Origin of the sequence: Streptomyces sp. NPDC044984, assembly GCF_040646935.1 — a bacterium.
Lineage (GTDB): Bacteria > Actinomycetota > Actinomycetes > Streptomycetales > Streptomycetaceae > Streptomyces.
Window position 1 is genome coordinate 1 of sequence record NZ_JBEZBE010000015.1, and the last position, 113,067, is coordinate 113,067.

The 113,067-nt window shown below is 71.7% G+C and carries 99 protein-coding genes, 3 tRNA genes and 3 pseudogenes (1 of these 105 only partly in view); 57 read left to right on the plus strand and 48 right to left on the minus strand.

Annotated elements, in window-relative coordinates:
• The 7 genes from AB0A94_RS17845 to AB0A94_RS17875 all read left to right on the plus strand — a co-directional run.
• On the plus strand, positions 1-660 hold a 660-nt coding region (locus AB0A94_RS17845; RefSeq protein ID WP_361745296.1), incomplete at its 5' end, for an NADP-dependent phosphogluconate dehydrogenase.
• A gap of 88 nt (positions 661-748) precedes the next feature.
• A complete protein-coding gene (gene recF / locus AB0A94_RS17850; RefSeq protein WP_361745298.1) occupies positions 749-1,870 on the plus strand; it encodes a DNA replication/repair protein RecF in 1,122 nt (373 codons plus the stop codon).
• Positions 1,867-2,409 carry a DciA family protein gene (locus AB0A94_RS17855; protein ID WP_361745300.1) on the plus strand — a complete coding sequence of 181 codons (543 nt, stop codon included), beginning with the start codon at positions 1,867-1,869 and terminating at the stop codon, positions 2,407-2,409. Before recF ends, AB0A94_RS17855 begins: the two co-directional genes overlap by 4 nt.
• A 432-nt stretch (positions 2,410-2,841) precedes the next feature.
• A complete protein-coding gene (gene gyrB, locus AB0A94_RS17860; protein ID WP_361745302.1) occupies positions 2,842-4,902 on the plus strand; it encodes a DNA topoisomerase (ATP-hydrolyzing) subunit B in 2,061 nt (686 codons plus the stop codon).
• A 42-nt stretch (positions 4,903-4,944) separates the two neighbouring features.
• Entirely contained in the window at positions 4,945-7,539 is a 2,595-nt protein-coding gene (gene gyrA / locus AB0A94_RS17865; protein WP_361745304.1) for a DNA gyrase subunit A, read from the plus strand.
• Positions 7,540-7,557: 18 nt separating this feature from the next.
• Positions 7,558-8,304 carry a DUF3566 domain-containing protein gene (locus tag AB0A94_RS17870; RefSeq protein WP_361745306.1) on the plus strand — a complete coding sequence of 249 codons (747 nt, stop codon included), beginning with the start codon at positions 7,558-7,560 and terminating at the stop codon, positions 8,302-8,304.
• Between the two features lie 121 nt (positions 8,305-8,425).
• Positions 8,426-8,502: transfer RNA gene (locus AB0A94_RS17875), tRNA-Ile, on the plus strand.
• Positions 8,503-8,587: 85 nt separating this feature from the next.
• Here the strand turns inward: AB0A94_RS17875 and AB0A94_RS17880 are convergent.
• Positions 8,588-8,773: a hypothetical protein gene (locus tag AB0A94_RS17880; RefSeq protein WP_361745308.1), complete on the minus strand. Its 186-nt coding sequence runs from the start codon at positions 8,771-8,773 to the stop codon at positions 8,588-8,590.
• A gap of 216 nt (positions 8,774-8,989) precedes the next feature.
• Positions 8,990-9,373 (minus strand): DUF6344 domain-containing protein, encoded by a 384-nt coding sequence (locus AB0A94_RS17885; protein WP_361745310.1) that lies wholly within the window; start codon positions 9,371-9,373, stop codon positions 8,990-8,992.
• A 339-nt stretch (positions 9,374-9,712) separates the two neighbouring features.
• Between AB0A94_RS17885 and AB0A94_RS17890 the strand changes: the two genes are divergently transcribed.
• The gene (locus tag AB0A94_RS17890; protein ID WP_003999697.1) at positions 9,713-9,841 is read left to right on the plus strand and encodes a DLW-39 family protein; all 129 of its coding nucleotides are present in this window, start codon (positions 9,713-9,715) and stop codon (positions 9,839-9,841) included.
• Positions 9,842-9,979: 138 nt separating this feature from the next.
• The gene (locus tag AB0A94_RS17895) at positions 9,980-11,305 is read left to right on the plus strand and encodes a hypothetical protein (RefSeq protein ID WP_361745312.1); all 1,326 of its coding nucleotides are present in this window, start codon (positions 9,980-9,982) and stop codon (positions 11,303-11,305) included.
• Between the two features lie 38 nt (positions 11,306-11,343).
• Here the strand turns inward: AB0A94_RS17895 and AB0A94_RS17900 are convergent, their stop codons facing one another.
• Positions 11,344-12,897, minus strand: a complete 1,554-nt coding sequence (locus AB0A94_RS17900) for a protein kinase (protein ID WP_361745314.1) — start codon at positions 12,895-12,897, stop codon at positions 11,344-11,346.
• A gap of 86 nt (positions 12,898-12,983) precedes the next feature.
• Complete coding sequence (locus AB0A94_RS17905) at positions 12,984-13,532, minus strand: DNA-binding protein (RefSeq protein ID WP_217128010.1); 549 nt, start codon at positions 13,530-13,532, stop codon at positions 12,984-12,986.
• A gap of 182 nt (positions 13,533-13,714) precedes the next feature.
• On the opposite strand from AB0A94_RS17905, the gene AB0A94_RS17910 reads away from it, so the two are divergent.
• Positions 13,715-13,787: transfer RNA gene (locus tag AB0A94_RS17910), tRNA-Ala, on the plus strand.
• A 124-nt stretch (positions 13,788-13,911) separates the two neighbouring features.
• On the opposite strand, the gene AB0A94_RS17915 is transcribed toward AB0A94_RS17910, so the two are convergent.
• Positions 13,912-14,616 (minus strand): DUF5324 family protein, encoded by a 705-nt coding sequence (locus AB0A94_RS17915; RefSeq protein ID WP_361745316.1) that lies wholly within the window; start codon positions 14,614-14,616, stop codon positions 13,912-13,914.
• A 339-nt stretch (positions 14,617-14,955) separates the two neighbouring features.
• On the opposite strand from AB0A94_RS17915, the gene AB0A94_RS17920 reads away from it, so the two are divergent.
• Both AB0A94_RS17920 and AB0A94_RS17925 read left to right on the plus strand, forming a co-directional pair.
• On the plus strand, positions 14,956-15,483 hold the full coding sequence (locus AB0A94_RS17920) for a peptidylprolyl isomerase (protein ID WP_217128012.1): 528 nt from the start codon (positions 14,956-14,958) through the stop codon (positions 15,481-15,483).
• Between the two features lie 105 nt (positions 15,484-15,588).
• Positions 15,589-16,476, plus strand: a complete 888-nt coding sequence (locus AB0A94_RS17925; RefSeq protein ID WP_361745318.1) for a rhomboid family intramembrane serine protease — start codon at positions 15,589-15,591, stop codon at positions 16,474-16,476.
• A 279-nt stretch (positions 16,477-16,755) separates the two neighbouring features.
• Here the strand turns inward: AB0A94_RS17925 and crgA are convergent, their stop codons facing one another.
• Positions 16,756-17,010 carry a cell division protein CrgA gene (crgA, locus tag AB0A94_RS17930; RefSeq protein ID WP_361745320.1) on the minus strand — a complete coding sequence of 85 codons (255 nt, stop codon included), beginning with the start codon at positions 17,008-17,010 and terminating at the stop codon, positions 16,756-16,758.
• A gap of 142 nt (positions 17,011-17,152) precedes the next feature.
• Between crgA and AB0A94_RS17935 the strand changes: the two genes are divergently transcribed.
• The 5 genes from AB0A94_RS17935 (at position 17,153) to AB0A94_RS17955 (ending at position 20,825) form a co-directional block, all read left to right on the plus strand.
• Entirely contained in the window at positions 17,153-17,932 is a 780-nt protein-coding gene (locus AB0A94_RS17935) for a DUF881 domain-containing protein (RefSeq protein ID WP_361745322.1), read from the plus strand.
• Between the two features lie 197 nt (positions 17,933-18,129).
• Positions 18,130-18,291 (plus strand): hypothetical protein, encoded by a 162-nt coding sequence (locus AB0A94_RS17940; protein ID WP_217133066.1) that lies wholly within the window; start codon positions 18,130-18,132, stop codon positions 18,289-18,291.
• Positions 18,288-18,926, plus strand: a complete 639-nt coding sequence (locus tag AB0A94_RS17945) for an aminodeoxychorismate/anthranilate synthase component II (protein WP_361745324.1) — start codon at positions 18,288-18,290, stop codon at positions 18,924-18,926. Before AB0A94_RS17940 ends, AB0A94_RS17945 begins: the two co-directional genes overlap by 4 nt.
• On the plus strand, positions 18,923-20,044 hold the full coding sequence (locus AB0A94_RS17950) for a class E sortase (protein ID WP_361745326.1): 1,122 nt from the start codon (positions 18,923-18,925) through the stop codon (positions 20,042-20,044). Before AB0A94_RS17945 ends, AB0A94_RS17950 begins: the two co-directional genes overlap by 4 nt.
• A gap of 13 nt (positions 20,045-20,057) precedes the next feature.
• Positions 20,058-20,825 (plus strand): class E sortase, encoded by a 768-nt coding sequence (locus AB0A94_RS17955; RefSeq protein ID WP_361745328.1) that lies wholly within the window; start codon positions 20,058-20,060, stop codon positions 20,823-20,825.
• A gap of 91 nt (positions 20,826-20,916) precedes the next feature.
• On the opposite strand, the gene AB0A94_RS17960 is transcribed toward AB0A94_RS17955, so the two are convergent.
• From AB0A94_RS17960 to AB0A94_RS17990, 7 genes are all read right to left on the minus strand, one after another.
• A complete protein-coding gene (locus AB0A94_RS17960; RefSeq protein WP_361745330.1) occupies positions 20,917-21,957 on the minus strand; it encodes a restriction endonuclease in 1,041 nt (346 codons plus the stop codon).
• 184 nt (positions 21,958-22,141) lie between these two features.
• Positions 22,142-24,151, minus strand: a complete 2,010-nt coding sequence (gene pknB / locus AB0A94_RS17965; RefSeq protein WP_361745332.1) for a Stk1 family PASTA domain-containing Ser/Thr kinase — start codon at positions 24,149-24,151, stop codon at positions 22,142-22,144.
• Between the two features lie 168 nt (positions 24,152-24,319).
• The gene (locus AB0A94_RS17970; protein ID WP_361745334.1) at positions 24,320-25,786 is read right to left on the minus strand and encodes a penicillin-binding transpeptidase domain-containing protein; all 1,467 of its coding nucleotides are present in this window, start codon (positions 25,784-25,786) and stop codon (positions 24,320-24,322) included.
• Positions 25,783-27,231, minus strand: coding sequence for an FtsW/RodA/SpoVE family cell cycle protein (locus AB0A94_RS17975; protein WP_361745335.1), 1,449 nt, complete (start codon positions 27,229-27,231; stop codon positions 25,783-25,785). Before AB0A94_RS17975 ends, AB0A94_RS17970 begins: the two co-directional genes overlap by 4 nt.
• Positions 27,232-27,258: 27 nt before the next feature.
• A complete protein-coding gene (locus AB0A94_RS17980) occupies positions 27,259-28,803 on the minus strand; it encodes a Stp1/IreP family PP2C-type Ser/Thr phosphatase (protein ID WP_361745337.1) in 1,545 nt (514 codons plus the stop codon).
• Between the two features lie 141 nt (positions 28,804-28,944).
• On the minus strand, positions 28,945-29,454 hold the full coding sequence (locus AB0A94_RS17985; protein WP_217127360.1) for an FHA domain-containing protein: 510 nt from the start codon (positions 29,452-29,454) through the stop codon (positions 28,945-28,947).
• Positions 29,455-29,464: 10 nt separating this feature from the next.
• On the minus strand, positions 29,465-30,307 hold the full coding sequence (locus tag AB0A94_RS17990) for a DUF3662 and FHA domain-containing protein (protein WP_361745339.1): 843 nt from the start codon (positions 30,305-30,307) through the stop codon (positions 29,465-29,467).
• Positions 30,308-30,813: 506 nt separating this feature from the next.
• On the opposite strand from AB0A94_RS17990, the gene AB0A94_RS17995 reads away from it, so the two are divergent.
• Positions 30,814-30,897: transfer RNA gene (locus AB0A94_RS17995), tRNA-Leu, on the plus strand.
• Positions 30,898-31,251: 354 nt separating this feature from the next.
• Here AB0A94_RS17995 and AB0A94_RS18000 read toward each other — a convergent pair.
• Positions 31,252-33,708, minus strand: coding sequence for an FtsX-like permease family protein (locus AB0A94_RS18000; protein ID WP_361745341.1), 2,457 nt, complete (start codon positions 33,706-33,708; stop codon positions 31,252-31,254).
• Positions 33,702-34,448 (minus strand): ABC transporter ATP-binding protein, encoded by a 747-nt coding sequence (locus tag AB0A94_RS18005; protein WP_361745343.1) that lies wholly within the window; start codon positions 34,446-34,448, stop codon positions 33,702-33,704. The genes AB0A94_RS18000 and AB0A94_RS18005 overlap by 7 nt, the downstream gene beginning before the upstream one ends.
• Positions 34,449-34,630: 182 nt before the next feature.
• On the opposite strand from AB0A94_RS18005, the gene AB0A94_RS18010 reads away from it, so the two are divergent.
• Complete coding sequence (locus AB0A94_RS18010; protein WP_361745345.1) at positions 34,631-35,914, plus strand: sensor domain-containing protein; 1,284 nt, start codon at positions 34,631-34,633, stop codon at positions 35,912-35,914.
• Positions 35,915-35,937: 23 nt separating this feature from the next.
• Positions 35,938-36,570, plus strand: a complete 633-nt coding sequence (locus AB0A94_RS18015) for a response regulator transcription factor (RefSeq protein ID WP_361745562.1) — start codon at positions 35,938-35,940, stop codon at positions 36,568-36,570.
• Here the strand turns inward: AB0A94_RS18015 and AB0A94_RS18020 are convergent.
• Together AB0A94_RS18020 and AB0A94_RS18025 are read right to left on the minus strand one after the other, a co-directional pair.
• Positions 36,555-37,523 (minus strand): NAD-dependent epimerase/dehydratase family protein, encoded by a 969-nt coding sequence (locus AB0A94_RS18020; protein WP_361745347.1) that lies wholly within the window; start codon positions 37,521-37,523, stop codon positions 36,555-36,557. The genes AB0A94_RS18015 and AB0A94_RS18020 overlap by 16 nt on opposite strands.
• Entirely contained in the window at positions 37,520-38,479 is a 960-nt protein-coding gene (locus tag AB0A94_RS18025) for a ScbA/BarX family gamma-butyrolactone biosynthesis protein (protein WP_361745349.1), read from the minus strand. The genes AB0A94_RS18020 and AB0A94_RS18025 overlap by 4 nt, the downstream gene beginning before the upstream one ends.
• Positions 38,480-38,723: 244 nt before the next feature.
• Here AB0A94_RS18025 and AB0A94_RS18030 point away from each other — a divergent pair, with 244 nt between their 5' ends.
• The 4 genes from AB0A94_RS18030 (at position 38,724) to AB0A94_RS18045 (ending at position 42,288) form a co-directional block, all read left to right on the plus strand.
• On the plus strand, positions 38,724-39,389 hold the full coding sequence (locus tag AB0A94_RS18030) for a ScbR family autoregulator-binding transcription factor (RefSeq protein WP_361745351.1): 666 nt from the start codon (positions 38,724-38,726) through the stop codon (positions 39,387-39,389).
• A 130-nt stretch (positions 39,390-39,519) separates the two neighbouring features.
• Positions 39,520-40,980, plus strand: a complete 1,461-nt coding sequence (locus AB0A94_RS18035) for a DUF2252 domain-containing protein (protein ID WP_361745352.1) — start codon at positions 39,520-39,522, stop codon at positions 40,978-40,980.
• 86 nt (positions 40,981-41,066) lie between these two features.
• Positions 41,067-41,906 carry a J domain-containing protein gene (locus AB0A94_RS18040; protein ID WP_361745354.1) on the plus strand — a complete coding sequence of 280 codons (840 nt, stop codon included), beginning with the start codon at positions 41,067-41,069 and terminating at the stop codon, positions 41,904-41,906.
• A 52-nt stretch (positions 41,907-41,958) separates the two neighbouring features.
• Positions 41,959-42,288, plus strand: coding sequence for a rhodanese-like domain-containing protein (locus AB0A94_RS18045; protein ID WP_217127376.1), 330 nt, complete (start codon positions 41,959-41,961; stop codon positions 42,286-42,288).
• 20 nt (positions 42,289-42,308) lie between these two features.
• Here the strand turns inward: AB0A94_RS18045 and paaE are convergent, their stop codons facing one another.
• Genes paaE through paaA form a run of 5 tightly spaced genes read right to left on the minus strand, consistent with a single transcriptional unit; the run spans position 42,309 to position 45,934 of the window.
• Positions 42,309-43,367, minus strand: a complete 1,059-nt coding sequence (gene paaE, locus AB0A94_RS18050) for a 1,2-phenylacetyl-CoA epoxidase subunit PaaE (protein ID WP_361745356.1) — start codon at positions 43,365-43,367, stop codon at positions 42,309-42,311.
• Positions 43,367-43,909: a 1,2-phenylacetyl-CoA epoxidase subunit PaaD gene (paaD, locus tag AB0A94_RS18055; RefSeq protein WP_361745357.1), complete on the minus strand. Its 543-nt coding sequence runs from the start codon at positions 43,907-43,909 to the stop codon at positions 43,367-43,369. Before paaD ends, paaE begins: the two co-directional genes overlap by 1 nt.
• Positions 43,903-44,640 (minus strand): 1,2-phenylacetyl-CoA epoxidase subunit PaaC, encoded by a 738-nt coding sequence (gene paaC, locus AB0A94_RS18060; RefSeq protein ID WP_361745359.1) that lies wholly within the window; start codon positions 44,638-44,640, stop codon positions 43,903-43,905. The genes paaD and paaC overlap by 7 nt, the downstream gene beginning before the upstream one ends.
• Complete coding sequence (gene paaB, locus AB0A94_RS18065) at positions 44,637-44,924, minus strand: 1,2-phenylacetyl-CoA epoxidase subunit PaaB (protein ID WP_030820009.1); 288 nt, start codon at positions 44,922-44,924, stop codon at positions 44,637-44,639. Before paaB ends, paaC begins: the two co-directional genes overlap by 4 nt.
• On the minus strand, positions 44,921-45,934 hold the full coding sequence (gene paaA / locus AB0A94_RS18070) for a 1,2-phenylacetyl-CoA epoxidase subunit PaaA (RefSeq protein WP_361745361.1): 1,014 nt from the start codon (positions 45,932-45,934) through the stop codon (positions 44,921-44,923). Before paaA ends, paaB begins: the two co-directional genes overlap by 4 nt.
• Positions 45,935-46,233: 299 nt before the next feature.
• On the opposite strand from paaA, the gene AB0A94_RS18075 reads away from it, so the two are divergent.
• From AB0A94_RS18075 to AB0A94_RS18085, 3 genes are read left to right on the plus strand one after another with little or no spacing between them, the layout of a single operon-like run.
• Positions 46,234-47,064, plus strand: a complete 831-nt coding sequence (locus AB0A94_RS18075; protein WP_361745363.1) for a DUF5819 family protein — start codon at positions 46,234-46,236, stop codon at positions 47,062-47,064.
• Positions 47,061-48,302 carry an HTTM domain-containing protein gene (locus tag AB0A94_RS18080; RefSeq protein ID WP_361745365.1) on the plus strand — a complete coding sequence of 414 codons (1,242 nt, stop codon included), beginning with the start codon at positions 47,061-47,063 and terminating at the stop codon, positions 48,300-48,302. The genes AB0A94_RS18075 and AB0A94_RS18080 overlap by 4 nt, the downstream gene beginning before the upstream one ends.
• A 10-nt stretch (positions 48,303-48,312) precedes the next feature.
• Entirely contained in the window at positions 48,313-49,086 is a 774-nt protein-coding gene (locus AB0A94_RS18085; protein WP_361745367.1) for a TrmH family RNA methyltransferase, read from the plus strand.
• 9 nt (positions 49,087-49,095) lie between these two features.
• Here the strand turns inward: AB0A94_RS18085 and paaN are convergent, their stop codons facing one another.
• Positions 49,096-50,787, minus strand: coding sequence for a phenylacetic acid degradation protein PaaN (paaN, locus tag AB0A94_RS18090; RefSeq protein ID WP_361745369.1), 1,692 nt, complete (start codon positions 50,785-50,787; stop codon positions 49,096-49,098).
• Positions 50,788-50,948: 161 nt separating this feature from the next.
• Between paaN and AB0A94_RS18095 the strand changes: the two genes are divergently transcribed.
• Both AB0A94_RS18095 and AB0A94_RS18100 read left to right on the plus strand, forming a co-directional pair.
• A complete protein-coding gene (locus AB0A94_RS18095; RefSeq protein ID WP_361745370.1) occupies positions 50,949-52,463 on the plus strand; it encodes a 3-hydroxyacyl-CoA dehydrogenase in 1,515 nt (504 codons plus the stop codon).
• Positions 52,460-53,050, plus strand: coding sequence for a TetR/AcrR family transcriptional regulator (locus tag AB0A94_RS18100; RefSeq protein WP_361745372.1), 591 nt, complete (start codon positions 52,460-52,462; stop codon positions 53,048-53,050). Before AB0A94_RS18095 ends, AB0A94_RS18100 begins: the two co-directional genes overlap by 4 nt.
• Before the next feature lie 22 nt (positions 53,051-53,072).
• Here AB0A94_RS18100 and AB0A94_RS18105 read toward each other — a convergent pair whose 3' ends face one another.
• Positions 53,073-53,558: an Lrp/AsnC family transcriptional regulator gene (locus AB0A94_RS18105; protein ID WP_361745564.1), complete on the minus strand. Its 486-nt coding sequence runs from the start codon at positions 53,556-53,558 to the stop codon at positions 53,073-53,075.
• Between the two features lie 185 nt (positions 53,559-53,743).
• On the opposite strand from AB0A94_RS18105, the gene pdhA (AB0A94_RS18110) reads away from it, so the two are divergent.
• The 6 genes from pdhA (AB0A94_RS18110) (at position 53,744) to AB0A94_RS18135 (ending at position 60,921) form a co-directional block, all read left to right on the plus strand.
• Positions 53,744-54,886 (plus strand): pyruvate dehydrogenase (acetyl-transferring) E1 component subunit alpha, encoded by a 1,143-nt coding sequence (pdhA, locus tag AB0A94_RS18110; RefSeq protein WP_361745374.1) that lies wholly within the window; start codon positions 53,744-53,746, stop codon positions 54,884-54,886.
• Entirely contained in the window at positions 54,883-55,887 is a 1,005-nt protein-coding gene (locus AB0A94_RS18115; protein WP_361745375.1) for an alpha-ketoacid dehydrogenase subunit beta, read from the plus strand. The genes pdhA (AB0A94_RS18110) and AB0A94_RS18115 overlap by 4 nt, the downstream gene beginning before the upstream one ends.
• Positions 55,887-57,350 carry a dihydrolipoamide acetyltransferase family protein gene (locus AB0A94_RS18120; protein WP_361745377.1) on the plus strand — a complete coding sequence of 488 codons (1,464 nt, stop codon included), beginning with the start codon at positions 55,887-55,889 and terminating at the stop codon, positions 57,348-57,350. The genes AB0A94_RS18115 and AB0A94_RS18120 overlap by 1 nt, the downstream gene beginning before the upstream one ends.
• Before the next feature lie 243 nt (positions 57,351-57,593).
• A complete protein-coding gene (locus tag AB0A94_RS18125; RefSeq protein WP_361745566.1) occupies positions 57,594-58,478 on the plus strand; it encodes an NTP transferase domain-containing protein in 885 nt (294 codons plus the stop codon).
• Positions 58,478-59,830: a molybdopterin molybdotransferase MoeA gene (locus tag AB0A94_RS18130; protein ID WP_361745379.1), complete on the plus strand. Its 1,353-nt coding sequence runs from the start codon at positions 58,478-58,480 to the stop codon at positions 59,828-59,830. Before AB0A94_RS18125 ends, AB0A94_RS18130 begins: the two co-directional genes overlap by 1 nt.
• Positions 59,827-60,921 (plus strand): potassium channel family protein, encoded by a 1,095-nt coding sequence (locus tag AB0A94_RS18135; RefSeq protein ID WP_361745381.1) that lies wholly within the window; start codon positions 59,827-59,829, stop codon positions 60,919-60,921. Before AB0A94_RS18130 ends, AB0A94_RS18135 begins: the two co-directional genes overlap by 4 nt.
• A gap of 23 nt (positions 60,922-60,944) precedes the next feature.
• Here AB0A94_RS18135 and AB0A94_RS18140 read toward each other — a convergent pair whose 3' ends face one another.
• Both AB0A94_RS18140 and AB0A94_RS18145 read right to left on the minus strand, forming a co-directional pair.
• Positions 60,945-61,793 (minus strand): ABC transporter permease, encoded by an 849-nt coding sequence (locus tag AB0A94_RS18140; protein ID WP_361745383.1) that lies wholly within the window; start codon positions 61,791-61,793, stop codon positions 60,945-60,947.
• Positions 61,790-62,818, minus strand: a complete 1,029-nt coding sequence (locus tag AB0A94_RS18145) for an ATP-binding cassette domain-containing protein (protein ID WP_361745385.1) — start codon at positions 62,816-62,818, stop codon at positions 61,790-61,792. Before AB0A94_RS18145 ends, AB0A94_RS18140 begins: the two co-directional genes overlap by 4 nt.
• A gap of 200 nt (positions 62,819-63,018) precedes the next feature.
• Between AB0A94_RS18145 and AB0A94_RS18150 the strand changes: the two genes are divergently transcribed.
• On the plus strand, positions 63,019-64,002 hold the full coding sequence (locus AB0A94_RS18150) for an NAD(P)H-quinone oxidoreductase (protein WP_361745387.1): 984 nt from the start codon (positions 63,019-63,021) through the stop codon (positions 64,000-64,002).
• A 15-nt stretch (positions 64,003-64,017) separates the two neighbouring features.
• Here the strand turns inward: AB0A94_RS18150 and AB0A94_RS18155 are convergent, their stop codons facing one another.
• Together AB0A94_RS18155 and AB0A94_RS18160 are read right to left on the minus strand one after the other, a co-directional pair.
• Complete coding sequence (locus AB0A94_RS18155; RefSeq protein WP_361745388.1) at positions 64,018-64,215, minus strand: hypothetical protein; 198 nt, start codon at positions 64,213-64,215, stop codon at positions 64,018-64,020.
• 222 nt (positions 64,216-64,437) lie between these two features.
• On the minus strand, positions 64,438-65,079 hold the full coding sequence (locus tag AB0A94_RS18160) for a hypothetical protein (RefSeq protein WP_361745390.1): 642 nt from the start codon (positions 65,077-65,079) through the stop codon (positions 64,438-64,440).
• 191 nt (positions 65,080-65,270) lie between these two features.
• Here AB0A94_RS18160 and AB0A94_RS18165 point away from each other — a divergent pair, with 191 nt between their 5' ends.
• Positions 65,271-65,810, plus strand: a complete 540-nt coding sequence (locus AB0A94_RS18165; protein WP_361745392.1) for a bacterial proteasome activator family protein — start codon at positions 65,271-65,273, stop codon at positions 65,808-65,810.
• Positions 65,811-65,941: 131 nt separating this feature from the next.
• Here the strand turns inward: AB0A94_RS18165 and AB0A94_RS18170 are convergent, their stop codons facing one another.
• A complete protein-coding gene (locus AB0A94_RS18170) occupies positions 65,942-67,579 on the minus strand; it encodes a protein kinase (protein ID WP_361745394.1) in 1,638 nt (545 codons plus the stop codon).
• A 346-nt stretch (positions 67,580-67,925) separates the two neighbouring features.
• Here AB0A94_RS18170 and AB0A94_RS18175 point away from each other — a divergent pair, with 346 nt between their 5' ends.
• The 4 genes from AB0A94_RS18175 (at position 67,926) to AB0A94_RS18190 (ending at position 73,585) form a co-directional block, all read left to right on the plus strand.
• Positions 67,926-69,563, plus strand: a complete 1,638-nt coding sequence (locus AB0A94_RS18175) for a protein kinase (protein ID WP_361745395.1) — start codon at positions 67,926-67,928, stop codon at positions 69,561-69,563.
• Between the two features lie 380 nt (positions 69,564-69,943).
• Positions 69,944-71,170, plus strand: coding sequence for a pyruvate dehydrogenase (acetyl-transferring) E1 component subunit alpha (gene pdhA / locus AB0A94_RS18180; protein ID WP_361745397.1), 1,227 nt, complete (start codon positions 69,944-69,946; stop codon positions 71,168-71,170).
• 1 nt (position 71,171) lies between these two features.
• On the plus strand, positions 71,172-72,164 hold the full coding sequence (locus tag AB0A94_RS18185) for an alpha-ketoacid dehydrogenase subunit beta (RefSeq protein WP_361745399.1): 993 nt from the start codon (positions 71,172-71,174) through the stop codon (positions 72,162-72,164).
• Positions 72,165-72,175: 11 nt separating this feature from the next.
• Positions 72,176-73,585, plus strand: a complete 1,410-nt coding sequence (locus tag AB0A94_RS18190; protein ID WP_361745401.1) for a dihydrolipoamide acetyltransferase family protein — start codon at positions 72,176-72,178, stop codon at positions 73,583-73,585.
• 80 nt (positions 73,586-73,665) lie between these two features.
• Here AB0A94_RS18190 and AB0A94_RS18195 read toward each other — a convergent pair whose 3' ends face one another.
• Positions 73,666-74,649: a BRO family protein gene (locus AB0A94_RS18195; RefSeq protein WP_361745403.1), complete on the minus strand. Its 984-nt coding sequence runs from the start codon at positions 74,647-74,649 to the stop codon at positions 73,666-73,668.
• A 199-nt stretch (positions 74,650-74,848) separates the two neighbouring features.
• The gene (locus tag AB0A94_RS18200) at positions 74,849-75,748 is read right to left on the minus strand and encodes a D-alanyl-D-alanine carboxypeptidase (protein WP_361745404.1); all 900 of its coding nucleotides are present in this window, start codon (positions 75,746-75,748) and stop codon (positions 74,849-74,851) included.
• A 193-nt stretch (positions 75,749-75,941) separates the two neighbouring features.
• Between AB0A94_RS18200 and AB0A94_RS18205 the strand changes: the two genes are divergently transcribed.
• Both AB0A94_RS18205 and AB0A94_RS18210 read left to right on the plus strand, forming a co-directional pair.
• Positions 75,942-76,595, plus strand: a complete 654-nt coding sequence (locus AB0A94_RS18205; protein ID WP_361745406.1) for a GntR family transcriptional regulator — start codon at positions 75,942-75,944, stop codon at positions 76,593-76,595.
• Positions 76,596-76,621: 26 nt separating this feature from the next.
• The gene (locus AB0A94_RS18210) at positions 76,622-77,920 is read left to right on the plus strand and encodes an MFS transporter (protein WP_361745568.1); all 1,299 of its coding nucleotides are present in this window, start codon (positions 76,622-76,624) and stop codon (positions 77,918-77,920) included.
• Positions 77,921-78,022: 102 nt separating this feature from the next.
• Here the strand turns inward: AB0A94_RS18210 and AB0A94_RS18215 are convergent, their stop codons facing one another.
• Positions 78,023-78,847, minus strand: a complete 825-nt coding sequence (locus AB0A94_RS18215; protein ID WP_361745408.1) for a maleylpyruvate isomerase family mycothiol-dependent enzyme — start codon at positions 78,845-78,847, stop codon at positions 78,023-78,025.
• 183 nt (positions 78,848-79,030) lie between these two features.
• On the opposite strand from AB0A94_RS18215, the gene AB0A94_RS18220 reads away from it, so the two are divergent.
• Positions 79,031-79,825, plus strand: a complete 795-nt coding sequence (locus AB0A94_RS18220; RefSeq protein ID WP_361745410.1) for a carbon-nitrogen family hydrolase — start codon at positions 79,031-79,033, stop codon at positions 79,823-79,825.
• 12 nt (positions 79,826-79,837) lie between these two features.
• Here AB0A94_RS18220 and AB0A94_RS18225 read toward each other — a convergent pair whose 3' ends face one another.
• Positions 79,838-80,332: an LURP-one-related family protein gene (locus AB0A94_RS18225; RefSeq protein ID WP_361745412.1), complete on the minus strand. Its 495-nt coding sequence runs from the start codon at positions 80,330-80,332 to the stop codon at positions 79,838-79,840.
• Positions 80,329-81,333, minus strand: a complete 1,005-nt coding sequence (locus tag AB0A94_RS18230) for a helix-turn-helix domain-containing protein (RefSeq protein ID WP_361745414.1) — start codon at positions 81,331-81,333, stop codon at positions 80,329-80,331. Before AB0A94_RS18230 ends, AB0A94_RS18225 begins: the two co-directional genes overlap by 4 nt.
• A 51-nt stretch (positions 81,334-81,384) precedes the next feature.
• On the opposite strand from AB0A94_RS18230, the gene AB0A94_RS18235 reads away from it, so the two are divergent.
• The gene (locus AB0A94_RS18235) at positions 81,385-81,777 is read left to right on the plus strand and encodes a cupin domain-containing protein (RefSeq protein ID WP_361745416.1); all 393 of its coding nucleotides are present in this window, start codon (positions 81,385-81,387) and stop codon (positions 81,775-81,777) included.
• Between the two features lie 107 nt (positions 81,778-81,884).
• Here AB0A94_RS18235 and AB0A94_RS18240 read toward each other — a convergent pair whose 3' ends face one another.
• The 3 genes from AB0A94_RS18240 to AB0A94_RS18250 all read right to left on the minus strand — a co-directional run bounded on the left by AB0A94_RS18240 (position 81,885) and on the right by AB0A94_RS18250 (position 85,471).
• A complete protein-coding gene (locus AB0A94_RS18240) occupies positions 81,885-82,136 on the minus strand; it encodes a DUF6458 family protein (protein WP_361745418.1) in 252 nt (83 codons plus the stop codon).
• Positions 82,137-82,217: 81 nt separating this feature from the next.
• Positions 82,218-83,516: a M18 family aminopeptidase gene (locus tag AB0A94_RS18245; RefSeq protein WP_361745420.1), complete on the minus strand. Its 1,299-nt coding sequence runs from the start codon at positions 83,514-83,516 to the stop codon at positions 82,218-82,220.
• A gap of 128 nt (positions 83,517-83,644) precedes the next feature.
• On the minus strand, positions 83,645-85,471 hold the full coding sequence (locus tag AB0A94_RS18250; protein WP_361745422.1) for an acyl-CoA dehydrogenase: 1,827 nt from the start codon (positions 85,469-85,471) through the stop codon (positions 83,645-83,647).
• A 172-nt stretch (positions 85,472-85,643) separates the two neighbouring features.
• Between AB0A94_RS18250 and AB0A94_RS18255 the strand changes: the two genes are divergently transcribed.
• The 3 genes from AB0A94_RS18255 (at position 85,644) to AB0A94_RS18265 (ending at position 87,963) form a co-directional block, all read left to right on the plus strand.
• Positions 85,644-86,108 carry an SseB family protein gene (locus AB0A94_RS18255; RefSeq protein ID WP_030856883.1) on the plus strand — a complete coding sequence of 155 codons (465 nt, stop codon included), beginning with the start codon at positions 85,644-85,646 and terminating at the stop codon, positions 86,106-86,108.
• A 138-nt stretch (positions 86,109-86,246) separates the two neighbouring features.
• Positions 86,247-87,239, plus strand: coding sequence for a pirin family protein (locus AB0A94_RS18260; RefSeq protein ID WP_361745424.1), 993 nt, complete (start codon positions 86,247-86,249; stop codon positions 87,237-87,239).
• 91 nt (positions 87,240-87,330) lie between these two features.
• Positions 87,331-87,963 carry a hypothetical protein gene (locus AB0A94_RS18265; RefSeq protein WP_361745426.1) on the plus strand — a complete coding sequence of 211 codons (633 nt, stop codon included), beginning with the start codon at positions 87,331-87,333 and terminating at the stop codon, positions 87,961-87,963.
• 18 nt (positions 87,964-87,981) lie between these two features.
• Here AB0A94_RS18265 and AB0A94_RS18270 read toward each other — a convergent pair whose 3' ends face one another.
• Positions 87,982-90,105 carry a SpoIIE family protein phosphatase gene (locus AB0A94_RS18270; protein ID WP_361745428.1) on the minus strand — a complete coding sequence of 708 codons (2,124 nt, stop codon included), beginning with the start codon at positions 90,103-90,105 and terminating at the stop codon, positions 87,982-87,984.
• 145 nt (positions 90,106-90,250) lie between these two features.
• Here AB0A94_RS18270 and aspS point away from each other — a divergent pair, with 145 nt between their 5' ends.
• Entirely contained in the window at positions 90,251-92,014 is a 1,764-nt protein-coding gene (gene aspS / locus AB0A94_RS18275; RefSeq protein WP_361745430.1) for an aspartate--tRNA ligase, read from the plus strand.
• Between the two features lie 67 nt (positions 92,015-92,081).
• On the opposite strand, the gene AB0A94_RS18280 is transcribed toward aspS, so the two are convergent.
• On the minus strand, positions 92,082-93,569 hold the full coding sequence (locus AB0A94_RS18280; protein WP_361745432.1) for a polysaccharide pyruvyl transferase family protein: 1,488 nt from the start codon (positions 93,567-93,569) through the stop codon (positions 92,082-92,084).
• Positions 93,570-93,744: 175 nt separating this feature from the next.
• Entirely contained in the window at positions 93,745-94,110 is a 366-nt protein-coding gene (locus AB0A94_RS18285; protein WP_217127308.1) for a PH domain-containing protein, read from the minus strand.
• A 306-nt stretch (positions 94,111-94,416) separates the two neighbouring features.
• Here AB0A94_RS18285 and AB0A94_RS18290 point away from each other — a divergent pair, with 306 nt between their 5' ends.
• Positions 94,417-95,760, plus strand: coding sequence for a polysaccharide lyase family 1 protein (locus tag AB0A94_RS18290; RefSeq protein ID WP_361745434.1), 1,344 nt, complete (start codon positions 94,417-94,419; stop codon positions 95,758-95,760).
• A 190-nt stretch (positions 95,761-95,950) separates the two neighbouring features.
• Here AB0A94_RS18290 and AB0A94_RS18295 read toward each other — a convergent pair.
• From AB0A94_RS18295 to AB0A94_RS18305, 3 genes and pseudogenes are all read right to left on the minus strand, one after another.
• Positions 95,951-96,388: pseudogene (locus AB0A94_RS18295) on the minus strand (hypothetical protein); the annotation flags it as partial.
• Between the two features lie 132 nt (positions 96,389-96,520).
• Positions 96,521-98,137: a methionine--tRNA ligase gene (gene metG, locus AB0A94_RS18300; protein ID WP_361745436.1), complete on the minus strand. Its 1,617-nt coding sequence runs from the start codon at positions 98,135-98,137 to the stop codon at positions 96,521-96,523.
• A 101-nt stretch (positions 98,138-98,238) separates the two neighbouring features.
• Entirely contained in the window at positions 98,239-100,191 is a 1,953-nt protein-coding gene (locus tag AB0A94_RS18305) for a VWA domain-containing protein (RefSeq protein WP_361745438.1), read from the minus strand.
• Between the two features lie 252 nt (positions 100,192-100,443).
• On the opposite strand from AB0A94_RS18305, the gene AB0A94_RS18310 reads away from it, so the two are divergent.
• On the plus strand, positions 100,444-102,525 hold the full coding sequence (locus AB0A94_RS18310) for a PhoX family protein (RefSeq protein ID WP_361745440.1): 2,082 nt from the start codon (positions 100,444-100,446) through the stop codon (positions 102,523-102,525).
• A 112-nt stretch (positions 102,526-102,637) separates the two neighbouring features.
• Here the strand turns inward: AB0A94_RS18310 and AB0A94_RS18315 are convergent, their stop codons facing one another.
• From AB0A94_RS18315 to AB0A94_RS18325, 3 genes are all read right to left on the minus strand, one after another.
• Positions 102,638-103,639 carry an endonuclease/exonuclease/phosphatase family protein gene (locus AB0A94_RS18315; protein ID WP_361745442.1) on the minus strand — a complete coding sequence of 334 codons (1,002 nt, stop codon included), beginning with the start codon at positions 103,637-103,639 and terminating at the stop codon, positions 102,638-102,640.
• A gap of 55 nt (positions 103,640-103,694) precedes the next feature.
• Complete coding sequence (locus tag AB0A94_RS18320) at positions 103,695-104,633, minus strand: hypothetical protein (RefSeq protein WP_361745444.1); 939 nt, start codon at positions 104,631-104,633, stop codon at positions 103,695-103,697.
• 175 nt (positions 104,634-104,808) lie between these two features.
• Positions 104,809-105,252 carry a hypothetical protein gene (locus AB0A94_RS18325; RefSeq protein ID WP_361745446.1) on the minus strand — a complete coding sequence of 148 codons (444 nt, stop codon included), beginning with the start codon at positions 105,250-105,252 and terminating at the stop codon, positions 104,809-104,811.
• Between the two features lie 109 nt (positions 105,253-105,361).
• Between AB0A94_RS18325 and AB0A94_RS18330 the strand changes: the two genes are divergently transcribed.
• Complete coding sequence (locus AB0A94_RS18330) at positions 105,362-106,636, plus strand: PP2C family protein-serine/threonine phosphatase (protein ID WP_361745448.1); 1,275 nt, start codon at positions 105,362-105,364, stop codon at positions 106,634-106,636.
• Between the two features lie 63 nt (positions 106,637-106,699).
• Positions 106,700-107,782, plus strand: a complete 1,083-nt coding sequence (locus AB0A94_RS18335; protein ID WP_361745450.1) for a hypothetical protein — start codon at positions 106,700-106,702, stop codon at positions 107,780-107,782.
• Positions 107,783-108,014: 232 nt separating this feature from the next.
• Here the strand turns inward: AB0A94_RS18335 and AB0A94_RS18340 are convergent, their stop codons facing one another.
• Positions 108,015-108,179 (minus strand): hypothetical protein, encoded by a 165-nt coding sequence (locus AB0A94_RS18340; RefSeq protein ID WP_361745452.1) that lies wholly within the window; start codon positions 108,177-108,179, stop codon positions 108,015-108,017.
• A gap of 97 nt (positions 108,180-108,276) precedes the next feature.
• Here AB0A94_RS18340 and AB0A94_RS18345 point away from each other — a divergent pair, with 97 nt between their 5' ends.
• The 3 genes and pseudogenes from AB0A94_RS18345 to AB0A94_RS18355 all read left to right on the plus strand — a co-directional run bounded on the left by AB0A94_RS18345 (position 108,277) and on the right by AB0A94_RS18355 (position 110,764).
• Positions 108,277-109,620 (plus strand): helix-turn-helix transcriptional regulator, encoded by a 1,344-nt coding sequence (locus AB0A94_RS18345; protein ID WP_361745453.1) that lies wholly within the window; start codon positions 108,277-108,279, stop codon positions 109,618-109,620.
• A gap of 82 nt (positions 109,621-109,702) precedes the next feature.
• Positions 109,703-110,436: pseudogene (locus AB0A94_RS18350) on the plus strand (GAF and ANTAR domain-containing protein).
• Between the two features lie 52 nt (positions 110,437-110,488).
• Complete coding sequence (locus AB0A94_RS18355; protein WP_361745455.1) at positions 110,489-110,764, plus strand: hypothetical protein; 276 nt, start codon at positions 110,489-110,491, stop codon at positions 110,762-110,764.
• A 29-nt stretch (positions 110,765-110,793) separates the two neighbouring features.
• Here the strand turns inward: AB0A94_RS18355 and AB0A94_RS18360 are convergent, their stop codons facing one another.
• Entirely contained in the window at positions 110,794-111,594 is an 801-nt protein-coding gene (locus AB0A94_RS18360) for a hypothetical protein (RefSeq protein ID WP_361745457.1), read from the minus strand.
• Between the two features lie 298 nt (positions 111,595-111,892).
• Here AB0A94_RS18360 and thrS point away from each other — a divergent pair.
• Positions 111,893-113,067 (plus strand): annotated as a pseudogene (gene thrS / locus AB0A94_RS18365) (threonine--tRNA ligase); its annotated part runs 49 nt beyond the window's last position; the annotation flags it as partial.

A 113,067-nucleotide genomic window follows, 5' to 3' on the forward strand; every position in this document is an offset into this window, starting at 1 on the left:
GAGCTGCTCGAGCCGGGTGACGTCGTCGTGGACGGCGGCAACTCCCGCTGGACGGACGACGAGAAGCACGCCGGCGAGCTGGCGGCCAAGGGCATAGGCTTCGTCGACTGCGGCGTCTCGGGCGGCGTCTGGGGCTTGGAGAACGGCTACGCGCTGATGTACGGCGGCGACAAGGAGAACGTCGCCAAGGTGCAGCCGGTGTTCGACGCACTCAAGCCGGAGGGTGACTTCGGCTCCGTGCACGCGGGCAAGGTCGGCGCGGGCCACTTCGCGAAGATGGTCCACAACGGCATCGAGTACGCCATGATGCAGGCCTACGCCGAGGGCTGGGAGCTCCTGGAGAAGGTCGACTCGGTGACCGACGTCCGCGAGGTGTTCCGCTCCTGGCAGGAGGGCACCGTGATCCGCTCCTGGCTGCTCGACCTCGCGGTGAACGCCCTGGACGAGGACGAGCACCTGGACGGGCTCCGGGGTTTTGCACAGGACTCCGGTGAGGGACGCTGGACCGTGGAGGCCGCCATCGACAACGCGGTCCCGTTGCCAGCGATCACCGCCTCGCTGTTCGCGCGGTTCGCCTCCCGTCAGGAGGACTCGCCGCAGATGAAGATGATCGCGGCGCTGCGCAACCAGTTCGGCGGCCACGCGGTCGAGAAGAAGTAGTCCACCGGGCACGTCCCGTACCCACAGGACCGTATCCACAGGACCGTTTCGGCGGTCCGCAACGCCGGGGGAGGTCGGCGGAACGACCATGCACGTCACGCATCTGTCGCTGGCCGACTTCCGGTCCTATCCCCGGGTCGAGGTCCCGCTCGACCCGGGGGTGACGGCCTTCGTCGGGCCCAACGGGCAGGGCAAGACGAATCTGGTCGAGGCGGTCGGCTACCTCGCCACCCTCGGCAGCCACCGGGTCTCCTCCGACGCCCCGCTGGTCCGGATGGGTGCCGACCGCGCGATCGTCCGGGCCCAGGTGCGTCAGGGCGAGCGGCAGCAGCTGGTCGAGCTGGAGCTGAACCCGGGCCGCGCCAACCGTGCCCGTATCAACAGGTCCTCGCAGGTCAGGCCCCGGGACGTGCTGGGGATCGTCCGTACGGTGCTGTTCGCGCCCGAGGACCTGGCCCTGATCAAGGGCGATCCCGGTGAGCGGCGCCGGTTCCTGGACGAGCTGATCACCGCGCGCTCCCCGCGCATGGCCGGTGTCCGCTCCGACTACGACCGGGTGCTGAAGCAGCGCAACACGCTGCTGAAGTCGGCCGCGCTGGCGCGCCGGCACGGCGGTCGCACCCTGGACCTGTCCACGCTCGACGTGTGGGACCAGCACCTGGCGCGTGCGGGTGCCGAGCTCCTGGCGCAGCGGCTGGATCTGATCGGCGCGCTCCAGCCGCTGGCCGACAAGGCGTACGAGCAGCTCGCGCCCGGCGGCGGGCCGGTCGCCCTGGAGTACAGGCCGTCCGCGCCCGGCGAGGCGCATACGCGCGAGGACCTGTTCGAGCAGCTGATGGCCGCTCTCGCGGAGGCGCGCAAGCCGGAGATCGAGCGGGGCGTCACCCTGGTCGGTCCGCACCGCGACGATCTGCTGCTCAAGCTGGGCCAGCTGCCCGCCAAGGGCTATGCCTCCCACGGTGAGTCCTGGTCGTACGCGCTGGCGTTGCGGCTGGCCTCGTACGACCTGCTGCGGGCGGAGGGCAACGAGCCGGTGCTGGTGCTCGACGACGTCTTCGCCGAGCTGGACGCGCGGCGGCGCGAGCGGCTGGCCGAGCTGGTGGCACCCGGCGAGCAGGTCCTGGTGACCGCGGCGGTCGACGACGACGTGCCCCATGCGCTGGCGGGTGCGCGGTTCGCCGTGGCGGAGGGGACGGTGGAGCGCGTATGAGCGGGTCGGACACGCCTTCGGGCGGTGCCGGCAAGGCCCCGGAGCCGTCCGGTGTCGACCTGGCGCGTGTGGCGTTGCGCGCGGCCAGGGAGGCGGCGCGCGCGCGTGGGGACGCGGCGCAGCAGCGGAAGCAGGCGCGGCGCGGCGGCCTGCGTTCCGGGGCGCGCGCCGACCGGCGCGACCCGATGGCGCTCGGCCCGGCGATCAACCGGTTGCTCGCCGAGCGCGGCTGGGAGGCCCCGGCCGCGGTGGGCGGGGTGATGGGGCGCTGGCCGGAGATCGTCGGGGAGGACGTGGCCAAGCACTGCGAGCCGGAGCGGTACGACGAGGACGAGCGGGTGCTGGTCGTGCGCTGTGACTCCACCGCGTGGGCGACGAACCTGCGGTTGCTCGCGCCGACTCTGGTCGCGCGTCTGAACGAGGACCTCGGGCACGGCACCGTGCGGCTGATCAAGGTCGTCGGCCCCGGTGGTCCCGCCCGCCGCTTCGGGCCCCTGCGCGCTCCTGGAAGCACGGGTCCCGGGGACACGTACGGGTGACCCGGTGCCCGTTTCGGGCCCTTCGGTCACACGTGATGGACATCACAACGCGGGTCCCGGCGGTGTCGTTCCGCCGTCGGCGCCCGCTTCGTCGCGGCACCGCACACGGTTGCGAATCGCCACCTGACTCCTAAGTAGCCAAGGGTTGACGGCCCGAAGCGCTGAGTGCCCTCGTGGGGCTCTTGGAGCCCCCATCCGCATATCGGGAGTCGGACGAGACCGGTTGAGGGCGGCACATGCGGACTCAGGTGCCCGCAAACCCCCATCGATGTCAGTGCTACCGGTAGAATGGAAGACAATCCCGCCCCGCACGTGGGGACCGCCCGGGAAAAGCTGAGCAACGCTGATCAAGGCTTACCAACGCAACATGCCGCAGCCGCTCCGGCAACCTGCCGACGAGCCCGGCTCGTGCTGTGCCAGAAAGGGCGCTTCGTGGCCGATTCCGGCAACCCCAACGAGAACATCCCGTCCACCGACACCGGCGTGAACAGCGCGGCGAGCACCTCGGACAACGAGGTCACCGCCTCGTACGACGCCAGTGCCATCACCGTCCTCGAGGGTCTGGACGCGGTCCGCAAGCGACCCGGTATGTACATCGGTTCCACCGGTGAGCGAGGACTGCACCACCTGGTGCAGGAGGTCGTCGACAACTCGGTCGACGAGGCGCTGGCCGGTCACGCGGACACCATCGACGTCACGATCCTCGCCGACGGCGGCGTGCGGGTCGTCGACAACGGACGTGGCATCCCGGTCGGCATCGTCCCCTCCGAGGGCAAGCCGGCCGTCGAGGTCGTGCTGACGGTCCTGCACGCGGGCGGCAAGTTCGGTGGCGGCGGCTACGCGGTCTCCGGCGGTCTGCACGGCGTGGGTGTCTCCGTAGTGAACGCCCTGTCGACCAGGGTGTCCGTCGAGATCAAGACCGACGGCCACCGCTGGACGCAGGACTACAAGTTGGGCGTCCCGACGGCTCCGCTCGCCAAGCACGAGGCCACGGACGAGCACGGCACCTCGGTCACCTTCTGGGCCGACCCGGACATCTTCGAGACCACCGACTACTCCTTCGAGACGCTGTCGCGGCGCTTCCAGGAGATGGCGTTCCTCAACAAGGGCCTGCGCATCAACCTCACCGACGAGCGCGAGTCGGCGAAGGCCACGGCCGGGGCGGACGAGGCGGGCGAGGACGAGAAGTACGAGGTCAAGAGCGTCTCGTACCACTACGAGGGTGGCATCGTCGACTTCGTGAAGTACCTCAACTCCCGCAAGGGGGAAGTGGTGCACCCCACCGTGATCGACCTCGAGGCGGAGGACAAGGACAGGAACCTGTCCCTCGAACTCGCGATGCAGTGGAACGGCGGCTACACGGAGGGCGTGTACTCCTTCGCCAACATCATCCACACCCACGAGGGCGGTACGCACGAAGAGGGCTTCCGCGCGGCGCTCACCTCGCTCATCAACAAGTACGCGCGGGACAAGAAGCTGCTGCGCGAGAAGGACGACAACCTCACGGGTGACGACATCCGCGAGGGTCTGACCGCGATCATCTCGGTCAAGCTGAGCGAGCCGCAGTTCGAGGGCCAGACCAAGACCAAGCTGGGCAACACCGAGGTGAAGACCTTCGTCCAGAAGGTCGTCTACGAGCACCTCAACGACTGGCTGGACCGCAACCCCAACGAGGCCGCGGACATCATCCGCAAGGGCATCGCGGCGGCCACCGCGCGGGTGGCGGCCCGCAAGGCGCGCGACCTGACCCGCCGCAAGGGCCTGCTGGAGTCGGCGTCGCTGCCGGGCAAGCTGTCCGACTGCCAGTCGAACGACCCCACCAAGTGCGAGATCTTCATCGTCGAGGGTGACTCCGCCGGCGGTTCGGCCAAGTCCGGCCGCAACCCGCAGTACCAGGCGATCCTCCCGATCCGCGGCAAGATCCTCAACGTCGAGAAGGCGCGCATCGACCGGATCCTGCAGAACCAGGAGATCCAGGCGATGATCTCCGCGTTCGGCACGGGTGTGCACGAGGACTTCGACATCGAGAAGCTCCGCTATCACAAGATCATCCTGATGGCGGACGCCGACGTCGACGGCCAGCACATCAACACCCTGCTGCTGACCTTCCTGTTCCGCTTCATGCGGCCGCTGGTCGAGGCCGGACACGTGTACCTGTCCCGTCCGCCGCTCTACAAGATCAAGTGGGGCCGGGACGACTTCGAGTACGCGTACTCCGACCGCGAGCGCGACGCGCTGATCGAGATGGGCCGCAACGCCGGCAAGCGCATCCGCGAGGACTCCGTCCAGCGCTTCAAGGGTCTCGGCGAGATGAACGCCGAGGAGCTGCGCGTCACCACGATGGACCAGGAGCACCGGGTCCTCGGCCAGGTCACCCTGGACGACGCCGCCCAGGCCGACGACCTGTTCTCGGTCCTCATGGGCGAGGACGTCGAAGCCCGCCGCGCGTTCATCCAGCGCAACGCCAAGGACGTCCGCTTCCTCGACATCTGAGTCGGTCTCAGCTGACCGCACCAGGAAGGACCTTCACCAGCAATGACCGACGAGAACACTCCTGTGACGACGCCCGAGGCTGACGCCCTGGCCATGCGTGTCGAGCCCGTCGGGCTCGAGACGGAGATGCAGCGCTCCTACCTCGACTACGCGATGTCCGTCATCGTCTCGCGTGCGCTGCCGGACGTCCGTGACGGCCTCAAGCCCGTGCACCGCCGCGTGCTGTACGCCATGTACGACGGCGGCTACCGCCCCGAGCGCGGCTTCTACAAGTGCGCCCGCGTCGTCGGCGACGTCATGGGCAACTACCACCCGCACGGCGACACCTCCATCTACGACGCCCTGGTACGCCTCGCCCAGCCCTGGTCGATGCGGATGCCGCTCGTCGACTCCAACGGCAACTTCGGCTCGCCGGGCAACGACCCGGCGGCGGCCATGCGGTACACCGAGTCCAAGATGGCGCCGCTGGCGATGGAGATGGTCCGCGACATCGACGAGGAGACCGTCGACTTCACGGACAACTACGACGGCCGCTCCCAGGAGCCGACCGTCCTGCCGGCCCGTTTCCCGAACCTGCTGATCAACGGCTCGGCCGGCATCGCGGTCGGCATGGCGACCAACATCCCGCCGCACAACCTGCGCGAGGTCGCGGCCGGCGCCCAGTGGTACCTGGAGAACTTCGAGTCCTCGCACGAGGAGCTGCTGGACGCGCTCATCGAGCGCATCAAGGGCCCCGACTTCCCGACCGGCGCCCTGGTGGTCGGCCGCAAGGGCATCGAGGAGGCGTACCGCACGGGCCGCGGCTCGATCACCATGCGCGCGGTGGTCGAGGTCGAGGAGATCCAGAACCGCCAGTGCCTGGTGGTCACGGAGCTGCCCTACCAGACCAACCCCGACAACCTCGCGCAGAAGATCGCCGACCTGGTGAAGGACGGCAAGATCGGCGGCATCGCCGACGTCCGCGACGAGACGTCGTCCCGGACCGGCCAGCGCCTGGTCATCGTGCTGAAGCGGGACGCGGTCGCCAAGGTCGTCCTGAACAACCTCTACAAGCACACCGACCTGCAGTCGAACTTCGGCGCCAACATGCTGGCGCTGGTCGACGGCGTGCCGCGCACGCTCTCCCTGGACGCGTTCATCCGGCACTGGGTGAACCACCAGATCGAGGTCATCGTCCGCCGTACGCGCTTCAGGCTGCGCAAGGCCGAGGAGCGGGCGCACATCCTGCGCGGCCTGCTGAAGGCCCTGGACGCCATCGACGAGGTCATCGCGCTGATCCGGCGCAGTGACACCGTGGAGATCGCGCGCGGGGGCCTGATGGACCTCCTGGAGATCGACGACATCCAGGCCAACGCCATCCTCGAGATGCAGCTGCGCCGGCTGGCCGCCCTGGAGCGACAGAAGATCGTCCAGGAGCACGACGAACTCCAGGCGAAGATCAACGAGTACAACGAGATCCTCGCCTCCCCGGTCCGCCAGCGCGGCATCGTCAGCCAGGAGCTGGCGGCGCTCGTCGAGAAGTACGGTGACGACCGCAAGACGAAGCTGATCCCCTACGAGGGCGACATGTCCATCGAGGACCTGATCGCCGAGGAGGACATCGTCGTCACGGTCACGCGCGGCGGCTACATCAAGCGCACCAAGACCGACGACTACCGGGCCCAGAAGCGCGGCGGCAAGGGCGTACGGGGCACGAAGCTCAAGGAAGACGACATCGTCAACCACTTCTTCGTGTCCACCACCCACCACTGGCTGCTGTTCTTCACCAACAAGGGCCGGGTCTACCGGGTGAAGGCCTACGAGCTGCCCGACGCCGGCCGGGACGCGCGCGGGCAGCACGTGGCGAACCTGCTGGCCTTCCAGCCGGACGAGACGATCGCCCAGATCCGCGCGATCCGCGACTACGAGGCGGTGCCCTACCTGGTCCTGGCCACCAAGGCGGGTCTGGTGAAGAAGACGCCGCTGAAGGACTACGACTCCCCGCGTTCGGGCGGTGTGATCGCGATCAACCTGCGCGAGCAGGAGGACGGTTCCGACGACGAACTGATCGGTGCCGAACTCGTCTCGTCCGACGACGATCTGCTGCTGATCAGCAAGAAGGCGCAGTCGATCAGGTTCACGGCGACCGACGACACGCTCCGTCCCATGGGCCGTGCGACCTCGGGCGTCAAGGGCATGAGTTTCCGCGAGGGGGACGAGCTGCTCTCGATGAATGTTGTTCGACCCGGTACGTTCGTGTTCACTGCCACAGACGGCGGGTACGCGAAGCGGACCGCCGTCGACGAGTACCGCGTCCAGGGTCGCGGCGGCCTCGGCATCAAGGCTGCCAAGATTGTCGAGGACCGCGGCACCCTCGTCGGCGCGCTGGTGGTCGAGGAGACCGACGAGATCCTCGCCATCACGCTGTCGGGCGGTGTGATTCGTACGCGAGTCAACGAGATCAGGGAAACCGGCCGTGACACCATGGGCGTCCAACTGATCAATCTGGGCAAGCGCGATGCCGTGGTCGGCATCGCCCGTAACGCCGAGGCTGGACGCGAGGCGGAGGAAGTCGACGGCGACGTGGCCGTGGACGAGACCGCCGACGGGGCCGCGACCGCCGGCACGGACGAGGGTGAGGCGCCCTCGTCCGAGTAGCACGAGGAGTGAGACAGCGTGAGCGGAGCCACGGGCGCCGGACCGGCCGGTACCAACAGGGGAACGGACGGCGGCGGCCGTGGCTCCGCCGCGCGGGCGGCCGATCCGCACACGACCAATCTCAAAGCGATCAAGGCGCCCGTCAAGGACGCCTCCTCGTCCAGCAGGCAGGGATCCCAGGGGGGAACCGTGACGGACACCCGAGGCCCGCAGCAGGCCGCGCCCGACCAGGGCGCCGCCGCTCAGACGGCCTCACCGCTGCCGGGGGAACGGCAGCCGCAACAGCAGGCGGGCCCGTACCACCCGCCGCAGGCCTACCCGGCGCAGGCCGGTACGGAGGCCGGTCAGACCGGCGCGGTACGACGTCCCCGCACGGGGGCGCGCACCACCCCGCGCGTGCGCAAGGCGCGTCTGCGGGTGTCGAAGGCCGACCCGTGGTCGGTGATGAAGGTCAGCTTCCTGCTCTCCATCGCGCTCGGCATCTGCACGATCGTCGCGTCCGCGGTGCTGTGGATGGTCATGGACGCCATGGGCGTGTTCTCGACGGTCGGCAGCACGATCTCCGAGGCGACCGGCTCCAACGAGTCAAACGGCTTCGACCTCCAGTCGTTCCTGTCGCTGCCCAACGTCCTGATGTTCACGACGATCATCGCGGTCATCGACGTCGTCCTGGCGACGGCGCTGGCGACGCTCGGCGCGTTCATCTACAACCTCTCCGCGGGTTTCGTGGGCGGTGTCGAGCTGACGCTGGCCGAGGACGAGTGAGCTGCTCACAGCGGTTTTCCCGGCTCGTCCGACAGCCGTCGGACAACCGATTTTGGGACTGCCCCGGTCGTGCGCTAATCTTCAGGAGTCAGCGCGCGGGACACACCCCGCAAAGCGCGGCGGGGCTATAGCTCAGTTGGTTAGAGCGCATCCCTGATAAGGATGAGGCCACAGGTTCAAATCCTGTTAGCCCCACCAGCGAGAAGACCCCCAGCCGATATCGGCTGGGGGTCTTTGGCGTCCATGGCTGACACGGGCCGATGAGCGGAGCCCGGGGCCTTGCCTAGAGGGATGCGACCCAGGCGACGACTCCGACGGGGACGAGGGCGCAGGCGAGGCCGAAGGCCAGGCATGCGTAGGCCAACATCTTGAAGGTCTTGTGCTTCTGGGCTCGGCACGCCGCGAAGCAGGTGAAGCTGACGATGGCGAGGCACGGCAGGGTGATGAAGACGAACCCAAGCGCTGCCATGACTCCCTGCGCCCCCTCCGCCCGTCCCGTAGCGGGAACCTACAGCAGCGATCGGGGCGGCTGACGTCCGTCCCCTGCCGTGGAAGGCGAAGAAGACCCCGGTCGGATGTCGACCGGGGTCTTCTGGTGTCGGCTCGGGCCGTGGTGCTGTACGCGAGTTCGCCAGGACTCGGGGAGGCGGCGACGGCACGAGGAGGGGCGAGCGGGGCTCCGCGATCAGCGCTGGAGGGGGATGTGGCCGGTGACGGGTTCCTCGTGGGGGGACGTCGTGTCGTCGGAGCAGTCCGAGGAGTCGGGCTCCGTCGTCGTGTCCGAGAGCGGACGGTGCCGGCAGCTGGGAGACTTGCCGTGGGCCTCGGCGTGGATGCGCTGTTTCATCGTGGGGGGCAGGGCCCTGAGCAGTGACCAGGACCAGAGGGGCGTCGTCGGCGCCGGCGCGTTCGGGGTGCTGCTGTCGCTGTTGCGCGTCTCGTCGCTCCGGGGTACAGCCGCGGAAGCGGTCGTGGAGGCGGTGGTGGTGATGAGTCCGAGCGCCGTGCACAGCGCGAGGAAGGCGGTGACGACGGCGTTCCACAGCTTCATGACCTTGTTCCGGGCCATGGCCCCTCACTTTCGGGTTGGGCGATTTGCGTACTTTCCTCATGATGTGTATGAGGCTCGCGAAGTGGTGGACCGACGCCCGCGGCGCGTGGATGTTCAGATGAACACCACTCGGATGGGTGCATAAGCGAGAAAAAGATGCGAAGGCGGCGAAAAAGCCGTCAAAGTGACCGTCCGTGCGGATGTGATCACCCTCCGGCCGGATCGCCGTACTCTGCTTCTACTGCGCCGTGCCGGACGGCAGTTGAAGGGGCCGACGCAGGTCACCGATCGGTATCGACCGGTGTGTATAGTCGGGCGGCAGAGGTCCCCTACGTCAAGGAAAGACGAGGTCGCGCGGTGAAGAAGCTTCTCCTGGTCGCACTGGCCGCCATCGGCGGGCTCCTCGTGTACCGCCAGATCCAGGCGGATCGCGCCGAGCAGGATCTGTGGACGGAGGCGACTGACTCCGTGCCCACGGGTTCGTGAGTACCGACATCCGACGCTGAACAGACCCCGGCCGCCCACGCGGCCGGGGTTTTGTGTGGGCGGGGACGTGTCGGCGGGCCTCGTGCGCGGGGCAGGATGGGTGCGGTGCGACGTCCGGGCGACGACGAGGGGTGGCGCGTGAGGGGACGGCGGGGTACGGTCCGGGCCGGGCGCGGCGGACGCGCGGGCGTGGCGATGCTCGCGTCCGTGATGGTGCTGGGACCGGTCGGTGTGCTGCCGGGGCGGGTGGCCGTCGCGGACGAGGCCGCCGAAGGCGCCGGGACCTACGCATTCGCCGAGGACGCGCGGAGGATCGACGGCGCCGCGAGCACCGCGGAATCCGTGCCGCTGGAACCCGGCCGGACCTACCGGAGCACCCTCCCGGCGCGCGGCACGGTCTACTACCGCCTCGAACTCGACGGCACCACGAGCGCTTACGCCTCCGCCACCGCCGTACCCCCGGCCGGCCGCACCACCTCCGTCATCGACGGGGTCAAGGTGTCCGTGCAGGACGGCGAGGGACGCTCCTGCGACGTGGACACGGCGAGCTTCGGTACCGCCGGCAGCCGGCATCCGGTCGCCGCGTGGGCCATGCGGGAGATCTCCCCCAGGAGATCCCTCTGCCAGGAGGCCGGTACGTACTACCTGAGCGTCGAACGCGTCGACCCGGACGGGGCGGGCTCCTCCCCCGGCCCCTGGGAGACGGAGCTCACCGTGGTGACGGAGCCCCCTGCGGAGAAGGCCGGTGCGACGAGTGCGCCGAAGGAGTGGGACTCCGCCTCGCCCCAGCCCTTCCCCGGGAAGCCCGAACGGCGCTCCGGAGGCGCGGGCTTCGCCCGGGCCGCCCCCGTCGGCCAGGGAGTCTGGAGGGACGACATCCGCCCCGGCCAGACGCTCTTCTACAAGGTCCCCGTCGACTGGGGCCGGCAGCTCCACGCCACCGCCGAACTGGGCGGTTCGGGCACGGGCGGCAGCGGCTACACCGCCGCCGCGCTGGACCTGGACCTCTACAACCCCGTGCGCGGTCACGTCGTGGACGTGGGCGTCGGCTACGACGGCGGCCGGAAGGCGCAGAGCCTCGCGCCCCTCCCGCAGGTCGCGTACGTCAATCGGTACGCCGCCGTACGGCAGGTCGGGGCGATGCGGTTCGCCGGCTCCTACTACCTCGTCGCGCACCTCTCGGCCGCAGTGGCGGACGACTTCGGCGACGGACCCGTTCCGCTGACGCTGCGGGTGCGGTTGAGCGGTGCGGCACAGGCCGGACCCGGATACGCGGGGGAGTCCCTGCCGCCGGACGTCTTCACGGTCACGGAGGAGGACCGGGAGGCTGCGGCCGAGGGCGAGGACACCGGCGACGACGCCGCCTTCCGGGCGCTCGCGGTGGGCGGCATCGGCACCGGCACGGCACTGCTGGCGGGACTCGGTGTGTGGACGCTGGTGGCTCGGCGGCGGGCCGCGCCGTAGACCGTGGGCATTTCCGCGGGCGGCACGGGCAGCGGCGGTCAGATGCGCGTGAGGGCCCAGAACCCCATGACGTAGCAGGCCAGGGCCAGGAGCAGCAGGGGGACGACCGCCTTTGCCGGAGGGCCGGGGCGGCGGCCGCGCCGACGGTGGGTCCGGGGAGCGGTGGAACCGCGCTGTGGCGGCGCCCCGCTCGGCGGGGCCTGAGAGGGCTGGGCGGTGTATTCCGCGGTCGAGGTCTCGGGATACGCCGTCGGCCCTGGTAGGGGTGAGCGCAGCCGTTGAGTGAGGTCGTGGGGGGAGGCGAAGGGGCCGGGACCGGCCGGCTGGTGCTGTACCTGCTGTACCGGTACCCGAGGGGCCTGTTCGGGGGGCGGCGGGACGGGCACGGGGGAGGGGGCGATCGTGACCCGGGGCGGCGGCAGGGGGAAGCTTCCGGTGTCCGACATGCCGGGCGACCGCGGGGAGGCGCCGGACGCGGTGCCCAGCCGCGGATCGGCGGGTGCCGCGCCCTCGCCCCCGTCCGGGCCCGCACCGAGCGCTCCCGGGCCGGTTCCGGCGCCGGGGCCCGCCGCCGCGGCCGGCCGGACGGATCCGGCCGTGCCGTCGGAGGCGTCCGCACCGCCCGTGTCCCGGGCGGGTCCGGCACCGGTGCCGGTCAGCGGAGAGCTCCGCCCGGCCTCCGGGGCCGTACGTCCCGTGCCCGGAGCCCGCTTCAGCGGACCGTCGGTGGCGAACCCCGGCGGCAGCGGACCCAGCTGGTCGAAGATCTCGACCAGTTCGTCGTCGGGGCCGGGTTCCGGAAGAAGCTCCGCGGCGGCCGCGAGAGCCTTGCGCGCCCCCGTGGCCGTACGGAACCGCGCCTGCGGATCCGGCTGGAGCAACGAGGCCACCACCTGCCACAGCGGCTCGGGGATGCCCTGGGGCGCGCCGGGTGTCCCGTGGTCGGCGAAGTACTGGATGAGGGCCTTGGCGTCCGGTTTGGCGCCCTCCAGCAGGTACAGCGCCACCAGGCCCACGGCGAAGAGGTCGGCGGGGAAGTCCGGTTCGGAGCCCATCAGCTGCTCCGGCGCCAGATAACCCGGCGTGCCCACCACCAGATTGGTCTCGGTCAGCCGGGGCTCACCCAGCCGCATCGCGATGCCGAAGTCCGACAGCCGCAGTCGCGGCCTGCCCGTGCCGGTGGCCTCCAGGAGCACGTTGGCGGGCTTGATGTCGCGGTGCACGACGTCCTCCGCGTGCACCGCGGAGAGCCCCGCCAGCAACTGGTCGAGCAGGGTGCAGACGAAGGCCGGCGGCAGCGGACCGTAGTCGCCGACCAGGTGGACCAACGAACCGCCGGCGACCAGGTCCATGGTGAACAGGACCTTGTCGTCGTCGGCGGCCCAGCTGGTGGGCGCCAGGACATGGGGGTGATCGATCCGCAGCGCCTGCTCGCGCACGAAACGGAGCAGGGAGTGGGCGTCGCTCTGCAGCAGGACCTTGGCGGCCACATAACGGCGGCGGCGGTGGTCCCAGGCGCGCCAGACGGCACCGACACCCCCGCGCCCGATCGGATCGACCAGTTCGTACCGGCCGGCGAAGACCTCACCCATCGCTGTGCGTCGCCCCTCCCCTGCGGTGTCCCCCGTCTTCCGCGCGTCCCCGGCAGCCGAACCCCCTCCGGCGGCCGGGTGGGGGATCAGTTCTGGTGGGACTGGTAGTGCGTGACCGCGTCGGAGGTGCGGCCCGCGCCGTAGACCCGGAGGAACTCTGCCAGTTCGGGGTGTGTGGGGGCGAGGGTGTCGGCGGCTTCGATGATGTCGCCGGCGGCGGCCACCGAGCGCAGCAGGGACTGGATCTCACGGACCACCCGCTTGACCGTGGGCGCCCCCGAACTGCTCGTCGTCTGCGTGGTGTTGCTGAGCACCGAGCCCCCCTGCGACTTCTTGATCTCGTCCATGCGCTCGGTGGCCTCGGCCGCGCTCACACTGCCGTCCGCGACCTGCCCCGCCAGGTCCTGCAGCAGCTGCACCCGCTGCACCACGGCGGGATTTCCGATCTTCGCCCGCTGGCCGCTCATCAGCTGCGACAGCATCGGTGCGGACAGCCCCAGAACCCCCGCGAGACGAGCCTGGTTGAGGCCCAGGTCGTCTATGAGCCTGCGGAAGAGCGCCCCCAGCGGCTCCCCGTACCAGTTCCGCTGCAGTTCCCGCGCTCTCGCGGTGGCTTCCTGCTGTGCGGCGTCCATTGCGTCTCCCCATCGCTTCCCCAAGAACCGTGGTTCGCTGTAGCGAACCACGTCCGAGCATCTTACGGAGAGTGGTTGGTCACGGGGACCCCCAATCTTTTTGCGGAACCCCCGGGGGGACCCGGTACTCTGGTCCCGGGCGCCCACCGGGATGTGGTTCTTGCAGGTGGACGCTTTCCTCCGGGGCCTTAGCTCAGTTGGTAGAGCGCTGTCTTTGCATGGCAGATGTCAGGGGTTCGACTCCCCTAGGCTCCACAGGCAGACCCCTCCCACCTGCGGAAACGCGGTGAGAGGGGTTTCTTGTTTCACGTGAAACGGCGCGGTGGGGCAGAAGACGCTCAAGTCTTCTGCCCCACCGCGCCGTTGGTCTCCTCGCGCGTCAGGTCTGGTCGTCGCGCCGGGCGGCCTCCTCCTCGGCCTCCTTGACCTCGACCTCCGGGTCCAGCGTGGCCCCGCTGCTGCCGTCCACCGACGTCAGCCCGGCCGACCCCGACGGCACGTCCGTCGCGGCCGGAGGCTCCACCAGCCAGTCCGGGTTGGCCTGCTTGTCCCACCACTTCCAGGCGGCGAGGGCGCCGCCCGCCACGGCACCCAGAATCAGGACCGTCCTCGCGGCACGGCCGACCTTCGCCCGCCGCCGCTGCCTGCGGGCCAGCTTCTGGATCTGCTGCACCGAAACCTGGCCGCGCAGCGCGGCCAGCGCGGCCGCCCCACGAGCCGCTGCCTCGTCCCGCGCGGGACCGGCGGCGGCCACCGCCTGCTCGATCCTCGGGCGGGAGTAGTCCGCCGCCTGCCGGGCGGCCTTCCGGGTGCGGTCGGCGGCCTGGTGAGCGGCCTGGTCGACCTTCGGCGGCACATGCGTCCGGGCCTGCTCCAGATAGGGCTGGACATGGGCGCCGTACTGGACGCGGGCATGACCGGCGGCCTGCGTCACCATGGGCGCGAGCCGTACGCGGGCCTCCTGCGCGTAGTGCGCGGCCCTGACCTTGGCCGTGTCGGCGTAGGGCGCCACCACTTCCGCGGCGTGCAGCACGCTGTCCTTCGCCGAACCGGTCGCGGCGCGCACGCTGTCGATGCGGGTCACGGGTTCCTCCTCCTCGGTGGCGTACGGTATTTCGACTTTCCACCCTTTTACGGATCATGCCTGCCGGGTCGCCGCGCGGCATGCGCGGACGGGCATCCGGGTGCCGATGAACTCGATCAATGGTGATATCGCCTGTAATGGCTGATTAATCCGGGGCAACGGGAGCTTGTCGTCGACAATGCCACGAATCACCGCCTCGCGCCCCCGGCACGGGACCACTCACCCGTTTTTCCGCAAGCGGAACGGCCTGCTTGCCCACCTGTGAACGGACGCCGGGCGACTGCGCGCTCCGTCCGTGCGAGGATCAGGGAGTCACGGAAAGACAACGGAAGGCACATCGTGGCTGAGCAGCTCAACGCCACCCTGAAGACCAATCACGGCGACATCCAGGTCCGGCTCTTCCCGAACCAGGCGCCGATCACGGTCAAGAACTTCGTCGAGCTCGCCAAGGGCGAGCGGGAGTGGACCCACCCGCAGACCGGTGCGAAGTCCACGGACAAGCTCTACGACGGCACGGTCTTCCACCGGGTGATCAGCGGCTTCATGATCCAGGGCGGAGACCCGCTGGGCAACGGCACCGGTGGTCCCGGCTACCAGTTCGAGGACGAGTTCCACCCGGACCTGCGCTTCGACAAGCCCTACCTGCTGGCGATGGCCAACGCCGGCCCGGGCACCAACGGCTCGCAGTTCTTCATCACGGTCGCCCCGACGGCCTGGCTGAACCGCAAGCACACCATCTTCGGTGAGGTCGCCGACGCCGCCAGCCAGAAGGTCATCGACGCCATCGCGTCCGCGCCGACCAACCCGCGCACCGACCGTCCGGTGAACGACGTCGTGATCGAGTCGGTCGAGATCCACGAGGGCTGAGCCCCTCGTCCCCCGGAGAGCGAAAGCCCTCGAAGGGAACCAATCGCCCCGTTCATCCGTAAGGATGGGCGGGGCGGGGCTTTTCCACACGACCTAGGGGATCCCATGGACGACCAGGCTTCCGGCAGCCCGCAGGACGCCCGGCGCGTCCCCGTCTGTTATCGCCACCCGGAGCGCGAGACCGGCATCCGCTGCACCCGGTGCGAGCGGCCGATCTGCCCCGAGTGCATGGTCGACGCCTCGGTCGGGTTCCAGTGCCCGGAGTGCGTCCGCGGCGGCTCGGGCACGGGACGCGCGCCGACGGCCTCCATGCCCCGCACGATCGCCGGCGGAGCCGTCGTCGCCGACCCCCGTCTGCTGACCAAGATCCTCCTCGGGATCAACCTCGCGGTGTTCATCGCCGTGCAGGTCCGGCCGTCCCTCCTGGATCCCCTCGTGCTGGTCGGCGTCTGGCCGCCCGCGCCGTTCGTGCCCCTTGAGGGGGTGGCCGAGGGCGAGTGGTACCGCCTGGTCACCTCGGTGTTCACGCACGAGGAGATCTGGCACGCCGGCTTCAACATGCTCGGCCTGTGGTGGCTCGGCGGACCGCTGGAGCAGGCTCTGGGGCGTGCTCGCTATCTCGCGCTCTACCTGATCTCCGGCCTGGCGGGCAGCGCGCTGACCTATCTGCTGGCCGCGGGGAGCACGGCCTCGCTCGGTGCGTCCGGCGCGATCTTCGGTCTCTTCGGCGCGACCGCCGTACTGATGCGCCGGCTCAACCAGGACATGCGTCCGGTCATCGCCCTGCTGGTGATCAATGTGATCATCACGTTCGGCTGGAGCAACATCGCCTGGCAGGCCCACCTGGGCGGGTTCGCCGCCGGTGTCGTGATCGGGTACGCCATGGTGCACGCCCCGCGGGAGCGGCGGACGCTGGTGCAGTACGGCACGTGTGCGCTGGTGCTGGCCGTGGTCGTCCTGATGACCCTGCTGAGGACGGCGCAGCTCACCTGAGCACCGAGTTTGTCCACAGTCGGTGGCGGATCTTGTGCACAGGGTGCGGAAGGGGCTGCCTGCCGGGTGACAGGCCGACGTTTCCACAGGTCAGGCGATGTGCGAACAGATTTTCGGTTACCGGTGTTTCTGTCATACCGGCGTCAGTGTCCCGAGAGTTATCCACAGATTGGGTTTCCTATCCACATGTGGACAAGGGCTGTGGATAACTCAGAGGACAACCCTGCCCAGAGCTGTTCCACAGCTCTGGGCAGGGGAGCGCTCACCGTGCGGTGAGCGTTACTTCCACTGGGTGGAGACGCCGAACCCGGCGGCGATGAACCCGAAGCCCACCACGATGTTCCAGTTGCCCAGGGCGTCGATGGGCAGCGAGCCGTCGGTGACGTAGAAGACGACGATCCAGGCCAGCCCGATGAGGAACAGGGCCAGCATCACCGGCGCGACCCAGGCGCGGTTGGTCAGCTTGATCGCGGTCGTCTGCTTCGCCGCCGGCGGCGTGTAGTCGGCCTTCTTGCGGATACGTGACTTCGGCACGAGGGTCTCTCCTGTCGATGCGCTGCGTGGCCGCGCAGGGGAACTGGGTCGGGCTCGGAGCAGCGTACAAGGGGACTCTGAGCGCTCCCCCGGGCGTCCGTTAGCGTAGTGCTTCCGCGGCGCCGAAGGAGATAAGGGTACGTTGAGCAATTCTGCCGACTTTCCCGGGAAGGAATCCAGTCCTGCCCGCCGACGCCGTCCGAGGCCCGTGCGGATCCTCACCGCGGGCGTCTTCGCTCTGGCGGGACTCCTCTTCTTCACCAGCTTCGACACGGCCAAGGGCACCAACATCCGCACGGACGCCTCGCTGCTGAAGCTCTCCGACCTGATCCACGAGCGCAGCCGCAAGAACGGCGAGCTGGAGGAGGCCAACGGCGCGTTGCGCGATGACGTGGAGTCCCTCGCCGAGCGTGACGACGGCAGCACCAAGGCGGAGGACGACAAGCTCGCCGTACTGGAGGAACGCGCCGGTACGCAGAAGCTCAAGGGCGAGGCGATCACGGTCACCCTCAACGACGCGCCGCCGGACGCCACCGCCAGGCTTCCCGGCTACCCCGAGCCGCAACCCGACTACCTGGTCATCCACCAGCAGGACCTGCAGGCCGTGGTGAACGCGATGTGGCAGGGCGGCGCCGAGGGCATCAAGGTCATGGACCAGCGGCTGATCTCCACCAGCGCGGTGCGCTGTGTGGGCAACACCCTGATCCTGCAGGGCCGCGTCTACTCCCCGCCGTACAAGATCACGGCGGTCGGTGATCCCGAGAAGCTGAAGAAGGCGCTCAGCGCTTCGCCGGCGATCCAGAACTACATGGTGTACGTCAACGTCTACGGGCTCGGCTGGCAGGTCGAGGACAACGGGACCGTGACCCTGCCCGGCTACTCGGGCACGGTGGACCTGCACTACGCGAAACCCGTGGAGTAGCCGCCCGTCCCGGTTTCACGTGGAACATGCCCGGACATCGAGGCGATCGGCCCCGAGCCACGTACTCGTGGGTGCGCGCGGCCGGGCCCGTCCTGATCCCGCACGGCCCGCGGAGGCCGGGAAATCGGAGGGGCCGCGCCGTTAGTCTGTTGACGTACGGCGTGGGTCTGGTGCCGTGGTACGAGGGAAGGGACGGCATGTACAGCTGGATCTGGCGGCATCTTCCGGGCAACGCATGGGTGCGGGCACTGCTCTCACTGGTGCTGGTCATCGCCGTGGTCTACGTCCTCTTCCAGTACGTCTTCCCGTGGGCCGAGCCGCTGCTGCCCTTCAACGATGTGACGGTGGACAACCAGTGAGCGCGCGCATTCTCGTCGTCGACAACTACGACAGCTTCGTCTTCAACCTGGTCCAGTACCTGTACCAGCTGGGTGCCGAGTGCGAGGTCCTGCGCAACGACGAGGTGACGACGGCACACGCGCAGGACAATTTCGACGGGGTGCTGCTGTCCCCGGGCCCCGGTACTCCCGAGGAGGCCGGCGTCTGCGTGGACATGGTGCGGCACTGCGCGGCCACCGGGGTGCCGGTCTTCGGCGTCTGCCTCGGCATGCAGTCGATGCAGGTGGCGTACGGCGGTGTCGTGAGCCGCGCGCCCGAGCTGCTGCACGGCAAGACGTCGCCGGTCGAGCACGGGGGCAAGGGCGTCTTCGCGGGCCTGCCCTCCCCGTTCACGGCGACCCGCTATCACTCGCTGGCCGCCGAGCCGGCCACGGTACCGGCGGAACTGGAGGTCACGGCCAGGACGCCGGACGGCATGGTGATGGGGCTGAGGCACCGTGAACTCCTGGTCGAGGGCGTTCAGTTCCATCCCGAGTCGGTGCTGACCGAGCACGGCCACCGGATGCTGGCCAACTGGCTGGCGGAGTGCGGCGACGAGGGCGCGGTGGCGAGGTCGGCGGGGCTCGCCCCGGTGGTGGGCAGGTCCTCGGCGTGACCGCGCTGCGCCCCGAGCGTGAGTCCGGCGCCTACGGCGACGCCGGCGAACAGGGCGCCTCGTACGGCGGGCAGCCGTACGGGGCGCCGGGTGCGTACGGGGACGGCTGGCACGACGACACGGCGTCCGCCCCCTATGGCGACGTTTCCGGGAGCACCGCGTATCTGCCGCCGGTCGACGAGGAGACGGTGGCGCTGCGGATCCCCGAGCCGCCGGAGCGAACGACGCGTGAGGAGTCCGCGTCGGTGCCCTTGGCGGCATCGGGCGGGCGTGCGGCCCGCAGGAAGGCCTCCAGGAAGCGCCACGGGCGCCGTGGAGGCTCTCACAAGGCCGTGGAGGCCCCGGAGGCGGGTGAGGGCCGGGAAGGGGCGTCAGAGGCGTTCGAGGGGGCGTCGCGGGCGCCGCTGTCGCGGGTGGAGGCGCGTCGGCAGGCGCGGGCGCGCAAGGCGAGTCCGGCGGTCGTCGCGAGCCGGGCGATCGGTGAGGTGTTCATCACCTGTGGTGTGCTGATGCTGCTGTTCGTCACCTACCAGCTGTGGTGGACGAACGTGCGGGCGCAGGCGCAGGCCGGCAAGGAGGTCAGCGACCTCCAGAACGACTGGGCGAACGGCGAGCGCAAGCCGGGGGCGTTCGAGCCGGGGCAGGGCTTCGCGCTGCTGCACATCCCCAAGCTGGACGTGGTGGTGCCGATCGCGGAGGGCATCAACAGCAAGAAGGTGCTCGACCGGGGCATGGTGGGGCACTACGCGGAGGGCGCGCTGAAGACGGCGATGCCGGACGCGAAGACCGGCAACTTCGGGCTGGCGGGGCACCGCAACACGCACGGGGAGCCGTTCCGGTACATCAACCGGCTGGAGCCGGGCGACCCGATCGTGGTGGAGACGCAGGACGATTACTTCGTCTACCAGATGGCGTCGATCCTCCCGGTCACGCCGCCGAGCAACGTGAGCGTCCTCGAACCGGTGCCGAAGGGATCGGGCTTCACCGGGCCCGGCCGCTACATCACGCTGACCACGTGCACACCGGAGTTCACCAGCAAGTACCGCTTGATCGTCTGGGGCAAGATGGTCGAGGAACGGCCGCGCAGCAAGGGCAAGCCGGATGCGCTCGTCAGTTAAGGGCAGAGGAAACGTGGCAGCGACCGCCGACGACACCGAAGAGCACACCGACGCGCCCGCGTCCGCGCCGCCTCCGGCGCGCCGCCGTATGGGTCCCGCGGCGATGGCCGTCAGCTTCTTCGGGGAACTGCTCATCACCGCGGGCCTGGTGCTCGGTCTGTTCGTCGTCTACTCGCTGTGGTGGACGAACGTCGTCGCCGACCGCGCGGCGGACAAGCAGGCGGACAAGGTCCGCGACTCCTGGTCCCGGGAGTCCGGCGACGGTGGTGACGGCGGCGGTCCCGCCTCCTACGACAGCAGGAACGGCATCGGCTTCCTGCACGTGCCCGCGATGAGCGGTGACGAGATCCTCGTCGAGAAGGGCACGTCGATGAAGGTCCTCAACGACGGCGTCGCCGGCTACTACACCGACCCCGTGAAGGCGACCGTGCCGACCTCCGGCAAGAAGGGCAACTTCTCCCTCGCCGCCCACCGGGACGGACACGGCGCGAAGTTCCACGGCATCCACAAGATCGAGAAGGGCGACCCGATCGTCTTCGAGACGAAGGACACGTGGTACGTCTACAAGGTCTACGGCATCCTCCCCGAGACCTCGAAGTACAACGTCGACGTCCTCGGGAAGATCCCGAAGGAGTCCGGGAAGAAGAAGGCCGGCCACTACATCACGCTGACCACCTGCACCCCGGTGTACACCAGCAAGTACCGCTACATCGTGTGGGGCGAACTGGTCCGCACGGAGAAGGTGGACGAGGAGCGCACACCGCCGGAGGAACTGCGCTGACTCCACCCTGCCGAGGTGGTCGGTCGCCTAATATGGCGAAGGCCCGAAGCCGCAACTTGCTCTTGCGACTTCGGGCCTTCTTCTCCCGGGCCTAGCGCAGCGCCTTCAGCGGTGCTCCGGCGCTCCACGCCTCCAGTTCCGTGCGGTTCACGGTGAGGACCCCGCCCAGGTCGGCGATCGCCTGTGCTTCGTGGCTGAAGTAGGACGTGGTGACGAACAGGGCGACGTCGACGCGTTCGACGGCTCGTACGGCTCCGGTGAACCTCCGCATGTCCGAACTCGGCACGGAGCGGTGGCCCGCCCGGTTCTTGCACCGGACCGCGACGGTACGGCCGTCGGCCGTCCGCGCGGTGATGTCGACGCCCCGGTCGACGCAGGTCTGTCGTACGACGACGTCGCCGCAGCCGTCCCGGCGCAGCAGGTCGGCCACGTGACGTTCGAACGCCTGCCAGGTCATGGCCGCGATGGAGTCCCTGGCCCGGTCCGCCGGAATCCCTTCCTCCAGGGTGCTGATCCGACGGTGGTGCCGGCACAGCACGCGCTCGACGTTCTCGATGTCCTCGCGGAGCTCGATGAGTTCGCGGCGGTGTTCACCGGACGCGGCGATCAGGGCGTTGAACATCGGCACGACGGTCTTGCCGAGGATGTGGGTGATGCGTTGGTCGATGCGGTCGTCGAGCAGGACGGTGTCGGGCCGCGGAAGGTTGTCCACAGGCTGTGTACGGGTCGAGTACTCCATGTCGAGCAGGTACGTGCGTACCTGGCGGGCGACGTGGCTGTCGCGGAGGAGCATCGCGACGTTGAGGACGGAACGACGCGAGTAGAGAGTGAGGCTCGACCGAGGCTGTGGATAACCTCCCGGATAGCGTGACAGGATGTCACGCTTGAATCGTGCGAGCTCAGGGCCTTGGAGCGTCAGCATCCCGTTGCTCGACAGTTCCTTGCGGTGCCGCGCCTTGAGCTGACGGATGGCCTCGACGGTGACGCCGAAGTACGCCGCCACCATCGCCGTCGTCACATGCATCCCGTCCGGCAGGAGCGACAGGGCCTTGACCTTGTCGAGGACGTCCGTCCGGTCCAGCACGCTGCTGCGCAGAGTCTTCGACTCCAGGAGTGCGGATTCGTCGATCACTTCCGCCCCTTTCGGTCTCGTGGTCGGGGCAGCACTCCGGACGTCCCACCCCACCTGATCAACGAGCGGTGACAGGCGGAAGGCACGAGCGAGGCGAAGGCGCGTGTGCGGAACGGACTCACAACAGGAGCCCCGGCCCTCTCCGGAGAGGGCCGGGGCTCCTGTTCGTGCGGAGGGCTACGCGTCAGTCGTCCTCGCGGCCGCCGGTGAGGCCGCCGAAGATGCCGCCGCCGTCGTTGTCACCGTTGTTGCCGCCCTGGGCCACGGTGACCAGGTTGATCGCCGTGCCCTTGTCGACCGGGGTGCCCTGACCGGGACTGGACGTGATGACCCGGGAGTTCTCGTCCTGCGAACCACCGATGTTGCCGACCGCGAGTCCGGCTTCCTCGATCATCTTCCGCGCCTCCTTGAGGGTTGCGCCGTTGATGTTCGGGACCGCGACCTGCTGGTTCTCCTTGGCCTTGCCGACGAAGATCTGCACCTGGGAGTTCTTGTCGACCTGCGTGTTCGCGGCCGGACTGGTGCGGATGACCTTGCCGACCAGGTTCGGGTCGTCGGTCTCCTCGTCGACGCAGGTGCCCACGAGGTCGTTGGCCGTCATCTGGGCCTTGGCCGCGTCACAGAGCTGGTTGATGACGTCCGGGACGATGGACTTGGCCTCTGCCTTGGCGACGGTGAGGGTGATGGTGGTGCCCTTCTCCACCTCCTCGCCGAGGCCCGGATCCTGCTTGAGGACGGTGCCGGGTTCCTCCGTGGACTCCTCCTGCTCGGTCTCCACGACGAACTCGTACTTGTCGCCTTCCAGCTCGGCCTTGGCCTCATCGAGGCTGTCGCCGACGACGCTCGGCACGGCCACCTTCGGCGCTCCGGTGGAGACCACCAGGTTGACGGTGGAGTCCTTCTCGACCTTCGTGCCTGCCGTCGGGTCCTGCGAGCAGATCTTTCCCTTGCTCTGGTTCTCGCAGGGCTTCTCCTCGAAGGTGAGCTTCAAGTCGCCGTTGACGGCCTGTTTTTCGGCGTCCGCTTTGGTCGCGCCGACGAAGTTCGGGGTCGCGACGGTGTCGTTGCCCACGCCGCCGTCGCCGCTGATGGCCCAGCGGCCGATCAGGATCGCGCCGATGAGGACCAGGACGCCCGCCACGACCAGCAATATCGTCGAGGTGTTGTTCTTCTTCGGCTGGCGCCGGCGGCTCTGGCGGTCGTCGTAGCCGTAGCCGCCGTCGTCCGGGTTCACGGGCGGCAGCATCGAGGTCGCGGCACCGGGGTCCGCGCCCTGGCGCAGGGCCGTCGTCGGCTGGTCGTCGGGGTAGCCGCCGTAGCCGACCGCGCCCAGTGCGGCGGTCGCCGCGACGGGCTGGCCGTCGAGGCAGGCCTCGATGTCGGCGCGCATCTCGTCGGCCGACTGGTACCGGTAGTCGGGGTCCTTGACCAGCGCCTTCAGCACGATCGCGTCCATCTCGGGCGTGATCTCGGGGTCGAAGACGCTCGGCGGCTGCGGTTCCTCCCGTACGTGCTGGTAGGCGACCGCGACCGGGGAGTCGCCCACGAAGGGCGGCCGGACGGTCAGCAGCTCGTACAGCAGGCAGCCGGTGGAGTACAGGTCGGAGCGCGCGTCGACCTGCTCGCCCTTGGCCTGCTCCGGCGAGAGGTACTGGGCGGTGCCGATGACGGCCGAGGTCTGGGTCATCGTCATGCCGGAGTCGCCCATCGCGCGGGCGATGCCGAAGTCCATGACCTTGACCTGGCCGTTGCGCGTCAGCATGACGTTGGCCGGCTTGATGTCGCGGTGGACGATGCCGGCCCGGTGGGAGTACTCCAGGGCCTGGAGGATGCCGATGGTCATCTCCAGCGTCCGCTCCGGCAGCAGCTTGCGGCCGCTGTGCAGGAGCTCACGGAGCGTGGAGCCGTCGACGTACTCCATGACGATGTACGGGATCGACACGTTGTCGATGTAGTCCTCGCCCGTGTCGTAGACCGCCACGATCGCGGGATGGTTGAGCGAGGCGGCCGACTGGGCCTCCCGGCGGAACCGGGCCTGGAAGGACGGGTCGCGTGCGAGATCCGCACGCAGCGTCTTCACCGCCACCTGGCGCCCGAGCCTGGTGTCATGCGCGTGGTAAACCTCCGCCATGCCACCACGGCCGAGCACCGGGCCCAGCTCGTACCGGCCGCCGAGGCGACGCGGCTCTTCCATAGCTACTACCAGCCCTCTCCGTCGGTCCCGGGCGGCACACGCGTGCCGCCGGAGGCTGCCGTCCGGGCCTACCGTACCCGGCTCTTTTTGTGTGACCTGGCCAAGTGCGTCAGCCGATACGGGACCGGTACCGCAACGTGCACCGATGTGAAGTAAACGTGACCGGGGTCACTGCTTGCCCTTGATGACCGCTTCCATCACGTCCTTGGCGATCGGTGCGGCCAGGCCGCCACCGCTGATGTCGGCACCGGTCGCGTTGCTGTCCTCGACGACGACGGCGACGGCCACCGGGGAACCCTCGTCGGTCTCGGCGTACGAGATGAACCAGGCGTAGGGCTTCTCGCTGTTGTTGATGCCGCGCTCGGCGGTACCGGTCTTGCCGCCGACGGTGACGCCGTCGATCCGGGCGTTGCCTCCGGTGCCCTCCTCGACGACGGTCTCCATCATCTCCTGGATCTTCTGCGCGTTCTCCGAGGAGACGGGCTGGGACAGCTCCTGCGGTTCGGTCGTCTCGATGGTGTCCAGGTTGGCGGCCTTGAGCTGGTCGACCATGTACGGCTTCATCAGCTTGCCGTCGTTGGCGATGGCCGCGGTGATCATGGCCATCTGGAGGGGGGTGGCGCGGTTGGAGGCCTGGCCGATGCCGGCCATGGCGTTCTGCGACCTGTTGTCCTCGGGGAAGACGCTCTCGGCGGCGCGGACGGGAGTGTCCAGCTCGGGGTTGTTGAAGCCGAACTTCTCCGCGTACTCGATCATCTTCTCGTTGCCGACCTCGTGGCTGAGCTTGCCGAAGACGCTGTTGCAGGAGACCCGGAGGGACTCTCGCAGGCTGGCGTTCTCGCAGCGGATGTTCCCGTGGTTGCGCAGGGGCGTGGTGGTGTCCGGCATGATCCACGGTTCCGGGGTGTCGGTCTTGGCGTCGATGTCGGTGACCAAGCCCTCCTCCAGCGCCGCCGCGGCGGTGACCACCTTGAAGGTGGAGCCCGGCGAGTAGGTCTCGCGCAGCGCCCGGTTCAGCATCGGGTCGTCGGGGTTGTTCTCCTTCTGGACCTTCTGCCAGGCCTTGGCGTCCTTGTCGGAGGTCCCGGCGAACTTCGACGGGTCGTAGGACGGCGTGGAGGCCAGCGCCAGGATCTTGCCGGTCGCCGGTTCGATCGCGGCGACGGCGCCCTTCTTGTCACCGAGACCCTCGTACGCGGCCTTCTGCGCGGCGGCGTCGAGGGTGGTGACGACGCTGCCGCCCTCCTTCGGCTTGCCCGTGATCATGTCGAGGGTGTTGCGGAAGAAGAGCCGGTCGTCGTTGCCGGTGAGGATGCCGTCCTCCAGCTTCTCCAGCTGGTTGGCTCCGAAGGCCTGCGAGGAGTAGCCGGTGACGGGTGCCCACATGGCGCCGTCGGTCCAGGTGCGCTTGAACTTGTAGTCGCCGCTCTTGGACTCGACGGAACCGGTGATCGCCTTGCCGTCGACGATGATGTTGCCGCGCGGGGTGGCGTAGCGCTCGATGTTGACGCGGCGGTTCTCGTCGTCGGAGGCCAGCTTGTCGGCCTGGACGTACTGCAGCCAGTTGCCCCGGATGAGCAGGGCGAGGATGAGCAGGCCGCAGAAGATCGCGACCCGGCGCAGGGGCTTGTTCACGGGCGGACCACCTGGGTCATCTCGGCGTCGGGGTTGGTGGCGGGGGCGGGCGCCGGACGGCGGGCGGTGTCGCTGATCCTGAGCAGGATGCCGATCAGCGCCCAGTTGGCGATGACGGAGGAGCCTCCGTACGCCAGGAAGGGCATCGTCATACCGGTCAGGGGGATGAGGCCCATGACGCCGCCGGCGACGACGAAGACCTGGAGCGCGAAGGCGCCGGACAGTCCGATGGCGAGCAGCTTGCCGAACGGGTCGCGGGCGGCGAGGGCGGTGCGCACGCCGCGTTCCACGATCAGCGCGTAGAGCAGGAGCAGCGCCATGACGCCGGCCAGGCCGATCTCCTCGCCGAAGGTGGCGAGGATGAAGTCGGAGTTGGCGGCGAAGCCGATGAGGTCGGAGTTGCCCTGGCCCCAGCCGGTGCCGAGGGTGCCGCCGGAGCCGAAGGCCCACAGGGCCTGCATGGCCTGCTCGGAGTGGACGATGCCGTCCTGGACCCCGGCGCGGCTGAGCTCGTACTCGCGCATCGGGTCGAGCCAGGCCTGCACACGCGTCTGGATGTGCGGCTCGAAGCTCGCCACGCCGACGGCGCCGGCCGCGGACATCAGCAGGCCGAACACGATCCAGCTGGTCCGCTCGGTGGCGACGTACAGCATGATCACGAACATGCCGAAGAACAGCAGCGAGGTGCCGAGGTCGGTCTCGAAGACCAGGATCAGGATGGAGATGATCCAGACGACGATGATCGGGCCGAGGTCGCGGCCGCGGGGCAGGTAGAGGCCCATGAAGCGGCGGCTGGCGAGGGCCAGGGCGTCGCGTTTGACCATGAGGTAGCCCGCGAAGAAGACCGCGAGGACGATCTTGGCGAACTCGCCGGGCTGGAGGGTGCCGAGACCGGGGATCTTGATCCAGATCTTGGCGCCGTAGACGTTGTGGCCGAGGCCCGGAACCAGCGGCAGGAGGAGCAGGACCAGCGCGCCGGCCATGGAGATGTAGGTGTAGCGCTGCAGGACGCGGTGGTCCTTGAGGAAGAACAGTACGGCCATGAACAGGCCGACGCCGAGCGCGGAGTACATCAGCTGGCGCGGCGCCGCCTCGACGAACGTGCTGCTCGCCTGCAGTCGCCTCGACTGGTCCAGGCGCCAGATGGCGACCAGGCCGATGCCGTTGAGCAGGGTGGCCAGCGGCAGCATCAGCGGGTCCGCGTACGGGGCGAACTTCCGTACGGCGAGGTGGCCGACGCCCGCCATCAGGCCGAGGCCGAGGCCGTAACTCAGCAGCCCGGTGGGCAGTTCGTCGTTGAGGGCCAGTCCCACGTTGGCGTAGGCGAAGACCGGGATGACGACGGCGAACACCAGGAGCGCGAGCTCGGTGTTGCGGCGGCTGGGTGCGCCGATCGCGCCGATCGTGGACGTGTGCTGCGTCGACGGGTTGGTAGTACTGCTCATCGTGTGACAGGGCCTCTCACGGCTTGCCTACTGCTTACCGCACAGCGAGACGACCTTCTGCTCCTCCTCCGAGAGGCTGGGGCCGGGGCTGGGAGTGGGTGCGGCGGTCGTGGACGGGGGCGTGGACTGCTCCGGGGCCTTCGCCGAGCCCGAGGGGTTCGGCGAAGGCGAGACCTTGGACGTGAAGGAGGCGGGTGTGGTTCCCGTGGTGCCTCCGGCCTCGCCCTCGCCGGTCTTCGCGTTCTTCTCGCTCTCGGCGGAGCGCCGCTCGGCCTGCTTCTTGCACGCGGAGGCCTGTACCGACAGTTCCTCGATCTTCGCGCGGGCGCCGTAGAGGTCGCCGTCGGCGATGGTCGCCTCGACCAGCTTCCGCTGGTAGGGCGGCAGGTACTTGAGTTCGATCTCCGGGTGGTCCTTCTCGATCTCGGAGAGGGAGACCCAGGCCAGGTCCTGGCTGATGCCCTGGTACAGGGCGACGTGTTCGCCGTTGGTGCCGACGTAGTACTGCGTCTGGGTCCAGCGCCAGCCGCCGTACATGCTGCCGCCGAGGACGGCGAGCGCGAGCAGGCTGTAGACGGACCGCTTGAGCCACCGGCGGTTCTTGGCGGGTTTGACGAAGTCGTCGTCGCCGTAGGCGAAGCCGTCGGTGGGGATGAAGCCGGTGATGTCGCCGCTGCCGGGCGGGCCGAACTCGCCCCCGCCGCCCTCCTGGCGCCGGCGGCCGAGACCGGAGGCGCGGCCGGCGGGGGTCTGCATGATGCCGTTGTCGGAGAGCTGGTTCTGGTTCTCGGCCACGGCGCCGACCACGACCGGGGTGTCGGACAGCTGCCCCGCGAGGGTGTCGCCGGTGTCGAGGTCCAGGACGTCGGCGACGATCACGGTGATGTTGTCGGGGCCGCCGCCGCGCAGGGCCAGTTCGATCAGGTTCTGGACGGTCTCCTCGGGGCCCTGGTAGCTGGCCAGGGCTTCCTCGAGGGTCTGGTGGGAGACCACACCGGACAGGCCGTCGGAGCAGATCAGGTACCGGTCGCCGGCCCGGACCTCGCGGATGGACAGGTCGGGTTCGACGTGCTCGCCGCTGCCGAGGGCCCGCATGAGCAGGGAGCGCTGCGGGTGGGTGGTGGCCTCCTCCTCGGTGATCCGGCCCTCGTCGACCAGACGCTGCACCCAGGTGTGGTCCTGGGTGATCTGGGTGAGGACGCCGTCGCGCAGGAGGTAGGCGCGGGAGTCGCCGACGTGCACCATGCCGAGGCGCTGACCGGTCCACAGCAGGGCGGTCAGGGTGGTGCCCATGCCCTCGAGCTGGGGGTCCTCCTCGACCATCATGCGCAGCTGGTCGTTGGCGCGCTGGACGGCGGTGCCGAGCGAGGTGAGCACGTCGGAGCCGGGGACGTCGTCGTCGAGGGCGACGATGGTGGAGATCGCCTCGGAGGAGGCGACCTCGCCGGCGGCGGCGCCGCCCATGCCGTCGGCGATGGCGAGCAGGCGGGGACCGGCGTAACCGGAGTCCTCGTTGCCCTCCCGGATCATGCCCTTGTGCGATCCGGCGGCGAAGCGCAGAGACAGGCTCATGCGCACCTCGCCAGTCGGCTCCGGGTACAGCCGGTCGTGTCGAGCCACACTGCCCACCCTCCGGTCGGGAGCGCGCCGGGACCCTGGGTGGGGACCCCCACTGCGTGCTCGCTCCGCTCGCGCTCATTCATTGGTGTAGCACTACTTCCGCAGCTCGATGACGGTCTTGCCGATGCGGATCGGTGCGCCCAGCGAAATCGGTGTGGGGGTCGTCAGCCGGGTCCGGTCCAGGTAGGTGCCGTTGGTGGAGCTCAGGTCCTCGACGATCCACTGGCCGTCGCGGTCCGGGTAGATCCTGGCATGGCGGCTGGAGGCGTAGTCGTCGTCCAGCACGATGGTGCTGTCGTGCGCCCGGCCCAGGGTGATGGTCTGGCCCTGGAGGGCGACGGTGGTGCCGGTGAGGGTGCCCTCGGTCACGACCAGCTTGGTGGGGGTGTTGCGGCCGCGGCGGCCGCCGCCGGACTGCTGGCGCTGCTGCGGAGGTGCCTGGCGGGCGGCCTGCTGCGGCCGGCCGGCGTCCCGCCGTGATCCGCGCTGGGTGACGCGAGTGCCGAACAGGTCACTCCGGATGACCTGCACGGCCACGATCACGAACAGCCACAGTACGGCCAGGAACCCGAGCCGCATGACCGTGAGGGTCAGCTCTGACATTGCCCCCGCTTCACCCTTCGGCTTGCCTATAGATAACGGTGGTGCTGCCCACGACGATCCGCGAGCCGTCGCGGAGCGTAGCGCGGGTGGTGTGCTGCCCGTCCACCACGATGCCGTTGGTGGATCCGAGATCCTGGATCGTCGAGGGCGTTCCGGTCCGGATCTCGCAGTGCCGGCGGGAGACGCCGGGGTCGTCGATCCGCACGTCGGCTTCGGTGCTGCGGCCCATCACGAGGGTGGCACGGGAGATCTGGTGGCGGGTGCCGTTGATCTCGATCCAGTAGCGGGTGCGTCCGCCGGCCGCGGGGGCGGCGGGTGGCCGCTGGCCGCCCGCGGGCGGCGGGTAGCCGTAACCACCGCCGGGCGGCGGCGCGGCCGGCATGGGCGGGGCGCCCGCGGGGCCGGCCGACGGGTAGCCGTAGCCGCCGGGGCGGCCGGCCGGCGGTGCGCCGCCGGGAGCGCCGGGGGTCTGGCCGGTGGAGGAGGCGAGCGTACGGCTGCGGACCCGGTACAGGCCGGTGTCGAGGTCGTCCGCCTTCTCCAGGTGCACCTTGATGGGACCCATGAAGGTGTAGCGCTGCTGTTTGGCGTAGTCGCGCACCATGCCGGCGAGCTCGTCGCCGAGCTGGCCGGAGTACGGGCTGAGCCGCTCGAAGTCCGGGGTGCTCAGTTCGACGATGAAGTCGTTGGGTACGACGGTGCGGTCGCGGTTCCAGATGGTGGCGTTGTTGTCGCACTCCCGCTGGAGCGCTCCCGCGATCTCCACGGGCTGCACCTCGGACTTGAACACCTTGGCGAAGGTGCCGTTGACCAGACCTTCGAGACGCTGCTCGAACTTCTTCAGGACTCCCATGGGGCACCTCCTCCGTCGCTGCCGTCCTGTGTACTGCCCGGTGCACTGTTTCGTGCACCGCCTACCTGGTACTGCTTACTGATCGTATCCACGCGCCGGTCGATCGGCTGGTTCCCCCTGTCGGCCCGGTCGACGGGTGTCGACGCCTGACGAAGTTCCCTCCGGGGCCCCTCTTCGAACTCCTTCGGTCGTGCTCGTGCGCGTCGTTCTGCCATGGATCGTAGAGGGGGCCGCAGACCAGTGTCCCGCACCCGGCTGTGGACTCCGTCCGGCTCCTGTACAGACGGGGACCACCGGTACGAGGTTGATACGTGAAGCGGTCACCGCCGCGACATCGGGGCCCGGGGGAGGCCGGCCGGGGCGATCCGGGCTCGTCGGGGCGGGTGGGGGCGGTGGGACGGCCGCGGGGAAAGGGATGTGAATCCATCCCGGCCAGCGTGCTAATGTTCTGGGTGTCGGAAGGCGCAGGGCCCCAAACGGGGCAGGGCGCGGAAGACACACCCAATGCGCGGGTGGCGGAATAGGCAGACGCGCTGGATTCAGGTTCCAGTGCCCGCAAGGGCGTGGGGGTTCAACTCCCCCCTCGCGCACACCGTCGAAACGGGCGGCATCCCTCGGATGCCGCCCGTTTCGCATGCTCGGAGCGAGTGCGGCGGCCGGGTGGCGTGTGAGGAACATCTCATGATCCTTTTCTTCGTGGAGTGGCGTGCCGTTCCCCCTCGGGAGCGCGTGGTGGGGGTCTCCGAGGGTCCTCGGAAGCGCGCGGGGAGGGCGCCGGCGGGACATTCGGAGCGGGCCTCGTGGGCTCATTCGCGGACACCCGCCGGTTCCGGAGCGGGCCTCGCGGGCTTATCTACGGACACCCGCCGGTTCGGGAGGGTCACTCGCGGATGCCCGCCGGTTCGGGCAGGGGCGCTCGCGGATGCCCGCCGCTTCGGGAGGGGTCACTCGCGGATGCCCGCCGACTCCGGCGCGGGCCGGCGCAGGGCGAGGGCGGCGGGTACGACCGCGGAGGCCATGGCGAGTACGGCGCAGGCGGCTGTGACGGCGGCGAGCGTGGACCAGGGGAGGGCGATCGTGGCGGGGGCCGAGAGCAGGAACAGGGCTCCCCAGGTGCCGGCCAGGTTGAGCGCGGTCACGGCCAGGCCCAGGACCGCGCCGACCGCGACCACCGTCAGCGACTCCGCGCCCACCATGCGCAGTACCTGCCACCGCGTGGCCCCGGCCAGCCGCAGTACCGCGAGGTCGCGCACCCGGTCGGAGGTCGCCATGACCATGGTGTTGGCCAGGGAGATGCCCGTGTAGAGCAGGGCGATGCCGAGGACCAGCAGGAGGCCGTAGCGGGTGGTGCGTTCGCTCCCGGGGGCCGAGGCGGCCGCCCACCGGTCCCCGGCGCGGACCTGACCGCCGAGGGGCCGCACCGCCCGCTCCAGACCGGCGGCCACCGCGCGCGCGTCGGCACCGTCCGCGAGGGCGACGTCCACCCGGTCCACGCGCGCGCCCGGCGCGTTGGCCGGGGTGACGTAGACGCCGTTGTCGCCGGTGCCGGTGGTCATCACCGCGGCGATCCGCAGCATCCGCTCCGTGCCGTCCCCGAGCCACACCCGCACGCGCTGCCCGACCGTGTGCCGCTCCCACTCCTCGTTGACGACGATCGATCCGTCGTCGAGGTTGGTGACCCTCCCCGCGGCGAGCGGCAGCCGCGCGGTGGCCGCCAGCGCCCCGGGGTCGACGGCCCGGGCCTCGGACCTGATCAGCGCCACGCCCTCCTCCAGGACGTACACCGCGCTCGGCGCACTCGCCGACACCCGCGCGCCGGGCACCGCGCGCAACCGCTCCAGGGTCCGTGCGTCGAAGGCCCCGTCTCCGGCGGCCGTGACGACGAACGCCGCGGCGGTCCGCTCCCGCGTCTCGGCGGCCCTGGCGCGGTCCAGGGTGGCGGTGGTGCCGAGCAGCGAGCCCGCCAGGGCGACCGTGACCAGCACGGGCGCCGCGACCGCGGCGGTACGGCGGGCCCCGGCGGCCGCGTTCTCCCGCATCAGCATGCCGACCGCCCCCGGCAGCCGGGCCGGAAGCCAGGCCAGCAGCCGGGCCAGCGGACGTACCACCGGCGGGGCGAGCAGCGCGGCGGCGGTGATCAGCAGCATGGGCCGGGTGATGTAGGTCTTGCGGTGCAGCAGGTCGCCCGGATCGCCGAGCAGCGCCACGGCGAGCGTCACCCCGGCGGTCAGCAGCAGGGCCGTGCCGCACAGCCGCCGCCCCCGCGTCATGGCCCCGTTGTCGACGGACGCCTCGCGCAGTGCCTGGACAGGACCCGTGCGCCCCGCCCGCCAGGAGGCCACGACGGCACCGCTCAGGGCGACGAGGAGCCCCGTCCAGAACGCCACGGGGTACGGCCAGCCCGCGTCGCCGATGGTGAACCAGCCCGGCGCCAGCTCCACGTCGACCACCCACGCGGCCAGCAAGGGTGCCGCGTACCCGCCGAGCCCGCAGCCGGCGGCCGAGGCGAGCACCCCGACCAGCAGGGCCTCGGCGGCCACCGTGCGCCGTATCTGACCGGGCGTCGCCCCCGCGGCGCGCAGCAGCCCGAACTCCCGGCGCCGCCGGTCGACCGTGAAGGCGAAGGTGGACGCCACCACGAACACCGAGACGAAGGCGGAGACCCCGCCCGCCGTGCCGAACAGGGCGTTCATCGCGGTCAGCGCCTTGCTGTCGCGTTCGGGATCCGCGTCGGCGTACCGGCGGTCGTCCCCGGTGAGGACCCGGACGCCCGGGGCTCCGCGCACCGCCTCCCGTACGGCGGCCGGGTCGGCGTCGACGACCAGCTGGACGACGGCCGTGGACAGTTCGGCGGCGCGCGCGTCGGTGTGGAAGACGGCGTGCTCGAAGCCGCGGCCGGCCACCGTGCCCACGACCCGCACGGTGCCGTGGTCCGTGCGCACCCGCGTGCCGGGGCGTGCCCAGTCGCCGCTGACGACGACCTCGTCGTCCGCGCGGGGCGCACGGCCCGCCTCGAGGGTGTACGGGGCGTACGGGGCGGTGGACCAGGGATGGCCGGTCAGCTCACCGGGACCGCCCTCGGCGCGGACGGGGTAGGAGCGGTCCTCGACGACCGTGCCGAGCCGGCGCAGCTTCGCGACGGTCGCCGTCGGCACCGCGCGCGGGTGCGCCAGTTCCTCGGTCTTCTCGCCGTTCGGCGTCGGTACGCGCAGGGTGTCCGCGCCCCTGACCACGGCCGGGGCGGCGGCGAACCGCTCCGGTTCCCGCGCGGGAGCGTCGAGGGAGGAGGCGAGGGCGAGTCCCATGACGGTGAGGAGGGCCACGCCCAGCGCGAGGGCGGTGAAGCTGCCGGCGAAGGTGATCCACCGGGCGCGCAGGGTGCGCAGGGCGAGGCTCAGCACGGCACGGCCTCCAGCCCGGTCATCCGCGCGGCGACGGCGTCGGCGCCCGCCCCGGCCAGCTCGCCGTGGACGCGGCCGTCGACCAGGAAGACCACGCGGTCGGCACGAGAGGCGGCCACCGGGTCGTGGGTCACCATGACGACCGTCTGTCCCTCGCGGTCGGCCATGCCGCGCAGCAGCGTGAGCACCTCGTGTCCGGTGCGGGAGTCCAGCGCGCCGGTCGGTTCGTCGGCGAACAGCACATCGGGGCGGGTGATCAGGGCACGGGCCAGGGCGACGCGCTGTTGCTGCCCGCCGGACAGCTCGGCGGGCCGGTGCCGGGCGCGGTCGCCGAGGCCGACCTGGTGGAGGGCCTCACGGATCCGGGCCCGCGGCACGCGCCGGCCGGCCAGCCGCAGCGGGAGGGCGACGTTCTGCTCGGCGGTCAGCGCCGGCAGCAGGTTGAACGCCTGGAAGACGAAGCCGACGCGCTCGCGGCGCAGCAGGGTCAGCCGTCTCTCACCGAGCCCGGTCAGCTCGGTGCCGCCGACGGCGACCGAGCCCGAGGTGGGCCGGTCGAGGCCCGCGGCGCACTGCAGCAGTGTCGACTTGCCGGAGCCGGACGGGCCCATCACGGCGGTGAAACTCCCGCGCGGGAAGGTGAGGGAGACCTCGTCCAGCGCGCTCACCGCGCCGTCGCCCGACCCGTACCGCCGGCTCACCCGGTGCAAGACGACCGCGTCGCCGTTCCTCTGGCTCATGTGCCCCACTCCCCTGTCCGGGCCCGGTCGCCGCCGGGCTGGTCGTCCGAGGGAAACGAAACCGTCCGGGAGCCGGTCGGCGCAGTACGGCAGGGGCGAGGAAAAAGGTAGGGCCAGGCATACCCCGAAGCCTCCGCCTGGGCCGATGGCCCCGCACGGCGCCGGCTTCTACGGTGATCCGCATGCAGCCTCGGAATTCCTGGCAGGCCATGTCCCGTCCCGGTTACGCGTTGTCCGCGTGGCCGTGGCGCTCGGCCGGATATCTGCTCACCGGTGCGGTGACCGGCGCGGTGGTGCTCGTGGGCATCGTCGTGTCGGTGGTGGCCGGCGGGGTGCTCGCGCCGGTCCTGGTGGGGCTTCCGCTGCTGCTGGGCACCGCCCTCGCGGGCATACCGGTGGCCCGGCTGGAGCGGTGGCGGCTGCGGCTGGTCGACCGCGATCCGGCACCCGACCCGCACCTGCCGCCCGCCGCTCCCGGCCTGCGGGTCTGGCTGACCACCCGGCTGCGGGAGCGGGCCACCTGGCGGGAGCTCGGTCACGCGCTGCTGTTCGCGGGTCTGCTGTGGCCGGTCGACGCCCTCGTGCTCACGGTCGGCCTGCTCCTCCCGGCGGCCGTGACCGCCACCCCGCTGCTGATGGCCACGGTCGGGGACGGCAGGGAGGCGAAAGTCCTCAAGCTGTGGACGGTCACCACCTGGCCGGCGGCGACCGGTGCCGCCCTGCTCGGGATCGTCCTGCTCGCCCTGGGCGCCTACCTGCTGGGCGTCGCGTCGGGCGCCCGCGCGGGGTTGACCCGGCTGCTGCTCGCCCCGCGCGAGACCGGTCTGGACGCCAGGGTGACCGAACTGACCCGGTCCCGGGTGCGGCTGGTGGAGGCCTTCGAGGCGGAACGGCGGCGCATCGAGCGCGATCTGCACGACGGGGCCCAGCAGCGTCTGGTCGCCCTGACGATGACGCTGGGCCTGGCCCGCCTGGAGGCGCCGCCCGGCCCGCTCGCCGACCGGCTCGCCAAGGCCCACGACGAGGCGGGCCGGGCGCTTCAGGAGCTGCGGGAGCTCATCCACGGCATCCACCCCCAGGTCCTCGCCGACTACGGGCTCGAGGCCGCGGTCGCCGACGCCGCCGACCGGTCCGCCGTACCCGTGGACGTGGACCTGGATCTCACCGGCCGGCTGCCCACGCCGGTCGAGGCCGCCGCGTACTTCGTGGTGTGCGAGGCGCTCGCCAATGTCGCCCGGCACAGCGGGGCGAGCCGCGCGCGGGTGGACGGCGGGCACCATGACGGGCGGCTGCTGCTGGAGGTCCGCGACGACGGGCGGGGCGGTGCGCGGGCGGGCGAGGGCAGCGGGCTGACCGGACTCGCCGACCGGGTGTCGGTGCTCGATGGCAGACTCACCCTGTCCAGTCCGGTGGGTGGACCGACCCTGCTGCGTGTGGAGATCCCTTGCGCCCCCTGCTCCCCCTGACAGACGGCCGAGCACTGCGCGTCGTGCTGGCCGAGGACAGCGTGCTGCTGCGGGAGGGCCTGATCGGCCTGCTCCAGCAGTGCGGGCACGAGGTCGTCGCGGCGGTCGGCGACGCCGAGGCGTTGGTCGCCGCGGTCGGTGGACACGAACCCGACATCGTGGTGACGGACGTCCGGATGCCCCCGGGCTTCCAGGACGAGGGCCTGCGCGCGGCCGTGCGGCTGCGCGCCGGGCGGCCCACGCTGCCCGTTCTCGTGCTCAGCCAGTACGTGCAGCGCCGGTACGCCTCCGACCTGCTGGACTCCGGTGACGGCACCGGCATCGGCTATCTGCTCAAGGACCGGGTCGGTCAGATCGAGGAGTTCGTGACCGCGCTGAGCCAGGTCGCGGACGGCGGCACAGTGGTCGACCCCGAGGTCGTACGGCAGTTGCTGCGCCACCGCCGTGACCCGCTGGAGCGGCTGTCCCCGCGGGAGCGGGAGGTGTTGGCGCTGATAGCGCAGGGCAAGTCCAACGGCGCGATCGCCCGTGAGCTGGTGGTGTCGGAGGCCGCCGTCGGCAAGCACATCGGCAGCATCTTCACGAAGCTGGACCTGCCGTTGACGGACGAGACGCACCGGCGTGTCCTCGCAGTGCTGGCTTACCTCCGGGCGTGATTCCGCAGACCGACCGGACGGTTTTCCTGTCGGCCGGTCGCCACGTACGACCGGTACCAGGGCACTGACCTCGCGAACGTGCGGGCGAACCCCTCACCCGGTGAGCAGTCCAGGTCCTTCCAGAAGGCGTCGTCCGCGAACCAGTGGTCCACGGTGAGCATGTCCAGGTGGTGCAGCGCACGCGGGGATCCGGCGGCCCGGGCGCGGGCGGTGGCCTCGTCCACCGAGGCGCCGTCGCCGGGCCGTTCCACCCGCTCGCACACGGCCGCGAGCAGCTCCGAGGCGGGGACGGGGTCCGGGTGGGCGACGTAGTGGGTGCCGGGGCCGTGGCCGGGGGACAGTGCCGCGGCGACGACCGCCCGGCCCAGGGTGTCGACGTCGATCACCGACTGGAGCGCCTCGCAGCCGGACACGGTAGCGGACAACTCCCGCAGCAGCCCCACCAGTCCGGGGATCACCCAGCGGTCGCCCTCGCCGTGCACCAGGTGCGGGCGCAGCACCAGGCCGCCCGCGTCGAGGACATGCCGTTCGGCCGCCGCGCGGGCGCGGCTGGTGGCGGAGACGGGCGCGATCGGGACCTCGCCGGGCCGTACACCCCGGAAGGGGCCCCGGCCGTGGACGGCGGCGGTGCTCACGTACACGATCCGGCGCACTCCGCTCCGTACGGCCTCCTCCACCAGGGCCCTCGTACCGAGGTCGTTGACCGCGGCGACGGACTCCGGATCACCGCCCACGCGGGAGGCGCAGTGGACGAGGACGTCGACACCGGCGCAACCGCCGTGCAGGGTGCGCGGATCGGCGAGATCACCGGGCACCGTCCCGGAGTCCGGCCGCTCGGACGGCGTACGGCGGGACAGCGAGCGGACGCGGACCTCGGGGCGTTCGAGGGCCGCTGCCGCGACCCGGCTGCCGATGAAGCCCGTCGCGCCGGTGATCAGGAGGTTGACGGTCACGGCAGGGACCGTACCGGGGCCCTGGGCGCGCAGGTGAGGGTGGCGGCGAAGACGGACCGGCCGGCCTGTGTGCCCGACACCCGCACCGTCACCCCGTCCTCGCCCTTGTCGAGCACCTCGGTGTCGAGCCGGCAGGGGCTGTCCAGTTCGGCGTAGCGGCTGAAGGAGACGGACAGGTCGGACGGCAGGAAGGGCAGCCGGCCCGACGACGCGGTCGCGGCCTGGCGGGCCGCCTCGAAGAGGACCATGCCGGGGATGTGGTCGTTGGGGCGAGGGAAGAGGACCGGGTGCCCGGTGTGCGCGCGCAGCAGCCAGGAGCCGGGCCGGTCCGCGGGGGAGAGGACGACGTCCTCCGCGCGGTGGCGGCCCACCAGTTCGGGTGACACCGGTTCCGGCAGCGGTATTCGGGCCGCCTGGGCAGTCAGTCGGCTTTCCCGCAGGCGGCGGTAGGCGGCCGGGGAGGTGCAGCCGGTGCTGCCGGTGCCCCGGGCGACGAGGCGTCCCGCGCGGCGGAACTCCATCGTCGTGCGCATGCTGTTCAGGCCCCGGCCCCGGCGGCGGACCTCGGAGCAGACGACGTCGACGGTGACCGGCTCGTCCGCGTCCGCGAGCAGCAGTCGGTCAGGGTCGGCGGAGATGTCCAGGTCCCGCATGACGAAGTGGGTGTCGGCCGGGGCGCCGAACTCCGCGTGGGCGAGGGCCATCGAGGTCTGACGCAACGTTTCACCGACGATCATCGGATCCTGGCGGCGGTCGTCTACGGGGCCGAAGAAGGCGTGGTCGGCGGGCCAGCGGGCGGTGGCACGGAAGCGGACGTCCGAGAGCCGGAGCCATTCGACCGGGAAGACGTCCTCCGCGCGGGGGCGGTGGGCGAGTTCCGTCGTGACACGGGTGCGGGCACCGGGTCTGTCGACGGTGTTTGCGGGCGCGCCCCGCTGTCCGGTCTGATCCTCCATGGTGCGCTCCAGGAATCCGGCTGCGGCGTGAGGAACCCCCGGGATCGGCGATCGGCCCCCGGGTCGGTTCGCACTAAGATACGGACGAGTTGGTTTTTTTCCAAGGGTGATCCACATCGCCGGAGACGAACCCACGCGCCCGCGCAAGCACGACAGACCGCACGGCGGCTTCCCGGCGGCTTTACGCCGACTGCACGGTGCGACCCGAGAGATCCATGAGATCCACCCAGATCAGGAGGCACCGATGGCGCGACAGGAGCGCGCGATCCGCACCCGGCGGACCATTCTGGAGGCGGCGGCGGCCGTCTTCGACGAACGCGGCTACACCTCGGCGACCATCGGGGAGATCCTGGAGCGGGCCGGAGTCACCAAGGGCGCGCTGTACTTCCACTTCGGCTCCAAGGAGGAGCTGGCGCTCGGCGTGTTCGAGGAGCAGCTCGCGATCTCCCTGCCGCCCCAGTCCAGCAAGCTGCAGGAACTCGTCGACTCCGGCCTGGTGCTGGCGCTGCGGCTGCGGACCGAGCCGCTGGTGCGGGCCAGCGTCGGACTGGCCCTGGACCAGGGGGCGCTGGGACTGGACCGCACCCCGGCGTTCGGCATGTGGATCGACCAGACCACCCGGACCCTGGCCGAGGCGAAGGCGGGAGGCGAACTGCTGCCGCACGTCGACCCGACGGAGACGGCGGAACTGCTGGTCGCGAGCTTCTCCGGAGTGCAGCTCCTGTCGCAGCTGCGCTGCCAGCGGCAGGACCTGGAGCACCGGGTCACCGTGCTGTTCCACCACATGCTGCCGGGCGTGGCCGTTCCGGCCGTACTGGCCCGGCTGGACATCTCCCAGGGCCGTGCCGGGCGGCTGCTCGCCGAGGGGCGGCCGCTGCCGGTGGGGTCAGAGGTGGCGGAAGCCGGATAGGGCCCGGACTTCTCCACACCGGGAGAGTTGTCCACAGGGTCTGACGCGTTTCGGCCGCCGGCTGTACGGTCGGCACGATCGATGTCGACGCGTGTGTACGGCACGTGGGTGTACGGGGGAGGCGGTCGCCGTGACCGAAGCTGTTGCCGGGACGTCCGGGACTCGTGAGCCCGCCGGTGCGACCGGGACCGGGGGTACGGCCCCGGTGCGGCGGCTGCCGCGGGTGCCGGGATTCGCCGAGTGGCCCGCCGAGGGCAGCCCCAGGGACGAGGGCAAGGCCCTGCGCGGGCAGGTTCCCCGCGGGGCACACGCCGCTCTCGACCTCGACGCCTCCCGCCCCGACGCCCTGAGCGCCGTCGAGGAGTCCAGCCGGGGCCGGCTGCCCGAGCTCGCACCGATCCGGGTGGGCAGGATGGCGGCGACGCCGTTCGCCTTCCTGCGCGGGTCTGCGGGCCTCATGGCGTACGACCTGGCCCGCACGCCGATGACCCGGATCGGCGCCCAGATCTGCGGCGACGCCCACGCGGCGAACTTCGGTCTCTACGGCGACGCGCGCGGCGGACTGGTCATCGACCTGAACGACTTCGACGAGACGGTGCACGGCCCCTGGGAATGGGACCTCAAGCGGCTCGCCACCTCCCTGGTGCTCGCCGGGCGCGAGGCCGGCGCCGACGAGGACACCTGCCGCGCCGCGGCCCACGACACCGTGGGCGCCTACCGCCGCACGATGCGGCTGCTGTCCAGGCTGCCGGCGCTGGACGCCTGGAACGCCATCGCGGACGAGGAACTGGTCTCCCACACCGACGCCCACGACCTGCTGGGCACCCTGGAGCGGGTCTCCGAGAAGGCCCGCGCGAACACCAGCGGCCGGTTCGCGGCCAGGTCCACCGAGACGACCGGGGACGGCGGGCGCCGCTTCGTCGACGCGCCGCCGGTCCTGCGCCGCGTACCGGACGGTGAGGCCGCCGCGGTGGCCGCCTCGCTGGAGCAGTACCTCGGCACGCTCCCACCCGACCGCCACCCGCTGCTGGCCCGGCACGCGGTGCACGACGTGGCGTTCCGCGTCGTCGGCACCGGCAGCGTGGGCACCCGCTCGTACGTCGTGCTGCTCCTCGACCACCGGGGCGAGCCCTTGGTCCTCCAGGTGAAGGAGGCCCGCCCCTCGGCCCTCGTGCCGCATCTGCCGGCGGCCGGGTTCGACGTTCCCGAGGCCGGCCACGAGGGCATGCGGGTGGTCCACGGCCAGAAGCGGATGCAGGTGGTGAGCGACAACCTGCTGGGCTGGACGACGGTCGACGGCCGTCCCTTCCAGGTGCGCCAGTTCCGCAACCGCAAGGGCAGCGTCGATCCGGCCGCGCTGGCCGCCGACCAGGTCGACGACTACGCCCGGATGACCGGCGCCCTGCTGGCCCGCGCCCACTCCCACAGCGCCGATCCCCGCCTGATCGCCGACTACTGCGGCAAGAACGACGAACTGGACGAGGCGGTGGCGGCCTTCGCCGTCGCCTACGCCGACCGCACCGAGGCGGACCACACGGACCTGGTGACCGCGGTGCGGTCGGGACGGATCGCGGCCGAGACGGGGGTGTGAGCGGGCGGCCGGGCAGGCGCGCGTGCCCGGCCGGGGAGCGTGCCGCCGGAGCGTGGTGTGCCGGGCGGGTGGCCTACGCTGTCCGGGTGACGACCTCGGAAGGTGAGCAGAGTGGCGGCGCCGGCGCGGAGCGGACCCCCGGCGGCGGTGGTGCGGCGCGGCCCGAGGAGCGGCTGGAGCAGGCCGTACGCGCGGCCGAGCAGGCGCTGATCGAGTTCGAGATCGCCGTGGAGACCTTCCGCGTCGAGGTCGAGAACTTCTCCCGGCTGCACGAACAGAAACTCGGCCCGGTGTACGCCCGGCTCGAGGAGCTGGACGCCCAGATCCTGGAGGCCAGGGCCGCCCGCAGCGACGACCCCGAGGACCGGCGCCGGGCCGACGAGGCGCGCGCCCGGCTGATGCCCATCCCCGGCGTCGAGGAGCTGCTCAACGGCTGGATGGACGGTGACGGCCTCTTTCCCGAGGCCACCGCCATGCTCACCGACCAGCCGGTGCGGCCCCCGCAGCGGGTGCGGCCCAGCGAGGAGGCCCGCAAGCTCTACCGCGACCTCGCCCGCAAGGCCCACCCTGACCTGGCGCAGGAGGACAAGGAACGCGCGCGCCGCGAGGAGTTCATCACCCGCGTCAACGCCGCCTACGCCCGCGGCAACGAGGACGAGCTGCGCGAACTCGCCGAGGAGTGGGCCAAGGGGCCGGAGCTGAAGCGCGTCCCGAGCGCGGGCGAGGAGCTCTACGCCCGCCTCGAATGGCTCGCCCGGCGCAAGGAACTGCTCACGCTGGTCGCCAGGGAACTGGAGGACGGCGCCATCGGCTCGATGCTCCGCCTCGCCCCGGACGATCCCGACCGGCTCCTCGAGGAGATCGCCGAGCAGCTGCGGACCCAGGTGACCGAGCGCGAGGCGGAGCTGGCGGAGCTGCTGGCCTGAGCCGGGACCTGCCCGGTCGGGTAGCGTCGGGGGCATGAGTTTTGGAGCTGGTGTGCCCACGGTCCGGGTCGCGGACCTCGAGGACGGCGACTTCCTGCTGGACGTCCGCGAGGACGACGAGTGGAAGGCCGGTCATGCCGCGGGGGCGCTGCACATCCCCCTCAGTGAGTTCGTGGCCCGCTACGGCGAGCTGACCGAGGCCGCGCCGCAGGACGGCCGGGTCCATGTGATCTGCCGTTCCGGCGGACGGTCGGCGCAGGTCACCATGTATCTGGCCCAGCAGGGCGTCGACGCCGTGAACGTGGACGGCGGCATGCAGGTGTGGGAGGCCGCCGGACGTCCCGTAGTCACCGACGACGGGACGCCGGGACACGTGCTGTAGCGGACGCCCGGCGCCCGCTGCTACCGGTCGAAGTCCAGCTCCACCCGCTCCGTCACCGGGTGCGACTGGCAGGCCAGGACATAGCCCGCTTCTGTCTCCTCCGACTCCAGCGCGAAGTTGCGGTTCATCCGCACCTCGCCCGAGACGAGGAAGGCGCGGCAGGTCCCGCACACCCCGCCCTTGCAGGCGTAGGGCGCGTCGGGCCGGTTGCGCAGCACCGTGTCCAGCAGGGACTCGCCGTCCTGGACGGGCCAGGTCCCGCCGCGTCCGTCGAGCCGGGCGGTGACCGTGCCGTGCGCGAGGGCGGGCGCCGTGGCGACGGGCGCCGTACCAGCGTCCACGTGGAAGACCTCCTGGTGGATGCGGGAGCGCGCCACACCCAGCCCGCGCAGCGCCCGCTCGGCCCCTTCGACCAGGCCGTACGGCCCGCACAGGAACCAGCCGTCCACCTGCTCCACGGGCAGCAGGACCGGCAGCAGTCCGGTCAGCCGCTCCTGGTCCAGCCGCCCGGACGGCAGCCCCGCCTGCTGCTCCTCCCGGGAGAGCACCGTCACCAGCTGGAACCGCTCGGGGTAGCGGTCCTTCAGGTCGGCGACCTCCTCCAGGAACATCGTCGAGGCGGTCGTCCGGTCGCTGCGGATCAGGCAGAACCGGGCCCGCGGCTCGCGCGCGAGGAGGGTCGAGACGATGGACAGCACCGGCGTGATGCCGCTGCCGCCGACGATCGCCGCGTACCGGCCGGGCGCGGGTGGGAGCGTGAAGCGGCCGGCCGGGGTCATCACCTCCAGCTCGTCGCCGGGGCTGATCTCCTTGAGCGCGTACGTGGAGAAGGCGCCGCCCTCGACCAGCCGCACGCCGACCCGGAGCGTGTCCGGTGCCTCGCCGTCGGGTGCGGGGGAGCAGATGGAGTAGGTGCGCCGGATGTCCTCGCCGTCCGCGACGCGCCGCAGGGCCAGGTGCTGGCCGGGGGCGTACCGGTACTCCTCGGCCAGGTGCGGGGGGACGGTGAGGGTGAGGGCGACGGAGTCGTCGGTGAGCCGGTCGACCGCGGCCACCTCGAGCCGGTGGAAGCGGGCCATCACAACTCCTTGAAGTGGTCGAACGGTTCACGGCAGGCCAGGCAGCGGCGCAGCGCCTTGCACGCGGTGGACGAGAAGCGGCTGAGCAGTTCGGTCTCGGCCGAGCCGCAGTGCGGGCAGCGGACGGGCACCGATTCGTCCTCCGGCCGGGACGCGCGGGTGCGCGTCGGGCCCAGCTCCACCCCGACCGGCCCGGAGGCCGCCCGCACGCGGGGCGGTGCGATGCCGAACTCCCGCAGCTTGCGGCGTCCTTCGTCCGTGATGTCGTCGGTCGACCAGGCGGGTGCGAGCACCCGGCGCACGGTGACCTCGCGCACCCCGTGGTCACGCAGCACCCGCTCGATGTCGAGGCTCATCGCCTCGACGGCCGGGCAGCCGGTGTACGTCGGGGTCAGCTCGACCTCGACGGTGTCCGTGCTGCGTGCGTGCACCGCGCGCACGACACCCAGCTCGCGCAGGGTCAGCACGGGCAGTTCGGGGTCGGGCACCGAACCGGCGAGCTCCAGGAGTTCGGCCTCCAGCGGGGTGAGGGCGGTCACCATGTCGCCCCCGGGTGGCTGCGGTGCAGGTGCTGCATCTCGGCGAGCATCCGGCCGAAGGGCTCGGTGTGCAGGCCCTGACGGCCGGCGCCGGCCGCCCACGCTCCCGTGCGCGGTCCCTCGGGCACCGTGAGCGTGGCCCGGCGCAGCACTTCGCCGATCCGCTCCAGCCAGGCCGTCTCCAGGCCGGCCCAGTCGACGTCCAGGCCCTCGACGGGCTGGAACATCTCACCGGTGTGGCGCCACAGCGCGTCCACGGCCCGCTGCATCCGCGCGTGGCTCTCCTCCGTGCCGTCGCCGAGCCGCAGCGTCCACAGCTCGGCGTGGTCGCGGTGGTAGGCGGTCTCCTTGACCGCCTTGCCGGCCAGCGGCGCGAACGGGCCGTCGCCGGCGGCCAGTGCGCCGTAGAGGAGGTATTGGTGGGCGGAGAAGTACAGCTGGCGGGCGATGGTGTGGGCGAAGTCGCCGTTCGGCTGCTCCACCAGCTGGAGGTTGCGGAAGGCGCGCTCCTCGCGCAGATAGGCCAGCTCGTCCTCGTCGCCCGCCATCGACAGCAGTACCCGGGCCTGGCCCAGCAGGTCCAGCGCGATGTTGGCGAGGGCGACCTCCTCCTCCAGCACGGGGGCGTGGCCGGCCCACTCGCCCAGGCGGTGGGAGAGCACCAGCGCGTCGTCGCCGAGGGCGAGCGCGGCGGCCGTGCGGTCGGCGGTGTCCTCGGCGGGGGTCGTCGTCACAGGTGCCGCACCCCCTCGGGGATCTCGTAGAACGTCGGGTGCCGGTAGGGCTTGTCGGCGGCCGGTTCGAAGAACGGGTCCTTCTCGTCGGGCGAGGAGGCGGTGACCGCGGACGACGGGACGACCCAGATCGAGACGCCCTCGCCGCGCCGGGTGTACAGATCGCGGGCGTTGCGCAGGGCCAGCTCCGCGTCCGGCGCGTGCAGGCTGCCGGCGTGGGTGTGGGACAGTCCGCGGCGCGAGCGCACGAAGACCTCCCACAGGGGCCAGTCGGTGTGGGTCATGCTCGTGCAGCTCCTGTCTCGCCGTTCGTGTGCTTGGCCGCGTGGGCCGCCGCGGCCTCCCTGACCCAGGCGCCGTCCTCGTGGGCCTGCCTGCGCCGGGTCAGCCGCTGTTCGTTGCAGGGTCCGTTGCCCTTGAGGACGTCCCAGAACTCCGACCAGTCGATCGCGCCGAAGTCGTGGTGCCCGCGCTCCTCGTTCCACTTCAGGTCCGGGTCGGGGAGGGTCAGGCCGAGGGACTCGGCCTGGGGGACGCAGATGTCGACGAAGCGCTGGCGCAGCTCGTCGTTGGAGTGGCGCTTGATCTTCCAGGCCATCGACTGCGCGGAGTGCTGGGACTCGTCGTCGGGCGGGCCGAACATCATCAGCGACGGCCACCACCAGCGGTCCACCGCGTCCTGCGCCATCGCGTGCTGCTCCGGGGTGCCCTTGCTGAGGGCCAGCAGCAGCTCGTAGCCCTGGCGCTGGTGGAAGGACTCCTCCTTGCAGATGCGGACCATCGCGCGCGCGTACGGGCCGTAGGAGCAGCGGCACAGGGGCACCTGGTTGGTGATCGCCGCGCCGTCCACCAGCCAGCCGATGGCGCCGACGTCCGCCCAGGTCAGCGTCGGGTAGTTGAAGATCGAGGAGTACTTCTGGCGGCCGGAGTGGAGCTTGTCGAGCAGCTCCTCGCGGCTGGTGCCGAGGGTCTCGGCGGCGCTGTACAGGTACAGGCCGTGTCCCGCTTCGTCCTGCACCTTGGCCATCAGGATCGCCTTGCGGCGCAGCGAGGGCGCGCGGGTGATCCAGTTGGCCTCCGGCTGCATGCCGATGATCTCGGAGTGCGCGTGCTGGGCGATCTGCCGGACGAGCGTGGCCCGGTAGGCGTCCGGCATCCAGTCGCGCGGCTCGATCCGCTCGTCGGCGGCGACGGCCGCGTCGAAGGCCCGCTCGTGACCGGCGGTGTCGCCGGCGTCGGCCGGTGCGTCGTACGCCTGGCTGCCGGCCGTATCGCGGGCGGCTGCTGTCGCCATGGGGTCCCCCTCGACTGGATGCTTCCCGGAGCACGCTCCCGACCGATCGTTCGGTTCGTGCGATTCCATGGTGAGACGGGCGCCGCGAGGTGTCAACCGCTGTGGATAACCTGCGGGGACCGCCCGTGGACGACGCTGCTCGGTCCGCGGTGTGGCGACGGCCACGGAACGGGATCCCGGCGGGACTGTGCCCGGACGGCCGGTGCTGAGTACCGTTCCGTGCGACGCGGCGGATCGGTACCGGGCCCTCGCGGCGGGGCGGAAGCGGTGACGGACCGGGATCGGTGGATCGGGGCGGGATGAACGCGTACGACAAGGGCTCGGACGCCCGGCACGGGCCCGCCGGGCAGGACGTGCCCGGCCCGCGCCCCGCCCTGCCCGGACCCACGTCGCCGGTGGACCCGCCAGGACCCCGGACCCCTCCGCCCGATCCGGGGCGGTCCGCGGACGGCCCGCCCGCGCCGCACTCCCCCGCCGGACCCCGCACCGGGGTGGCCGCGCTCTCCCTGCGCTACCGGATCGCCGCCGCGGCGGCGCTCGCGGTCGTCGCGGTCGTGGTCTGTGCGCACCTCGGCATGACGTTCCTGCACGTCGCGCCGGCGAACACGGTCAGCAAGGAGCACGGCGAGACGGTCGAGAACTGGATCTACCCGGAGTTCGAGCAGAACTGGAAGCTGTTCGCGCCGAACCCGTTGCAGCAGAACATCGCCGTCCAGGTGCGTGCCGAGATCCGCGCGGCGGACGGCGGGACACGGACCACCGGCTGGTACGACCTGTCCGCGCAGGACGGCCGTGCCATCGACGGCAACCTCCTGCCCAGCCACACCCAGCAGAACGAACTGCGCCGCGCCTGGGACTTCTTCGTCGCCACGCACGACGACGACAACCGGCCGGTGGGCCTGCGCGGAGCGCTGTCCGAGACGTACCTGCGCCGGATCACGGTGCTGCGCCTCGACCGCGCGGACGCGGCCGGTCCGGACGGTGCCGTCGAGCGCGTCCAGATCCGCTCACGGACCGCGCAGGTGCCGCCGCCCGAGTGGAGCGGGGAGGAGATCTCCACCACGCCCGTGTACCGCACGCTGTCCTGGTGGCCGGTGCCCGAGGACGAGGCCCGGGGAGGCGTGGGATGAACCGCTTCTCGCCGGCGCTGTCCCGTGCGACGGCCCGCGTCACCGACTCCGCGCTCGGCCCCCACCAGACCGCCGTGATCCGCATCGGCTTCAGCCTGACCTGGCTGCTGTTCCTGCTGCGCGAGTTCCCCCACCGCCAGGAGCTGTACGGCCCCGACGGGCCCTGGAGCTGGGACCTCGCAGATCAGCTGGTCGCGACGAACGGCGCCTTCACGCCGCTGCTGTGGTCGGACGGCCGGGTCTGGTTCGAGGCCGTCTACGCGCTCGCCGTGCTGTGGAGCCTCCTGCTGCTGCTCGGCTGGCGCACCCGCACCATGTCGGTGCTGTTCATGATGGGCGTGCTGGCGCTGCAGAACCGCAGCGTCTTCATGGGGGACGGCGGCGACAACGTCCTGCACCTGATGTCGATCTACCTGGTGTTCACGCGCTGCGGCCAGGTCTGGTCCCTGGACGCGCGGCGTGCGCGCCGCGCGGCCGGGGCGCGTGCGCGGGGCGAGCGGCCGCGCGACCGGGTCGGCCCGCTCCTGTGGGGTGTGCTGGGCCTCCTGCTGCTCCTGGCGACACTGGCGGGCCGGACGGACGGCGACCGGTTCATACCGCTGCTGCTGTGGACCGTGTGGCTCGCGCAGGCGCTGTGGTGGCTGGTCGGACGCGGCGCGAGGACCGGGCAGCCGCGGATCCTGCTGGACGTCGTCACGAACATCGTGCACAACGGCGCGCTGCTGGTGATCATGGCCGAGGCGTGTCTGATCTACGCCACGGCCGGCTGGTACAAGGTCCAGGGCTCCCGCTGGCAGGACGGCACCGCCGTCTACTACCCCCTGCACCTGGAGTACTTCTCCCCCTGGCCGACTCTCGCGGACCTGCTGTCGGCCAGCGGCACCATGGTGATGCTGGTGACCTACGCGACGGTCGCCGTGCAGGTCGCCTTCCCGTTCACGCTGTTCAACCGGCGGGTCAAGAACGTCCTGCTGGCCTTCATGATCTTGGAGCACGCGGTCATCGCCGTCGTGCTCGGACTGCCCTTCTTCTCCCTGGCGATGATCGCGGCGGACGCGGTCTTCCTGCCGACGTCCTTCCTGCGCCGCCTCGGGAACCTCGCGGCACGCGCGTGCGGGCGGCTGCGCCCGCGCGGGACGTGGATTCCGCGGCCGCGACCCCCGGCCGGCCGCCCCGCCGGAGGGGACCCGGTGGAGGCCGCCCCGGCACCCGGCGGGGTGCCGGGCCCGCGCACGTAGGCTGCACACCATGACCGACCCCGCTCCCGAGACCCCGGCCGGCCTCGTGTCCGCCTGGCACCGCCTGGCCGGCACCGCCGTGCTGCTCGACGGCTTCCACGCCCTCAAGCACGCCGTGCGCTTCGGGGCCGAGGTCCGGGTGGCGCTCACCGCGGACCGGGCCGGCGCGCTCGCCCTCGCCGACGAGCTGGCCGGGGACGTGCGGGAGACGCTGGCGGAGCTGCTGACCGAGGTGCCCCACGAGACGTACGCCGCCCTCGTGCCGCGCCCGCATCCCACCGCCGTGGCTGCTTTGGCCGTACGCCCCTCCCGCGCGGGCAACCTCGGGAAGCTGGCGCGCACCCCGCGCACCGCCCCCGTGGTGGTCCTGGACAATCCGCGCAACCTCGGCAACGCGGGCGCGGTGATCCGGCTGGCCGCCGGTTTCGGGGCGACCGGGGTCGTCACCACCGGCACGCTCGACCCCTGGCACCCCACCGTCGTGCGCGGCGGGGCGGGGCTGCACTTCGCCACCGCCGTGGAGCGGCTGACCGTCGACGAGCTGCCGCCGGGGCCGGTCTTCGCGCTCGACCCGGAGGGCGCGGACATCCGCTCGCTGAAGCTGCCGGACGACGCGCTGCTCGCCTTCGGCTCCGAGCGCAGCGGACTGTCGGCGGAGCTCCGCGCGCGGGCCGACCACCTGGTGGCGCTGCCGATGCGCCCCCAGGTCTCCAGCTACAACCTCGCGACCAGTGTGGCCATGACGCTGTACCACTGGAGCGCCACCGGGGGCGCACCCTCCTGAAACGGCGTCCTACGCCTCCCGGCGCACCTCGACCACCCGGAACCGGTTGGCCACGAACGCGCCGTCGCACAGGGCGGCGTTGGCCGCCGGGTTGCCGCCGGAGCCGTGGAAGTCGGAGAAGGCGGCCGTCTGGTTGACGTACACCCCGCCGGTGAGGTTCAGGGAGAGCTGGGCGGCCTCCTCCAGGCAGACCTCCCGGACCTGCTCCTCGACCTCCGGGGAGGTCGTGTACGCGCCGACCGTCATCGCGCCCTTCTCGCGGATCGTGCGCCGCAGCAGCTGAGCCGCGTCGTCGGCCGAGTCGACCGCGACGGCGAAGGAGACCGGGCCGAAGCACTCGCTCATGTAGGCGGCCTCGGCGTCCGGCTTGGCGCCGTCGAGCTTCACGATCACCGGAGTGCGCACCACCGCGCCCGGGAACTCCGGGTGGGCGATCTCGCGGGAGGCGAGGGCGACCTCGCCGAGACCGGCGGCGGCCTCCAGGCGGGCCTTCACGTCCGGGTTGACGATCGCACCCAGCAGCGCGTTGGCGCGCGCGTCGTCACCGAGCAGTCCGTCGACCGCCTTCGCGAGGTCGGCGGTGACCTCGTCGAAGGACTTGGGGCCCTGGTCGGTGGTGATGCCGCCGCGCGGGATGAGCAGGTTCTGCGGGGTGGTGCACATCTGGCCGCTGTACAGCGACAGGGAGAACGCCAGGTTGGACAGCATCCCCCGGTAGTCGCCGGTCGACTCCACGATCACCGTGTTGACGCCGGCCTTCTCGGTGTACACCTGCGCCTGGCGGGCGTTGTCCTCCAGCCAGTCGCCGAACTCCGTGGAGCCGGTGTAGTCGATGATCCGGATCTCGGGACGGGTGGCGAGGGTCTTGGCGATGCCCTCGCCGGGACGCTCGGCGGCGAGCGCCACCAGGTTCGGGTCGAAACCGGCCTCGGTGAGCACCTGGCGGGCCACCTGCACGGTGAGCGCGAGCGGCAGCACCGCGCGGGGGTGCGGCTTGACCAGGACCGCGTTGCCGGTGGCCAGGGAGGCGAACAGGCCCGGGTAGCCGTTCCACGTCGGGAAGGTGTTGCAGCCGATGACCAGGCCGATGCCGCGCGGGACGGGCGTGAACTCCTTGGTGAGCGCGAGCGGGTCGCGCTTGCCCTGCGGCTTGGCCCACTCCGCGGTGCCGGGCGTGCGGACCTGCTCCGCGTACGCGTAGGCCACCGCCTCCATGCCGCGGTCCTGCGCGTGCGGGCCGCCGGCCTGGAACGCCATCATGAACGCCTGGCCGGAGGTGTGCATGACCGCCTGGGCGAACTCCATGGTCCGGTCGCTGATCCGCTTGAGGATCTCCAGACAGACCACCGCGCGGGTCTCCGCGCCCGCGTCCCGCCAGGCCCGCATCCCGGCCTTCATGGCGGGCAGCAGCTCGTCGAGGTCCGCGTGCGGGTAGCTCACGCCCAGCTCGATGCCGTACGGGGAGGTCTCGCCGTCCACCCAGCCGTCCGTGCCGGGCTGGCCGAGGTCGAGGCGGGTGCCGAGCAGGGCGTCGAAGGCGGCCTTGCCCGCCGCCGTGTCCAGGCTGCCGTTCTCCCCGTAGGCCTTGGGGTGCTCGGGGTGCGGGGACCAGTACGCGCGCGTGCGGATCGCCTCCAGCGCCTGGTCCAGGGTGGGACGGTGGCGGGCGATCAGCTCGTGCGCGGTGAGTTCGGCGGCCATGCGGGACCAACTCCTCGTCTCAGGAACTCTTCGTCGAGCTCATGGACCTGTGCGGAAACGTAGTCAGGGATGGGCGGTCAGAGTTAGAGTAACCGAACGATCGGTCGGGACAAGGGGGTCCGCCGCATCCGTGGACAACCCCGTGCGGGAGGATCGCGCACATGACAGCACTCGACCTCAGCAGTCCCGTGGCCGTGGTCGGCACCGGCACCATGGGCCAGGGAATCGCCCAGGTCGCGCTGGTCGCGGGCCACCCCGTGCGGCTGTACGACGCCGCTGACGGCCGGGCCCGCGAGGCGGCCGACGCGATCGGCGCCCGACTGGACCGGCTGGTGGAGAAGGAGCGGCTCACCGCCGCCGAGCGGGACGCCGCGCGCGCCCGTCTGCGGCCCGCCGCCGAGCTCGGCGAGCTCGCCGACTGCGCCCTGGTCGTCGAGGCCGTCCTGGAGCGCCTGGACGTCAAGCAGGAGCTGCTGCGCGCGCTGGAGGACATCGTCTCCGACGACTGCCTGCTCGCCACCAACACCTCCTCCCTCTCCGTCACCGCGATCGGCGGCGCCCTGCGCGTCCCCGGCCGCTTCGTGGGCCTGCACTTCTTCAACCCCGCGCCGCTGCTGCCGCTCGTCGAGGTCGTCTCCGGGTTCGCCACCGACGTCACGTACGCCACGCGCGCGTACGAGACGGCCCGCGCCTGGGGCAAGACGCCCGTCGCCTGCGCCGACACCCCCGGCTTCATCGTCAACCGCGTCGCCCGGCCCTTCTACGCCGAGGCCTTCGCGGTGTACGAGTCCCAGGGCGCCGACCCGGCCACCATCGACGCGGTCCTGCGCGAGTCCGGCGGTTTCCGGATGGGCGCCTTCGAGCTGACCGACCTCATCGGCCAGGACGTCAACGAGTCCGTCACCCACTCGGTGTGGCGGTCCTTCTTCCAGGACGTGCGCTTCACCCCCTCGCTCGCCCAGCGCCGGCTGGTCGAGTCGGGCCGTCTGGGCCGCAAGAGCGGCCAGGGCTGGTACGACCACCGGGACGGCGCCGAGCGCCCCGAGCCGCACACCGCCGAGCCCGCCGAGCCGCCCGCGTACGTGGTCGCCGAGGGTGGTCTGGGGCCCGCCTCGGAGCTGCTCGCCCTGATCCGCGAGGCCGGCATCCAGGTGCGCGAGGAGGACGAGGACAACGGCACCCGCCTGGTGCTGCCCGGCGGCGGCCAACTGGTGCTCGCCGACGGCCAGACCTCCGCGGAGTTCCGGGACGTCGTCTACTTCGACCTCGCCCTCGACTACCGCGCGGCCACCCGCGTCGCCCTGTCCCACTGCCAGGACACCTCCACGCGGACCGTCGCCGAGGCCACCGGACTGTTCCAGGCGCTCGGCAAGAAGGTCAGCGTCATCGGGGACGTTCCCGGGATGATCGTCGCGCGGACGGTGGCCCGGATCATCGACCTCGCGGTCGACGCCGTCGCCAAGGGCGTCGCCACCGAGGAGGACGTCGACACCGCGATGCGGCTGGGTGTGAACTACCCCCTGGGGCCCTTCGAGTGGAGCCGCCGACTCGGCCGCGGCTGGGCCGGCGCCCTGCTGGACGAACTGCACGAGATCGACCCGTCCGGCCGCTACGCGCCCTCCCTCGCGCTCTACCGGTACGCGTGCGCCGCCCGCAAGGGGGAGGACACCCCATGACCACCGCCAGGCGCGACACGTACACCCCGGAGACGCTGCTGTCCGTAGCCGTCCAGGTGTTCAACGAGCGCGGCTACGACGGCACCTCCATGGAGCACCTCTCCAAGGCCGCCGGCATCTCCAAGTCGTCGATCTACCACCACGTGGCCGGCAAGGAGGAACTGCTGCGCCGCGCGGTGAGCCGGGCCCTGGACGGGCTCTTCGCCATCCTCGACGAGGAGCACGCGCGCGTGGGGCGCGCCGCCGAGCGGCTGGAGTACGTCGTACGGCGGATGGTCGAGGTGCTGATCGCCGAGCTGCCGTACGTGACGCTGCTGCTGCGGGTGCGCGGCAACACGGGCACCGAGCGGTGGGCGCTGGAGCGGCGGCGCGAGTTCGATCACCGGGTGGCGGCGCTGCTGAAGGCGGCGGCGGCCGACGGAGACGTGCGCGAGGACATAGAGGTGCGCCTGGTGACCCGGCTGGTCTTCGGCATGATCAACTCGATCGTGGAGTGGTACCGGCCGGACGGGCGCGGCATGAGCGAGCGCGAGGTGGCCGACGCGGTGGCCCAGCTGGCCTTCGGGGGGCTGCGCAAGGCGTCCTGAGGCGCACGGGCACCCGGCCCGTTCACCCCTGCGGCTCCAGGTCCTCCTCCTCGAACACCAGCAGCGTGCGCGTGCTGAGCACCTCGGGGATCGCCTGGAGCCGGGTGAGCACCAGCTCGCGCAGCGCCCGGTTGTCGGGCGTGTGCACCAGCAGCAGGACGTCGAAGTCGCCGCCCACCAGCGCGATGTGCGAGGCGCCCGGAAGCTGCCGGAGATGCTCGCGGACCGTGCGCCAGGTGTTCTGGACGATCTTCAGGGTGATGTAGGCGGACGTTCCGTGGCCGGCCCGCTCATGGTTGACGCGGGCCCCGAAGCCGCGGATGACGCCGTCCTCGACCAGCCGGTTGATGCGCGCGTACGCGTTCGCGCGGGAGACGTGGACCCGCTCGGCGACCGAGCGTACGGACGCGCGGCCGTCCGCCTGGAGCATCCGCAGGATGTCCTGGTCGATGGCGTCCAGGGGCCGCGCGGGAGTGAACGGCCCGGTCCCCTCCCGGCCATCGGCCATTTGTTCAGATGCCACCTGCCCCCACCTCTCCGCCGTGGACGTCCTGCATCCATCTCAGGATGTGGAGAACCGTTTGTCCACAGCCTGGTGCCACCCGTAGCCAAAATGCGCCGACGACCGAACAATCGGTTGGTGAGGCACGTCACAGACGCCGTGCCTCCGACATCCCACGAGGAGGTGCCGTCATGACGGTCATGGAGCAGCGGGGGGCCTACCGGCCGACCCCGCCGCCCGCCTGGCAGCCCCGTACCGACCCCGCGCCGCTGCTGCCCGACGCGGAGCCGTACCGCGTGCTCGGCACCGAGGCGGCCGCCGGGGCCGACCCGGAGCTGCTGCGCCGGCTGTACGCGGAGCTGGTGAAGGGCCGCCGCTACAACGCGCAGGCCACCGCCCTCACCAAGCAGGGCCGTCTCGCGGTCTACCCCTCCAGCACCGGCCAGGAGGCCTGCGAGGTCGCCGCCGCGCTCGTCCTCGAGGAGCGCGACTGGCTCTTCCCGAGCTACCGCGACACCCTCGCCGTCGTCGCGCGCGGGGTGGACCCCGTCGAGGCCCTCACCCTGCTGCGCGGCGACTGGCACACCGGTTACGACCCCCGCGAGCACCGCGTGGCGCCGCTGAGCACCCCGCTCGCCACCCAGCTGCCGCACGCCGTCGGTCTCGCGCACGCCGCCCGCCTCAAGGGCGACGACGTGGTCGCGCTCGCCATGGTCGGCGACGGCGGCACCAGCGAGGGCGACTTCCACGAGGCGCTGAACTTCGCCGCCGTCTGGCAGGCCCCGGTGGTCTTCCTCGTCCAGAACAACGGCTTCGCGATCTCCGTACCGCTCGCCAAGCAGACCGCGGCCCCGTCGCTGGCCCACAAGGCCGTCGGTTACGGCATGCCCGGCCGCCTGGTCGACGGCAACGACGCCGCCGCCGTGCACGAGGTCCTGGCCGACGCCGTGCGCCGCGCCCGCGCGGGCGGCGGCCCGACCCTGGTCGAGGCGGTCACGTACCGCGTGGAGGCCCACACCAACGCCGACGACGCCACCCGCTACCGCGGGGACGCCGAGGTCGAGACCTGGAAGCGGCACGACCCGATCGCACTGCTGGAGCACGAGCTGACCGGGCGCGGACTGCTCGACGAGGCCGGCGTCGAGACCGCCCGCCAGGACGCCGAGACCATGGCCGCCTCCTTGCGTGCCCGGATGAACCAGGACCCGGCGCTCGACCCCATGGACCTCTTCACCCACGTCTACGCCGAGCCCACCTCCCAGTTGCTGGAGCAGCGCGAGCAGCTGCGGGCCGAGCTGGCGGCCGAGGCCGAGCCGGAAGGGGCGCAGCGATGACCACCGTCGCCGTCAAGCCGGCCACCATGGCGCAGGCCCTCACGCGGGCCCTGCGCGACGCCATGGCCGCCGACGCGTCCGTGCACGTCATGGGCGAGGACGTCGGCACCCTCGGCGGCGTGTTCCGGGTCACCGACGGACTCGCGAAGGAATTCGGCGAGGACCGCTGCACGGACACGCCGCTGGCCGAGGCGGGCATCCTCGGCACGGCCGTCGGCATGGCCATGTACGGGCTGCGGCCGGTCGTGGAGATGCAGTTCGACGCGTTCGCCTACCCGGCGTTCGAGCAGCTCGTCTCGCACGTCGCGAAGATGCGCAACCGCACGCGCGGGAAGATGCCCCTGCCGCTCACCGTCCGCGTCCCCTACGGCGGCGGCATCGGAGGGGTCGAGCACCACAGCGACTCCTCCGAGGCGTACTACATGGCGACTCCGGGGCTCCACGTGGTCACGCCCGCCACCGTCGCCGACGCCTACGGGCTGCTGCGCGCCGCCATCGCCTCCGACGACCCGGTCGTCTTCCTGGAGCCCAAGCGGCTCTACTGGTCGAAGGACTCCTGGAACCCCGAGGAGCCGACGGCCGTTGAACCGATAGGCCGTGCGGTGGTGCGGCGCTCGGGGCGGAGCGCCACGCTCATCACGTACGGGCCGTCGCTGCCCGCCTGCATGGAGGCGGCCGAGGCGGCCCGGGCCGAGGGCTGGGACCTCGAAGTCGTCGATCTGCGCTCCCTGGTGCCGTTCGACGACGAGACGGTGTGCGCCTCGGTACGGCGGACGGGACGCGCGGTCGTCGTCCACGAGTCGGGCGGCTTCGGCGGCCCGGGCGGGGAGATCGCGGCCCGGGTCACGGAGCGCTGCTTCCACCACCTGGAGGCGCCGGTGCTGCGTGTGGCCGGGTTCGACCTGCCGTACCCGCCGCCGATGCTGGAGCGCCACCACCTGCCCGGAGTGGACCGGATCCTGGACGCCGTGGGGCGTCTGCAGTGGGAGGCCGAGAGCTGATGGCACAGGTGCTGGAGTTCAAGCTGCCCGACCTCGGTGAGGGGCTCACCGGGGCGGAGATCGTGCGCTGGCTGGTCGAGGTCGGTGACGTCGTCGCCGTGGACCAGCCGGTCGTCGAGGTTGAGACGGCCAAGGCGATGGTGGACGTGCCCTGCCCCTACGGCGGTGTCGTCACGGCCCGCTTCGGCGCGGAGGGCACGGAACTGCCCGTCGGCGCTCCGCTGCTGACGGTGGCGGTGGGCGAGCCGGCCGACGACCGCCCGGCCGGGGACGCGAGCCCCGCGGAATCCGAGGACGCGCGCGGCCGGACCCCGGCCACCGAGGGCTCCGGCAACGTCCTGGTCGGCTACGGCACCGCGGACGCCCCGGCCCGGCGCCGCCGCGTCCGTCCGCCGCGGACGACACCCGCGACACCCGCGCTCCCTGCCGCATCCGCGGCCCCCTCCGCATCCACGACCCCCTCCGCCCCTTCCGCCCCCGTGGCGAACGGACGGCCCAGGACCGCGCGGCCCGCCGTCGCGCAGGCCCGCACCCCGGGCGCGGCGGACGGCCCCGTCCCCGTGATCTCGCCCCTGGTGCGCAGGCTGGCCCGGCAGAACGGCCTGGACCTGCGGGAGCTGACCGGCTCCGGCCCCGACGGCCTGATCCTCCGCGCGGACGTGGAGTACGCCCTGCGCGCCGCCGCCGCCCAGAGCCGTACGGGCGTGACGGCCGGCGAACCGCACACGCGGGCCGACCGGGCGGGCGCGCCGGCACCGGCCGCGGGCACTCCGGGCGTGACCCGTGTCCCCCTCAAGGGAATCCGCGGGGCCGTCGCCGACAAGCTCTCCCGCAGCCGCACCGAGATCCCCGACGCGACCTGCTGGGTGGACGCCGACGCGACCGAACTGATGCGGACCCGCGCGGCGATGAACGCGGCAGGCGGGCCGAAGATATCCGTCATCGCCCTGCTGGCCCGCATCTGCACCGCCGCACTCGCCCGCTTCCCCGAGCTCAACTCCTCGGTGGACACCGAGGCCAGGGAGATCGTCCGGTACGGCGACGTGCACCTCGGCTTCGCCGCGCAGACCGACCGGGGGCTCGTCGTCCCCGTCGTCCGGGACGCGCACGCGCGGGACGCCGAGTCGCTCACGGCCGAGTTCGCCCGGCTGACCGAGGCGGCCCGGTCGGGCACGCTGACGCCCGCGGAACTCACGGGCGGCACCTTCACGTTGAACAACTACGGCGTGTTCGGCGTCGACGGCTCCACACCGATCGTCAACCACCCCGAGGCCGCCATGCTCGGTGTCGGCCGCATCGTCCCCAAGCCGTGGGTGCACGAGGGCGAGCTGGCGGTGCGGCAGGTCGTGCAGCTCTCGCTCACCTTCGACCACCGGGTCTGCGACGGCGGCACCGCGGGGGGCTTCCTGCGGTACGTGGCGGACTGTGTCGAACAACCGGCGGTGCTGCTGCGGTCGCTGTGAGTCCGCTTCAAGTCCTCGGTCTCCCGGGTCTCCCGCGTCTCCTCGGTCTTCCGGATCTCCCCGGTCGTCTCTCGGTGCCCCCGCGTTCCCTGTGATCGCGGGGGCACGCATACTCGGAGGGTGACCGAGCATCAGCCACCCGGCGGTCCTTCCGGCGATCCCTCCGGTGGTCTTCCCGGCGACCCCTCCGGTGATCCTCCCGAAGATCCCCTCGGGAGCCCCGACCCCGCGTACGACGCCGTCGTGCTCGCCGGTGGCGCCGCCCGGCGGCTCGGGGGCGCGGACAAGCCCGGCGTACGGGTGGGCGGACGGGCGCTGCTCGACCGGGTGCTCGCGGCCTGCGCCGGCGCCCGGACCACGGTGGTCGTCGCCGGTTCCCGCCCCACCGCACGGCCCGTGATCTGGGCCCGCGAGGACCCCCCGGGCGGCGGACCCCTGGCCGCGCTCGCCGCCGGGCTCCGGCACACCACGGCCGACCACGTCGTCGTCCTCTCCGCCGACCTGCCGTTCCTCGACTGCCGGACGGTACGGGGGCTGTTGACGCCCCTCCGCCGCCGCGCCACCACCGACGGCGTGCTGCTGACCGACTCCGACGGCCGGGACCAGCCGCTCGTCGCCGCGTACCGGACCGGTCCCCTGCGCCGCGAACTGGCCGCGCTCACCGGCCGGCACGGCGAGCTGACCGGGCTGCCCCTGCGCCGGCTGACCGGTTCGCTCGACCTCACCCGCATCTCCGACCCGGTGGCGTCCTTCGACTGCGACACCTGGGACGACATCGCCACCGCCAGGGCACGCATCAGGGAGCATGGACACGTGTTGGACGAATGGATCTCCGCAGTCAGGGACGAGCTGGGCATCGACCTGGACGTCGACACCGGCGTGCTGCTCGACCTCGCCCGCGACGCCGCCCACGGGGTGGCCCGGCCCGCCGCGCCGCTGACCACCTTCCTCGTCGGCTACGCGGCCGCACAGGCGGGCGGCGGCCGGGAGGCCGTCGCCGAGGCGGCCCGCAAGGCCGCGGCACTCGCCCTGCGCTGGGCCGACGAGGAAACCCCCGGCACCACCCCCGAAGCCCCCGACGCCACTCCTGAAGTCCCCGAAGCCCCCGACACCCGCCCGGACGCCTGATGACCCCGCGCGCCGTCCGGGCCGACAAGAACGCCGACGACCTCGACGTCGAGGAGGCGCTCGCTCTCGTGAGGAAACACCCCGGCGGAACCACCGAAACCCCCCGCCACCCGCACCACGACGCCACCGCCTGGACCGACGCCCGCGCCATCGCCGAACGCGCCCCGCGTCACGGCACCGGCGGCCGCACCGGCTGCCTGGCCCCGGTCGCCGTCCCCCTCGCCTCCGCCCTGGGCCTCACCCTCGCCGCCCCCCTCACCGCCCTCACCGATCTGCCCTCCTTCGACACCTCCGCGATGGACGGCTGGGCGGTCTCCGGCCCCGGCCCCTGGTCCGTACGGGAGGAGGGCGTCCTCGCCGGGCACGCCGCGCACCCGCCGCTCACCGACGGCGAGGCCGTCCGCATCGCCACCGGCGCCCGCATCCCCCCGGACACCACCGCCGTGCTCCGCAGCGAACACGGCCGCACCGACGACAAGGGCCGGCTGCACGTCACCGCCGCCACCCGGCCGCCGCACACGGTCACCCACGGCCAGGACATCCGCCCCCGCGGCCAGGAGTGCCGCAGCGGCGACCAGCTGCTGCCCGTGGGTGTCCCGGTGACCCCGCCCGTCCTGGGCATGGCCGCCGCCGCCGGGTACGACACGCTCAGCGCCGTCCCCCGCCCCCGCGTCGACGTGTTCGTCCTCGGTGACGAACTGCTCGGCGAGGGCCTGCCGCACGACGGGCTGATCCGGGACGCGCTCGGCCCGCTGCTGCCGCCCTGGCTGCGCGCGCTCGGCGCGGAGGTGACCGCCGTACGCCGGATCGGCGACACCGAACAGGCGCTGTACGAGGCCATCACGGCGTCCGACGCCGATGTCGTCGTCACCACCGGCGGCACCGCCGCGGGCCCGGTCGACCACGTGCACCCCACACTGCGCCGCATCGGCGCCGAACTCCTCGTGGACGGCGTCAGGGTGCGCCCCGGCCACCCCATGCTCCTGGCCCGCACCAAGGAGAACCAGCACCTCGTCGGCCTGCCCGGCAACCCCCTCGCCGCCGTCTCCGGCCTGCTCACGCTCGCCGAGCCCCTGCTGCGCACCCTCGCCGCGCGCCCCGCCCCCGAGCCGTACGCGCTGCCGCTGCGGGACGGGGTGCAGGGGCATCCGTACGACACCCGGCTGGTCCCGGTGGCCCTGCGCGGTGACCGGGCGCTGCCGCTGCTCTACAACGGCCCGGCCATGCTGCGCGGTATCGCGGCGGCCGACGCGCTCGCCGTCGTACCTCCCGGTGGAGCACGGCCGGGCCAGGAGGCGGAACTGCTCGACCTGCCCTGGGCGTCCGGAGGAATCGGGGTGTGTTTCACGTGAAACTTCCGGGCCAGGACGCCATCGCCCGCCAGGCGGACGAACACCTGGTGACCCATCGGGTGAAACTCCCGAGGAAACTGGTGGAGCATCCGATCCGCCAGGTCACCAAACGACTGTCGTGGGCCCTGGTGGTGCTGGTGGTGACGGCGTTCGTCGTGTACGCCGACCACGACGGCTACAACGACAACTCCGACGGATCCCTCGATCTCCTCGACGCGTTCTACTACGCGACCGTCACCCTCTCCACCACCGGGTACGGCGACATCACTCCGGTCAGTGACGCCGCCCGGCTCACCAACATCTTCGTCATCACGCCGTTGCGCGTGCTGTTCCTGATCATTCTGGTCGGCACCACCCTCGAGGCCCTCACCGAACGCACGCGGGAGGAGTGGCGACTGAACCGCTGGAGGTCCGCGTTGCGCGATCACACCGTCGTCGTCGGGTTCGGCACCAAGGGCAGGTCCGCGATCAAGACCGTCTGTGCGACCGGGCTCAGGAAGGAGCAGGTCGTGGTCGTCGATCCCAGCGCGAAGGCGGTCGACGCGGCCACGGCGGACGGTTACGCGGGTGTCATAGGGGATGCCACGCGCAGCGAGGTGCTGAAGCGGGCCGAGGTGCAGCGGGCCCGGCAGATCATCATCGCGACGCAGCGCGACGACACGGCGGTCCTCGTGACGCTGACGGCGCGGCAGCTCAACCGGGGCGCGAAGATCGTGGCCGCGGTGCGCGAGGAGGAGAACGCCCCGCTGCTGAAGCAGTCGGGGGCCGACGCGGTCATCACCAGCGCCAGCGCGGCCGGGCGGCTGCTCGGGCTGTCCGTGCTCAGCCCTTCGGCCGGCATGGTCATGGAGGACCTCATCCAGCAGGGCTCCGGGCTCGACATCGTGGAGCGGCCGGTCATAAAGGCCGAGGTGGGCAAGGTGCCCCGCGAGGTCGGCGACCTGGTGGTGAGCGTCGTACGCGGGCACCGGGTGCTCGGCTACGACGACTCGGACGTCGGGACGCTGGAACTGACGGACCGGCTGATCACGATCGTGCGGGCGACGCCGGGCACACAGATCGCGCCCGACGTCCGTCCGTTCCGCGGCTGAGGCGGCCTCCTCGCGGTCGCCGTCTACTTCCTGTTGTAGAGCCGCATCGTGACCGGTCCGAAGACCACCACGAACAGTCCGGCCCAGCCCAGCGTCCAGGCGATCTCGTCGGCCGGCCAGTCACCCGCCATCAGTCCGCGCACCGCGGACGCCAGGTGGGTGACGGGGCTGTTGTTGACGAACGCCTGGAGCCAGCCCGGCATGGTGCGCGGGTCGACGAAGACGTTGGACAGGAAGGTGAGCGGGAAGATCACCATCATGCTGACGCCCATCACCGACTTCTCGGTGCGCAGCATCAGCCCGAACATGGTCCAGATCCACGAGAAGGCGAACGAGAACAGCACCAGCAGCGCGATCCCGGCGAGCACTCCGGCCACCCCGCCGTCGGCGCGGTAACCGAGGATCATGCCGACGGTCAGCATCACGACCGACGCGATGGTGTAGCGCAGGGCGTCGCCGAGCAGATAGCCGACCATCGTCGACGGCCGCCAGATCGGCAGGCTGCGGAACCGGTCGAAGACGCCCTTCTCGATGTCCGTGTTGACCGAGACGCCGGTGTACATGGTGATCATCACGACCGACATCACCAGGATCCCCGGCAGCAGGAACTGGATGTACTCCTTCGGCGACCCGGCCAGCGCCCCGCCGAACAGGTACGTGTACATCAGCACCATCATGATCGGGAACGCCGTCACGTCGAACAGCTGCTCCGGCACGTGTTTGATCTTCAGGATCGCCCGCCAGCCGAAGGTCAGCGAGGCGGACCAGGCGCTGGGCCGCGGCGGGCGCTCCTTGGCGACCAGCAGTGCGGCGAGGGAGTCGGTGCGCACCGGGGCGAGTTCGGTGCTCTCGGTGGTCGTCGTGGTGCTCATGCCGCCACCTCGTCCTTCGGGTCGTGGGAGTCGTCCTGGTCGGATGCGTCGGGCACGTGCGTGTCGTGGCCGGTGAGGGCCAGGAACACCTCGTCCAGACTGGGCTGGCCGAGCGAGAAGTTGTCGACGGTGACGCCGGCCCGGGCCAGTTCGCTCAGCGCGCGGGCGGCCTGCTCGGCGGCCGTGTCGTGGCTCGCGGCGGCGAGACGGGCGGTCAGCGCCACCGGATCGGGCTCGGGCTGCACCCGCGCGTCGAGGGCGCGGCGCAGCAGGTCGGCGGCGAGCGGCCGCTGCTCCGGATCCCGCAGCCGCAGATGGACGGATCCGGCGCCGACGGACGCCTTCAGCTCGCCCTTAGTGCCCTCGGCGATCACCTTGCCGCGGTCGATGACGGCGATCCGGGACGCCAGCTGGTCGGCCTCGTCCAGGTACTGCGTGGTCAGCAGCACCGTCGTGCCCTGGGCGACGACCGCGCGCACGATGTCCCACACCTGGTTGCGGCTGCGCGGGTCCAGGCCGGTCGTCGGCTCGTCGAGGAACAGCAGGTCGGGGGTGTTGAGGATGGACGCGGCGATGTCGATGCGGCGCCGCATGCCGCCGGAGTAGTGCTTGACCTGTTTCCCCGCCGCGTCCGTGAGGCCGAAGGCCTCAAGGAGCTGGGCGGCGCGGGTGCGGGCGGCGGGCTTGCGGTGGCCGAGGAGCCGGCCCAGCAGGACCAGGTTCTCGGTGCCGGTGAGGTCCTCGTCCACGGACGCGTACTGGCCGGTGAGGCTCACCCGGCCGCGCACCTCGTCGGCCTCGCGCACGATGTCGTGACCGAAGACATGGGCCTCGCCGCCGTCGGGCCGCAGGAGGGTGGCGAGCATCTTCACGGTGGTGGTCTTGCCGGCGCCGTTCGGTCCGAGGACCCCGTACACCGTGCCGGCCGGCACGGCGAGATCGACGCCGTCCACGGCCCGCGTCTCACCGAAGGTCTTGACCAGGCCCGCGGTCTCGATCGCCAGGCCGGACGTCTGCGTGCTCATGCTTCGGGTCCTTCCGAGTGCTCGGGCTACGCATGGACAGACCTTCACCGTCACGCAAACTCATCGCTCCCGCACGAGGATTTCCCGGAGACCGGTCCCGCGACCGAGAAGAGACCGGTCCCACGACCGAGGAAAGGGCGACCCGGATCGCAGGACGAGGTGCGCCGGGTCCGCCGCGCCCCAGGAGTACCGTCCCCCTCATGTATGCGATCACGATTCCCGAACCCGGTGGGCCCGAGGCGCTGGTGTGGGACGAGGTCCCCGACCCCGTGGCCGGCCCCGGCGAGGTCCTGGTCGAGGTGGTGGCCGGTGCCGTCAACCGGGCCGACATCCTCCAGCGGCAGGGCTTCTACAACCCCCCGCCCGGCGCCTCCCCCCACCCCGGTCTCGAATGCTCCGGACGGATCGCCGCGCTCGGTGACGGGGTGAGCGGATGGGCCGTCGGCGACGAGGTCTGCGCGCTGCTCTCCGGCGGCGGCTACGCGGAGAAGGCCGTCGTCCCGGCCGGGCAGCTGCTGCCCGTCCCCGAAGGGCTCACCGTCGACCAGGCCGCGGCGCTCCCGGAGGTCGTCTGCACGGTCTGGTCGAACGTCTTCATGGTCGCCCACCTCCGTCCCGGCGAGACCCTCCTGGTGCACGGCGGCTCCAGCGGCATCGGCACCATGGCGATCCAGCTGGCCAAGGCCGTCGGGGCGAGGGTCGCCGTCACCGCGGGCACCACTCAGAAGCTGGAGCGCTGCGCCGAACTCGGCGCCGACATCCTGATCAACTACCGCGAGCAGGACTTCGTCGCCGAGCTGAAGCGGGCCACCGACGGCGCCGGCGCGGACGTGATCCTCGACAACATGGGCGCCAAGTACCTGGACCGCAACGTCCAGGCCCTCGCCGTCAACGGTCGGCTCGCCATCATCGGCATGCAGGGCGGTGTGAAGGGGGAGCTGAACATCGGCGCCCTCCTCGGCAAGCGCGCCGCCATCAGCGCGACCTCACTGCGTGCCCGGCCCCCGGAGGAGAAGGCGGCGATCGTGGCGGCCGTACGCGAACACGTCTGGCCGCTCGTCGCCGGCGGCCGGGTCCGTCCCGTCATCGACCGTGAGATCCCGATGCCGGACGCGGCCACCGCCCACCGGGTCGTGGAGGAGAGCGGCCACATCGGCAAGGTCCTGCTGGTCACGCCGGACTGAGCCCGGACGGCCGGGTCAGCCGGCCGGCTGCCAGGGCGGGGCCTGCCCCCATTTCCAGCGCGGCACGTCGGCCGCGTCCACCGGGGGCGGGTTCCCGCCCGAGTACAGCACCGCCATGCGCGTGCCCCACTCGATGCAGTAGAGGAAGACGGCGCGGAACTCGGGGTCGGCCGGCAGGCCGACCTCGTCCGCCGAGTCCTGGAGGAGGTCCACCCAGCGGCGGCGCTGCCGCTCGGTGATGCCGCGGCCAGCGCCTCGGACGCCTTGGCGTACCCCTCCTCGAAGGCCTCCCGGTCGCCCGGCGCGATCCGGTAGCGGACGTACTCGACGGTCGTGACCGTGCTGAGCGCCTCCCCCTGTCGTCAGGTCTGCGGAGGCCACCCCGCCCGGTTCGACGCGGCCTGTCAGGAGATTCCCGACAAGGCTCCGCCCGGCTCAGGACATGCCGCGCCCCTGGCGCATGCGCAGGGCCACGAAGGCGAGGCCGAAGCCGAGTCCGATGAGCACCAGACCGCTGCCGAGCGGCAGGATGCGCAGGACGGGCTCGGTGGAGGCGACCGCGTTCGGCTCCGCCGCCCGCGAGGTGGCGGAGGGCTCCGGGACCGCCGCCTGTGACGCCGGTGTCCGCGGGACGGTGTCGCCCCCGTCGGGTGCCCGGGACGCGTCGTCGCCGTTCCCCGGGCGTGGTACGCCGGCCGCGTCCGGCCGCCCGCTCATGTCCTCGGCGCGCCCCGGCTTCCGCGGTACGGCACCGGCGTCCCCGTCGTCCGCGCCGTCCCGGTCACCGTGCCCACGCTCCCGCTCCCGCTTCCGCTCTCGCTCCCGAGACTCCTCCTCGATCACCCCGTGCCGCCCCGGCCGGTCCCGGCCCTCACCGGGCCGGTTCCCGGCCCGCGACGGCTCCCCGGAGGGCGACGAGGAGGGGAAGGACGAGGGGGACGCCGGGGACGGGGACGAGGGGGCGGCCCCGTACGCCGCCCCCGTGCCGAGGGGCGCCGGGACAGGGCCGTGCGGCATCACCGCCGCCCCCGTGACCAGAACAACCGTCGCCCCCACTACACGCAGCCATGGAGTCATGACCGTGACCTCCCGCGCCGGCCGGTGCTCGGTCACACCGTCGGCAAGATGGGCCGGATGGACGCCCAACAGCCTCGCATCACCGGATGCTCCCGGCATTCCGGATACGTCCGTCAGGTGGACCCCGCCGATGAGCCCCGCTTCCGGGGGCACCGCCGAAGCGGTACCCGGCCGTGCGCGACAATGGCGGCATGGAGATGCCGAGGAACGAACGGTCGCCGGAGAATCCGCAGATCCTGGTCGTCGGCCAGGACGGCATGGCGCTCGGCGCCGGCAGCGGGGACGAGGACTCCCGCGAGACCCCGCTCACGGAACAGGTGGAGCAGCCGGCGAAGGTCATGCGGATCGGCAGCATGATCAAGCAGCTGCTGGAGGAAGTGCGCGCGGCTCCCCTGGACGAGGCCAGCCGGGTCCGCCTCAAGGAGATCCACGCCAGTTCGGTGAAGGAACTGGAGGACGGCCTGGCCCCGGAGCTGGTCGAGGAGCTGGAGCGGCTCTCCCTGCCCTTCACGGAGGAGACCACCCCGAGCGACGCCGAGCTGCGGATCGCGCAGGCCCAGCTGGTGGGCTGGCTGGAGGGCCTGTTCCACGGCATCCAGACCACGCTCTTCGCCCAGCAGATGGCCGCGCGCGCCCAGCTGGAGCAGATGCGCCGTGCCCTCCCGCCCGGCGCCGGCGACGGCTCGGAGGACTTGCACATGGGCGGCCGCTCGGGCGGCCCGTACCTGTAACCGCCCCACCGTCCCTGCCCGAACGACGAGAACGACACGGACGAACCGGACGACAAGAACGACCCGGACGGAAACGGAGGGGCCCGGCATCGGATGCCGGGCCCCTCCGCCGTGTCGCGTACGGCCGGGGATCAGGACGGAGGGTTGCCCGTCGAGACCTTGAGCGTGATCTGCGGCATGTCCTCGGGGTCGACGTCCGTGCCCGCCGGCGGGAACTGGTCCCGGACGGATCCCTCGCCGTAGGTGTTCTCGTCCACGTCGAGAATCTTGATGTCGCCCCAGCCGGCGGCCTGGAAGCACTCCTTGACCGACCCGATGTACTTGAACTTGAAGTTCGGCAGCCGGACCTTGTCGGGGTCGTTGTACGACTCCTGCGGCTCCTCGCACTCCTCCTTGTCGATCACCTTCGACGTGTCGGGCCCGCGGTAGCCCTCCGCCTTGGTCGCCGACGCCGAGGCCGAAGCGCCGCCGCCACCGCCGCCGGCCTGCGGGTCCTCCTCGCCGCCGTTCATCATCAGCGCCGCGATCAGACCGCCGACGGCGACGAGCGAGACGACGACCGCCCCGATGACCACCGGCTTGTTCCGGCTGCCGCCCGAGCCGCCCGAGCCGGACGTCTGGGGCGTGATGTCGTACGGCGGCGGGGTCTGCGGCCCCGGCTGCGGAGCGTACGGCGACGGGGTGGGCGCCTGGTAGCCGCCCTGCTGCGGATAGCCGTACGCGGGGGACGACGCCGGAGTGCCGTAGGGGTTGGGCGTCGGCTGGTAGGGCGTCTGCACGTTGCCCGTGGGCGCCGGGGTCGCCTGGTCGACCGGCGGGAACACCGCGGAACCGACGCCCGCGCCGCTCTGCGCCTGCGCACCGGGGACGATGCTCGGCGGGGCCGCATGGAAGGACTGCGCCACCCGCAGGCACTCCCCGCGCATGGACTCCGCGCTGGGGAAGCGCTCGTTCGGATTCTTCTTCAGCGCGCGGGTGATCAGCGCGTCCACGGCCGGCGGCAGCGAACGGTTGATCGAGGACGCGACCGGCGGCTCCTCCTGCACGTGCGCGTACGCGATGGCCAGCGGCGAGTCCGCGTCGAACGGCAGTCGCCCGGTGACCAGCTGGAACAGCATGATGCCGACCGAGTACAGGTCGGAGCGGGCGTCCACGCCCCGGCCGAGCGCCTGCTCCGGGGAGAGGTACTGCGGGGTGCCGACGACCATGCCGGTCTGCGTCATCGACGTCACGCCGGACTGCATGGCGCGGGCGATGCCGAAGTCCATGACCTTGACCACGCCGCGCTTGGTCATCATCACGTTGCCCGGCTTGATGTCGCGGTGGACCAGCCCCATCTCGTGGCTGATCTCCAGCGCCGCCAGGACGTCCGCGGTGATCTTCAGCGCCTTGTCGGCGGGCATCGCGCCCTGCTGACGCACGTCCTCGTCGAGCACGGAGCCCAGCGGGCGGCCCTCGACGTACTCCATGACGATGTACGGCGTCGTCATGCCGTCCACGTCGTCCTCGCCGGTGTCGAAGACCGAGACGATGTTGGTGTGCGTGAGCTTCGCCACGGACTGCGCCTCGCGGCGGAAACGCTCGCGGAAGGCCTGCTCCCGGCCCAGTTCCGTGTGCAACGTCTTGATCGCGACCTGGCGGTCGAGCACGCTGTCGTAGGCGAGGTGGACCGAGGCCATGCCGCCCTGGCCGAGCAGGTCCCGCAGTTGGTAACGTCCGCCGGCGAGCGCCCGCCCCGCGTTGTGGCCCTGTGCGCCGTGCTGGCTCATGTTCCGCGTCCCCCGTAGCCTCTCCGGCGCCGCCGTCGGTGGCCGAACCGTGGTAGATCCCATGCGCTATTCCCGGCCAAGTCTGCCCCAGGCCACTGACACGTCAAGCGCGGTGCCCGTTCCGTGACCGTACGCGAAGGAAGCGTCGCGGAAGCGTTACAGCGGTCGTACTACCGGTACACGGAATTTGCACGACAGTACGGAGTACGGGTTTCATGGCCGGTCCGTCTCGTGCCGGTCCTGGCAGCCCGTCCCGGACCGGGGGCACACGCTGAGGCTGTAGCGTGGCCGACGAAGACCGTAACAACACCGCGCGCACCGCGGGCAGAAACGACGGCGAGGACTGATGGCACAGCAGCAGCGCGCTCAGGGCCCGTCCGACCCCGAGGCGACTGGCGGCGGCATCTCGGACGCGCCGGACAACTGGGGCAACGGCGGGCTCGTCGGCGACGGCCGGTACCGGCTGACCCACAGGCTCGGCCGGGGCGGCATGGCCGAGGTGTTCGCCGCCGAGGACGTACGTCTCGGCCGCACGGTCGCCGTCAAGCTGCTGCGCGCCGACCTCGCCGAGGACCCGGTGTCCAAGGCGCGCTTCACGCGCGAGGCGCAGTCGGTGGCCGGTCTCAACCACCACGCCATCGTCGCCGTCTACGACTCCGGCGAGGACGTCGTCGGGGGCCAGTCGGTCCCGTACATCGTGATGGAGATCGTCGAGGGCCGCACCATCCGCGACCTGCTGATGAACGCCGAGGCCCCGGGCCCCGAGCAGGCGCTGATCATCGTCTCCGGTGTCCTGGAGGCGCTCGCCTACTCGCACCAGCACGGCATCGTGCACCGCGACATCAAGCCGGCCAACGTCATCATCACCCACAACGGTGCGGTGAAGGTGATGGACTTCGGCATCGCCCGCGCGCTGCACGGCGCGTCCACGACGATGACCCAGACCGGCATGGTCATGGGCACCCCGCAGTACCTCTCCCCGGAGCAGGCGCTCGGCAAGGCCGTCGACTACCGGTCCGACCTGTACGCCACCGGCTGCCTGCTGTACGAACTGCTGGCGCTGCGGCCTCCCTTCACCGGTGAGACGCCGCTGTCGGTGGTCTACCAGCACGTCCAGGACATCCCGACGCCCCCGTCGGAGGCCTCGGACGCCTGCCCGCCGGAGCTGGACGGGCTGGTCATGCGCTCCCTCGCCAAGGAGCCCGACGACCGTTTCCAGACGGCCGAGGAGATGCGCGGGCTGATCCAGTACGCGCTGCAGATGCTCTACGAGCAGGGCGGTCACACCGGCACCTGGAACACCGGCCCGGTGGAGACGCACGAGGGCCCGCGCACCCCGGCGGCCGGCTTCGCGGGCACGACCGCGATGCCGCACCCGGACGTCTCCGGTACGGCGGCGATCCCGCAGCCGATCCTGCCCACCGGGTACGGCAGCGGGGACGACGGCGGTTTCGAGGGCCACGGCAACCAGGGCAGCGGCCGCGGCAAGCTGTGGGTCCTCGCGGTGCTCGCGGTGATCGCCGTCGCGGCGGGTGTGGCGCTGGCGCTGAACAACACCGGGGGCGGGGACGGGGGCAAGACCGACCCGTCGCCGTCCGTGACGCGGACCACCGAGGACGAGAAGTCCAGCGAGAGCCCGAGCGACGAGGCCACCGAGGAGACGACCGACCCGGGCACGGAGACCGAGACCGACCCGGGTACGGGATCCGGCGGGAACTGGGACCAGCCGTACACGCCGACCCAGGAGCCGACGTACACGGAGACGGAGCCCGAGGAGCCGACCGACCCGCCGACGTCCACGCAGCCGACCCAGTCGGGCGGTACCGAGAACGGCGGCACGGACGCGGGCGGCACCGACGCGGGCGGCACCGACGCGGGCGGTACGGACGCGGGCGGTACGGACGCGGGCGGTACGGACGCGGGCGGTACGGACGCGGGCGGCGAGAACGCCGGTACGGGCAGCCTCGAAGGCGTGACCGGCTGACTCCCGGCCGCACCGGTCGCTCCGGTCGCATCCCTGCTCATCCCGCGCGGTGTACCACTCCCGGACACGAAACTCGACCCTTCCCGTGCCCGGGGTGGCCGGGATAACGTGCCGTTGCTCCGGCCTCCTGCGAGGCTGTGACCAGCGCGCCTTCGGGACCTTCCCCGATTTACTTGGAAATCCAAGCAAAATCGCAGGTCAGAGGGGTTTCACAGAGATGTGGAGCACTGGGTAACGTGCCTCTTGCAGGGCGCTCGCCGGGGCACCTGTCACGCCTGTTCCCGGTCGAGCGGCACCCACCCCGTGCCCGGTGGTCGAGAACAGGTGAGCCGCACTGGCCTACCGGCAACCCCGGGGGCCGGACCGACGGAGGAGCACACGTGACCGTGGAGAGCACTGCCGCGCGCACACCGCGACGCAGCGCCGGAACGAAGGCCGGCACCACCGGCACCAAGCGCACCACCAGCACCACCAAGAAGGCCGCAGGCGCCACCAAGAAGGCCGCCGGTGCCGGGAAGGGCGCCGAGCCCGCCCTCGTCCAGCTGCTGACGCCCGAGGGCGAGCGCGTCAAGAACGCCGAGTTCGACCGGTACGTCGCCGACGTCACCGCCGACGACCTGCGCGGCCTGTACCGCGACATGGTGCTCACCCGCCGCTTCGACGCCGAGGCCACCTCCCTGCAGCGGCAGGGCGAGCTGGGCCTGTGGGCCTCGCTGCTCGGCCAGGAGGCGGCGCAGATCGGCTCCGGCCGGGCGCTGCGCGACGACGACTACGTCTTCCCCACCTACCGCGAGCACGGCGTCGCGTGGTGCCGCGGGGTGGACCCGACCAACCTGCTCGGCATGTTCCGCGGTGTGAACAACGGCGGCTGGGACCCCAACGGCAACAACTTCCACCTGTACACGATCGTCATCGGCTCGCAGGCCCTGCACGCCACGGGCTACGCGATGGGCGTCACCAAGGACGGCGCGGACAGCGCGGTCATCGCCTACTTCGGCGACGGCGCGTCCAGCCAGGGCGACGTGGCCGAGGCCTTCACCTTCTCCGCGGTCTACAACGCCCCGGTGGTGTTCTTCTGCCAGAACAACCAGTGGGCGATCTCCGAGCCGACCGAGAAGCAGTCCCGGGTGCCGCTGTACCAGCGCGCGCAGGGCTTCGGCTTCCCGGGCGTCCGCGTGGACGGCAACGACGTGCTGGCGAACCTGGCCGTCACCAAGTGGGCCCTGGAGCGGGCGCGCGCCGGTGAGGGCCCGACGCTGGTCGAGGCGTTCACGTACCGCATGGGCGCGCACACCACCTCCGACGACCCGACCCGCTACCGGGGCGACGAGGAGCGCCTGGCCTGGGAGGCCAAGGACCCGATCCTCCGTCTCCGCCGCTACCTCGAAGCCTCAAACCACGCGGACGAGGGATTCTTCGCGGAACTGGAGACCGAGAGCGAGGCGTTGGGCAAACGAGTGCGCGAAGCGGTCCGTGCCATGCCGGACCCGGACCACTTCGCCATCTTCGAGAACGTGTACGCGGACGGACACGCGCTCGTGGACGAGGAGCGTGCGCAGTTCGCCGCGTACCAGGCGTCGTTCGCGGACGAGGACGGGGGCAAGTGACATGGCGGAGACCGTGACATCCAAGAACATGGCCCTGGCCAAGGCGATCAACGAGTCGCTGCGGCACGCCCTGGACACGGACCCTAAGGTCCTCGTCATGGGCGAGGACGTCGGCAAGCTCGGCGGCGTGTTCCGGGTGACGGACGGGCTGCAGAAGGACTTCGGCGAGAGCCGCGTCATCGACACCCCGCTCGCCGAGTCGGGCATCGTCGGTACGGCGATCGGCCTGGCCCTGCGCGGCTACCGGCCGGTGGTGGAGATCCAGTTCGACGGCTTCGTCTTCCCGGCGTACGACCAGATCGTCACGCAGCTCGCGAAGATGCACGCCCGCTCGCTGGGCAAGGTCAAGCTCCCCGTCGTCGTGCGCATCCCCTACGGCGGCGGCATCGGCGCGGTGGAACACCACTCCGAGTCCCCGGAGTCGCTGTTCGCGCACGTGGCGGGCCTGAAGGTGGTCTCCCCGTCGAACGCGTCGGACGCGTACTGGATGATGCAGCAGGCCATCCAGAGCGACGACCCGGTGATCTTCTTCGAGCCCAAGCGGCGCTACTGGGACAAGGCCGAGGTCGACACCGAGGCGATCCCGGGCCCGCTGCACGCCGCGCGCGTGGTGCGCGAGGGCACGGACCTCACCCTCGCGGCGTACGGCCCGATGGTGAAGCTCTGCCAGGAGGTCGCCGGTGCGGCGGCCGAGGAGGGCCGCTCCCTGGAGGTGCTGGACCTGCGCTCGGTCTCCCCGATCGACTTCGACTCGATCCAGGCGTCGGTGGAGAAGACGCGCCGCCTGGTCGTCGTCCACGAGGCACCGGTGTTCTTCGGCTCCGGCGCGGAGATCGCCGCGCGGATCACGGAGCGCTGCTTCTACCACCTGGAGGCCCCGGTGCTGCGGGTGGGCGGCTACCACGCCCCGTACCCGCCGGCCCGCCTGGAGGAGTCCTACCTCCCGGACCTGGACCGGGTGCTGGACGCCGTCGACCGCTCGCTGGCGTACTGAGGGAGAGGGTCGTGACGACGATGACAAACGCGTCCGTACGTGAGTTCAAGATGCCGGACGTGGGCGAGGGCCTCACCGAGGCCGAGATCCTCAAGTGGTACGTCCAGCCGGGTGACACGGTCACCGACGGCCAGGTGGTCTGCGAGGTCGAGACGGCGAAGGCGGCCGTCGAACTGCCCATCCCCTACGACGGTGTGGTCCGCGCGCTGCACTTCCCCGAGGGCACCACGGTCGACGTGGGCACGTCCATCATCGCGGTGGACGTCGCGGGCGGCGCGGCGCCGGAGGCACAGGAGGAGGCGCCTGCCCCCGCCGAGGAGCCCGCGGAACCCGATGAGAAGCCGGCGGCCCGCCAGCCCGTCCTGGTCGGTTACGGGGTGGCGACGTCCTCGACGCGCCGCCGCCCCCGCAAGCAGGCGGCCCCGGACACCGCGGTCCGGCAGGCGGCGGCAGCGGTCCAGCAGGAGCTGAACGGGCACGCGGCGGCCCCGGCCCCCGTGGCGGGCGGCGCCCGCCCCTTGGCCAAGCCCCCGGTGCGCAAGCTGGCGAAGGACCTGGGCGTCGACCTGACGACGGTCACCCCGACCGGCCCGGACGGCATCATCACCCGCGAGGACGTCCACGCGGCGGTGGCGGCGGTCCAGGCCCCGCAGGAGCAGCCCGCCCCCGTGTCCGCACCTGCCCAGGAGGCTCCGGCCGCCCCGGTGTCGTACGACACCGCCCGTGAGACCCGCGTCCCCGTCAAGGGGGTCCGCAAGGCCACGGCGGCGGCGATGGTCGGCTCGGCGTTCACGGCGCCGCACGTCACGGAGTTCGTGACGGTGGACGTGACGCGCACGATGAAGCTGGTCGAGGAGCTCAAGCAGGACAAGGAGTTCACGGGCCTGCGCGTGAACCCCCTGCTGCTGATCGCCAAGGCCCTGCTGGTCGCGATCAGGCGCAACCCGGAGATCAACGCCTCCTGGGACGAGGCGGCCCAGGAGATCGTGGTCAAGCACTACGTCAACCTGGGCATCGCGGCGGCCACCCCGCGCGGGCTGATCGTCCCGAACATCAAGGACGCCCACGCCAAGACGCTGCCGCAGCTGGCCGAGTCCCTGGGTGAACTGGTGTCCACGGCGCGCGAGGGCAGGACCTCGCCGTCCGCGATGCAGGCGGGCACGGTCACGATCACCAACGTCGGCGTCTTCGGCGTCGACACGGGCACGCCGATCCTCAACCCCGGCGAGTCCGCGATCCTCGCGGTCGGCGCGATCAAGCTCCAGCCGTGGGTCCACAAGGGCAAGGTGAAACCCCGTCAGGTCACCACCCTGGCGCTCTCCTTCGACCACCGCCTGGTCGACGGCGAGCTGGGCTCCAAGGTCCTGGCCGACGTGGCGGCGGTCCTGGAACAGCCGAAGCGGCTGATCAGTTGGGCGTGAGGCCCGCGAACCGCTAGGTTCGACACGGGAGGGGCGCCGCAACTTCGGATTGCGACGCCCCTCCTGCTGTGCGGGTCCGCTCAGACCTGATGGAGCACGTACACCGGAGCCCCGTCCTCGGCCCCGCCCTGCGAGCGGATGCAGGCGTGCTTGCGCAGCAGCCGGAGGCAGTCGTTGACGCGCCGCACGGAGAGCCCGGTGCGGGCGGCGATCGACTCCAGCGGCTCGCGCAGCTCACCCTGCTCGACGAGCACCGGAGCGATCACCACGGCCACCGCCCACACGTCCTCGGTCACGGACAGCCGCTGCCGCCAGTCGGCCAGTACCGACTCGGTGGTGGGCCGCGCGGTGAGGAGGGTTAGGGCCGTGGGCGTCCGGCGTTCGAGGACGAGGGTGTCGAACTGGTCCGCGACGCGTTCCAGCGCCCGGACCATGGCCTGCTGCACGGCGAGGGTGGCCTGTCGGGTGACCAGCAGCTCCCTCTGCATGGCCACCATCTCCTTCTGCAAAGCGATCGATTCGCGCTGCCCGTCGGCCAACTTCTCGTCCAGTTGGAGGTTGTGCGCCTCCAGCCGGACGATGGCCTCGGCGACCTGCTCCGGCATGGCGTAGGCGATGGGGGCGCCGGGTTCGGCGGACTGCACCTCGGCCTCGTCGAGAGAGTAGGAACCTTCGCGCTGAACGGTCTCGATCACTTCGGCGACCCACTGCTTGAAGGGGGCGCAGGACGGTTTGGTGCAGGCGTTGACGAGGAGGATGAGACCTTGGAGAGAGATGACTTGCAAGTCTCGACGCCACTCCCTACCTGCGGGAACGCTGAGACCGTAACCTCCAGTTACGGTCTCGAGAATCTCTCGGTGCTCGTCCGGGACATGGTCTGCGAGCGCCTTCCGGGAGTTGGTGTGGCCGAGTTCCTTGCAGACGTCCACCGCCGGGAACCAGTGCGTCCCGTCCGGCATCGTCAGCCTCCGCACCCGGGCGCCGGTCGCCGCGTAGACGAAGTCGCTGACGTCGATCGCCTGGTGCTGCTCGGCAGGGTTCTGCCGTTTGCCGGGTTCGTTCACGTGAATCACCTCCGCTGCGGAACGTAGAGCGGGGCGGAACGCATATGCCAGCCGGTTCGGTGATGTTCACGACTGCGAGCGAAGGTGACCGGAACGGCTGTGCCGACCGGCGGAAATGTGTATGGCGGATCTCGGAGCGTGGCATGCGGAAGGGGCCCACCGGTATCGGTGAGCCCCTGCGTGCGTGTGTTCGCGTGGGTCAGATCTTGCCGAAGCCGTAGCCCAGGAGCTTCTTGGCGTCCTTCTCGCGCTGGGTGGCGGAGGAGGAGGCGAGGACCGTGCCGATGACCGTCTTGCCGTTGCGGGTCGCGGCGAAGACCAGGCAGTACTTGGCCTCCGGGCCCGAGCCGGTCTTCACGCCGATCGTGCCGCTGTAGCTGCTGAGCAGCGTGTTGGTGTTGGTCCACGGCGCCATCGTGCGGGTGCTGCCCGTCTTGGTCTTCGTCTTCGCCGTGTACTTCTTCGTCTTCACGATCGAGCGGAACGTGGAGCTCTTCATCGCGCTGCTCGCGATCTTCGTCAGATCGCGCGGCGTCGAGTAGTTGCTGCCCTTCCCGATGCCGTCGAAGGAGTCGAAGTGGGTGTTCTTCAGGCCCAGCTTCTTCGCCTCGGAGTTCATCTTGCCGATGAACGACTTCACGCGGGCCGAACGCGTCGTGCCCGAACCGAACTTGTCCGCCAGCGCGTACGCCGCGTCGCAGCCGGACGGCAGCATCAGCCCGTACAGCAGCTGGCGCACGGTGACCTTGTCGCCGACGATCAGCCGCGCCGACGAGGCGTTGTTCTTCACGATGTAGTCGCTGTACGCCATCTGGATCGTGACCTTGGCGTCCAGGTTCAGGTTCTTCTGCGCGAGCACGACCTTCGCGGTCATGATCTTCGTCGTCGAGCCGGTCGAGCGGCGCGTGTCCGCCGCCTTCGTGTACAGCGACTTGCCGTTCGCGTTGTTCATCACGTAGCCGCCCTTGGCGACGATCGTGGGTGCGGCGGCGGCCTGCGCGGGCGCCGCGTGGAGGGCACCGGAGGCGAGCACGGCGCCGGTGGTCACGGCGACGCCGACGGCTCTGCGGATGCGGATGCCCTGAATGTCGATCTTCAAGTCGAATACCCCGATTACCTGGAATGGCCCTGCCTTGCGGCCGAGTTGAGGTGCGGCCCATGAGGGAGCCGCTCCTGTCTGACTCGCGGCGCATGCGGATGGTTGTGCGTGAATCGGGGTCACTTCCGACTTTCCCGAGTCCGCATCGTGGATGGATTCTTCCATGCGTGCGTGTTGTATCTATCCTGTCCGCATGAGCATGGCCGCCGTGAAGCAACCACCCGCCACCGACCGCGTCTACACCCACGTCAAGCAGGGCGTCCTGGAACGCCGTTACGAGGGCGGGACGCTGCTCACCGAAGGCGAGCTGGCCGAGGCCGTGGGGGTCTCGCGGACCCCCGTGCGCGAGGCGCTGCTGCGGCTGGAGGCCGAGGGGCTGATCAAGCTCTACCCGAAGAAGGGCGCCCTCGTCCTGCCCGTCTCCGCGCAGGAGATCGCCGACGTCGTCGAGACCCGGCTGCTCGTCGAGGAGCACGCCGCCAGGAAGGCCGTACCCGCGCCGCCCGGACTCATCGAGCGCCTCGAGGAGCTGCTCGCCCGGCAGAAGGAGCAGGCCGCCGCCGGTGACTTCGCCGCGGCGTCCGTCACCGACCGGTGCTTCCACGCCGAGATCGTCCGCAGCGGCGGCAACGAGATCCTCTCCCGCCTCTACGACCAGCTCCGCGACCGCCAGCTGCGGATGGGCGTCGCCGTGATGCACTCCCACCCCGACCGGATCGCCAAGACCCTCGCCGAGCACGGGGAGATCCTTCAGGCGCTGCGCTCCGGCGACGCGGAGGCGGCCGTCGGGGTCGTCCACCGGCACGTCGGCTGGTTCTCCCACCTGGCCCGGGGTGAGGTGCGGTGAGCGGCGCGCGCACGGGTCCGGGCACGCTGCCCGGGAACCCTCCCCCGGAGGGGGCACCCCCGGGCGGGCGGCGCGCCCTCGCCGTGTGGGGGATCGGCGTCTCGGTCTACTTCGTCGCCGTCATCTTCCGCACGTCGCTGGGCGTGGCCGGCCTCGACGCCGCCGACCGCTTCGACGTGGGCGCCTCCGCCCTGTCCACCTTCTCCATCCTCCAGCTGCTGGTCTACGCGGGCATGCAGATACCCGTCGGGCTGCTGGTCGACCGGCTCGGCACCAAGAAGGTGCTGGGCATCGGAATCGTGCTGTTCACGGCCGGGCAGCTGGGCTTCGCGTTCTCACCGTCGTACGGCACGGCGCTCGCCTCGCGGGCGCTGCTCGGCTGCGGCGACGCGATGACGTTCATCAGCGTGCTGCGGCTGGGCACCCGGTGGTTCCCGGCCCGGCGCGGGCCGCTGATCGCGCAGATGGCGGGGCTGGTCGGCATGGCGGGCAACCTCGTCTCCACGCTGGTCCTGTCCCGGCTGCTGCACGGCATCGGCTGGACGGCGGCGTTCGCGGGCAGCGCGCTCGCCGGTGCCGTGGTGTTCGTGCTGCTCCTGTTCTTCCTCAAGGACCACCCCGAGGGTCACGAGCCGGAGCCGGTCCCGCACCAGGGCGCCGCCTACGTACGCCGTCAGATCGCCGCCTCCTGGCGGGAGCCGGGGACGCGGCTCGGGCTGTGGGTGCACTTCACCACCCAGTTCCCGGCGATGATGTTCCTGCTGCTGTGGGGCATGCCGTTCCTGGTGGAGGCGCAGGGGCTGTCCCGGGCGACCGCCGGTGAGCTGCTCACCCTCGTCGTGCTGTCCAACATGGTCTTCGGGCTCGTGTACGGCCAGATCATCGCCCGGCACCACGGGGCGCGGCTGCCGCTGGCGCTGGGGACGGTGGGAGCGACGGCAGTGGTGTGGGCGGCCACACTGGTCCATCCGGCGGACACGGCGCCGATGTGGCTGCTGGTGGTGTTGTGCGCGGTGCTGGGGGCCTGTGGGCCGGCGTCGATGATCGGGTTCGACTTCGCGCGGCCGGCGAATCCGGCCGAGCGGCAGGGGACGGCGTCGGGGATCACGAACATGGGGGGCTTCGTGGCTTCCATGACGACGTTGTTCGCGGTCGGGGTGCTGCTGGACGCGACGGGGGACGACTACGCCGTCGCCTTCTCGTCCGTGTTCGTGCTGCAGGTGTTGGGTGTCACCCAGATCCTGCGGCTGCGGAGGCGGGCGGCTCGGGCGGAGCGGGAGCGGACGGTCGCGAGCCGGGTGAGTTCGGTGCACGTGCCTGTGTAGGCGCCCGGTGTTGTTGCCGGGCGGGGTGGGTCGCGCGGCCGGCGCTTGCCGGGTGCCGTCGCGCCCACCCGTGCCGCCCTGCGGCACGATTGCCCGCGACTACTACGGGGTGACCGCGAAGTACCTCAGGATCGCCGCCGCCAGGTCCTGGTCGCCCTCCGTCTTCACCCGGTCCGCCACCGCTTCCGCCGTCACCCGGCCGCAGGCCAGGCGGACGTAGGTCTCCCAGTCGAGGGCGAGGGAGGCGGCCGGGCCGAGGGCCGGGGCCGTTTCCAGGGTGCCCCGGCCCTGGATGTCGACGCGGATCGTGCGCAGGAACTCCACCGGACCGTGGACGTCGATGACCACGGCCGAGCTGCGCGGCGCCTGCGCGAGCTCGGCGACCACGCGCGGCAGCTCGGCGAGCAGCACGTCACGGGCGACGTGCGCGCCGGGGGAGTCGAGGTTGCCGGGGCGGCCGAGGGCCGTGCGCAGGTCCTGCTCGTGCGCCCACACGGCGAAGGCGTGCCGGCGCATGGACTCCTCCAGCGTCAGCTCCGTGCCGAGCGGGCCGCGCACGGTGGTGCCGGGCTCGCGGTTCTCGTTCCGCAGCTGGCGGTTGCGGCGGATGATCATGAGCTCCAGCTCGGAGGTCATCTCCGGCGCCGTGTGGTGGCGGCGCACGTCGACCTGCATCTCCATGTACCGCTGGTGGTCGTTGGTGACGTGGAACAGGTCGCGCGGCAGCGTGTGGATGGGGCGGGGGTCGCCGTACATCTCGGAGTCCAGGCCGATGACGTGCGAGACGACGTCGCGGACCGACCAGCCCGGGCACGGCGTCCGCCGGTTCCAGTCGGCCTCCGGGAGCGGCTGCACCAGCTCGGATATCGCCTCGATGGAGTGGGTCCAGGCGTCGGCGTAGGGCTGGAGGGTGGGATGCAGGCTCACGGAAACGGGACCCCTCGGCGGTCGGTACACGGGCAGGTTGTGGCGGCGGTGCCAGTGGGCGGTGGCTGCACTCGGCGGGTGTCTCGGGACGCTAAGTTACGCTGCTGTGAGGCACCCCGGCAGTGCTTTCGTGTGACGATCGTAGGCCCGTGTGCGCGGGCCGAACGCCAGGACGGTGGTAGTGTGCGCGCTTCCTTGCTCCAAGTCGCCGTGAACGAGGACGAATCGACCGAATCGCGTCGGCTCCGGGTCGCCGGGATGGTACGGGATCAGGCCGGGGCCGATCTCGTCGTGCTTCCGGAACTGTGGACCACGGGCGCGTTCGCGTACGAGGGGTTCGCCGACGAGGCGGAACCGCTCGAAGGGCCGACCTTCGAGGCGATGGCCAAGGCCGCGAGTGACGCGGGCGTGTGGCTGCACGCGGGATCGATCCCGGAACGGGACCCCGACGGCACCCTCTACAACACCTCCCTCGTCCTCTCCCCCTCCGGTGACCTGGCCGCCGCCTACCGCAAGATCCACCGCTTCGGCTTCGACAAGGGCGAGGCCGTGCTGATGGGGGCGGGCGACGCACTGGTGACCGTCCGTCTGCCGCACACCGTCGTCGGTGTGGCGACCTGCTACGACCTCCGTTTCCCCGAACTCTTCCGCGGCCTCGTCGACGCCGGCGCCGAGACCCTCGTCGTCCCGGCGGGCTGGCCGGAGCGCCGCCGGTCCCACTGGACGCTCCTGGCCCGGGCGCGGGCGGTGGAGAACCAGGCGTTCGTCCTCGCGTGTGGAACGGCCGGGACGCACGCGGGGGTTCCGCAGGCGGGTCACTCGATCGTGGTCGATCCCTGGGGCGAGGTCCTGGCGGAGGCGGGCCCCGGCGAGGAGGTCCTCACGGTCGACTTCGACCCCACGACGGTGGCGGGCACCCGCGAACGCTTCCCGGCCCTCAAGGACCGCGTCCTGGGCCTGGACCGCCCCCGCCGCTGATCCGGGCGGCCCCTACTCCTCCCGCTCCTTCTCCGCCAGGTGGATCACGCACACCGCCACCGCGATCAGCAGCGCCGGGTCCGCGTCCTCGCGCACGACGTCGACGGCGTAGGTGTCCCGTACGGTCAGCAGGCGCCGGGAGATCACGGCGAGCAGTTCGCCGTCGTACTCGACGGCGAACTCCCGGTCCAGGATCCGGCCGCTGACGTCCAGCTCGGTGCCGCCGTCCGCCAGCGCCGCCCGGTAGTGGTTGCGCAGCAGCGACAGCCGTTTGCGCCGGACCGTCGCCAGCGGCTCCCCGCCGCGCTCGATCACCATCGTGTCCCGCAGGGCGAGCATCTTCTCCCGGATGTCGATGAGGACGTGTCCCTCGGCGTCCTTCAGCTCGAAGGTGTCCCGCAGCCGCATCGCCTTGCCGTCGACGAGGAAGACCTTGTTGCCGCGGTCGTCCTCGATCCAGTAGTCGTCCCCGATCCCGAGGATCCGGTCCCGCACAAGGAATCTCATGGCACGAGGGCTTCCCCGCCGAGCGTCCCGAAACGCCGCCGGTAGGCCGACGGGCTGAGTCCCGTCCCGCGCCGCAGCCGCGCCCGCAGGTTCGCCGCCGTCCCCAGACCGCTGCGCGCGGCCACCACGTCCAGCCGCTGCTCCCCCCGCTCGATGAGCCGGCACGCCAGCGCCACGCGCTCACCGGTCAGCCACGCGAGCGGTGTCGTGCCGAGCTGCGCGCGGAACCGCCGGTGCAGGGTGGCCGGGCTCACCGCCGCGCGGGACGCGAGGTCCGCCACCGTCAGCGGCTCGTCCAGGTGCTCCTGCGCCCAGGCCAGCAGCGGGCCCAGCGACTCGTCCGGCACCGGAGGGACCGGACGCTCCACGAACTGCCGCTGCCCGCCGTCCCGGTGCGCGGCGAACACCAGGCGCCGGGAGACCGCGTTGGCGACCTCGGCACCGTGGTCCCGGCGCCACAGGTGCAGTCCCAGGTCCAGCGCGGCGGAGCTGCCCGCGGCGGTGAGGACGTCCCCGTCGTCCACGAACAGCACGTCCGGCTCCAGCAGCACCTTCGGGTGCAGCTCCCGGAAGGAGTCCACCCACATCCAGTGCGTCGTGGCGCGGCGCCCGTCGAGCAGGCCCGCCTCGGCGAGGGCGAAGGTGCCGGTGCAGAAGCTGACGACACGGGCGCCCCGCGCGTGGGTGCGCCGGATCGCGTCGAGGACCGCCTCCCCGCGCGGTACGACGTTGTCCGGCCGCCCGGGCACGACGAGGGTGTCCGCCTCGTCCACGGCGTCCAGCCCCGCCACGCCGGTCATCGTGAAGAACCGATGGTTCATGGGCACTTCGGGCGTGGGGGTGCACAGGGCCACCCGGTACGGCGCGCACGGCATGCCCAGTTCGGGCCGGGGCAGCCCGAACAGCTCGGTGGCCACGCCGACCTCGAACGGGTTGGTGCCCTCGTCGACGATCACGGCGACGCGGTGGGTGCGCGGGGGCTGAGAGGATCCTTGCGGCATGCGCGATTTCTAGCACTGGCCCGGTGCCGGCGCATCACCGACGCTGACGGCATGGCACAGGAACCCATCTCCCTCGACCGGGCCCTCGACTCCTTCGCGGAGCAGTGGAGCCCCCGCATCGTCACCGCCGTCAACGACTACGACGTACGCGTCGCCAAGGTGGAGGGCGAGCACGTCTGGCACGCGCACGACCACACCGACGAGTTCTTCCTCGTCCTCGACGGCGAACTGCGCATCGCCCTGCGCGAGCCGTCCGGCGAGCGCACGGTCGTCCTCCCGAAGGGCTCCGTGTTCACGGTCCCCCGCGGCGTCGAGCACAAGCCCCACGCCCCCGTGCCCACCGCGATCCTCCTCTTCGAGCCCACCGGCACCGTCACCACCGGCGACCGCCACGACGAGGTCCCGGCCCACGTGGACACGACGACGGGGCACGCGCTCGGCTGACGGCCGGAGGACTGCTCGGCCGCACCACGACGGCGCAGCGGGGAAGAGCGAGAGAAGAAGGGCGCGGGAACTCCTCTCCCGCGCCCTTCGGTGTGGCGGATGTCCGGTCAGACCCCGTACCCGTCGCTGTAGCCGTCGCGGGTGTGGTGCGGGCGGGTGTCGTCGACGACCGGGGTGGCGGGGGGCACCACGACCCGCCTGCGCCGGGCGATGCTGCTGAAGGTCGCGACGCCGATCAGACCGACGATCATGAAGATGACGCCGACCAGGTCAAGGTTGACACCCTGCATGTCCCAGTCGGTCGCGAACGTGAGGATTGCTCCCACGGCGATGAGGATGATGCATCCGCCGAGGCCCATGAGTGTCGCCTCCCTGTCCGGTGTTTCCGGTGCGGACCGGGTACCCGGGCGGGCGCCACCCATGCGCCGTACGGCAGTTGACTAGCCGTCGAGGAACGCGACGAGGGCGTTCGCCAGCAGGAACGGGTCCTTCGCGCCGCACAGTTCGCGGGCGCTGTGCATCGACAGGATCGCCACGCCGATGTCGACGGTCCGGATGCCGTGCCGGGCCGCGGTGATCGGGCCGATGGTGGTGCCGCACGGCATCGCGTTGTTGGACACGAAGGACTGGAAGGGGACGTCCGCCTTCTCGCAGGCCGCCGCGAAGACCGCCCGACCGGAACCGTCCGTGGCGTACCGGTTGTTGACGTTCACCTTGAGGAGGGGGCCGCCGTCGACGCGCGGGTGGTGCGTCGGGTCGTGCCGCTCCGCGTAGTTGGGGTGGACGGCGTGACCGGTGTCGGAGGAGAGGCAGACGGTGCCGGCGAAGGCACGCGCCCGGTCCTCGTACGAGCCTCCGCGCGCGAACACCGAACGCTCCAGGACGCCGCCGAGCAGCGGGCCGTCCGCGCCGGTGTCGGACTGGGAGCCGTTCTCCTCGTGGTCGAAGGCGGCGAGGACGGGGATGTGGGAGAGGGCGGAGCCCCGGCCCGCCACGGCGGCGAGCGCGGCCGTGCCGGCGTGCACGGAGAGCAGGTTGTCCATGCGCGGACCGGCCACCAGCTCGCGGTCGCGGCCCAGGTAGGCGGGCGGCTCGACGGAGTGCACCATCAGGTCCCAGCCGGTGACCTCGCCGGACGGGATCCCGGCGGTCTCCGCCAGGAAGGCGATCAGGTCGCCGTCGCGCACGTCGTCGCCCATGCCCCACACCGGCTGCATGTGCCGCTGCTTGTCGAGCTTGAGGCCGTCGGTGTTGACCGAGCGGTCCAGGTGGACGGCGAGCTGGGGGACCCGCAGCAGGGGACGGTCGACGTCGACCAGGCGGGTGGAGCCGTCGCGCAGGGTCAGCCGGCCGGCCAGGCCCAGGTCGCGGTCGAGCCAGGAGTTGAGCAGCGGTCCGCCGTAGATCTCCACGGCCACCTGGCGCCAGCCGTGCGCCCCGCTGTCGGGCCGGGGCTTCACGCGCAGGTTGGGGGAGTCGGTGTGGGCGCCGACGATCCGGAAGGGGGTGTGCGCGTCCGCGCCCTCGGGGACGTACCAGGCGATGATCGCGCCGCCGCGCAGTACATACTTGCCGCCCGACGACCCGTCCCAGGCGTCCGTCTCCGCGACCTGCCGGAAGCCCGCCTTCTCCAGCCGCTCGGCGGCGTTCGCCACGGCGTGGTACGGCGTGGGACTCGCCGCCAGGAAGGACATCAGGTCGTCGGTGTGGCCGCGGTCGAAGCGGGAGGGTGCGCTCATGGGTTCACCTTAACGAGCGGGAGGGCCCGCTTCCCGGTACGGGAGCGGGCCCTCGGGCGGGGTCCGGCTGGATCTCGTGGGGTCTGTCCCGGGAGGTCCGGGAGGGTCCCGGGAGGTCCCGGAAGGGGCTAGAACGCCGCCTCGTCCAGGTCCATCAGGTCCAGCTCGACGCCCTCGGCGACCTTGCGGGCCAGGGTGACGCCGGGCAGGACGTCGGCCGCGAAGAACTTCGCCGCGGCGATCTTGCCGGTGTAGAAGGCCTTGTCCTTGGCGGAGGCCGTCGGGAGCTTCTCGGCGGCGACCGCCGCGCCCTTGAGGAGCAGGTAGCCGACGATCACGTCACCGGAGGCCATCAGCAGGCGGGTGGTGTTCAGGCCCACCTTGTAGATGTTCCTGACGTCCTGCTCGGTGGCCGCGAGGTCGGTGAGCATCAGGCCGACGATGGCCTCCAGCTCGACGGCCGCCCTGGCCAGGTGCTCGCGGGCCGTGCCGAGCTCCTCGCCGCCCTCGCCGAGCGCCAGGAACTTCTTGATGTCCTCGGCGAGCGAGTTCAGCGCCGCGCCCTGGTTGCGGACGATCTTCCGGAAGAAGAAGTCCTGGCCCTGGATCGCGGTGGTGCCCTCGTAGAGGGTGTCGATCTTGGAGTCCCGGATGTACTGCTCGATCGGGTACTCCTGCAGGAAGCCGGAGCCGCCGAAGGTCTGCAGCGACTGGGCGAGCTGCTCGTAGCCCTTCTCGGAGCCGTAGCCCTTGACGATCGGCAGCAGCAGGTCGTTGAGGGCGTGCTCGGACTTCGCGTCCTCGCCCGCCGCCTCCTTCACCGCGATCGCGTCCTGCACCGACGCCGTGTACAGCACCAGGGCGCGCATGCCCTCCGCGTACGCCTTCTGCGTCATCAGCGAGCGGCGCACGTCGGGGTGGTGGGTGATGGTGACCTTGGGCGCGCTCTTGTCCATGAAGTTCGCCAGGTCGGGGCCCTGGACGCGCTCCTTGGCGTACTCCAGCGCGTTGAGGTAGCCCGTCGACAGCGTGGAGATCGCCTTCGTGCCGACCATCATGCGGGCGAACTCGATGATGCGGAACATCTGGCGGATGCCGTCGTGCTTGTCGCCGATCAGCCAGCCCTTGGCGGGGTGCCGGTCGCCGAAGGTCATCTCGCAGGTGTTGGAGGCCTTCAGGCCCATCTTGTGCTCGACGTTGGTGGCGTAGACGCCGTTGCGCTCGCCCAGCTCACCGGTCTCGACGTCGAAGAGGTACTTCGGGACGAGGAAGAGGGACAGGCCCTTGGTGCCGGGTCCGGCGCCCTCGGGACGGGCCAGCACGTAGTGGAGGATGTTCTCCGACATGTCGTGCTCACCGGAGGTGATGAACCGCTTCACGCCCTCGATGTGCCAGGAGCCGTCCTCCTGCTGCACCGCCTTGGTGCGCCCCGCGCCCACGTCCGAGCCGGCGTCCGGCTCGGTGAGGACCATGGTGGAGCCCCACTGCTTCTCGACGGCGATCCGCGCGATCCTCTTCTGCGTCTCGTTGCCCTCGTCGTGCAGGATCCCGGCGAAGGCCGGGCCGGAGGAGTACATCCACACGGCCGGGTTGGCGCCCAGGATCAGCTCCGCGTACGCCCAGATCAGCGACGGGGGAGCCGTCGTGCCGCCGATGCCCTCGGGCAGGCCCAGGCGCCAGTACTCGGAGTCCATGAAGGCCTGGTAGCTCTTCTTGAAGGACGCCGGGACCGGCGCGGTGCTGGTCTCGGGGTCGAACACCGGCGGGTTGCGGTCGGCGTCCGTGAAGGACTCGGCCAGCTCGTTCTCCGCGAGCCGGGTCAGCTCGTCGAGGATGCTCCTCGCGGTGTCGACGTCCATCTCGTCGAACGGACCCGTGCCGTACAGCTTGTCGCGCCCGAGTACTTCGAAGAGGTTGAACTCGATGTCGCGGAGATTCGACTTGTAGTGCCCCATGGCGACGGCTCCGTTAGAGAGGTATCGGCGAGGCACTGACTCCTCGCAACTGATTCACGTGATTCACGTACCGGCAAGTAGCTCCGATGATGCTACCCGTCGGTAATAAGAAGCAACCCCGATCCGGACATCTGTGACCCAGCCCTCCCGTCGGATCAGTAGTCTGTGCGGCATGTACGGCTACGACCAGAGCGCAGGGGCACAGCAGGGTTACGTCCCGCCGCAGCAGCAGATGCAGGGCGGGTACGGGCAGCAGGCGCCGCTGTATCCGGAGCCGTCCGCGCCCTCGCTCGCCGACGCGGTGCGCGCGTTCACCACCGGGCAGATGGCGGCCGAGGACTTCCAGCAGGTCTTCGCCACCTCCAAGGTCTACTGCCCGCGCGGCGACAACCCCGGATTCCTCGCCCTGCACAACACCCAGCAGCCGGTGATCCCGATGTTCACCTCCCTCAAGGAGCTGCGGCGGTACGCGGGCAAGGAGTCCAAGTACTTCGTGATCACCGGCGCCGAGGTGATCGACCTGCTGCCCACGGGGTACGGCTTCGTGCTCGACATGGAGGGCGAGCACCGGATGGTGTTCGACGCGAAGGCCGTGGAGCAGATGGTCGAGTTCGCGATGCGCCGTATGTACGGCTGAAGCCATGGCTGCGCGGGCGGCCGACCCGCGCCGCTCCTGATGCCGGGCCCGGAGGGAATTCCCTCCGGGTTTTCTCTGTTCCGGGTGGCAAGAAGTTCAACGCTCAACTAAAGTGGGCGTACCCGAGGAGGTACCGACATGCCTGCAGTGACCGTCGAGAACCCGTTGACGCTGCCCCGCGTGACCGCGCCCGCCGACGCCGTGGCACGTCCCGTGCTCACCGTCACGACCGCGCCGAGCGGTTTCGAGGGCGAGGGCTTCCCGGTGCGCCGGGCGTTCGCCGGGATCAACTACCGCCATCTCGACCCGTTCATCATGATGGACCAGATGGGTGAGGTGGAGTACGCGCCGGGGGAGCCGAAGGGGACGCCCTGGCACCCGCACCGCGGCTTCGAGACCGTCACCTACATCATCGACGGGATCTTCGACCACCAGGACTCCAACGGCGGTGGCGGCACCATCACCAACGGCGACACCCAGTGGATGACAGCCGGAAGCGGTCTGCTTCACATCGAGGCGCCGCCGGAGCAGCTCGTCATGTCCGGCGGACTCTTCCACGGGCTCCAGCTGTGGGTGAACCTGCCCGCCAAGGACAAGATGATGGCCCCGCGCTACCAGGACATCCGCAGCGGCTCCGTCCAGCTGCTCACCTCCCCCGACGGCGGCGCGCTGCTGCGCGTCATCGCCGGTGAGCTGGACGGCCACGAGGGTCCCGGCATCACGCACACGCCGATCACGATGGTGCACGCGACGCTGGCGCCGGGTGCGGAGATCACCCTGCCGTGGCGGGAGGACTTCAACGGTCTGGCGTACGTCATGGCCGGGCGCGGGTCGGTCGGTGCCGAGCGGCGTCCGGTCCACCTGGGCCAGACCGCGGTCTTCGGCGCGGGTTCCTCGCTGACCGTCCGCGCGGACGAGAAGCAGGACTCGCACACCCCGGACCTGGAGGTCGTGCTGCTGGGCGGCAAGCCGATCCGTGAGCCGATGGCCCACTACGGCCCGTTCGTGATGAACACCCGCGACGAGCTCCAGCAGGCCTTCGAGGACTTCCAGAAGGGCCGGCTCGGAACGATCCCGGCCGTGCACGGCATGTCCGAGGACGGACCGGCGGTCGGCAACGACGGCGCCTGAAGACTGCCCGCATCCGGCAGTGATCCCGGCCGCGCACGGACACGATGATGTCCGTACGCGGCCGGGTCACGGGTGAGGGGGCAGGACACCGATGGGTGAGCGCCGGATACGGAAGATGCTGCGGCAGATGGAGAGCGGGGAGCCCGTACGGGTCACCAGCGCCGTGGCGACCACGACGAAGCTCGCCCGGTGCGCCGCCATGGCCCAGAAGTTCGGATACGAGTACGCGGATGTACGGCAGGGCGGTGGGCCCCAGGGCAACCAGTACGTCGTCCTGATCGTGCCCGACCCCGCCCCCGAGGCCCGCGCGCGGGCCGCGCGGAACCGGGCGCGCTATCCGAGGGCCGCCGACGGCGGCGAGCTGCCGCGCCTCGCACCGGATGCGGTCGAGCTCCTCAAGGCCCGCATCACCTTCGACATCACCACCATGTACACCGACAGGCAGCTGATCCTGCTCACGGGTTTCTGCGCCGTTCCGCTCGCCCTGACCATCGGCTTCGCGTTCGGCACGGGCGCCGTGGCCGTGGTCCTCGCCGGTGTCGTCTGGGCCGCGGTGATGGCCCTCCTGCCGGTCGGATTCGCCGCCAACCGACGGTTCAGGGCCAGGTGCGCCGCCCTCCTGCGGGCCGCCGGCTTCACGCCGGTCACCGACCCGAACGGCCGGCTGCGGTACCTGCCGCCGGGCGGCCGGATTCCCGGGCACGGGAATCCCTTCGCCGGCTGAGCCACCGGCCCGGGCCGTTCAGCGGGGACCGGACCCCTCGGTCTCGTACAGCTCGAACCAGATGCTCTTGCCCGTGCCGCGCGGGGCGATGCCCCAGGCGTGGGAGAGGAGTTCGATCAGGACCAGGCCGCGTCCGGAGGACGCCAGCTCGCCCGGTCTGCGCAGGTGCGGCAGGTCGTCGCCGGAGTCGGTGACCTCGACGCGCATCCGGCGGCCGTCCCGCCCGTCGGTGACCTCGGCGAGCAGCAGGGCGTCGGTGTCGGTGTGCACGAGGACGTTGGTGAGCATCTCCGACAGCAGCAGCACCGCCGAGTCCACCTGGTCCGGCGAGGACCAGTCGTGCAGCAGCTCGCGCAGTTGCTGCCGGGCCACCGAGACGCGCTCGGGCTCGGCCTGCGCCACCGTCAGCATCGTGCGGCGCACGGGAGGCCGCACCGTGTCCGTCTCCGCGCCGCAGCCGCACCCCTCGCCCTGCCGGCACAGCAGCATCATGGCGATGTCGTCCTCGCGGCGGTCGGCGAGCGGGCCGGTGGTGTGGTGCGAGGAGGGGCCGTGCACCGCCTGGACCAGGGCGTCGGCCAGTTCCTCCTGGGTGCCCTTGTGCTCCTCCAGGAGGGTGCGCAGCCGCTGCCAGCCGGTCTCCAGGTCGTGGCCGCCGGTCTCGATCAGCCCGTCCGTGCAGACCAGCAGCGTTTCGCCGGCCTCCAGGACGAACCGGGTGGTCGGATAGTCGGCGTTCGGATCGATGCCCAGCGGCAGTCCGCCCGCCGTCGGCCGGGCCAGCACCGTTCCGTCGGCCATGCGGATCACCGGTTCCGGATGCCCGGCGCGGGCGGCCTCCAGCACTCCGCTCACCGGGTCGACCTCGACGTACAGGCAGGTCGCGAAGCGCAGCTCGGTGGGGTCCGTCTCGCCGATCCCGTGCAGGAAGCGGGAGGCGCGGGACAGCACGGCGTCGGGGCGGTGCCCCTCCGAGGCGTACGCCCGCAGGGCTATCCGCAGCTGGCCCATCAGCCCCGCGGCCCGCACGTCATGGCCCTGGACGTCCCCGATGACCAGCGCGAACCGTTCGCAGGGCAGCGGGATCACGTCGTACCAGTCGCCGCCGACCTGGAGGCCGCCGCCGGTGGGGACGTAGCGGGCGGTGATGCTCATGCCCGGGATGCTCGGGCCGAGCTTCGGCAGCATCGTGCGCTGCAGGCCCTCGCTCAGCGCCCGCTCGCTCTCGGCGGTGCCCGCGCGGGACAGCGCCTGTGCCAGCATCCGGGCGACCGTGGTCAGCACGGAACGCTCGTCGGGGGTGAACGCGACCGGGTAGGCGAAGGCCGCCAGCCAGGCGCCCATCGTGCGGCCGGACGCGGTCAGTGGCAGGAACGCCCAGGACTGCCGTCCGAAGCGCTGGGCGAGCGGCCAGGTGAGCGGGTAGCGGGCCTTGTACTCCTCCGGGGAGGAGAGGTAGACCGCGCGGCCCGTGCGCACCACCTCGGCGGCCGGGTAGTCCGTGTCCAGCGGCATGTAGGTGAACGGGTGGTCGGAACCGGGCTCGTGCCCGTGGTGGCCGATGATCGTGAGCCGGTCGCCCTCCACGCCGAACACGGCCAGTCCGTCCGGTGAGAAGCCCGGCATCGACAGGTTGGCCGCGACCCGCAGCACCTCCTGGGTCGACCTCGCCTCCGCCAGCGCCCGGCCCGCGTCCAGCAGGAACGCCTCCCGGGAGCGCCGCCAGTCGCCGGTGACCGCGCTGCGCCCGGCGGGCGTGCCCGGCGCGGGCTCGGCGACCTCCTGGAGGCTGCCGGTCAGGACGTACGCCTTGCGGGCACGGTCGAAGGAGGGCTTGGAGCGGCTGCGCACCACCCGGACGACTCGGTTCTGGTCGTCCATGATCCGGATCCGTACCTCGGCGAGAGTGCCCTCGGCGACGGCGAGCTGGACCACTCCGGTGATCTCGTTCCAGTCGACGGGGTGCAGCCGGGCGCGGATCTGGGCCTCCGTGAGGGTGATCTGTTCCGCGGGCAGCCCGAGCAGCCGTGCCGTCACGGCGTCGACCGTGACCAGCCCGGCCGCGGTGTCCCAGTGCCACAGGCCGGTGTCGAGGGCGGCGAGGACGTCCCCCAGGGCGGGCAGGGGGTCACCAGTACGCATTGGACCACTTTATGAAGATGGTGTCGAAAACTGCCACTGCGTCCCGCCGGTAATGACGGAGAAGCGATCTTGGGCCGGCCGGTAGGCTTGGGGGGAGTTTCACGTGAAACGACGACCCCGATCCGCGAAGGCTGGATGAACGACGATGCATCGGTACAGGTCCCACACCTGCGGCGAGCTCCGCGCCTCTGACGTCGGCACCGACGTCCGGCTGAGTGGCTGGCTGCACAATCGGCGCGACCTGGGCGGCATCCTCTTCATCGATCTGCGCGATCACTACGGCATCACGCAGCTCGTGGCCCGCCCGGGCACCGAGGCGTACGACGCGCTGGACAAGCTCTCCAAGGAGACCGTGGTCCGCGTCGACGGCAAGGTCGTCTCGCGCGGCACGGAGAACGTCAACCCCGAGCTGCCGACCGGTGAGGTCGAGGTCGAGGTCTCCGCGGTCGAGGTGCTGGGCGCCGCCGCCCCGCTCCCCTTCACGATCAACGCCGAGGACGGCGTCAACGAGGAGCGGCGCCTGGAGTACCGCTTCCTGGACCTGCGCCGCGAGCGCATGCACCGCAACATCCTGCTGCGTACGTCGGTCATCTCGGCGATCCGCCAGAAGATGACGGCGCTGGGCTTCAACGAGATGGCGACGCCGATCCTGAGCGCCACCTCCCCGGAGGGCGCCCGTGACTTCGTCGTCCCCTCGCGCCTGAACCCGGGCAAGTTCTACGCGCTGCCGCAGGCGCCGCAGCAGTTCAAGCAGCTGCTGATGATCTCCGGCTTCGACCGCTACTTCCAGATCGCGCCCTGCTTCCGTGACGAGGACGCCCGCGCGGACCGCTCGCCGGGTGAGTTCTACCAGCTCGACGTGGAGATGAGCTTCGTCGAGCAGGAGGACGTCTTCCAGCCGATCGAGAAGCTGATGACCGAGCTGTTCGAGGAGTTCGGCAACGGCCGTCATGTGACGTCCCCGTTCCCGCGCATCCCGTTCCGCGAGGCGATGCTCAAGTACGGCTCCGACAAGCCGGACCTGCGCGCCCGCCTGGAGCTCGTCGACATCACCGACATCTTCGAGGGCTCGGAGTTCAAGGCCTTCGCCGGCAAGCACGTACGCGCCCTGCCGGTGCCGGACGTCTCCGGCCAGCCGCGCAAGTTCTTCGACCAGCTCGGCGACTACGCGGTCTCCCAGGGCGCGAAGGGCCTGGCGTGGGTGCGCGTCGGCGAGGACGGCTCGCTGACCGGCCCGATCGCGAAGTTCCTCACCGAGGAGAACGTCGCCGAGCTGACCAAGCGGCTCTCGCTGACCGCCGGCCACGCGGTGTTCTTCGGCGCGGGCGAGTTCGACGAGGTCTCCAAGATCATGGGCGCGGTGCGGGTCGAGGCCGCCAAGCGCTCCGGTCACTTCGAGGAGAACGTCTTCCGCTTCTGCTGGATCGTCGACTTCCCGATGTACGAGAAGGACGAGGAGACCGGCGCGATCGACTTCTCGCACAACCCGTTCTCCATGCCGCAGGGCGGCCTGGAGGCCCTGGAGACCCAGGACCCGCTGGACATCCTCGGTTGGCAGTACGACATCGTCTGCAACGGTGTCGAGCTGTCCTCCGGCGCGATCCGGAACCACGAGCCGGAGATCATGCTCAAGGCGTTCGAGATCGCGGGTTACGACCGCGAGACGGTCGAGGAGAAGTTCGCGGGCATGCTCCGCGCGTTCCGCTTCGGCGCCCCGCCGCACGGCGGCATCGCGCCCGGCGTGGACCGCATCGTCATGCTCCTCGCCGACGAGCCCAACATCCGCGAGACCATCGCCTTCCCGCTCAACGGCAACGCCCAGGACCTGATGATGGGCGCGCCGACGGAGCTGGAGGAGGCCCGTCTGAAGGAGCTGCACCTGACGGTGCGCAAGCCTCAGCCGAAGTAACCCCGGCAGCACAGCGGCGAAGGGGCCCGGAACCGAGTCGGTTCCGGGCCCCTTCGCCGTACGGCCGTCAGTTCTTGCCGCTGCCCGGCAGCTTGCGGGTGCGGCGGCGCAGGGCCGGGCCCAGGCGGACCAGGAGGCGCTTGTCGATACCGGTGACCCTGCGCTCCACGGCGGTCAGCGCCTTGCGGGTGGCGGCCAGTTCCCGGGCGAGGGTGTCGAGCTTCCGCGCGGTCTCGTCGGCACGCTCCTCGGCCTCGGCGAGCCTGCCGCGCAGGTTCTTGCTCTCCTTGGCCTGCTTGCGCGTCTGCTCCCCGGCCGCCGTGATCTGCTCGCGCAGCCGGCTGAGGCGGTAGCGCATCTGCCCGTCGTCCGAGCCGTCCCAGACCGGCATGGACGCGGGCAGCTCCAGCTCCGCCATACGGGCGTCGAAGGCGGCGCCGCCGTCGCCGTGCGTGTAGGTGTTCTTCAGGCCGTTGCGGTCCAGGAACGCGACGATCCGGTCGAACCGCTCGCCGTGGCCCTTGAGCATCGCCGAGAAGTCCGCCTGCTCGTACAGCTCGCGCGGGTCGGTCCCGGCGGGCAGGCCGTCGAGCTGCCGGTGCGGGATGTCGAAGTACCGGCACAGCTCCAGGGTGCGGGAGTCGTGCGTGAGGACGACGCTCGGGGTGCCCGCCAGCAGGGCGGCGACGTTGCCGTGGATGCGGGTGCCGTAGGCGAAGTCGTAGCCACGCAGTTCCTCGATCCAGGTCGCCGGGTCGAGCGGCATGCGCACCTTGTTCTCGCGCAGCAGCGGGTGGCTGAGGTGGCGCGGGAAGGGGTCCTCGACGCCCCGCTCGGGCGAGGTGTCGCCCCAGAGCAGCAGCTCGGCGTCGTCGGTGTTCTGCGCGTAGTACGTCAGGTGCGGGTAGCGTTCCCAGGCGTGCCGGGCGATGCCGGAGATGTCGCCGACGGGTATCGCGTCCGGTGAGAGGTTGACGGCGATGCGGGAGTCGGCCGTCAGCTCCACGGCGCGGATCTCGGGGAACGTGCTGCCGTACAGGAACATCGACGGACAGCCGATGATGTCGACGTCCTTGAAACCGAGGTCGTTCAGGTAGCGGGCGGTGAGTTCGCCGCGGACGCCGATGGAGGCGGAGCGCTCCAGGACGGCGGAGGCGAAGCGTCTGACCGACGCCTCCATCGGGCCGAGCCAGCCGGTGTCGTAGTCGTCGGGGGCCTGGGCGCCGACACCGAAGACCACCACCGGAATGGTGAGCTGCTCGATCAGGGTGGAGAGCCGGTCCAGCGAGGCGCGGAAGGTGGGCCGGAAGGCATTGGCGAGCGGGACGACGAAGACGTCGTACTGCTCGTTGATCTCGGCCGCGCGGCGGGCCGACGGATCGGTCCTGATGCCGTTGGAGGTCACCTCGGTGTCCGGTGCCGACAGCATCTTGTGGGCGGAGTCGCTGAAGATCAGGTTGCCCGTGTTGGTGCCGATCAGGTCCTGCTGGATGAACTCCGTCGGGGAAGCGACGCGGAACGGGCTCTTCCCGGAGCGGATGAGGATGCGCTTCACGTCATTCCCTCGGTACACGGGCGGACTCGGGCACGCGCCGGGCCCGTGAAGACGTGAGGACCGCAGTCGCGCACCCGTGCGACAGACGTCAGTTCGACATCTCCACGCACGGGTGACAAAACCTTATACGCCGGTAAAGGAACGGTGAAGCGAGTGGTTCGGGGGTGCGAAGCGGTTACCGCGCCACGAACTGGGTGAGGATCGCCTGGACCTCGTAGATGTCGACGCCCTTGGTGAAGGTCTTCTGGATCGGGGTGGGGGAACCGGAGATCCAGATCTTCAGTTCGGCGTCCAGGTCGAAGGTGCCGGCCGTCTCCACCGCGAAGTGGGTGATGCTGCGGTACGGGACGGAGTGGTACTCCACCTTCTTGCCGGTGATGCCCTGCTTGTCGACCATGATCAGGCGGCGGTCGGTGAAGAGTATGGTGTCGCGGATCAGCAGGAACGCGGCGTGCACCTGCTCGCCGTGGCCCAGCAGACGGGCGTAGTCCTGCTGCGCCTGGGCCGGGTCGACGGTGTGCGCGTTGCCGAAGAGTGCCATGGACGGAATCCCCCCACGTGAGTGGTGGCGGCCGGACATCGGCCGCCTTCACGTGATCTTCGCAAACGGAAGGGCCTGGGAGAAGGCTTCTCTCCGTCCTGGGACGCCGCTGTAGCGAGCGCGTTACCCGGCCGGCTTCCCTTCGGGACGCGGGAAGGGGACCGCGCCCGGCGTGGGCCGCATCGGCACGCTCCTCGCCGACGAGCCCGGCATCGGGGAGAAAAAATCTCCGCACGCGGCAACCCTTCGCCGGGCGGCGGCCACTGACAGGGCGTAACCCCGCTCCTCCCCCCGTAAGGAAGCCTCGTGGCTGCTCGTTCCCACCGCCGGTCCCTCCGCTCCCGCCGTGCCGCCGTCGTCTGTGCGGCCGTCGTGGCCGCGGGCGCCGGCGCCGGTGTCTTCGTGATGAACGCCAACGCCGGGACGGTGGACCTCTACCACCAGACGCTCGCCGCGAAGGACGGCTGGGCGTCCTCCGGTACGGGCACCACCGGTGGCACGAAGGCCGACGCCGCCCACACCTTCACCGTCTCCACCCGCGCGCAGCTCGTGAAGGCGCTGGGCTCGGTGTCCGACACCACGCCCCGCATCATCAAGGTCAACGGCATGATCGACGCCAACACCGATGACAGCGGCAAGAAGCTGACCTGCGCCGACTACGCCTCCGGCACCGGCTACTCGCTGTCGGCCTACCTCAAGGCCTACGACCCGGCCACCTACGGCCGCTCCAAGCTGCCCTCCGGCACCCAGGAGACGGCGCGCGCCGCCGCCCAGGCCAAGCAGGGCAAGAACATCGTCCTCAAGGTTCCCGCCAACACGACGATCGTGGGTGTCCCCGGTACGAACGCGGGTCTCACCGGTGCCATGCTCCAGATCCAGAACGTGGACAACGTCATCGTCCGCAACCTGACCTTCGCCGCCACCGAGGACTGCTTCCCGCAGTGGGACCCGACCGACGGCGACGACGGCAACTGGAACTCCAACTACGACTCGGTGTCCCTGCGCGGCGCGACCCACGTGTGGGCGGACCACAACACGTTCACCGACGCGCCGCACTTCGACAGCGCCAACCCGAAGTACTTCGGCCGCGAGTACCAGATCCACGACGGCGCCCTCGACATCACCAAGGGCTCCGACCTGGTGACCGTCTCGCGCAACCAGTTCACCAACCACGACAAGACGATGCTGATCGGCAGCAGCGACACCGACAGCGTCGGCAAGCTGCGCGTCTCCATCCACCACAACGTGTGGAAGGGCATCATGCAGCGTGCCCCGCTGGCCCGCATCGGCCAGATCCACATCTACAACAACCACTACGACGTCACGCCCCTCAACGGGTACGCGCCGCAGTACAGCATCAACTCCCGTGCCAAGGCCCAGGTCGTCGCGGAGAACAACTACTGGAAGCTGCCGTCCGGCGCGAAGGCCGCCAAGCTGCTCAGCGGTGACGGCACCGGCTCGGTCAAGGGCTCCGGCAACCTCGTCAACGGCACGGTGACCGACCTCGTCGCCGCCTACAACGCCGCCTCGTCCAAGGACCTGAAGACCACGGTCAACTGGACCCCCACCCTCACGACGGGCCTGGAGGCCTCGGCGGGCAACCTGCCGACGTCGCTGGCGACGACGACGGGGGCGGGCGTGCTCAAGTAGCACCCGAGACGCGCGAGGGCCGGGAGACCACGAGCCCCCGGCCCTCGCGCACCCATGCCGCGCGGTCCGCCGCGCCACGGACCGTGAGGGGCCCGGGACGCGTTCCCGGGCCCCTCACGGCGTCCGCCGGGCAGTCCGAGGACGCACCTCCCCGGCAGGCAGCGCGGGGAGGCCCCTTGGGCAGTCGTGACTACTCGTCTTCGAAGATCTCTTCGGCCGTCGGGACCGTGATGGCACGCTCGAGCCAGTGGCGCAGGATCTCGAGGTCGGTGCAGCCGGTAACGCGTTCCCGGACCGCTTCCGGGATGTCCATGCCGCGCACTTTCAGGATGTGCAGGACGTCCTCGGCACGGCCCTCGGCTCGGCCCTCGTCGCGGATTTCCTCGGAGAGGTCGGACTTGTAGAAGGAGAGGTCCACGGCCACCGGTTTCCTCCACAGGTGTGCGGCCGGGTGCTTGCCCAGGCCTTGTGCGATGAGTTCGACGATCGGGTCGGCGATGTTCTGCGGTGTGTCCCGCAGAACGGTCGTCATGTGGAGCCGGTACTTGTTGAGCATGTAGGAGGCGTAGTACGCCCAGCTGGCGGGCTTGTCGGGGTTCTTCCCGCTCTGGGCCTCGAGAGCAGCTACGGCAGCAGAGGCGCGTCGGGGTCGGAGAACAGGCTTTCGTCGGCGAAGTCTTCGGTAGTGCGCCGAGGGCTACGCGCAGGGGCCCGGAAACACGCGGCTTCCGGGCCCCTGGACGTACGTACGCAATGCGTTCTACGCGGTCGGCTTCTCCTCGAGACGCGGGAAGAGGACCGCGCCCTTGGTGACCGTGGAGCCGGCGGGGAGCAGGCCCCAGGTGCCGGACTCCTGGACCTTCTGGTCCGCCAGGGCGCCGAGGCCGGCCTCCGCGCCGAGGGAGTCCCAGAGCTTCTGCGAGGTCTCCGGCATGACCGGGTTGAGGAGGACCGCCACCGCGCGGAGGGACTCCGCGGCGGTGTAGAGGATGGTCGCCAGGCGGGCCCTGCCCTCCGGCGACTCGTCCTTCGCGACCTTCCAGGGCTCCTGCTCCGTGATGTAGCCGTTGACCTGCTTCACGAAGTCGAAGACCGCCAGGATGCCGCCCTGGAAGTCCAGCTCCTCGCCGATGCGGCGGTCCGCCTCCGTGACGGCCTTCGCCAGGCCGTCGTGGATCGCCCGCTCCGCGTCACCGTCGGCCGTCGACGCCGGCAGTTCGCCGCCGAAGTACTTGCCGACCATCGCCGCGACGCGGGAGGCGAGGTTGCCGTAGTCGTTGGCCAGCTCGCTGGTGTAGCGGGCGGAGAAGTCCTCCCAGGAGAAGCTGCCGTCCTGGCCGAAGGCGATCGCGCGCAGGAAGTACCAGCGGTACGCGTCCACGCCGAAGTGCGAGGTCAGGTCCTGCGGCTTGATGCCGGTCAGGTTGGACTTCGACATCTTCTCGCCGCCGACCATCAGCCAGCCGTTCGCGGCGACCTTCCCGGGGAGGGGGAGGCCCTGCGCCATCAGCATGGCCGGCCAGATGATCGCGTGGAAGCGGAGGATGTCCTTGCCGACCAGGTGGACGTCGGCCGGGAAGGTGGCCTCGAACTTCTCCGGGTTCTCGTTGTAGCCGACCGCGGTGGCGTAGTTCAGCAGGGCGTCGACCCACACGTAGATCACGTGCTTGTCGTCCCACGGGACCGGCACGCCCCAGTCGAACGTCGAGCGGGAGATGGAGAGGTCCTGCAGGCCCTGGCGGACGAAGTTCACGACCTCGTTGCGCGCGGACTCCGGCTGGATGAAGCCCGGGTTGGCCTCGTAGTGGGCGAGGAGCTTCTCGCCGTACTCGCTCAGCTTGAAGAAGTAGTTCTCCTCGCTGAGGATCTCCACCGGCTTCTTGTGGATCGGGCACAGCTTCTGGCCCGCGTACTCGCCCTCGCCGTCGAGCAGCTCGCCGGGGAGCTTGTACTCCTCGCAGCCGACGCAGTACGGGCCCTCGTAGCCGCCCTTGTAGATCTCGCCCTTGTCGTACAGGTCCTGCACGAACTCCTGGACGCGGTCGGTGTGCCGCTTCTGCGTGGTGCGGATGAAGTCGTCGTTCGCGATGTCGAGGTGCTCCCACAGGGGCTTCCAGGCCTCCGTGACGAGCTTGTCGGCCCAGGCCTGCGGGGTGACCCCGTTCGCCTCGGCCGTGCGCATGATCTTCTGACCGTGCTCGTCCGTGCCGGTGAGGTACCACACCTTCTCGCCGCGCTGGCGGTGCCAGCGGGTGAGCACGTCGCCTGCGACGGTCGTGTAGGCGTGGCCCAGGTGAGGAGCGTCGTTGACGTAGTAGATGGGGGTCGAGACGTAGTACGCCTTCGCCCCCTGCTTCTCGGATCCAGTGGCCGCCATGGTCGAAATCCTACTGGTCCCGGGGAGGTCGGCTCACCCGCGTTTCGGGGGGCGGACGGGGTGTCCGCCCGCCCCCCGGGGAGAGGGGGTGAGGCCGGCGGCTACGGGCGCCAGGCCGCCAGTACGCCCTCGTAGAGCTCCTTGTCGGTGAGCTCCCGGGGGGCGGGGCCCGCGTGGAAGAAGGAGGTGTTCTCCGTCTTCAGCTTGCGGAGGTAGTCGAAGGCCTTGTTGTCGTGCTCGCCGAAGGCGACGAAGGAGAAGAAGACGGTGGGGTGGCTCTTCGCCGCGTCGGTGAGGGCCTGGGTGGCGGGGGTCTTGGCGTCGGGCGCGCCGTCCGTCTGGAAGACCACCAGGGCGGGGGTGCCGGCCGGCTCCTCGGCGTGCCGGGCGAGGACCGCCTCGACGGCCGCGTGGTAGCTGGTACGGCCCATGCGACCGAGGCCGGCGTGCAGTTCGTCGATCTTGTTCTCGTGGTCGGTGAGGGTCAGCTCGCCGGTGCCGTCGAGTTCGGTGGAGAAGAACGTGACGTGGAGGGTGGCCTCGGTGTCGACGTGGGCGGCGAGGGCGAGGGTCTGCTCGGCGAGGGCCTGGGCGGAGCCGTCCTTGTAGTACGGGCGCATGGAGGCGGAGCGGTCGAGGACGAGGTAGACCTTGGCGCGGGTGCCGGTGAGGTTGTGCTTTTCGAGGGTGGCGCCGGCTGCCTTGTAGGCGGTGGTGAGGGTGGTGTTGCTGAGCTTCGTGGCGGGGGTGGCGGGGCGTCCGGCCTCGGCTTCGCCTTCGGCGGGGGATTCGTTCCCACCCGCACCGCCCGTGCGGCTTTCGTCGTCGGGTGCGGGTGGCCCCTGCGGGGCGGTCTCGCCGTCGGCGGCTGCGGGCTCGGCGGCAGGCTCCGGCTCCGGCTCGGTTTCCGGTTCCGCCTTGGCTTCCGGCTCCGGTTCCGGCTCGTTCTCGGTGGCGGCCTCGGGCTCCTTTTCGGGCTCGGGCTTCACCTCGGGCTCGGCTTCCGTCGTGGTCTCCGCCGCGGCCTCGGCCTCGGGCTCCGCCTCGACGTCGGCCTCTTGCTCGGCAACCGCCTCGACCTTGGCTTCCGCCTCGGGTTCGACCGCGGGCTCGGTGCCGGCTTCGGGCTCGGTTTCCGTGCTGGTCTCGGGCGCGGCCTCGGCACTTGCTTTGGGCTCGGTCTCGTTCTCGGTGGCGGCCTCGGGCTCCTTTTCGGGCTCGGGCTTCACCTCGGGCTCGGCTTCCGTCGTGGCCTCGGCCTCGGGCTCCGCCTCGACGTCGGCCTCTTGCTCGGCAACCGCCTCGACCTTGGCTTCCGCCTCGTCCTTGGCTTCCGCCTCGGGTTCGACCGCGGGCTCGGTGCCGGCTTCGGGCTCGGTTTCCGTGCTGGTCTCGGGCGCGGCCTCGGCACTTGCCTCGGGCTCGGGCTCGGTCTCGGTGGCGGCCTCGGGCTCCTTTTCGGGCTCGGGCTTCACCTCGGGCTCGGGCTCGACTGCCGCCTCGGTCTCCAGCTCGGCTTCGGCCGCCGCGCTGGTTTCGGGCTCGGTCTTTCGGGCGGCTTCCGGCTCGGCTTCGGTGGCGGCCTCGGGCTTCGCCTCGGCTTCGGTGGTGGCCTCGGGCTCGGTGGCAGCCTCAGGCTTCGCCTCGGGCTCCGCTGTGGCCTCGGGCTCGGGCTTCGCCGCGGGCTCCGTCGTGGTCTCGGGCTCGGAGGTCGGGGGTACCTCGGCTTCCTGGGTGGGGGCCGGGGCCGGGGTCGAGGGGTCGTCCGATCGGGTGGGCCTGGGGACCGCGACGTTGTCGAAGGCCGCGGAGACCAGGTCGTGTTCCTCGCGGGGTTCCGGGACGGAGGCCGTGCGGGACGACGGGGTGGGCTCGAGGGCCGGGGACGGGACCTTCGGGGCTGCCGCGGCGGGCTCCGGGGCCGGCTCCGTCGGGGCGGGCGACGTCGGGGACGTACTCGCCGTCTCGGCGGCGTCCGCCGCACCTCCCGCTTCGGAGGGCCTCGCTTTGCGTGACCGGCCGAACGCGTTCCGCAGGAGAGTGAGAATGCCCATGTGCGCAACCCTTCGCGTGGTTGATGCCCGTCAATCCCTGGCCAGGACGGACACGTAAGGTTAGCGGCCCGCAAGGGTGATCTTGGGCAGGGCTGGGTTTGCGGAATCGTATATGTCAAGGGCGCGATCCGGACCGGCGCAACTCCCCAGATGCTGCCGCAGGTTCACCCGTCGTTCATCCGGGCGCCCGGCTACCGCACGTATGTACTCCTACGGTCGCGCTGACACCACGGGTACCCAAGGAGAGAAAACGTGCGAAAGCTGCTGCCGCTGATCGGAACACCGTCCGGTTCCCACCCCGGCGGCCGGTCCGCCATGACCTGTCGTTTCCGGTGTGGTGACGCCTGCTTCCACGAGGTGCCCAACACCAGCTCCAACGAGTACGTCGGTGACGTCATCGCCGGCGCCCTCAGCCGCCGCTCCATGATGCGCGCCGCCGCCGTCGTGACCGTCGCCGCGGCCGGTGCCGGAGCGGCCGGTGTCGCCGCCGCGCCCGAGGCGCAGGCGGCCCCCGCCGCCGGGAAGGGCGGCCACGGGCACGGCCACAAGCCCAAGGGCGCCCGCGGTCTGCGGTTCACGCCCGTCGCGCCGAACACCGCCGACGCCGTGACCGTGCCGGAGGGCTACCGGCAGAACGTCGTCATCCGCTGGGGCGAGCCCATCCTGCGCGGCGCGCCCGCCTTCGACCCGGAGAAGCAGAGCGCCAAGGCGCAGGCCGGGCAGTTCGGGTACAACTGCGACTTCCTCGCCCTGCTGCCGCTGCGCGGTGAGCGCGACCGGCAGCTGCTCGTCGCCAACCACGAGTACACCGACGAAGTCCTCATGTTCCGGGACTACGACGCCGCCAACCCCACCCGTGAGCAGGTCGAGATCGCCTGGGCCGCGCACGGGCTCGCGGTGGTCGCGGTCGAGGAGGAGCGCCGCACCGGCCGGCTGACGCCCGTCAGCCGGCACCAGCTCAACCGTCGCCTCACCGCCACCTCCGAGTTCCGGCTCACCGGCCCCGTCGCCGGGTCCGACCTGGTGAAGACCTCCGCCGACCCGAGCGGCACCAAGGTGCTCGGCACCCTCAACAACTGCGCCGGCGGCACCACCCCGTGGGGCACGACCCTGCACGGCGAGGAGAACTTCAACCAGTACTTCGCCAACGGCAGCCGCGCCACCGACAAGCGGTACGGCATCGGCACCGGCGCCACCGAGCGCAAGTGGGAGCGTTTCGACAAGCGGTTCGACGTCTCCCAGGAGCCCAACGAGGTGCACCGCTTCGGGTACGTCGTCGAACTGGACCCGTACGACCCCGACTCCACCCCGCGCAAGCACACCGCGCTCGGCCGGTTCAAGCACGAGGGCGCGACCGTGCGGCTGACGCACGACGGACGCCCGGTCGTGTACTCGGGTGACGACGAGCGGTTCGACTACTTCTACAAGTTCGTCGGCAGCAAGCGGATGCGGCACGGCAACAGCCGCTGGGCGCGCGAGCACAACCTGACCCTGCTCGACGAGGGCACGCTGTACGTCGCCAAGCTCACCGGCGACTCCCCGGCCATCGAGATCGACGGCACCGGCAAGCTCCCGAAGGACGGCGAGTTCGACGGCGGCGGTCAGTGGATCCCGCTGGCCACCGCCACCGCCGACGGCGCCGTCTCGCACGTCGAGGGCATGACCGCCGAGGAGGTCTTCGTCTTCACGCGCCTCGCCGGTGACAAGGTCGGCGCCACCAAGATGGACCGGCCCGAGGACATCGAGCCCAACCCGGTCACCGGCAAGGTCTACATGGCCCTCACCAACAACTCCAACCGCGGCAAGGCCGGTTACGCCGCCGCCGACGAGGCCAACCCGCGCAACTCCAACAAGCACGGCCACGTCCTGGAGCTGACCGAGCGCTGGAACCGGCCGGAGAGCACCAGCTTCGCCTGGTCGCTGTTCCTGGTCGCCGGTGACCCGGAGGACCCGGCGACGTACTTCGCCGGGTTCCCGAAGGACTCCGTCAGCCCGATCTCCTGCCCGGACAACGTCGCCTTCGACGACCACGGCAACCTGTGGATCTCCACCGACGGCAGCGCCCTCGGCTCCCACGACGGCCTCTTCGGCGTCGCCACGCGCGGCGACCGGCGCGGTGAGCTGAAGCAGTTCCTGACCGTGCCGAACGGTGCGGAGACCTGTGGTCCGGTCATCCAGGACCGGCGGGTGCTGGTCGCCGTGCAGCACCCGGGCGAGGTGGACGGGGCGACGGTCGACCAGCCGGCCAGCACCTGGCCCGACGGGCCCGGCACGTACGTCCGCCCGGCCGTGGTCGCGGTGTGGCGCGCGGACGGCCGCGACATCGGCGTCTGACGCCGGCCCGGCGTTCGGAAGGGGAAGGGGCCGGGACACCGGCCCGCTCCTTCCGGCGGGCATCGTGCGGCGGGTGCGGGCCGTCCCCTTCCGGGGGCGGCCCGCACGTCCGTCACCGGCCGGCGTGCAGGGTCAGGTCGACGACCAGGGCGCGGTGGTCGGTGTCGGGGAGGTCGAGGAAGCGGGCCCGGCGCGCGGCGAAGTCCTCCGAGACCAGGACGTGGTCGATCTGGGCGCCGAAGGCCGGGGCGGTGCGGGACGGCCAGGTCGGGGTCCGGTCGGCGCCGTCCAGGCGGGCCGCGTCGCGCAGGCCGGTGTCGAGGATGCGCCGGAAGGCCGCGTGGTCCTGGGAGGCGTTGAAGTCCCCGGCGAGCACGGTCGGGGTGTCCCGGTCGGCGGCGGCCGCGTCCCGCAGCCGGCCGAGCTCCCGCTGCCACAGGCCCACCTGGTCGGGCAGCGGCGGCATGGGGTGCGCGAGCTGGAGCCGTACGGGGTGCCCGTCGACGTCGGCGACGGCGCCGGGCATGCCCATGGTGCCGGGGACCCCGCCGGTGGCACGCAGCGGGAAACGGCTGAGGACGACCGAGCCCTCGGAGCCGCCGCCCGCCACCGCCTGCCGGTGCGGGTAGGCGTCGGTCAGCTCCCGCCGCAACGCCGCGTCGCAGGTGTACTCGCACTCCTGGACGAACACGACGTCCGGTTCCTCGCGGCGTACGGCGTCGATCAGCGCGCCGGTGGCCTGCCCGAACTCGACGTTCGAGGTCAGCACCCGCAGTTCGGCGACGGGCGGCCCCGAGGGATCGCCGGTCTTCCCGTACGGCTCGATGAACCAGGCCAGCAGTCCGAGCAGGGCCACGCCCCACACCGCGCCGGTCCACCACCGGGCGGCCAGGGTGAACAGCAGCCCGGCGGCCGTGGGCACGAGCAGCCAGGGGAGGAAGGCGAGGAGCTGGGGCACGGGGGTGATGCCGTCGGTGTCGGCGGTCCGGCAGCCGACGACCACGCTCACCCCGGCGAACAGCGGTCCCGCGCACCAGGCGCCGAACCGCCGCCGTCCCCCCGTCCGCCCCGGCCCGTCCCCGGTGGCTGTCGGGTCGGCAGTCGCAGTGTCCAACGTTCCGGCCTTCCGCTCGCGGGTGCGATGCCCGGATCCTCCCTCGAGGACGCCCTCAAAGACGAGGGAGGGTGGCGGGTGGTTGCCGGGAACCACCGGCCGGGGCGGCCGCCGGGGCGGGTGGTTCCCGGCGGGGGCCGGAGCGGCCGGTCAGCCAGGAGACGAGGGCCACCGTCAGGCCCAGGGCGAGGAGGAGCCAGGACGCCGTGCGCAGGGTGGTGGTGAGGGCGTCGTAGACCGCGGCCGCCGCCGGGCGGTGGACGCGGTCGGGCAGGTCGGCCAGGGTGAGCCGGCGGCCGACGGCGACCGCGAGGGCGAGCAGGGCGCCGCCCAGGGCCGTGCCCAGACCGGTCGCGGTGAGCGCGCGCCGGCGGCGGGCGGCGACGGCGATCCCGGTGACGGCGAGGACGACGGCCGCGAGCGGCAGCCAGAAGGCGGCGGTGTCCAGCACCCGGTACCCCTTCCGGAGTCCGGCCACCTCCCCGGCCGGCACCACCGCGACCTCGGTGTGCTCGACGGGGATGCGGTGGGCGAAGGGCATGTGGTCGGCGACGAGCCGCTCCCGTACCCGCGCGGTGACGGGCGCGAGGTCGACGGTGACCGGGCCAGGGGCGGCCGCGTCGTCGCGCAGGGCGCGCAGGACGGCTTCGTGGACGGCCCTGTTCCCCGCCTCCCAGGCCGTACGGAACGCCTCGGTGCGGGCGAAGGAGCGGACGGCGTCCCGTACGAACGGGCCGAGGGCGGGGCCGGCCGCCGTCTTCGGACCCAGTTCGCGTACGACCTCGTCCCCGACGGCGTCGGCGACGGCGTCGCGTACGGCGGGGTCGGTGGCGAGCGGTGCCACGGTGTCGACGTAGCGGCCGGTGTCGGCCAGGCCGAAGGCCGCCCAGGCGGCCAGGGCACCGCAGGGGGTGAGCAGGCAGGCGAGGGCGACGAGGGTCGCCGAGAGGGCGTTGCGCAGGTGCGGGCGGTGGGGTCTCTGGTGGAGGGGCACGTCTCCAGGCAAGGTGCGGGGGGCCGGGTGCGCGAGTGGTGGGGCGCGTACGGGTGCACGGGGCTGCCCGAACGGGCCGCCCACCCGTGCCGCCCACCCGTGCCGCCCCGGGGGTACCTCCCAGGCCCTCGAGGCACTGGGGGAGGCACGACTGCCCGCGGCTGACGGGGGCGTCTTACTTGACCCGGTGGCCTTGTGCGTCCTCGTGGGTGTAGAAGCGGTAGAACATCGTCAGGAACACTCCCGCCGCGACCGCCAGACCCAGGATCGCGGAGCGCAGGACGCCGGGGCTGGCGGCCTGGATGACCAGGAAGCCGACCGCGCTGCCGCCGAACGCGGCCCACAGCACCGCGTGCAGTTCGCGCCGCACCTTCGGGGCCAGGGCGAGGAGCGCGATGAACACCAGGGTGAAGACGAGGCCGGTGAGGAAGCCGAACAGGAAGTTCTCCACGGTGATCGGCCCGCCGTAGCGCCGGTTGGCCGCCGCCCAGTAGCCGTACACGACTCCGAGCAGGACGGGTACGACGACCTTCGCCGCCCGGTGGGTCCGTGCGCTGAAGATGTCGGTCGTGCCGGCCCGCTCGATCGCTGCCCGGGGCCGGGATGCCGCGTGCGCCATGGGAGCACTCCTTTCTCCTCGCCCCCGTCCCACCAATGCACACCTCCCCGGGCCCGTCGGCAAGTGGAGACCGGATGCGGGCCGTCCGGCGCCGTGTTTCGCTGGGGCGGTGAGTCCGGGCAGCGGGGGACACGACCTGCACGACCGGTACCCCGCGACCGGCCGGCGCGATGTCGCGCACCGGCACGAGGTGCTGCGGCTGAGGGGCCGCAGCGTCGCCTGGGTGCCGCCGTTGCTGCTGCTCGTCGTCATCCTGGTGGTCGACCGCAGGACCGGCGGGGAGTTCCGGACCGTCTCCTGGATCGTGCTGGTGCCGGGCATCGCCGCCGCGCTCTGCGGGGTGTGGGGCACGGCCCTGTTCGCGGTGGTCTCAATGGCCACGTACACCGTCGTGGACAGCGCCTGGCCGCACCAGTTCCAGGCGGGGCTGCCCGACTTCATCCTCGTCGCCGCCGGCGGCGTCCTCGCCACGCTGGCCTGTGTGGTGCGGGTGCGCGGTGAGCGCCGCGCGCTGCACCTGCGGGACGTCACCGAGACCGTACGGCGCACCGTGCTGCGCCCCCTGCCGCCCGGCTGGGGCGGCCTGGAGCACGCCGGGGTCTACCTCACCGCCGACGCCCAGGCCCGCGTCGGCGGCGACTTCTACGACATCCAGCCGGGCCCGCACGGCACCCGGGTGTTCGTCGGTGACGTGCAGGGCAAGGGGCTGGGCGCGGTGGAGACGGCGGCGGTGCTGCTCGGGGCGTTCCGCGAGGCCGGCTACCACGAGGCGGAGCTGACGGCCGTCGCCGACCGGCTGGAGACCCGGATGCTGCGGCACCGCGCGTACACCACGGCGCTCGGCCGGGACGACGGCGACCGGTTCGCCACCGCCGTGCTGCTCGGCTTCCCGGCGGACCGCACCGACGTGGTGGACGCCGTCGTCCTCGGGCACGAACCCCCGCTGGCCGTCGGCCCCGGCGGTGTGCGGTCCCTGCCGGCCGGCGGAGGCCTCCCGCTCGGCTGCCGCGACCTCGCCCCGGACCCGCCCGCGGTGTGCCGGGTGCCGGTCGCCGCCGAGGAGACGCTGCTGCTGGTCACCGACGGCGTGACCGAGGCCCGGAACGGCGCGGGCGACTTCTACCGGCTCGCCGACGACCTGACGCGGGCGGTGGCGGCGGACCCGCGGGTCGTCGCACCGGACCGGCTGGTCGCCGCCGTACGGGACGGGACGCTGCGGCACAGCCGGGGGCACCTGGTCGACGACACCACCGCCTTCGCGGTACGGCGGACCCGCGCGCCCCGTGCGCCCCGTGCGTCCAGTGCGCCCCGTGCGCCCCGTGCGTTCCGTGTGTCCCCCGCGCCGGGGGGCGAAGGCCCCGAAGGGGGACGTTCATCCCACTGACACCACCCTTTGCAGCCGCAGCGGTTACCGTGCTGCCGTAGGTGATCGACAGGGGAGGGGACCATGCCCGGAACCGTGCTGCTGCTGGCGGCCTCGCCGCTGGGCCGCGGGCGGCTGGTGGACGCGGCGTCCGTGCTCCCGGTCCTCGCGGCGGTGCCGCCCGCCGTGCTGTCCGGCGCGGACACCGCGAACGTCGTCGAACTCGCCGACCCGCTGGATCCGCAGGCCGTGCTGACCCGGCTGCGCGCCGCCGCCGCGGCGCCGGGACCGCTGACCGTGTACGTCACCGGGCAGCTCCAGCTCGACCGCCGCCAGCGGCTGCCGCACCTGGCGCTGGCCCGTACGACCGCGTCCACCGTGCGGTACACCGGGCTGCCGTGGCACTGGTTCCGGGAGGAGCTGCGGCTGCGTCCGGCGGGCGCGACGACGCTGTTCCTCGATCTGCACGCCGACCCGGAGACCTGGCAGGCGCTGGGCGCGGCGCGCCCGCCGGGCCCGTCCCCGCTCGACTGCGGCCCCGACAACGCCGTCTACGGCCGTGTCGCGCCCCCGCCGCCGTCCCGTCGCGGGGTCGCGGCACCGGCGTACATGAAGGCGGTCGCGACGATCCTGCGCAGCGGATGGCGTCCGCCGGACGAGGAGCTGCACCAGCAGGCGCTGACGCGGACCGCGCCGGAGAGCGCGGGCACCGATCTGCTGCTGGCGCGGCGCGGGCCGGTGCCGGGCGATCCGCACGCGGCCGTCACCGCCGCCGTGCGCTCCGGCCGGCACGCGGACGCCGACGCGCTCGCCGCGCGGCTGGAGCAGGCGGCCCATCTGGCGCACGGGCCCGCCTCCGAGGAGGCGCTGCACTGGACGGAGGTCCGGGCGGACCTGGCGATGCTGGCCGGGGACGCGGCGCGCAGCTGCCGCACCTGGCTGGCCGTCGCGAGCGCCCGGCTGACCGCCGGGCAGTCTGCGGACGCGCCCGCCGTCGAGGCGGCCGTGGACCGGGCGCACCACCAGTGGGGCCGGATCGGTGACCCGGCCCGGGCCCGCGAACTCGGTGCGGTCCTCGCGGAGTTGCGCGGCCGGGTGCCGGGGCGGCGCGAGGGGGCCCTGGATCATGTGCGGCGGCAGCTGCGGCAGTTGCAGACGCAGGGCTGAGCGCCGGCCCGACCGGCAGGTGAGGCCCTGCCCGCTCGACGAGCCGCCGGGCTGCCGGACCGCCGGGTTTCCGGACCGTCGGACTGCCAGGTTTCCGGACTGCCGGGTTTCCGGACCGGCGGGCTGCCGGGCTTCCGAACCGCCGGACCTCCGGACGGGCACGGCCGACCGGAGCGCCGCGCCCGCGACGGTCCTCGTCGTCCGCGTGCCGGTGCGGCCGGGGTGCGCGTCCCTACCGGACCGCCGCCTCCACCGGTGCCGTGGTCTGCCGGTGCGGCTCGGGGTCGGTGGCCTTGGCCGGGCCCGCGTTGGCCGCCAGGACCAGCGCCGCGACCGCGGCGACGGCCGCGGCGAAGCCACGGGCGTGACGCCCGGTGATGCGTGTGCGTTCCAGCACGGCGACCTCGCAACAGCGACGGGTTAAGCACGTTTAATTCGCGGTTTAACCTAGGGGCTGTCGGTCACGAACGGCAAGGGGCACTGGGGGAGTTGGCGTGGGGGAGCGGGACGAGCCGGCGGCCATCGGGCGGCGGGTGCAGCAGTTGCGGACGGAGCGCGGGCTGACCCAGAAGCAGCTGGCGGAGCCGGTGTACACACCCGCCTACATCTCCACGCTGGAGGCGGGACGGGTGCGCCCCTCCGACGACGCGCTGCGGCATCTCGCCGACCGTCTCGGAGTCGCGTTCGACGAGCTGGCCACCGGACGTTCCGCCCGGCTCGTGACCGAGCTGCACCTGCGGCTGACCGAGGCGCAGCGCACGCTCGCCGTCGGCGAGACGGAGGCCGCGGTGGAGCAGTACGCCGGGCTGCTCGCCGAGGCGGAGGCGCAGGGCCTGGCCGAGGAGCAGGCCGCCGCGCTGCTCGGACTCGGGGAGTGCGCGCTGGAGACCGGCGAGCTGGCCGACGGCCGCCGGTACTTCGAGCGGGCCGAGGCCCGGCTCGCCGAGGCGCCGCTGCCCGCACGGGTGCCGGCGCTGCGCGGGCGGGCCGTCGCCCACTACCTCGCGGGGGAACTGCGGTACGCGGTCTACCTCCTCGAGACCGCGATCGACGAGCTGAACCGGGGCGGCCTGCACGACCCGGACGCGCTGCTGCTGCTCTACGCCAGCGCGATCGGCCCGTACATGGACATGGGCGCGCACGCGCGGGCCGCGCAGGCGGCGGAGTTCGCGCTGGCGCTCGCGCCCCAGTCCGGCGACCCGGCGCTGGTGGCGCGCATGCACCGGTCGGTGGCCCGCACCCTGCTCGCCGAGGGCCGTCTCGCCGAGGCGGACGCCTCGCTGGCCAAGGCGGCGGAGCTGTACCGCGGGCTGCAGCTCCGCACCGAGCTGGCCAACTGCCACTGGATGCGCGGCTACGTGTACGCGCAGAACGGGGAACTGGAGCGCGCGGAGGAGGAGATGCGCGAGGCGCTGGAGATGCTGTCGGCCAAGCGGGCGTCCCTCTACAGCAGCCAGGTGACCGTCGAACTGGCCGACGTCCTGCGCCGGCGCGGCAGCTCCCAGGAGGCGGAGGCCCTGCTGCGGGACGTGCTCGGCGGGCTCTCCCCCGAGCGGGGCGCGGTGCACGCGGCGGCGGCGCACCGGCTGCTCGGGATCATCGCCGAGGACGCCCGCCGGGCCGAGCAGGCCGAGGAGCACTACGTCCGCGCGATGAGCCTGCTGGAACGCGCGGGCGCGGCCGGTGACCTGGCCGACCTGTGCCGCCTCCTCGGTGACCTGCTGCGCCGCACCGGCCGCGTCGAGGCGGCCCTGGACGCCTACCGCACCGGCCTGGGCCACCGCACGGCCCCGGGCACCACGACCCTGGGACCGGCCCCGGCACAACCCCCGGTCTGACCGTTTCGGGGCCGGACGGGCCGGGTAGTCGGGGCTCGTTTCCGGGGGTGAACGGCCAGGGGGTGAACGGCCGAAGGAGGCGGTGGGCGTGCAGCCCAGGGACGGTCCCGAGGGCGATCCGGGCCGGGAGGACGAACGGGTGATCGGCGCGATCGCCGCGGAGCTGCGTGGCGCCGGGCCGGCCGCCGTGCCGGGGCGGCTGTGCGCGGCGGCCCTCGAGCTGCTGCCGGTGGACGGCGCGAGCGTGTCGCTGCGCGGCGACGGCATGCCCGTACAACTCGCTGCCTCCGGGCCGCGCGTCTCGCCCAGCTCCAGGCCACCCTGGGCGACGGCCCCTGCCGCCACGTCCTGGAGGCCGGTGTGCCGGTCCTCGTCCGCGACCTCGCCGCCGCCGACTGCGCCGACCGCTGGCCCGTCTTCGCCCAGCAGGCGATCGGCGCCGGCGTGCGCGCCGTGTACGCGCTCCCCCTCGGCAGCGACGCCGTCTGCGTCGGCACCCTCGACCTCTACCGCGGCACCCCCGGCGGACTCACCGACGGCCAGCTGCGGGTGGCCCGGCTCGTCGCCGGCGTCATGACGGTGGCGCTGATGGACCTGCCGTACGACCTCCCGGGCGGCGACGAACCCTGGCTCAGCGGACTGGCCGCCGACCACGACCGCGTCCACCAGGCCGTCGGCATGATCATGGCCCAGCTGGGCATCGGCGCCGACGAGGCCCTGGCCCGTCTGCGCGCCGACGCCTTCGCCCACGACCGCACGGCCCTGGAGGTCGCCCTGGACGTGGTCTCCCACCGCCGCCGCTTCGACACGCCCTGAGCGAGCGTGTCGCCCCCACCGGTCCGCCCCGCGCTTCCTACGTTTGGCGGTCATGGACATAGCCATCCTCTTCCTCACCTGCGTCGTGGTCCTCGGCGTCATGACGATCCGGAACCACCTCTCCCGCGCCGACCGCCGCGCCGCCCGCGTCGAGCGCAAAGTCGACGCGGTGATGCGGCACCTGGGCCTCCAGGAGGAGATCCCGGGGAGGGACGAGATCCTCGACCTCGTACGCCGGGGGAAGAAGATCCAGGCGATCAAGCTGTACCGCGAGACCACGGGCGCGGACCTGGTCGAGGCCAAGCAGGCCGTGGACCGCCTGGGCTGATCACCCGCCGGCGTCCGGCGGGCCCCGCCTCAGACCCGTACCCGCACCTGCCGGCCGACGTCCGTCAGGCGGTCCGCGCCGAGCTGGGCCATCGCCTGGGTGACCTCGGGGAGGACCGTGCCGAGGCCGCCGTTGGTGAGGGTGAGCGTTTCCTCGCCGACGCGGACCGCCGCGAGGTTCACGGTGAGGTGCGTCGGGACCCCGTCGGCCGCCTCCCCGGTCATCGTCAGCCGCAGCCCCGCCCGCGCGTCGCCGGCCTCCGGGAGCGGGAGTTCCGCCACCTCGACGAGCTGGACGCCGGCCCCGGTGGTCGTCGCCTCGAACCGCCCGCACGTCTCCGGCAGCGTCTTCATCCAGTCCAGGACGCGGTCCACGTCGGCGGGCGGGTGCGTGGCGACCTGGTGGCGCAGCTGGGCGTCGTTGGCGGTGTCGTCGAGCGTGACGGTGGCGCTCGGTCCGGCCGGCGGGCCGAACAGCTCCTCCGTGTAGAGGGCGTCGAGCAGCCGGTGGCAGTCGGCGTTCTCCGTCTTCGCCTTGAGCATCCCGTCCCGCCAGGTCGCCGCGCCCCGGCCCGCCGTCCACGGCTCCCCCAGATCCGTCTCCGTGATCAACGCCGCCCGCAGCTGTTCCTCGCTCGGCGCGGGCGGGCCGGGCGGGGGCTGCTCGGCGGCGGGCGAGGCGGAGGACGCGGCCGGGGGCTCGGACACGCCCGCGGGCAGCGCGCGCGGCACCTCCCGGTCCCCGGCCACGCACGCCGCCGCGGTCAGCAGGGACGTCACCGACAGCGCGGAGGCGAGGAGGGCGCGGGCGGCGGCCGGGGCATGGGTCATCGGGGTGCCTCCTGGGGGGAACCGGGCCGTCCACGGGCGGCCGTGTTCCTACGGCACCACCCCGCCGGACGCCCCACCAGCGCGGAGGGCCGTCCGGGTGAGCCGCCCGGGGGGAAAACGGCTCGCCCGCCGGCCGCCTCCCTGTTAGCGTCGCCGGCATGCAGCGCGCCCACTCGTCCCGCACGACGACGCCGGACCAGGTCCCGGCGCGCTGACAGCTGACCGCTGACGAAGCCCCGGGGCGAGTGCCCCGGGGCTTCGCCGCGCGTGGTGCTCGCCTCACGACCACGAGGAGCCCACCGTGCACGACCACCGACGTCTCGGCCGCGAGCTCGGCCTGTTCGGCACCGACCCGCTGATGGGCGCGGGCCTGCCCTACTGGCTGCCCGACGGCGCCGTCGTGCGGCACACCCTGGAGGAGTACGTCCGCGAGGCGGAACGCGCGGCCGGCTACCGGCACGTGTACTCGCCGGTGCTCGGCAAGCGCGAGCTGTACGAGATCTCCGGCCACTGGGACCACTACAGCGAGGACATGTTCCCGCCCGTGGAGCTGGGCGCGGAACAGGTCGTCCTGCGGCCCAGCCTCTGTCCGCACCACGCCCTGATCTACCGCTCCCGGTCCCGCAGCCACCGGGAGCTGCCGCTGCGCCTGGCGGAGCTGGGCGGCATGTACCGCTCCGAGCCGTCCGGGGTGCTGGGCGGACTCACCCGCGTACGGGCCATCCAGCTCAACGACGCGCACGTCTTCTGCACCCTGGAACAGGCCGTCGAGGAGGCCCGCGCCGCCCTCGCGCTCATCTCCCGCGCCTACGCCGACCTCGGCGTCCGCGCCGCCCGCCACCGGCTGTCGCTGCCGGGCCGCGGCGGCAAGTACGTCGCCGACCCGGCCCTGTGGGAACGGGCCACCGCCCTCCTGCGCGAGGTGCTGGACTCCTCCGGCACCGCGTACGAGGCCGTCGAGGGCGAGGCCGCCTTCTACGGCCCGAAGATCGACGTGCAGATCACCGACCCCGCGGGCCGCGAGTCGACCCTGTCCACCGTGCAGATCGACTTCCACCAGCCGGAACGCTTCGACCTGCGCTACACCGGCCCCGACGGCGCCCGGCACCGCCCGGTCATGGTGCACCGCAGCGTCATCGGCAGCATGGAACGGGCGGTCGCCCACCTCATCGAGGTGCACGGCGGCGCCTTCCCGGTGTGGCTGGCACCGGTGCAGCTGGCGGTGCTGCCGGTGGGCGAGGCGCAGCGGGAGCGGGCGTACGACGTCGTACGGCGGGCCGGTGAGCTGGGGCTGCGGGCCGAGGTGACCGGGGCGGGCGAGGGCAGCCTCGGCGCCCGGATCCGCCGGGCCCGGCTGGTGCCGTACCAGGCGGTGCTCGGGGCGCGGGAGGCCGACGGCGGACTGCTCGCCGTACGGCTCAGGGACGGGCGGCGGCCCGGCGCCCTGCCCGCGGAGGAGCTGCTGCGGCGGAT

Bases quoted from the DNA above. Each gene is read 5' to 3' on its own strand.
- recF (WP_361745298.1), top strand. From the start codon at position 749: ATGCACGTCACGCATCTGTCGCTGGCCGACTTCCGGTCCTATCCCCGG.
- AB0A94_RS17855 (WP_361745300.1), top strand. From the start codon at position 1,867: ATGAGCGGGTCGGACACGCCTTCGGGCGGTGCCGGCAAGGCCCCGGAG.
- gyrA (WP_361745304.1), top strand. From the start codon at position 4,945: ATGACCGACGAGAACACTCCTGTGACGACGCCCGAGGCTGACGCCCTG.
- AB0A94_RS17880 (WP_361745308.1), bottom strand. From the start codon at position 8,773: ATGGCAGCGCTTGGGTTCGTCTTCATCACCCTGCCGTGCCTCGCCATC.
- AB0A94_RS17885 (WP_361745310.1), bottom strand. From the start codon at position 9,373: ATGGCCCGGAACAAGGTCATGAAGCTGTGGAACGCCGTCGTCACCGCC.
- AB0A94_RS17900 (WP_361745314.1), bottom strand. From the start codon at position 12,897: ATGGGTGAGGTCTTCGCCGGCCGGTACGAACTGGTCGATCCGATCGGG.
- AB0A94_RS17905 (WP_217128010.1), bottom strand. From the start codon at position 13,532: ATGGACGCCGCACAGCAGGAAGCCACCGCGAGAGCGCGGGAACTGCAG.
- AB0A94_RS17925 (WP_361745318.1), top strand. From the start codon at position 15,589: ATGGACGACCAGGCTTCCGGCAGCCCGCAGGACGCCCGGCGCGTCCCC.
- AB0A94_RS17940 (WP_217133066.1), top strand. From the start codon at position 18,130: ATGTACAGCTGGATCTGGCGGCATCTTCCGGGCAACGCATGGGTGCGG.
- pknB (WP_361745332.1), bottom strand. From the start codon at position 24,151: ATGGAAGAGCCGCGTCGCCTCGGCGGCCGGTACGAGCTGGGCCCGGTG.
- AB0A94_RS17975 (WP_361745335.1), bottom strand. From the start codon at position 27,231: ATGAGCAGTACTACCAACCCGTCGACGCAGCACACGTCCACGATCGGC.
- AB0A94_RS17980 (WP_361745337.1), bottom strand. From the start codon at position 28,803: ATGAGCCTGTCTCTGCGCTTCGCCGCCGGATCGCACAAGGGCATGATC.
- AB0A94_RS17985 (WP_217127360.1), bottom strand. From the start codon at position 29,454: ATGTCAGAGCTGACCCTCACGGTCATGCGGCTCGGGTTCCTGGCCGTA.
- AB0A94_RS17990 (WP_361745339.1), bottom strand. From the start codon at position 30,307: ATGGGAGTCCTGAAGAAGTTCGAGCAGCGTCTCGAAGGTCTGGTCAAC.
- AB0A94_RS18005 (WP_361745343.1), bottom strand. From the start codon at position 34,448: ATGAGCCAGAGGAACGGCGACGCGGTCGTCTTGCACCGGGTGAGCCGG.
- AB0A94_RS18010 (WP_361745345.1), top strand. From the start codon at position 34,631: ATGCAGCCTCGGAATTCCTGGCAGGCCATGTCCCGTCCCGGTTACGCG.
- AB0A94_RS18025 (WP_361745349.1), bottom strand. From the start codon at position 38,479: ATGGAGGATCAGACCGGACAGCGGGGCGCGCCCGCAAACACCGTCGAC.
- AB0A94_RS18030 (WP_361745351.1), top strand. From the start codon at position 38,724: ATGGCGCGACAGGAGCGCGCGATCCGCACCCGGCGGACCATTCTGGAG.
- paaE (WP_361745356.1), bottom strand. From the start codon at position 43,367: ATGGCCCGCTTCCACCGGCTCGAGGTGGCCGCGGTCGACCGGCTCACC.
- paaD (WP_361745357.1), bottom strand. From the start codon at position 43,909: ATGGTGACCGCCCTCACCCCGCTGGAGGCCGAACTCCTGGAGCTCGCC.
- paaB (WP_030820009.1), bottom strand. From the start codon at position 44,924: ATGACCCACACCGACTGGCCCCTGTGGGAGGTCTTCGTGCGCTCGCGC.
- paaA (WP_361745361.1), bottom strand. From the start codon at position 45,934: ATGGCGACAGCAGCCGCCCGCGATACGGCCGGCAGCCAGGCGTACGAC.
- AB0A94_RS18075 (WP_361745363.1), top strand. From the start codon at position 46,234: ATGAACGCGTACGACAAGGGCTCGGACGCCCGGCACGGGCCCGCCGGG.
- AB0A94_RS18080 (WP_361745365.1), top strand. From the start codon at position 47,061: ATGAACCGCTTCTCGCCGGCGCTGTCCCGTGCGACGGCCCGCGTCACC.
- AB0A94_RS18085 (WP_361745367.1), top strand. From the start codon at position 48,313: ATGACCGACCCCGCTCCCGAGACCCCGGCCGGCCTCGTGTCCGCCTGG.
- paaN (WP_361745369.1), bottom strand. From the start codon at position 50,787: ATGGCCGCCGAACTCACCGCGCACGAGCTGATCGCCCGCCACCGTCCC.
- AB0A94_RS18095 (WP_361745370.1), top strand. From the start codon at position 50,949: ATGACAGCACTCGACCTCAGCAGTCCCGTGGCCGTGGTCGGCACCGGC.
- AB0A94_RS18100 (WP_361745372.1), top strand. From the start codon at position 52,460: ATGACCACCGCCAGGCGCGACACGTACACCCCGGAGACGCTGCTGTCC.
- AB0A94_RS18105 (WP_361745564.1), bottom strand. From the start codon at position 53,558: ATGGCCGATGGCCGGGAGGGGACCGGGCCGTTCACTCCCGCGCGGCCC.
- pdhA (WP_361745374.1), top strand. From the start codon at position 53,744: ATGACGGTCATGGAGCAGCGGGGGGCCTACCGGCCGACCCCGCCGCCC.
- AB0A94_RS18115 (WP_361745375.1), top strand. From the start codon at position 54,883: ATGACCACCGTCGCCGTCAAGCCGGCCACCATGGCGCAGGCCCTCACG.
- AB0A94_RS18120 (WP_361745377.1), top strand. From the start codon at position 55,887: ATGGCACAGGTGCTGGAGTTCAAGCTGCCCGACCTCGGTGAGGGGCTC.
- AB0A94_RS18130 (WP_361745379.1), top strand. From the start codon at position 58,478: ATGACCCCGCGCGCCGTCCGGGCCGACAAGAACGCCGACGACCTCGAC.
- AB0A94_RS18140 (WP_361745383.1), bottom strand. From the start codon at position 61,793: ATGAGCACCACGACGACCACCGAGAGCACCGAACTCGCCCCGGTGCGC.
- AB0A94_RS18145 (WP_361745385.1), bottom strand. From the start codon at position 62,818: ATGAGCACGCAGACGTCCGGCCTGGCGATCGAGACCGCGGGCCTGGTC.
- AB0A94_RS18150 (WP_361745387.1), top strand. From the start codon at position 63,019: ATGTATGCGATCACGATTCCCGAACCCGGTGGGCCCGAGGCGCTGGTG.
- AB0A94_RS18160 (WP_361745390.1), bottom strand. From the start codon at position 65,079: ATGACTCCATGGCTGCGTGTAGTGGGGGCGACGGTTGTTCTGGTCACG.
- AB0A94_RS18165 (WP_361745392.1), top strand. From the start codon at position 65,271: ATGGAGATGCCGAGGAACGAACGGTCGCCGGAGAATCCGCAGATCCTG.
- AB0A94_RS18170 (WP_361745394.1), bottom strand. From the start codon at position 67,579: ATGAGCCAGCACGGCGCACAGGGCCACAACGCGGGGCGGGCGCTCGCC.
- AB0A94_RS18175 (WP_361745395.1), top strand. From the start codon at position 67,926: ATGGCACAGCAGCAGCGCGCTCAGGGCCCGTCCGACCCCGAGGCGACT.
- AB0A94_RS18185 (WP_361745399.1), top strand. From the start codon at position 71,172: ATGGCGGAGACCGTGACATCCAAGAACATGGCCCTGGCCAAGGCGATC.
- AB0A94_RS18205 (WP_361745406.1), top strand. From the start codon at position 75,942: ATGAGCATGGCCGCCGTGAAGCAACCACCCGCCACCGACCGCGTCTAC.
- AB0A94_RS18225 (WP_361745412.1), bottom strand. From the start codon at position 80,332: ATGAGATTCCTTGTGCGGGACCGGATCCTCGGGATCGGGGACGACTAC.
- AB0A94_RS18230 (WP_361745414.1), bottom strand. From the start codon at position 81,333: ATGCCGCAAGGATCCTCTCAGCCCCCGCGCACCCACCGCGTCGCCGTG.
- AB0A94_RS18235 (WP_361745416.1), top strand. From the start codon at position 81,385: ATGGCACAGGAACCCATCTCCCTCGACCGGGCCCTCGACTCCTTCGCG.
- AB0A94_RS18240 (WP_361745418.1), bottom strand. From the start codon at position 82,136: ATGGGCCTCGGCGGATGCATCATCCTCATCGCCGTGGGAGCAATCCTC.
- AB0A94_RS18245 (WP_361745420.1), bottom strand. From the start codon at position 83,516: ATGAGCGCACCCTCCCGCTTCGACCGCGGCCACACCGACGACCTGATG.
- AB0A94_RS18250 (WP_361745422.1), bottom strand. From the start codon at position 85,471: ATGGGGCACTACAAGTCGAATCTCCGCGACATCGAGTTCAACCTCTTC.
- AB0A94_RS18255 (WP_030856883.1), top strand. From the start codon at position 85,644: ATGTACGGCTACGACCAGAGCGCAGGGGCACAGCAGGGTTACGTCCCG.
- AB0A94_RS18260 (WP_361745424.1), top strand. From the start codon at position 86,247: ATGCCTGCAGTGACCGTCGAGAACCCGTTGACGCTGCCCCGCGTGACC.
- AB0A94_RS18265 (WP_361745426.1), top strand. From the start codon at position 87,331: ATGGGTGAGCGCCGGATACGGAAGATGCTGCGGCAGATGGAGAGCGGG.
- AB0A94_RS18270 (WP_361745428.1), bottom strand. From the start codon at position 90,105: ATGCGTACTGGTGACCCCCTGCCCGCCCTGGGGGACGTCCTCGCCGCC.
- aspS (WP_361745430.1), top strand. From the start codon at position 90,251: ATGCATCGGTACAGGTCCCACACCTGCGGCGAGCTCCGCGCCTCTGAC.
- AB0A94_RS18285 (WP_217127308.1), bottom strand. From the start codon at position 94,110: ATGGCACTCTTCGGCAACGCGCACACCGTCGACCCGGCCCAGGCGCAG.
- metG (WP_361745436.1), bottom strand. From the start codon at position 98,137: ATGGCGGCCACTGGATCCGAGAAGCAGGGGGCGAAGGCGTACTACGTC.
- AB0A94_RS18305 (WP_361745438.1), bottom strand. From the start codon at position 100,191: ATGGGCATTCTCACTCTCCTGCGGAACGCGTTCGGCCGGTCACGCAAA.
- AB0A94_RS18325 (WP_361745446.1), bottom strand. From the start codon at position 105,252: ATGGCGCACGCGGCATCCCGGCCCCGGGCAGCGATCGAGCGGGCCGGC.
- AB0A94_RS18335 (WP_361745450.1), top strand. From the start codon at position 106,700: ATGCCCGGAACCGTGCTGCTGCTGGCGGCCTCGCCGCTGGGCCGCGGG.
- AB0A94_RS18355 (WP_361745455.1), top strand. From the start codon at position 110,489: ATGGACATAGCCATCCTCTTCCTCACCTGCGTCGTGGTCCTCGGCGTC.
- AB0A94_RS18360 (WP_361745457.1), bottom strand. From the start codon at position 111,594: ATGACCCATGCCCCGGCCGCCGCCCGCGCCCTCCTCGCCTCCGCGCTG.